This window comes from Streptomyces sp. NPDC058092, from assembly GCF_042884935.1.
Lineage (GTDB): Bacteria > Actinomycetota > Actinomycetes > Streptomycetales > Streptomycetaceae > Streptomyces.
The window spans coordinates 1-114,006 of sequence record NZ_JBHVSY010000016.1 but is presented as its reverse complement, the minus strand read 5'-3'; the positions used below and the strand labels follow the sequence as shown (position 1 = coordinate 114,006).

The window sequence follows — 114,006 nt, the reverse complement described above, 5'->3', positions numbered from 1 at the left end:
ATCAGCGCGGTCCAGGCGAAGGCCCAGGGGATGACGTGGTCGACCTGCAGCCGGATGTCCAGGCGGACCTCGTCCGCCGCGTCGAGTTCGGCCAGCTTCTCCCGGTAGTGGCTGAACGGCCTGACCACGACGTTGTGGACATCGCTGTTGTTGTTGTCGTAGCCGATCATCTGGCCGATCACGCAGACGCTCTGCCCGTAGGCGAAGTGCTTCCGGTAGAGGTTCTCCAAGAACCGCGGGGGCAGGGCCATGTCCGCGTCCAACTGGACCATCACCTGCCCGGATGCCTGCCGCATGGCCAGGTTTCTGGCACGGGTGATCTGCCACTCGTCACCGGACAGCACGGAGATGATGGTGAGGCGGTCCGTGAACTCGCTGCACAGCGCCACGTACTCAGGTGAGTACTCCATGACCCCGACCAGCACCTCGAACTGAGAGCTGTCCAGGGTCTGTTCGGCCAATGACTCGAAACAGAGCCGGATGTTGTCGAGCCGTTGTTTGTAGGGGATGACAATGCTGAACTTTAGGTTGCTCACGCGGTGCTCCCAGCAGATGCGATGTCGAAGAGGACCTTGCAGCTCGCCGATCGCGTCGGATTCACCGACTTGCTGCTCATGTCGACCCCCAGTGTGGCGAAGCCGTCTTGGAAGTCGGTCAGCGGTACCACGTGGCTCACCAGGCGCTCGGCTGGGATGCGTCCGCTGGTGATGAGATGGAACGCCTCGAGGAAGGAACCGTGCAGGGAGTCGATTGAACCGATCACCGACAGGCTCCGGTCTGCGAGGTGCATGCCGTCGATCGTGAACTGCTTCTCCTTCAAGCCGATCGACATGAAGGTGCCGCCGCATGCCATCAGCGGATAAAGCTCTTCGAGGAGCCCCGAGGTGGTGTCGACCACCACGTCGAGGGGTGCGTCGGGATCGCCGAAGTGGCCCGAGCGGGCATCGTCGAGCGAGGCGTAGGCGCGGGCCGCGTCCGGCAGTCGGTCCTTGGCGAACGAGAGCCGCTCGGGCGACGTCTCGATCACAGCAGGGGCGAGGCCCTTCAGGCTCAGGGCCCAGGCGTACAGCAGCCCGAGCGGGCCGGCCCCGAAGACGTAGGTGTACGCGGCCATGGTCGGCGGCTGGATCTTGCGGACCCCGCTCAGCACGCAGCTCAGGGGTTCGGTCAGAGCCGCTGCCTGGAGCGACACGTGATCGGGGAGCACGTGGACGAATTCCGAGGTGGTCAGGAAGCGGTCGGCGAACGCACCGTCGTAGCTGACGCCGCTCTCGGTTCCCATCTTATTGATGCAGTGGTTGATCCGCTGTGTCCGGCACATCCGGCACTTGCCGCAGTACGGAGTGGGGTTGATGACCACTCGGTCGCCGACCTTGACGTTCGTGACAGCCGGCCCGCACTGGGACACGACGCCCGTCGCCTCGTGTCCGAGCGTCACACCGGGGACGGCGATCGGGTACGAACCCGCCACGATTCCGAGGTCCGTTCCACATATTCCGCAGAACTTGATGTCGACCACAACGTCGTCGGGGCCGGTGGCATGGAGGTCCGGAACCTCCTCGAGGGTCACGTTCCAAGCGCCGTGGTACTTGAGAGCCCGCATGCCGGTTACTCGCTTTCCAGTTGCTGGAGGGACGTTCGCAAAGAGGCCAGGATGTCGTGCACGTCGGACTCGGTGACCGTCAGCGGGGGTCTGACCTTCACTGTGTTGCCGAACCCGTACCGACTCCCGCGGACGATGAGGCCGTTCTCGCGTGAGATCGCGATGAATCGGGCCACCTCGGAGGCCGAGGGCAGGTCGAAGGCGAGCATCAGCCCGATTCCCTTGACATTGCTGACCTGGGGGAAGAGTGCCGGGAGTTCGGTCAGCCCGTCCTTGAGGACCTTGGACACGGTGGCCACGTTCTCCAGGACCTCGTGGTCCCTGATGTACTTCACTGTCGCTTCGAGGGCGACCAGGGCCAGTGGATTGGCCCCGGAAGTGGTGGAGTGCTCCCACGGTTCGAGGACATCCAGTTCCTTGCGCATCAGAACGCCGGCGACTGGGATGCCGATGCCTCCCGCCCCCTTGGCGAACGTGATGATGTCCGGCCTCAGATCCTTGGCGAAACCGTTCGACGCGAAGAAGGCTCCGGTCCTGCCGAACCCGGTCTGCACCTCGTCGGCGATGATGAGGATCCCGTGTCGGTCACAGACCTCCCGCAGCACCGAGAAGTACTCAACGGGCGGCGTGATGTTGCCGCCGTTGCCAAGGACGGGCTCGATGATGAGCGCAGCGACCTGTCCGCTCGACGCGAACTCGACGAAATCCTCAAGGCGTTGCGCACACAGCATCCTGCAGCTCGTCGGCTCCTGGCGGTAGAAGCAGTGGGCGCAGTCGGGGGCCGGTATCTTCAGGGAACCCGCGAAGGGCAGACGGAAGCTGCTCTGCCGGAATGAGTTTCCGGACATCCCGGTGGTCGCGATGCTCTGGCCGTGATGCGACAGGAACAAGGAGACGACGTCTGTTCGTCCGGTCGCCTTCTGGGCGATACGCACGGCACATTCGTTGGCCGTGGAGCCGATGATGTCCCGGAACCAGTAGCTCTCGATGTGATCAGGCAGGAACTCGCGCAGCAAATCGAAGATCTCGCGCGACTTGGACCTGGTCAGATCGGAGGACAGGTGGGCGCACCTGTCCAGTTGTGCGTGCACTGCATCGGTCACTTCGGGCAATGTGTATCCGAGGGAAACGTTGAATGTTCCCGAGGCGCAGTCGATGTGTCTCTTCCCCTGAATGTACAGATGGGCGCCGCGCCCTATGCAGCACTCCAATTGAGCGGATGTTGATCCCGTAGCCGGCATCACAGTCCTCCTTCGCGCACTGTGGCGAAACCCAGATCGTGGTCGAACTTTTAAAACGCTACGAGTGGCGTATACAGTCCTTTCGCTGCACGAGTAGGTGATGTGTATGTCGGACGCATATTCTGCCCGGCATGCGAACGGACCGGTCAGCTGTGGAGTGTGCGGAGCTGACCGACCGGGGTGATGCCCAGTTCCCGGCGGTGCGTCGCGGCACTGGCCCGATAGGTGTCGCTGACCTCGCCCAGGGCGGCGCGGCGGCGGTGGGCACGCATCCGCAGCTCCCAACTCCGGCTGCGCAGGGGCGCGATCGCGAGCAGGTACTCCAGGTCACGGAGCGCGGCGCGTGGCTCCCCGAGCTGGATGTACGCGTCGGCCAAGTCCGCCATCGCCCGCATCCGTTCCTCGTCGAGGTGATTGAGCCACCTGTCCAGTGGTCCGTAACGCGGTACCCCGATGGCGGCGCGGTCGACGTCCCACAGGGACAGTGCTGTGCTGAGCGGTTTGATCGCACGTGCGGTGTCGGCCTCGCCCAGGGCGGCGCGGCCGGCCGTGACCTGATCGAGGAAGGGCAAATCGTCACAGGGGTCGGGCGGGGCGAGGAGGCAGTATCCGCCCGGGACGCTCATAAGCGTCGCTCTCGTATCCGGAGCGCGCCGGAGTGTGCCCACCTGCGTACGAATGTTGGCCACCGCGGAGGTTCGGCAGGACCGGTTCGACGACCGCCACCGTTTCCCCTTTCGCTACGACAGCCCTTCCCCCGTCCTTTGCTGACTGCGCCCGCACCTCGCAGGAAGTACGGGGGCCGACTTTCGGCAGCGATCAAACGGCGCGGCACCGGATCCTTGCCCAGTCGTAGCCTGTCGCATACATCCTTCGCCGTGGCTATGGAGATGCCCGCCTCCCTGGCGATCTCCCGCAGCGAGGATTCGGGCTTCTCGGTCTGCAGCCGACCACGTCGACGGCCTGACATCCTGCTCGGCGACCGTGGCTACGACCACGACGAGTACGGCCGCCTGGTCTGGGCGCAGGACATCAAGCCGGTGATCGCCCGCCGTGGGGTCTCGCACGGCTCCGGCCTCGGCGCTCATCGCTGGGTTGTCGAGCGCACGATCGCCTGGCTCCACGGCTTCCGACGTCTCCGCGTCCGCTGGGAACGACGGGACGACATCCACGAAGCCTTCCTTGGCCTGGCCACCTGCCTCATCACCCATCGCCACGTCCAACGCCTTTGTGAGGACCTCTTAAAGGGCGTGATCTGCCGTCCCGCCCCACCCGCTTGCTCAACTGAACACACCTTCCCCGGGACGCTCGCCGCCGCAGCGCGGCCACCGTCGTCGCAGCCGGGCCCGTACCCGCCGCGATCGGCCTGTCGGACCACTGAGGGTGGGATTCGATGATGCGCAGCGCCGCTGCGGATCTGTCGGTCGGGGAGAGGGGCAGCCCATGGTCCGAATTCAACTTCACGGCGATCACGAACGCATCTTCTCCCGAACCGTCGAAGAACCGTGCCGCGATACACTCCTTGCCGCGGAGCTCCGCCGCCCGAATACGATGCATTCCATCGATGATCCGCATCGACTGCCTGTGCACGGTTATCGGAGGTAACCCAATCTGATGCGAAAGTTTGCTTATGTGCCAGTGCTGTTCGCCGTCGATACTGGATGAGTCAGCCGGCTTGAGTGAATCCAGACGAACCGACACAGATGTCTGTTCACCCCTCTCGGGAGTGATCTGGTCCCCGGGCGCAGGGTCAGTGCCTGCCAAATTGCCCTCGCCAACGCTGCACCGCTCCAGAGCTGTCACTACACGACTCCCCACAGATTGCGTGCTGACATGGGACAGGAGTGAATCGAATGATCCATGGTAGTAGCTAGCTCGCCCGTAGGGGCGGTAACGGATTACCCGCCGAGAAGTGGCCGAATCCCATCTGTTGCAAAGGTGGTGAGAAGGCCTCAATTCCGTTGTTCATCACAAACGGCACACCGCCCGAAGAGCGCTCGCCGCCAGCTCCGGCTCCGCCTCGCTCACGACCACACCGGCCCCCCCCATTCACCTGCGGCCGGCCTCTGACCTGGGATGATGAGTATCGATCGGAGAACACCTGGGCATGCAGATGCGTCAGGTCCCTGCCGTGAGGCCCGGCAGACGCCTGGAACCACAACGCCATGTAAGGCAAAGGGGAATCGGCTACGGTCTCGAAGCACCCCAGCACGGCGCGGTAGATCAAGGCCAGTTCGGCTCGTTCCGCCCGCTCCAGTGCCGTCAGGTCCGGCACATGCCGGCGCGCCAGAACATGTACTTCGTAGGGCCGGCGCGCCGCGAACGGCACGACCGCGATCCAGTGTTCCGAGGACACCACCACCCTCTCTTCGGCGGCTGTTTCCGCGCGTGCGGTCGCGCAGGCCGGGCACGGCGCGCCCCGTTCCCGGGCCTTCCGCGCCGTGTCGGAGAACGTCTGGAAGCATGCCGGGACGCCCACCAGTGGAAGTTGTTCGCGCTGGTAGCGCACGGTCAGTCCCGGCACCTGTTCGGCGAAGGTCACCTTCGGGCAGGACGCGTTCTCGCAGTACAGACGGCGCACACTCAAGTCGACCCGGACGGGGTGGCCGCCGATCGCCGCATCGGCGAGATGCCGGACATAACGGCTGTGGATCCAGTCGCTCACGACGCCGCACCCGCTACATCCTGCTGGAACACGGGAGCGCGTACGAGCTTCGATGACTACGACAGGACCGGAAGCATCGACCGAGAACACCAGTAGGCCGGCCAAGTGGGGTAACAGCTTTGACAGTTCAACAGCACACACTCAAAGGCCGCCCACCCGCAAACCAGGCGACCGCCACACCAGAATGATCTCCGGCTACGAAAATCTTGCCAGAGCCACGTTCACGTGTACGCCGACACCGTGGTCAGTTGTCACGGAAGAGACCAGCGGGGCCCGTGACCTGCCGCGCTGGGTGGCTGTGGGTCGCTGATCTGCTCAAATGGCCTTTCGCCTGTTTCGCGCTCGTGCCCGCTGATGCAGCCGGAAGTCCCAGAAATCAAGGACACCTCCAGTGGTGATGGCGACTCCATGCAGCGTGCGCCTGCGTGGTGTGGACTTTAGTGAGACGGCATCAACCCTTTGCTCCGGCCGGCCGGATCCACCGCTATGACGCGCACGCCGCAGTCGTCGAAGCGGAACGGACGCTCGGTGAATCCATGCGCTGTGACGGCGGTGCGCACCTGGTGGCGCACCCCGGCTGCCGCGTGCAGCAGCAGATAGCCGCCTCCGCCCGCTCCGAGCAATTTGCCACCGCTTGCACCGGCATCGAGCGCATCGGCATAGGCCCGGTCCACAACTGGCATGGAGACAAGGGTCCCCAGGCGTCGTTTGAGATTCCAGTGCTGGCCCAGCACCTCGCCCAGAGCCGTCGCATCTTTGCTTTTCAGTGCGTCCAGGGCTAATGGGGTTAGCGCCTTGATCTCGTGCAGTCGACGCTCCACTTCCTGGTCGCTGTGTTTCAGCCGGGCATTCTGCTCACCGAGTACCTCGCCGGCATCCCGCGTCCTGCCGGTGAAGAAGAGCAGCAGTTCCTCGTCCAGTCGGCGCGTGAACTGAGTATCGACCGGAACCTCCGTCACCTCTACGACGCCGGTGCGGGGGAAGTGAAGGAGATGGAACCCGCCGAACGCAGAAAGATACTGATCCTGGCGGCCCACTGGGCGGCCGAGTCCTTCCAACTCGATCACGCTCGCAGCCTCACCAGCCTCACCGGCAGTCAGGCGACCGCCCTCCAGCCCAGCGACCAGGGCGACGCTGAAGGCAGACGAACTGCCGAGACCACTGCCACCCGGCACATCCGCGAACGAGACGAGATCCAAAGGGCTGCCGTCCCAGTGACGGCGAAGGGCCTCCTGCGCGAACGGATTGCTCACCCCGCCCGTCGCGGTGCTGCTGCACTCGTCCAGGCACGCACGGATGTGCCCGTGGGCGGTGCCAGGGCGACCAACGACGGTGACCCGCAGATCGATCGTGGCGCCAAGAACCATGCCGCCGAATCTTTGGGCGTAACTCGGCACATCGGTGCCGCCGCCAGCCAAAGAGATACGCAGGGGTGCGCTGCTGATCCACACGGTAGCTACCTCAATCGTTGTCGGCGAGAGTCATACGGCTTGGGCCGTCTGCAGTACGGGCTGTCCGGCTGGCGCCCACGTGTCGGCCGAGTGCGTCCAGGTCCGCCGGCCCGGTACATCGCGGTTCGTGTAGGAGCACCTTCGTAGGGCCAACGCGCGGCATGGGGCACTAACGCTCTCCAGTGACGCAAGCTGGTGAAGATCCGGTGGCTCGCCGCAACTTGTGTGGTCAGCGCCCAGCAGAAGACGCAGTCTGCATCAGGCGCTGGGGGTCCACAAGGGTGAGACGTGTCGGGTCTCGGTCAGCGTGCCGTCCTGGTCGAAAGAGACGGCAGGCCGTGAAGTGACTGCCTGGTGGCCACGCCCTCGCTGTCCAGCGCTTCCCGATCGGCGCAGACGAAGGTGCGCATGTGGCGGGTCAGGATGTGGGCAAGCATCATGTGGATATCCTCCTGCTCTTCGATCGACTCGGCGGGAGCCAGCACGTAGGCATCACACAGCTCCCGCGCCAGACCGCCATCCGGTCCGAGTAGGCCCACAGTGGTCAGGTTGCTAGCCCGGCCGTAGCGCAATGCCTGGAGTACGTTGGGTGAATTTCCACTGGTACTGATGCCGATGACGACGTCACCGGGCTCGGCCAGACCGGCCAGCTGTCCCGTAAAGACCTCTTCGTAACCCACATCATTTGCCCACGCGGTCAGTGCCGGAATGTGGTCCACGAGGGAGACCGCCCGCACGGGGGGTCTTCCCGGCACCCGGGTGTTCTTCGACAGGTCGACAGTAAGGTGCGAGGCGGTGGCGGCGCTGCCGCCGTTGCCGCAGATGTACAGGGTCCGGCCCTTGAGATAGGCCCGCTCCAAAGTCTCCGTCACCCGCACCAGGTCGGTGGTGGACACCTCTGCGATGGCCCGTCGCAGCCGCGAGAGATAGGAAGAAATCTCCGTTTGGCGGTCGAATGCCTTAACCATGATGGGTTACCCCGTTCCATGAGTCGGGTGTCGGCGGTACGAAGCAAGCAGGGAATTACGGCCGATGCGGAACATGTGTCGACCTGAGCTGACCCGAGTTTCGTAGAGTCCGGTCTTGATGGTGCAGGCGCACTGCGGGAGGTGCTGAGTGGAGACGCTCTTCGTTGTACCACGTCACCCACCGGGAGATCACCCGCTCCACCTGCTCGTAGTTTGCCGGACCTTGGCCCAAGCCCGGTAAGAAACGATTCTGGCCCTCTGGCACGGGAGTTGGGTGCTCCTTCGAGGCGGTGTAGGTGCCTGGTCCGCTCTTGAGGAGCAGGTCGGTCTACGACCATCGGGTGAGTTGTCGATTCATGGTGCCGAGGGTGATGTCGCTGAGGCGACGGACGATCTCCTTGGTGTGCCAGTAGCGGTCGGTCTTCGGGCGGAGGAGGGCCAGGAATTGTTCCCGGTGCCGTTCGAAAGAGCTGGTGTGTCAGTCGTCGCGGGACGTGGTGGGTAGGGGGATTCCTCGGCCGGGGTCTGGAGGACGGTGACGCCGAGTTCAGCGAGGGTGCGGCTGGTGCTGGGCTTGCCGTCGTCGAGTCGCGTGTTGCAGTGATGATTTGACCTTACGGGTGATGCCCCTGGGGCCCCGGGGTAGGAGCAGGCCGGCCGAGACCCGGTTCCCGATGGCGCCGACCGAGGCACCTGGATGTATTGACCCGCAGCGGTCCGGCTTGGTGCTGGGAAGGGATTCGGCGGCGTCTACCAGGCCGGCCCGCAGCGTCTGGTACAGCGAGGGCAGCACCCACTTCTCCAGTTCGATACCGGCGGGTTCGCCCGAGTGCAGGAAGCGGCCACCGGTGATCGTGCGTCGGAGTGCGTAATAGGCCGATTCGTGCTCCCGGAGCCGGCGATGGAGGGCCACCAGGGTGCGGGCCTGATAGCGGCGGCCATCGGTCAGGGGCAGGCGCCGGTGAATGCCGTGTCGTCCGCCCAACCGCCTTGCGGCCAAAGGCATTTACACGGCAACTGGCCCCATACTAGAGTGCGATCATGAACATGGCGGATCTGGCAAAGATCGCCCAGACGTCTCTTTGGACTGCTGCGGCCCGCGCGCGAGAAGACGAGCGACCCGACCGGTTGTTTCATGATCCGTTCGCTGCTCACTTAGCAGGAGAGACCGGATCGGTCCTGCTGAAGCAATTCACACCAGCAGACTCAACAATGGCCGCCAATCCATATATCCCCATTCGCACGCGCTGGTACGATGATTTTCTCGACGCATCGGGACTTCTTCAAGTCGTCATCCTGGGCGCGGGCATGGACACCCGAGCATTCCGGCTCGGATGGCCCGACGGCACCGTCCTCTTCGAGATTGACGACGCCGCACTGCTGGACTTCAAGTCCGAGCGTCTCTCATCGGTTGACGCCCCGGCGGCTCGCTGCGAGCGCCGCGTCGTGGGGTCGGACCTGGCCGACGACTGGAGTGGCCGGCTCCTATCCGCGGGCTATGATCCGACGACTCCGACCGCCTGGATCGCCGAGGGCCTGCTCTTCTATCTTCCAGAGTCCCTCGCCCGCGACGTGGTCTCTCGCGCCCGCCAACTCTCGTCGACAAGGAGCAGGCTGGCCGCTGACGTCCTCAGCGCCGAGTTGTTCTCCTCGCCGTTCCCGGTGGAGTCCCTGCGCCGTCTGCGGGAAATGGGCTGTCCGTGGCAGTTCGGCACTGATGATCCTGCCGGCTTCTTCCAGGAGTGTGGCTGGCACCCGGCAGAGATCGCCACGCCGATCGAGGCTGCGGAGCGCTACGCACGGCCGATGCCTGCTCCGCTGACAGGCGCACAACCGTCCCCACACAGCTATTTGATGACGGCTTCCGCGGATCCCAGTAGGCACGGTAACTGCTGATGCGGCACAGCATTGCACCGGGCCCGGCGCGGACGGGCGGGCAGCGACTCACTCACGTGCGTGTGATCGACGGGCTCGGCGACACACCGACCGAGGACGGCGAAGTCGCTTACCGCAACGGTGTGCTGACGTACGTGGGTCCGTATCGGGGCGATGAGATATCCGGTGCCGACAGCAGCTTGCCCAGGCGGGACATGCACGGGTTCACGGCTCTTCCCGGATTCATCGACTGCCATGTGCACTTTGCCGCTGGAGGAATCGCGCCATGGCAGGCCGGGGGCATGTTCGCCTCCCACTTCCACCTCGTCACGGCCGACAACATGCGCCAGACCCTCGAAGCGGGCGTGACGTCGGCGCGGGATCTGGCTGGAGTCGACTCCGGATTCCGCGACGCAGCACTGGCAGGCCTGCTCCGGGCCCCCCGACTCAGCCTCGCCGTCGGAGCTATCAGCCCTACCGGCGGACACACCGACTTCGTCCTCCCCAATGGGAACGCCATCCCCTTGGCACCTCGCGACATCTCCACGGTGGCGGACAGCGATGACGAGATACGTAAGACCGTTCGCCGCCTGGTACGCAGCGGAGCGGACGTCATCAAGGTCTGCGCCAGTGGGGGAATTACCAGCTCCACCAGCAACCCCGACGACATCGGTGTGCCCGAGAGGCAGATGAGGATGATCGTTGAGGAGGCCTCGCTGCGCGGTGGCCTGCCGATCGCCGCGCACGCTCAGGGGGCCGAGGGGATCCGTGCGGCGGTCAGAGCTGGGGTGTCCAGTGTGGAACACGGCTATGCCATCCGGCCGGACACCGTCGAAGCGATGATCACGCAAGGTACGTTCCTGGTTCCGACGCTCAGCGCGGCACTCAATCTGCCGGACCCGACGATGGTGCCCAGATACCTGTGGGAGAAGAAGAAGCGCTGGTCGGTCATCGCCCGGAAGCACTTGTCCCAAGCCCTCACCTCAGGGGTCAAGGTCGCCATGGGCAGCGACGCGGGCGCGTGTCCCCATGGACGCAACCTCGCGGAGCTGGGTCACATGACCGACCTCGGAATGTCCCCCATGCAGGCGATCACCTCCGGCACCAAGCACGCGGCCGAATTGATCGGCCTCTCGCAACACGTGGGCACCCTGGAGGCGGGAAAGTATGCCGATCTGGTGCTCACCGAATGCGACCCGCTGTGGGACATCAAGGCTCTCGCCTACCCCGCGGCGGTACAGGTGGTGGTTCAAGGCGGTTCCGTCGTGAAGGACATCACCAGCGTTCCGTAGCGCATAGGTGTCGAACGTGATCCCGGGTGTCACTGCGTCAACTGCGTTTTGGTCAGTGCATTGACGCGCGCGGCACGAGGGCGGCGCGGCCGTCACGAGCCGACGCTCATCGACGTGCCGGTCGATGCCCGTCGGGTGGTGGTCCAAACACGCGTGCGCCGCCCGGCGGGCGCGGTCGTGCCGGACGAGTCCCGACTACGAACGGGTAGGCAGCCCGCCAGCCCGACCGGGGTCGCGCCGACGCCGCACCAAGGGCGACGCCTGGTCCGCTGCATGCGTTTCAGCGGCAGGCACCGCACTACGGCAGTGATCGGCAGCCAGCTTGCTCAGCATCCTTACCGCGTCGGAGGTGAGCGCGTCGGAGGTGATACGCCACCGCCAGTTTCGGCCCGCCACGCCCGGCACATTGACACGGGCACTCTCGTCGAGGCCCAGCACATCCTGTAGCGGGAGGATCGCCAGGTCCGCGGTGGACCGGTAGGCGAGACGGGAGAGTTCGTAGGCGATATGCGGCGATTTCGCATCAAGGAGCTCGCCCGCTCGTGCCCGAGTCGGGGCGTCCAGTTCTTTCCACCAGCCTACGGTCGTGTTGCTGTCGTGGGTGCCGGTGTAGACAACTGAATTCGGTGAGTGGTTGTCCGGATGGTGGGGGCTGTCCGGGTCGAAGGCGAGTTGGAGCACCTTGGTGCTCGGGATCCCCAACGTGTTCCGTAGTTTCTCCACCTCCGCTGTGATGACACCCAGATCCTCTGCCACGAAGGGCAGAGGGGTGCCGTCGAGGAACGGCTCGAAAATATCCGTGCCCGGAACCTCGACCCATCTGCCCAGCTTGGGGTCGGCGTCGCGCGGGATCTCCCAGTAGGCTTCGTAGCCGCGAAAGTGGTCCAGCCGGACCATGTCGTACAGCGCCATGGCATGTCGGAGCCTGGCCCGCCAGAACCGGTAACCGTCCGCTCCGATGGCATCCCAGCGGTAGGGGGCCAACTCCCATATCTGACCGTGCTCGTTGAAGTAGTCCGGTGGCACTCCGACGAGTGGGTCGCAATCGCCCCGGCTGTTGAGACAGTAGAAGCGCTGATTGGCCCACACCTCGGCACTCTCGTGCGCATCGAACATGGGGAGATCGCCGATGACGGAGATGCCGTACGCGTGAGCCCTGGCTTTCAGCGCCGTGTACTGCCGCCAGAACAGGAACTGAAGGAACACATGGAAACCGGTCTCGGTCGCCAGTTCGTCTCTTGCCCGGGCGACGGACCGCTCGTCACGGAACGCGAGCCGAGCGGGCCACTCGTTCCAGGGCCTTCGGTAACGGCTTCTGAGCGCCATGTACAGGGAATAGTCTTCGAGCCAGGACGACTCGCGCTCGCGGTAGGCACGAACCGCACTGTCATTTCCGTAACGAGCGTACGCCGTAAGGAGAGCGTCGCCCTTGAAGCGGTGCACGGCGGGGTAATCGACCGCCGCGGGGGGCAAGCTCGAAGCCGCGCCGAGATCTGATCGCCGCAGGATGCCATCGTCCAGGAGATCGTCCAGGCTGATGAGCAAGTGATTGCCGGCGTAGGAGGAGAGCGGGGCATAGGGAGACCCGCTCTCGCTCACCGGGCCCATCGGGAGCAGTTGCCAATAGCCTTGGCCCCCAGCCCTGAGAAACTCCAGGAAGTCACGGCCAGGTTTCCCGAGATCGCCGATTCCATGAGGTCCCGGAAGAGAGGTGAAGGGCAAGAGTATTCCGCAACCTCGGGAGGCTGGCATCGTCATCTCCAATGTGGGGCGAGGGCCGCCGGCCACGGAAGCCTCGGACAGCTTGTACCGGCCGGAGCACGGCTGGTGCGGGCAGGCCTTCCTCAGGCGTCGGGGCGCCGGAACGCGAAGCAGCCGGAGAACGCCTCCAACCTGAGTCCCGCTTCTTCCAGGGTACGTATGACCCAAGCCGCACCGCGTGGGCCGAAGGCATGCGGATGGATCTCCAGGCTCACGGTCGCTGCCCGTTCCCGGATGACGCTGAAGTCGTGCTTGAGCATGGCCATCTCCATGCCCTCCATGTCCGCGACGAGGTTGAACTGCTCCCATCCGGTCTCCTCGACGAGTTGGCGGAGAGTGAACTGCTTGCTGGAGCCCTCGAGTCCCGCGTGATGACACGGGTCCCATTCGCTGGACATCTTCTCGACCTGCGACGCGTCCAGTTCAGGGAGATGGGTGTCTCCTTCGTACATCAGGGTGCCGAAGTAGGGCTGAAACTCACAGTCGTTCAGTTTGCGGTTGTGTTTCAGGATCTCGAGCGCATCGGGGTGCATCTCCACGGCCAGGTGTTGCTTCTTGTCGTCGAGGAGCCGGTTGATGTAGCAACTCACCACCCCGATACCCGCACCCAGTTCGATCACGGGGAGGTCGGGTCGCAACACCTCCTGAGTCGCCTTGATTTCATCGATCTCATAGGTGCCGGTCTCTATCTCCCTCCTGGCCTTCTCGGCGACGACGTTCTCCGGTGCGTATATGTCGAGGTCATAGATGCGCTGCGGCGTGATGGACATGGCGAGTGCCTTTCCTTGAGGGAATCTGTCTGAATCGACCCGTTGAACGCGGGCTGTCTCGGCGGGTCGCGGGGTTGTCACCCCGGTGAGACCTCGCGCAGGATGCCCAGTTTCATCAGTACCCGTGCGGCTCCCACCGCGTCGTCGGAGCGCACGCCAGGGAAGAGCTCGGACACCGGAGACCGGTCACCCGGACCCAAGTGGGTGAGCCCTTCGGCCATGGGTTCGGGTATGGCGATCACGCTGGTGCCGGAGAACGTAGCTTTTACGATCCCGTCCTCGGGTTCCGTGAACACGAGCGGAAGTTCTGTGCGCTCGACCTGGGTCGTGGGACCGACATGCTCTTCCCGACGTGTTTGCTCCAGGGTCTTGACCGTGCCAGGGCTGTCGTTCTTGGTCAGGAGTCTCTGGATGGGTTCGGCGGCCTCGAGTTCACGCAGACGCGTCGCCAGCCGGCCGAGGCGGTGTGCGAACTGGTCGGCGAGCTCTTCCCCACGGGAGTCTTCGAGGTACAGGGCTCCGGCGAACTCTTCCTCCTGGAGCAGCTTCTTCGTCGCCTGCAGCAGCAGTTCGCTCCAGGAACGCGGCTGCACGATCACGGAGAGGTGCAGTGACATCGAGTCCTCGGCCACGGCCGCGTGCGGGGTGTTGTAGGGCATATAGAGCACGTCGCCCGGACACAGCGATACATCGAGAGCAGGTTCGCCTAATGCCTCGCTCGTGAAGCTTTCCCGTCTGGGCTGGGCGTCAGGCAACCGGTCCCACAGATACCAGCGCTTGGTGCCGCTCAGCTGCACGACGAAGACATCGGCAAGATCGCAGTGCAGGTCGAACCCCTGCTGGCCGGCAGGGGTGAGGAAGGCGGTTGTCGCGACCGTGGTGTTGAGCCGTCGGCGGAGGGCCTCGGTGAGTCGGTGCAGTCCGGGGTGGTAGCGGTCGATGTACCCCCAGACCAGGGTGGAACCGTCGTGAAAGCGACGGTAGACCTCGTCGCGTACCACCACGTTGCGCAGAGCCGGACCGAATTCCGCGTAGGACCGTGAGTACACGGACTCGGGCACGTCGATGCCGTCCTTGACGATCCTGAGGCACTCGGAGCCGACAGCGCGGAGTGTGAGCAGGTCATCGAGTTCCGCGATGCTCAGCACGCCTGCTGGGTCACTGCGCAGTCCGTTCTGGTGAAGGTGGGCGTTCCGCTGGTAGTCGGATTCCAGGAAGTGGGTCGCGTCACCGACGAGTTCATCGAACGAAGGGACGTAGGGGGCGCTGGTCACTGGATGAAACCTTCCCTTCTTGCTTGTTCGATGACGTCTGCTGCGTCGGTTCCCGTCAGACGTGTGATTTCGTCCGTACTGCGGGTCCCGTCGCAGAGCGCGAGCACCTCCCGGCCCTTCGAGGGAATCTCAATCAGGCGCATGCCTCGGTCGGAACTGGCCTGTGCCAGGTAGCTGGTGGTGTCCGGTGTCGTGTGGGGCGGCTGTGCTCCCGCCCGGAATTCTCGGTACAACTCGCCGACGCGGCAACCGAACTCCTCCACCGCGACGTTCGGAGCGAGGGCCGGGTATCCGTCGCTCCCCAGGCGATCGAGCCCGAGGGCCCGGTGCGTCGAGGTGGTCAGCCGGTACCACATGCTCTCGAAACGGATCATGTCGCCGATCTGCCACAACGGTCCCTGTGAGGGGATCGCTGCGGCAAATTGGTTTATCGCGGCGCTCAGAACGTCGGGATCCTCCGCCGCGTAGACCGGTTGTGCCAGCGGATGAGCGAGAACCTCGGCGGACACCTGAGGCAGGGACATGAGGGCGAAGGTCACCTGGTAGTGCCGGCGTGCCGCGTACTGCCTGTCGGCACGCAGCAAGGAACTGGCCTTGCGCAGGCGGCTGAAGTCGATCGCACGGAGTGCGGCGAGTACGGGCGGTTCCAGGCTGTGAGCCGCGCCGTACGCCTGGGTATCGTCGAGGAACTCCTCGACTCTGCGCGGGTCCGAGAGGAGTCTGGCGAGGGCCGGCTGGAAGCCTGCGTCATCGAGTTTCATGTGCGGCCCCTTCGACGATCTCGCGGGCCCGCCGCAGATCGGCCAGGATCTCTCCGAAGTCATCGGGGAAGTGGTCGTCCCGTTCGATCATGACTGCCTTAGGCCGACACTTCGAGACGAGACGTGCGAGAAGGCCGAAGACCTCGTCGCTGATGGGGCCGTCATGGCTGTCCAGCTGGAGGCCGTCGAATTCCTGTCGGCCGGAACTGCCTGCCAGATGGACCTGCACGACGCGGTCGAGAGGGAGCGAGTCCAGCATGTCTTCCGCCGAGAAGCGGTGGTTCCTCGCGTTCACCGCGATATTCGTGAGATCAAGCAGAAGTCCGCAACCACTGCGATCGAGCACTTCGGCGAGCATCTCGGCTTCGCTCAGCTCACCGGGAAGGTCAACGTAATAGGCGATGTTCTCCAGCAGGAACGGTCGGCCGAGATAGGCCTGGGCCTTTTTCGCCTTCTCGGCGATGTGGCGCGCGCGCTGCATCGTGCGGCGCACGGGGGTGAGCGTGCCCAGTTCGACCCCGTCCTCCCGGGTGAAGCACAGATGGTCACTCACCCAGGGCGCTTCCACCGCGTCGGCGATGGCCGCGACACCGTCCAGGTACGCCAGATCCAGTGGTTGCTCGGAGCCCACTGACATCTCCAGGCCGTGGGGTATGAGGACGAACTGCTCCTTCAGGCAGCGCAGGGAAGCGTCGGCCCGGGGACGGCCGAGATAGGCGTCGGTGACGATTTCCAGAAAATCGACCTCATCGCGGTGCCTCACCGTGGCGTCGTGCATCTCGCGGCGATAGCCAAGACCGATACCGAGATGCGTGGTCGCGTTCATGTGTTCCTCCATGAGATGTCGATCAGTTCCGACGGTCTGGCCGCGGACGACAGAGCTTTCGCCATGGCCTCGGGATCGGCCTCGCTGACGAACGCGCCTGCTCCCAGCTCACCTGCTGCCGACTTCTTGATCCGGGACGGCGAGGCTCGGTCGGAGAAGACTTGGACATGGAGATGGGTGACATCGTCCGGGCCTTTGCCGGCCGGTGCCTGTACCCAAGTGGCCAGGTAGGGAAGTGCCTCCTCGGCGACATCCGCGAAACATCCGAGCACCGTACGGTACAGATGGGCCAGTTCCTCCGTCTCGACTTCGGTGAGGGCGGCTAGTTCGGGAACGTGCCGCAGAGGATAGACATGCACCTCGTAGGGCCACCGGGCGGCGAAGGGCACCACAGCGGCCCATCGCTCCGTCCGTGCGACGAGCCGCTCGTTCATGTCGAGCTCCTGCTGTACGACGATGCAGACGGGGCAGCCCTCGCCGCGGCGGTGCGCCTCGAGCGCGACTTCCCGCATCCGCGCAAAGCGCCGCGGCAGGAACGGGTAGCCGTACACCTGCCCGTGGGGATGTGCGAGGGAAGCGCCGACTTGTGCCCCGTGGTTCTCGAAGCAGACCACTTGCCGGACGCCGTCAGCGGCGTTGAGGGACACAGTTCGGTCGGCCATGGCCTCAAGGACCGTACGTACGCGCACCACTGGAAGGTCTGAGAGACGTGCCTCATGGTCGCTGCTGTAGGCAATGACCTCGCACCGGCCGGGGGCTGGGGAGCGGGTGAGGGCCCGGGGAGCGTGCGGCACCGCACCGGGAACCCCGGAGAGGGCCGGGTAGCGATTCTCGAAGACGGCCACGTCGTAGCCGGAGGCCGGTATTTCCGAGTGTCCACCGCCGGCGCTGAGGCACAGGGGACAGGTCTCCGCCGCACCGTCCGAGCGGGCCCGGCGGTTCGGTGCCATGATCACCCAGTCCTGCAGCAGAGGGTCCCACCGCAACTCCGAATGGCTCTCGACGGGAGCGAGCCGACGTGAATCAGCGCATGGCCGGTGGGACGTGCCCGGGTCGTCGTAGAAGCGGATCTCTCTGCCGTCGGCCAGACGGTGTACCGGGACGCGTCGCCGGTCGGTGCGGGGCTCCGGACAGGATCCGTCGATTTCGCGCCGTCCTGTGACGGCCCTGTAGATGTGACTCAGGGCCCCGGCTGTGGTCAACACCCCGTCGGAAAAACGCTGTTGCGGCTCAGCCCGCTTCGGGTCGTTGTTCACCAGGAACGAAGTGCAGCCGGCGCTCTCGCCCGCCAGGACATCGCTCTCCATGTCACCGATCATCCAAGAGCGGTCGAGATCGGCCCCCAGTTCCGCCGCGGCCTTGAGGAGCATGCCGGGTTCCGGCTTGCGGCAGTCGCAGCGCACGGCCAGGTGCGGGACCTTCCCGTCCGGGTGGTGCGGACAGAAGTAGACGCCGTCCAGGCGCACGTCGAACTCGGCCAGCAGCGCGTGCAGATGGTCGTGCATGGCACCGAGGTCGGATTCGTCGAAGTACCCGCGGGCGACACCGGACTGGTTGGTCACCACGATCAGTAGGACGCCGGCCTCCTGCAACGCGCGGAGCCGAGGGCCCACACCGGTATTGAGGACCAGGTGGGAGGGATGGCTGGGGTACGCCCTGGGTTCGGTCAGGGTTCCGTCCCGGTCAAGGAAGACCGCGGGTTCGAGTGCGGCGGTGCGTCGCCGTGGAGGTCGACTCATGTGAAGGGCACCTCGAGAAGACACCCGGTCTCCCGCAGGAGTTCGTAGGCGTGTTCCACTTCTGCGCCGAGCGCATCGGCGCGCAACGTGCCGTCCGCGGCGCGCCACAGGGCCTCGGCCGTCTCGGACAGCTCGAAAACCTGTCCGTGGTCATGGTCGACGAGGTACGTGGAACCGTCACGGCGTACGGTGCTGATCCGTTGGTTCCGCAGGAGGTGCGTCGTCGTGTCGAACAGAGCCAGAACCTCTCGTTGCTCGGAGTAGAGCAGATAGGAGCAGCAAGGGGCGACGCGCAGGTGGTGTTCGGTTGCCGGCGGCAGTTCCACGTCGTGAACCGACAGGGGCTCCTCCCCGCAGGGCAGTGAGACCAGCCGGGCCGGCACAGGTTCCGGCCCGTTGTTGCGTACGGTCGCGGTAGACATTCCGTCGGCCGAGTGGACCCCTCGGAGGGACACCTTCTCGACGAAGAAGCAATCGGTGGCCGCGGTCTGCGAGGCGATGCGCCGCCCGTCCGCCCACAGCTCGATGGTGAAGGTGTACCGGCCCAGGGGGGCGTCGGCGGGCAGGGTGTGGACGGCGTAGTGGTGCACGCCGGACCGAATGGTTTCCAGAAGGTCGGTCAAGGCGGCCCCCTGCCCGGCGCTGTCCGACGGCTCCAGGCGGGCGACGGCGGCCAGCAGAGGGACCTCGGATCGAGGTGGTCCGGGCGGGGTGGCCGCCACACCGAGCAACTGCCGCTCCAGAACCACACTCATCTTGCCTGTCGGATCGGTGACGGTGACTTTGAGCAGGGGAAAGCCGTATTCCGCGACGATCCGGCCCACCTCCGCGGCGCAGTGGATGGTGACCTGGCCGCCCGGGAGAGTCCGTTTGGGGAAGACGCTCATATCGGGGAGCCAGCCGCTAGGTCGTAGATGTAGTCCATGATCTGACCGGTGTCCTCGCCATCGACGGTCAGTGCGCCGAAGGCGCAGGCGATGACCACGCCCGTCCGGGGGTCGGCGCCCGCGCACACGTGCCCGACCAGACCGCAGGTACCGAAGGAGGACCCGGACCAGCGGGTGCCGAATCCCCAGTGTCCGGACAGATCGCGCATGAAGCCGCGGCCGTAGTCGCAGTCCCGCTTGAACGTCCGGTCGTGCGACCGCCCGCGGGGCGAGGCGACCATGTCGGTCAAGGTCCGGGCGGATACGGCGAACTCGCCGGACCCCTGGGTGGCGTCGAGTGACGCCTCGTAGAGGCGCCCGAGGTCGGACATCGGTCCGTAGCCCCCGTAGCAGGGGTTCTTGGTCCCGCATGCGGCCCGGCTGATGAGATAGGGCCAACGCCGGATGCCACCGGGGGAGACGAAGGTGGGGACCGCGAGACGGGGAGCGGCGGACGCGTACCCCTCGGGAGTCATGGCGGCCCAGGTCGAGGACATCCCGAGCGGTTTGGTGATCTCCGTGTGGATGACCTCGGTGAAGTCATGGCCGCGTAGGGACTCCACCAGCGCGGCGAGGACGTACCACGCGGTGTCCTGGTGATATCCCTGGTCCTCACCCGGCGTCCACGCGGCCTCCCCCTCCATCCGCAGCACCCGCCGTACGGCGTCGTCGAAGGGCTCCCGGTACGGCCCCGGGCCGGCCGGGAAGCGGAAGCCCCCCGCGTGGCTGAGAATATGCTCGACCGTGATGTCGCCCTTGCCACCGGCTGCGAAATCCGGCAGATGGTCGGCGACGCGGTCATCGAAGCCGAGGTACCCGTCGTCGATCAACTGGCCGACTGCCAGGGCCAGGAGCGGCTTGGCCGCGCAGCTCCAGTACATGATGGATTCCGCGGTGAGCGGCACACCGGGTTGTGCTTCGCCGACCGCGGTGTTCAGGAGCGGGCGGCCATGGCGGGACACGTAGAGCTGCGCAGCGGCGTACGGGCGCTGCTGGAAGCGTGTCTGGAGCAGGTGCCGTACGTCGGCGAAGTTTGAGGGCCGGCTCACGCGGTGCCGCCTGTCCCCGGTGTCGCTCGGAGTTCGAGTTCCGCCGCGAGCGCGCCGAGGTTCGGACTGGACTGGAACCAGCTGTAATCCACGTCGACGTGAGTCAGCTGCTCCAGTTCGATCGCGATCTCGACCGCAGCCAGGGAATCGCCCCCGAGGGCGAAATATTCGTCGTCCGGGCCGACGGGGTGCGTGATGCCGAGCACTCTCTGCCAGACGCCCGCGACGGTACGCTCCGTCTCGGTGCGGCACGGGCGGCCGCTGACGGACCGGGCACGGATCAGCGCTGCGACCGCCTCGTGGCGTGTCTTGCCGTTGCTGCCCGTGGGGAGTTCCTCCACCGCCACGACGGGTGAGGGGACCGCGTACGCGGGGAGTGCTGTCGTGAGGTGCTTGCGCAGTTCACCGAGATCCTGTCCGGCAGCCGTCCACTCGACCGCGGCGGCGAGGGTCTGACCGAGCGTGGAGTGGCTCTGGACCACCACCGCGGCGGCACGCACCGAGGGGTGCTCCTCGAGGGCGCGGCGCACCTGGCGGAGTCCGACGGTGTGCCCGCCGATCCGGGCCAACGTATCGCTGCGTCCGGTGAGATGGACACGGCCGGTGTCGTCGGTGAAGCCGATGTCCCCGGTGATGGTCCAGCCGTCGCGCCAGGTCGCCTGTGTGGCCTGCGGGTCCATGAGATAGACGAGCGGCTGGGCCGAGTCGCGGATGCAAACGCAGCCCGGAGCGCCGGGCTCCGCCCACGAGCCGTCGGTCGACATGATGCGCACCTCGGTACCCTGCGCCGGGCGCCCTCCGGGGCCGAGGTGGCAGTCGTCCTGGGTCACCACCAGATGAGCGTTGCCGCCTTCGGTAAGCCCGTAGGAATTGATCACCTCGGTGCCCGGGAGGAGCTCCGCCAGCTTCCGATGGTGGTCCGGGCTCAGTGCGTCCGAGACGAATCTCAACTTGCGCCATGTGGACAGGTCGGCGTCCGGCCGTGCCTCCAGAGCGCGGATCAGGGAGCGACCGCACGCGGTCGGCAGGACCGTGGTCGCCACGCGAAACCGCTCGATCTGCTGTACGAGGGTCTGGGCATCGAAAGGTACGCAGCACACGAGCGTGGCAGACCGGGCCACCGCGGACAGCAGAAGCTGACGGGTGCCGATCGCCGTGGCGTGCGAGACGCCGTGGCCGAGCACCGCGGCCCAGCGCGGCCGCTCGCGGTAGCGCCGGACGGTTTCCATCAACGATCCGTGGTGCGCCGCGACCCCCTTGGGCGCACCAGTCGTCCCGGAGGTAAAGATGATGTCCGCGAGCGCCGCGGCCGGCTGGGCCGATGCCGTGTACCCGCTGTCGCCGTAGCGCGCGGCGGAGACGCTGACATGGCGTGTGCCAGCCGCCCAGTGTTCGGGTGCCGACGCGGTCGAGACGGACATGCCTACTCCCACGTCGCCGCACATGCGGCGCAGTTCGCGCACGGTCGCGTCGGGTGGGAGCACCACGGCGACTCCGCCGGCCATGACCGTGGCGAAGTAGCCGACGGCGTACGCGGCCCACTCCGCGTCGCCGAAGCGCAGGGCGACCCGGGTGCCGGGGGCCAGTCCGGAGTCGGTGAGCACCGAAGCCAGACGTCGCGCATCCGCCATGAGGTCGCGGTAGGACGTGATCTCCCCACCGCTGACCAGGCCGGCGTCGGCCGATGCGGCAGTGGCCTCGACGAGTTCCGCGAATGTCAGCATCAGTACCTCACGCAAAGGGCTGGGGATCGGGGTTGAGGTCCTTCTCGGCCAGGACCCGGTTGCCCAGGAGCGCGGGCAGGCGGTACAGCCTCGGATGGTCCAGAAATCGGGCGTGCCGGGCGAAGGTGACCGGCTGCAGGCTGGGCATGACCACCCGTGCGACGTGGAGGCCGATCTCAGCCGCTTCCGGGGTGGTCAGATCGACCGCGTACACGTCGTGCCCGGCTCGCTCGCAGGCCCGGAGCAGGTTACGCAGGTTCTGCCGCTCGTCCGGGCCGGACAGGTTGTCGAGCGTCGGCTGCGGGGAGCCGGCCGCGGCTGAGGGGTGGAGGAGGAAGTCCAGGGCGGAGTTCCGTTCGGCGCGCCCGATCTCAAGGGCGCCGCGGACGTGCATGTCGATCAGCTGCGGTTGGCGCGATGCCGCTTGAAGCGATGGCCTGATGGACAAGGACTCGGTGATGGCGCTGGCGGCCGCCGCCCCGAGATCGCGCGTGGTGCTGGCACTGACCACCCTGCCGACGACGGGGTCGTGCGGCGCCTCCTGCACGCAGTAGACCGTCGGTACCCCGATCTCCGAGGTCGCGTCGAACAGATGCACCGTGATGAACTTCCGGGCACACCAGTCGATGAGACGCAGTGACTCATCGGTGAGGTGAGCGGGGTCCAGGCGGGGCAGCGCCATCCGCTGGAGCCAGATGACGGAGATCATGTCCCGTTCGATGACCTCGCACACCGCGTTGATCAGCGCTGATTCCCAGGTCGGTCCGGCAGCCGCACCGGTACTGATGGGCTGCCAGAAACGCTCGGCCGGAAAGGGCTTCAGCCCGAGGTACACCATCACGCTCGGGAGCAGTACGGGACGTCCGGCACGGAGGTCGATTCCCTTCGTCCACCGGATCGGCTCGCTGGGGCTGGGCCGAATCAGCGAGCACTGGGGATGGTCGAGCTCCCGGCGCGAGCAGCGCGGCACCGTATCGAGGTCGATGGCGTCGGGCAGGGAGTCGGCGTCGCCGAGAACGAACTCGTCCTGTGGTGTGCAGGTGGCGAGACGTTCCAGGGTCTCGATCACCGAGACGCGACCGGCTGTTTCGGGGTCGGCGGACCGCCCGGAACCGGCCAGTCCCGCAATCTCGTTCTGGAACGGCCGGTCGTGCCACTGTCGGGCCGAGTGCGACAGATAGACGTGGTACCAGTCGGGGTTGTAGGGGGTGTGGACCCGTCGGGGTGCGTGCGCCACCGCCGCGTACGGGCCGACCAGTTCGTGTACGTGGGTCAGTGCGCTCATGGTGCCTCGTGTCCCAGGGCCAGGGCCAGGACCGGGTGAGCAGCCGGCCCGCCGGGGCCGGGCCCGGGGAGCAGGGCCGGGTTCATACCGCGGAACAGGCAGCCGGAAACATTCAGGGTGAGAGCGAACAGCCAGGCCGAGTAGAGGGCGCTGCCCGCTGCGGTGAGAACGTTGAGGTATCCGTCGGTGGGGTCCGATGCCATGGCGTCGGCCAGATCCCACAGGGGGTAGAGGACACAGGGTGCCGCTACCAGCTCCGGCTGTCCGGCGTAGGCCTGGGCGCCTGCGTTCGGAAGCGCCGCGACTCTGTGCAGCCGGCCCTCCTCGTACGCGTACAGGGCGGGCTCAACTCCGGCGACGCGGGACGCGAAGACGAGCCATGTCGCCCGGTGGCCCTGGTCTCCGGGAGGGACAAGCAGCTCGGAAGCCTCTGTGGCGACGCCGCAGATCGAGAGCACGTCGGGCAGCGGCAGCGCATCCGTCGTGAACCTGCGCACCGAATGCCGGCCGGCGGCGGCACGTTCCAGGTCATCCCGTTCGAGGCAAGCCAGTCGGGACGCGAGTCGGGGCCGGAACGGTCCCTGCCGGCCGCGGGTGAGGGTACGCGACGGGGACGTGAGGATCGCCTCTGCCGATTCGCCGAGGACGCTCTCTCTCAGATGCTCGCTCATGCTCATGCCCGGACCTCGTTGAACGCCATGATTCCTGTGACCATCTCCGACTCGCTGTCGAGGTCGAGCACTGAGGCGACCAGCTCGGTCTCCCACCGCGGCACCAGCAGCGGGCGAAGCCCTCTCGCCTCCGCCATCAGCGCGGCGTGGGTCAGTACGACTCCCGCGTCCAGATGCACCAGGCGCAGCGCCAGGTCCTGGTACTTGGCGGCGAGCTTGCCGACCATGCCGACCCACACCACGATCCGGTCGTACCCGTCCGCGAGGCCGAGACCGGTGAAGAGTGCTTCCGCCTCCGAGGGAGTGACGCGGCCCGACGCGACCAGGCGCTCGCCACCGGAGTCGAACCACGCGGCGTTGCTGTCCAGCCCGGTGATGAGGTGCCGCGAGAGCACGAAGGCCTGAGCCGAAGCGAGGTTGCCCGCGGTCGGGACGATCCGGCGCACGGTGATGGCCCTCGGTGCTGGACGGGCCCCCACCGTCGCGCCCAGCAACTCGGTCAGCTCCAGGATCGACGGACCGAGACGGTCGTCGGAAGCCGGGAGTGAGGGACAGGTGGGCAGGGCCCGTTCGGACTCCTCCAGGGCGCGCGTGTCGGGCGGGCGCCGGAGCGCTGCGGGCGACCAGAACTGCGGGGGCGGATCGGCGATGTCCTGCTCGAATTTCCAGGGCAGCAGTTCGCCCTCCGGAAGTCGTGCATCCCCGCAGGCGGGGCAGGCCGGCCGACGGTAGAGCCTCCGGGTGGAGATGTCCAGGCCCTCGGAGCAGCGGCCGGGCGCACCCCAGCGGACTTCGAGCACCTGATGCAGTGCCCGGACATGGCCTACGCCCGTGAGCGCGTGGACCACGTCTCCGGCGATGGTGCCGCTGATGGTCTCGATCAAGACCGGAACCGGCGAGAGGGGCGGGGTGAGGTCGGGAAGCTGGTCCAGGGTGCAGCTCGGACAGCCGTAGTCGCGGTGCGTCAACGGCCCGACAAAGCCGTGTCCCGTGCCGCTGCCGGCAGCGATCCAGGCCAGCCCTGCCTCATGGGACTCCATCAGTAACCGGTGAGGGGTGGCCGGCGTCCCATCCAGGAGGCAGACGAGGATTATGGGCGGAAGCCAGCCGTCCGTGGAGTCGGGCTGGCGCTCCGCCCACCGTGCCGGGAGCCTGCCGTCGCGGAGCGTCTCGGTATGCACCCCGCTGTCCGACAGGATGTGGCCAAGCGTGTCGGCGAGCGCGCCGCTGCCTGCCACGAGCACGGTCCCGAGCTCAAGCCGCTCGGCGGACTCCTCGGCGCTGAAGACTCGTCCGGTGAAGCCCGCGTTGCGTGACAGGAAATCGAAGGTGTGGGAGGAGGTGGCGTCAGGGCGCTCACGGTCCTTGTCGACGTACTCAAGGAGACCCTGCTTCCACAGGGTGTCGACTGCGGCATCGATGTCGTCCATCGAGATGTCCAGGAGCGTGGCCAGTTCGGCCTCGGACCGGGTGCCGTCGAGAAGGTCACACAGCTCAGGCAGGACGTCCTGCACGCCGGGCCCGGTGAAGGCGGTCGGTAACGGTCCGCCTTCCAACACGTAGGAGCCGGACGCGGCGAACCGCACCAAGCCGTGGGCCAGCCGCGGATTCGCACCGCTCCGGGAGCCCCCGTTCATCGTTCGTCCTCCGTCGTTCGGCGCCCATCGAGTTGCTGGTGCCAGCGGGCGCAGGTTGAAGTCGGAATGAACCTGTGTGTGCGCACCGTGTTGGTGAGTACGTGGTACGTGTGGAGTCGGCGGAAGGGCTGGTGATCCTGCGTCATCAGGGACAGCGCCAGGCCGCAGGCGAGGGCCGCGTGATGGGGCAGGAACCCGACGGGGCCGACGGCCGGATCGTCGTCGTAGAGGTCCCACAGGGATCTGGTGTGGTCAGGGTTACCGCTTGCGCTCAACTCGCGTCCCGTCAGGCACGCATAGCAGCCGGCGAGGCTCCGCGAGAACACGGGCCCGACCCGCACGACGGGATGGGTGAACACAATGGGCAACCACCACGGCACGGAGGTGCTGGAATCGAGTGCCTCGGAAACCGTGCGACTCTCTCGCCACGCTGCCATGACGACCGGACGGCCCATGGCTGCCACATCGTCGACGCCGATGATGCTGGCCGGGGATGGCGCGATGCGACGGAGTCGCTGAGCCACGGCCTGGCCGAAGTCTCCGATGGGGAGTATTGCCGGGGTCGCCCGGTCGCTTTCGCTCATTTACCTACCGTCATTCGTCGCCTTCGTTTCCCGATGTCGCACCGGGCACCCGAGGAAAACCGGCATGATGTCGGATCCGGAGGGCAAAATATATCCCTGGTTCAGGATCCTGCGGCAAGGGGTATTTTACGTCGGCGTGACTGGATGGAATCAGCCAGTGGTGTCGGGCTCCGAGGGGCTGACCTCACACGGAAGGCAGGCGCAGGCAATGCCGCAGCCGCAGCCGCAGCCCTTCACCAGATGCGTTTCTTCTTCTGTGGACAGCAGCTCGATGCGCAGGCTGCGGCCGGCCGGCTTCACAGCGCTTTCGTTCTCCTCGGTAGGCGTATCCAAGACTTTAGGGGACACGATTCTCTCCTTCGTCGGATGAGATTCTCTTTTCCTGTCCGGCTGAAGTGGTCGGCGGGCAGGATTAGCCATGGAAACATGCTGGGTCTCGCACTTCAAGACCACCCACCCAGCAACTACTGTGTGTAGGGGGCGAGTTGGCTCCTGACGGACGAGGTGAACGGGGGAAGGTATCGGTGGCTTGTCCTGGGGGGGCTTCTCCGAGAGTGAGCGGGGTTGTGGCGATATGGGAAGAGAGCGGCATGGTGGACCACGGATGTCGCGGGTTCGCCACTCGGCATTCCCACTCCATGGATGGGGGAGTTCCGTCTTACCGCTGTTCATGTTCGCACCCACTGTCACCAGCTATGACGTCATCATCGGGAACATGAACGGCTGTGGAAGTCTTACGGGTCATGAACGGACGGTTTGTTGCATGGGTTGACAGGGATGCTGGCACCCTTCGATGATCAGGATCGAGACGGCGGGACTGCGTCAAGTAGGTTCCACGGGTTACCTCTCCGGGGAGGGTGGTCTTTCGATATGCGCACACCGGACTTCGGGGAACTTGTCGGGGACCCCCAGGAGTTTTTTGCGGAGTACGTGAACAAGCGGCCGCTGATGCTGCCCGGGGGGCTTGCCGGCGACCCTCAGGAGATTCTGTCCCTGGCGTACCTGGATGAGCTGCTGTACTTGGAGGCCATTAGGCCGCCGTATGTCCGAGTGTTCTCCGGCGGGGCGGCCGTGCCACCGGAAAGATATACTCGCTCGGTTAAGATCCAGGGAATTGATGTGCCGAATGTCGTCATGCCTGAGCGGGTCCACTCGCTGTTTCGCGACGGCGCCACGGTCACCTGGCACTCGATTAACCAACATGCTCCGCATATGCGAGCATTAGCAAGAAACCTCAGTAGCCGGTTCGGAACCCGCAGTGACATCACGGCGTTCTTGACGCCACCGAGGCAGCAGGGGTTCGAACCTCACCACGACCCCGTCGATGTCTTTGCCCTGCAGCTTGCAGGAACCAAGCGTTGGCGAGTGTGGGAGCCCATCAGGGAGCGAAAGGCTGACATCGGGCACTATCGCCTGGAGGATCTCGGCGAACCTCGTCTGGAAGTCACTCTGTGTCCAGGTGACGTGCTCTACGTCCCTTTCAACACGCCGCACATGGCCGTATCCGAGGACCAGATCTCCCTTCACTTGTCGGTGATGATCCAGCCGTTGATGTGGCAGGATTTGATGTTGCGAACTGTGGAACGGCTGGTAAGGGGCGATGAGTTCGAGCCGGCTCGTGGGGAGGGGGAATTGCAGGTTGCGGGCAGGCTCGAACGGCTCGCCTCGTGCCTGCTCGACGTGGATGTCGCCGCCGAACTGACCCGGCAGCAGACGCTGGGTGAACGAGCTGAGGGCAGCCGGAACGGAAGAGGGTTCCAGTCACAAGCTGTTGGGGACGTGTCGATATGACGGGCCGTTGCCTGAGCGAGAGGGCGGCGAGCGGACCCGAGTCACTTTTCACCGACGCCAGTTGTGTTCACGCGGCATTAGGAACACTCCTGCTGGAGCTGGACCCCTCGGCCGACATCGTCACCGCTCTCGGCAGCGAGTGCAACACCCAGGCGGTGGGCGGTGAGCTTCTTCCGGCGTTCACCCGGGCCCTGCCCACCCCCCTGTCCGCCCTGCGCAGGAAGGGGTACGCCGTTGAGCAGCTGCCTCTGGACGAGGAAGGGCAGACAGCCCTGCTGGGTGCGCTGTCCCAGGACGGGGCGGTGGTCGTCGATGTGGATACTTTCCACCTTCCGCACCACTGGGTGGACTACGGCCGGCTGCACTCCCTCCACGCCGTGGTCCTTCGAGACTTCGACCCGGTGGGCCGCACGGTCCGGCTGACAGACCCCGTGGACGTGACGTGGTTCGACAGCCGGGTTCCGTGGTCGTTGCTCCAGGCGTCTGTCACCGGTACCGCGATGGGCCAGTCGTGGCTCCGGGTCACGCCCGCCCCGCCCGGCGCCGGACAGGGCGTCGACTTCACCCACCTGTCTTTGCAGGCTGCCGCACTGTGCGGAGACCTGCCGGGGCAGCTGAGTGGCTCGGCGCTGGCACGCGAACTCAAGACAGCGCTGGACCGGTTCTTTCCGTCGGACCCCGGCGCCGAGCCGCTGCCGTCGGACTGGATCAGCCATGTGCAGCACGGGCTATGGAGTTATCACCACACCCTCAGGTGGTTCGCGAAGTACCTCGCGACGCTGTCCGGCGAAGGCGGTTTCCGGGTCGATGAAGCGGCGAGCGAGGTGGAACGGGCTTCCCAGGACTGGCTGGTGGTACGGGCGCTCCTGCGCCACTCCGGATTTCCCGTCCCCGAGCCGGCCATGATGCGCTACCGCTCAGAGGTGGCACGTCGGCTCGACCGCATCACCGAGGATCTGAGCCGGGCGGGCGAGGCCCTTGCGGCTCCGGGAGCGCGGGCTCAGGCATGACCACGGAACAGCGATACAGCCAGGTCGACCTGGCGCCGCACCTCGACAACGCCGGCTGCAGTCTGCCCGGCATCGACGTCGGCGGAGGGTTCGACGGCCTCGGCCGGGCGCTTCCCGCCGAGGAGATGCACTGCCTGGAAGACCGCGAGGTGCGCCGGCCGCCCGGATGGGGCCGTGGAGCGCCCGACAACGTGGCCTGTGACGGCCAGCGTGTGATGATGCCGGATCCTGTCACTGCCCTCGGCGTCCGCCTGCTCGGCGCCTGCTCCGGTGGTTCGCTCCTGGACGAGATCGTCCTTGAGGGATGTGGGCCGGACCAGGAGAAGTCGGTCGCCGTACGTGTGGGCCTGAGCGACTTTCTGGCCATCCGGCCACGATTCGACGAGCAGGAGAGTGCGGTCTGCTCGCTGCTTCGAGAGCACGGCAAGGATGTGTACGGGCCCCGGCCCCGGCTATGGACCGGCGGCGCCGACCTGGAGAAGGGCGTCACCTGTCGCTCGCTGCGGCTACCGATCAATCCGCAGATTCACATCTTCCGGCTGTGGATCGTGATCGGCTCCGGCAGAGAGACGAGGTAGACCCGTGAGGTGCCTGTACATAACCCAGGAGTACGCGCCGCTGTTCACGGAAGGGGGACTCGGGTTGACCAGCCGTGCTCTCCCCGGGGCGCTGCAGCAACAGCGAGGAATCCCACATGACCTGGTGATGCCGTACTACCCCTGGCTGCTCGACCGCTCGGGATGTCGCACCGAACTGGTGTGCACACTGGGCGAGTTGGCGGTGGCCGGTGTGAGCGCCCGCGCCGAGGTCTGGCGGCTCCTCGGCCACGACGGTCCGTGCGACATCTACCTCATTCGTGCCGACCCCTGGTACGACCGCGGCGGTATCTACCGGGACGCCCGGTATCAGGAATTCGGCGATGCGCGCGAACGGGCGGCGTTCTTCGGGATCTGCGTGGCCCGCTGGCTGGCGGAGCGGGGCAACCCTTACGACGTGGTACACGGAAACGACTGGCAGTCGGGTCCGGCACTCGCGCATCTCCGGGCGGACCGCAGCACCCGGAAGCCCGCGCTGCTCATGCATGTGCACAGCGCCGTCCACCAAGGCCCGGTCACGGGAGACCTGGCCAGGCTGGGGCTTCCCGAATCCTTGCTGACGGACTTGCGCCGAGCCGCCCCTGAAGAGGCGTCCCTGCTCCTGCTCGGACTTCTCGCGGCGGACCGTGCTGTCACCTGCAGCCCGACGTACGCACGTGAGATGAAGGCCGCGTACGCCACGTCCCCGCTCGGCCGCGCCCTGGTGCGCTGCGACCTGACCGGCATCGTCGCCGGGATCGACCAGGACCTGTGGAACCCCGCAGCCACCGACGCCGGTACCGCCCTGTACTCCTCAGCCGACGTGGAGGAGGGCAAACACCGGAACAGACGGCTACTGCGCGACCGCATGGGCCTTGCCGGCGACGACGGAACGCCACTGGTGGGAATCTGCGGCCGGTTGGTGCGCGAGAAGGGGATCGATCTGGTTCCCGCAGCGCTGGACCCGCTCCTGCGCGCGCGACGGCTCCAGCTCGTCCTCATCGGCCCCGCGGAGGACGGCATCCGCGAGGACCTCCTTGCCCTGTCCGATCGGCATCCCGAAGGCGTGCGGCACCTCCCCGACTTCGACCAGAAGGCTGCCTGGCTGCTCTACGCGGCTTCCGACTTCACCCTGATGCCGTCACGTGAGGAACCGTGCGGTCTGAACCAGCTCATCGCGATGCGCTACGGCACGCTCCCGCTCGTCACGCCGGTCGGCGGACTCGCCGACACGGTCGGCGACATCGAGCGCCAACCCCATGACGGCACGGGATGGTTCATCCCCGAGTGCACCGTGCGAGCGGTCAGGGATACGGTCGAGCACGCCCTGGAGCAGCTGCGCCTCGAGCCCGCAGCCGTGCTGGAGGCGCGACGCCGAGCGATGTCCCGGGACTGGTCCTGGGCAGAGGCCACAGTCGGCTTCGCCGGCCTCTACGCGCGCCTGGTCGCGGAGGTCGCCGCCGCCTGACCCGACCCGCGCCGCAGCGTCCCACTCCCGGACGATCGGCACCCGACCGGCTGAACCGTCGCGATCGCATCAGCGCCATGGAGGGCTTGTTTCTATGAGATGCCTCTACATCACCCAGGAGTATGCGCCGTACTTCGTCGAAGGGGGCCTGGGGGTGACGAGCAGTACGTTGCCCGCTGCCCTCCAGAAGGAGCACGGTGCCGAACACGATTTGGTACTGCCGTACTACCCGTGGCTGTTGGAGAGGCACGGACTCGACGCCGAGGCGGTCTGTGAGCTGCCCGAGGTGGATATCTGCGGTGTGCGCACGGCGGCCACGGTCCTGAGGCTGCTCGGGCACGACGGTCTCTGCGACGTCTACCTGATCCGGGCGGACACCTGGTACGCACGTGACGGCCTCTACCGCGACGCGTCCTACACGGAATTCGGCGATGCGGTCGAGCGAGCGGCGTTCTTCGGCAGGTGTGTCGCGGAGTGGGTGGAGGCGACTGGCCGCGACTACGCCCTGGTACACGGGAACGACTGGCAGTCCGGCGCCGCGCTGGCTCAGTTGCGCGATCGGAACCCGGAACTGCCGATGCTCTTCAGCATCCACAACGCTGAGTACGCGGGAGAGTTGAAGGACGTGCCGCTGGACGGCCTCGGCTTCTCGGAGGGAACCGTCCGGCTCCTGCGGGAGCAGGCGGGGGATGAACCGACCATGCTGCTCCTCGGCCTGCTCTCCGCGGACGCGGCCGTCACCTGCAGCCCCAGTTACGCCCGTGAACTGCTGGCGCAGGCCCAGGGCACGCCGTTGGGTCTCGCGTTGGAGCGCCTGGAGGTGACCGGTATCATCTTCGGGGTCGACAGCGATGTGTGGAACCCCGGAGCGGGTGAACGGATCTCCATACCTTTCCGGGGCGACACGGTCAACGAGGGAAAGCGTCTCAACAAGCAAGCGCTGCAACGCCACGTGGGGCTCGCGGAGGACGAGGACGTCCTCGTGGTCGGTGTGTGCTCGCGACTCGTCTGGGAAAAGGGAACCGATCTGCTGCTGGCGGCGCTGACACCCCTGCTGCGAAAGCGCCAGCTGCAGCTTGTCGTGGTGGGTCCGAGTGCCGTGGAGTACCACGACGCGCTCGTGCGGCTGACCGAGAGGCTGCCCCGTCACGTGGCCTACCGTCCGCAGTTCGACCAGGAGACCGCGTGGCTCGTGTATGCCGGATCCGCCATGACGGTGATGCCTTCCCGTACCGAGCCGTGTGGTCTCAACCAACTGATCGCCTTGGCGTACGGCACCCTTCCGGTGGTGAGCAGCGTGGGCGGACTCCAGGACACCGTGGTCGACCTGCGGCACGATCCGGTACGAGGGGTGGGAGCACTGATCCCCGAGCACACCCCGGAAGCCGTCCGCGACACGGTCCTCGACGTGGCGTTGTGGATGCGGGACAACCCGTCGGAAGTGTCCCGGATTCGCCGCCGGGCCATGGCACAGGACTGGTCCTGGACGAGGACGGCGCAGGAGTACCACGGGCTGTACGTCAAGCTCGGCGGGCTGGCGAGGTAGCCCGAAGTGCCCCTGACAACCAGTGACGCGGGGAGTGAGCCGGTGCACGACCGGCCCGTCCTTCCGGTCCCCGAAAACCCCCTGAAGGGCGAGAGTGTGGCGCTGGAACGTATCGAGGCCGTCGGTACGGCGGAGGCCGTCAGGCAGCAGGCCGCGCGGCCCCGTCAGGGTCTCGCTCTGGCCCTGCTCGTCGCCTGTGCCTTCATGCTCAACATGGACTCGGCTATCGTCGAGGTGGCCCTGCCCTCGATCAGGGCCGATTTCGGTCTCGCCCTGCGCGGCACGTCCTGGGTGGCGAACAGCTACATCCTCGCCTTTGGAGGGTTCCTCCTGCTGGGCGGCCGGCTGGGGGACCTCTTCGGGCGCCGCAGGGTGTTCGTGTACGGCCTCGCGCTGTTCGCGGTGGCCTCACTGGTCGGAGGCATGTCCAGCTCTCCTGGCGCGCTCATAGGTGCGCGAGTGGGCCAGGGCCTCGCGGCCGCGGTGGTCGCTCCCTCCGTGCTCTCCCTGCTGATCACGGTGTTTCCGGACGAGGGGCCCGAAGCACGGCTGCGGCGGAACAAGGCTCTGAGCATCATGGGCGCGCTGTCGGCCGGAGGCGGGTCGGCCGGCTACTTCCTCGGCGGCACGCTGACCGATGTCTGGGGCTGGCAGTCCACCTTCCTGGTGAATGTCCCGATCGCCGCCGGTGCCGCGTTGGCGGCTGTGCGGTTCCTGCCCGAGACCCGACCGGGTCTCGGCGGCAAGATGAACATCGCCGGCGCGCTGGCCATCAGCGTTGGCATGACGGGGGTGGTCTATGTCTTCGTCGACGCCAACAAGGCCGGCTGGACGTCCCCGCCGACGCTGTTCCTCAGCGTCCTGTCCCTCGGCATCCTGGTGGGCTTCTTCGTCGCCCAGAAGCGCAGCGCGGAGCCGCTGATCCCCCTGCGCCTGTTCCGCAGCAGAGTGCTGCGGGGGGCCAACACGGTGGCGGCGCTCATCAACATGGCCATCGGGCCCGTCATCCTGTTCGTCAGTTTCTACGTCCAGGATGTCCTGGACTACTCGGCGCTGGCGGCCGGCCTTGCGATCATGCCGATCGTTCTCACCGTCACGGTTTCCTCGACGATGACGGGTTGGCTACTGAGGCACGTCAGCAAGCGCGCCCTGATGAACACGGGGCTGGCGATGTTCGCCTGCGGACTCGCTTGGATGTCGCAGATGTCCGGGGGCACGTACTGGGCGGAACTGCTGGGCCCCGAGTGCCTGGTCGGCTTCGGCGGCGGGCTGGTCTTCGTGACGTTCACCGTCAGCGGCACCAGCGATCTCGACGAGAGGGATGCGGGTCTCGCCTCCGGGGTTCTGACCACCTCCCAGAAGATCGGCGCCTCGTTCGGTCTCGCCGTCCTCATCACGCTGGCCGACGGCCGGACCGAACGCTCCCTGGCCGGCGGCGCGCTGAGCTCGCGGGAGGCCCTCACCGCGGGCTACCAGTCGGCGATTTTGGCAGCGATCGTGCCGGTCCTGCTGGCCATGGTGGCGGCCACGGTATGGGTGCCCGGCCGTCGGCAGGACAGAGCCAGGACCGAGGCCTTCCCGGCCTGATGCCGGGTGTGGTCACGCCACCGTACGGCCATGCGCTTCAGGGCCGCCGCTCACCACTCAGCGGACTCACCTCGCCGCATCACCCATGGCGGTCACGGGGCGGTCCGGGAGTGCCGGGGCATCCGAAACCGCTCGGGCCATGGAACGATCGAGGATGGCCAGGCCTTCCTCGATCAGTGTGCGATCCATGGTGAACGGGGGAGCCAACCGCAGGATGTGGCCGCCGAGGCTGACGCGCAACCCCATGTCCAGCGCGTGGGTGTAGACGGCCCGGGCGATGTCCGGGGCGGGCTCGCGGGACGCCGGGTCCCGGACGAACTCGAGGCCGTACAGCAGGCCGAGGCCCCGCACCTCGCCCAGGACGTCGTAGCGTGAGTGCAGGGCACGGAGTCCCTCCTCCAGCACGGCGCCGAGGGTGCGCACCCGTTCGGTCAGGTTTTCCCGCTCCACCACCTCCAGTGTGGCTGCGGCGGCGGCGATGCCCAGGGGATTACTGGCGTAAGTGGAGGCGCTCGACCCCGCGGTCGCGCTCTCCGGTGACCGGAGAATGCTCTCGCGGCCGGCCAGCACCCCGAACGGGAAGCCATTGGCCATTCCTTTGGACAAGGTCACCAGATCGGGCTCGATACCGAGCGCTTCGGACGCGAGGAAGGTGCCGGTGCGACCGCCCCCGGTGAGTACCTCGTCCGCGACCAGGAGCACACCGTTGTCGCGGCAGGCGTCATTGATCTGCTCCCAGTACCCCGGCGGAGGGACGATGACGCCCGCGGCCCCCAGGACGGGCTCGAAGACGAGGGCGGAGACATTCGGCTTATCACTGATGTGACGGCGCACCAAGGAGGCGCAGCGCACTCCGCAGCTCGGGTATTCCAGCTCGAGGGGGCAGCGGTAGCAGTACGGTGAGTATCCGAGGACGCTGTTCCCCGCGAACGCCTGATTGCCGATGTCCCAGTGGACCAGCATCCGGGAGCCCATGGTCTTGCCGTGGAAACCATGGCGCAGGGCGCCGATGCGGTTGCGTCCCGGAGGGGCGACGGCCTGGATCACGCGCAAGGCGGCTTCGACCACTTCGGCGCCCGTCGAGAGAAACGTGTAGGTGTTGAGGTACTCCGGCAGCAGGCGGTCGAGGAGGTCGCACAGTTCGGCACGTCGTGGGGTCGCGGAGTCGTGGACGTTCCACAGCTTCGAGGCCTGCTCCGTCAGAGCGCTCACCACCTCTGGATGGCAGTGGCCCAGGGACTGGGTCAGGGCTCCCGCGGCGAAGTCGATGTACTGATTGCCGTCCAGGTCGGTGAGGACGGAGCCGTGCCCCTCGGCGAAGACGCGGCGTCCGACCGCGGTCTCTTCGGAGGCGCCGGGTGCGAGGCTGCGCTCCTCTCGTTCCAAGTGGCGTTCCTGTAGCCGGCGTCCGGCCCCGAAGCGGCCGGTCACAGCGGATCACCGCCCAGCGGTGAGATCTCGAACACCAGCAGATGGAGATCCTCGTCGCCGTCGTTGACCAGGCCGTGTGTGCCGTGCGGGCGGTTGGGGATGACGTCCCCCGCGTCGACCCGGAACTCGGCATCGTCCAGGTGCATCAGTCCGCTGCCCCGCAGGATGATGTAGGATTCTTCGTCGTCCCCGTGCCGGTGGACGCCGATGGATGCGCCGGCCGGGAGGATGACCACGTCGACGAAGCCCACTCCGGCGGGGGCCGTTTCACGGTCGTACACCCGGTGGGCCAGGAGACTGCCCATGCCGCCGTGGTCTCTCTCCTTCGTCGTGAAGAGGTCTCTGTAGAGGTTCGACACCCTGCGTCGCCCGGGGTCAGCCGTCGGCATCGCTCTCCGCTTTCGCTCGGGCCGCGTGCGCGGCCACGGCGTCCACCGCCGACCGCAGGACGCGAGGCGGCAGGTCGTGCAGGTCGTCCACGAAGGTCGCTGTTCCGATGCCTGAGGGGACGACCAGGTAAAGGCGGCGGCCGCGACGTTCCCACGACGCGTGCAACGCCTGCTGCATCAGTTCCAGAGTGCACGCTTCGGCGTCGAAGAGGGGCAGCCGCAAGCCCTCCAGCAGGTTCACGATTCTCGCGCAGTCCTCGGCGCCGATGAGGCCGAGGAGCCGGGCCACATGGCTGGAGATCGCCATGTCGATGGCGACCGCCTCACCGTGGGCGATGCGATGGCCGCTGGCGGTCTCGATGACCGGGCTGAAGGTGTGGCCGAAGTCCACGAGCCGGGCCAGTACGTGTTCCCGCAGGTTGAAACAGAGCTCTTCCAGCATCAGCCGGATCGACGTGCGGATCACATAGTGCTCGACGTCGGTGGTGCCGATGGGCAGGCCGGGTGAGCGGCCCTGGAAGATGTCGTGATGCATTTCCAGGGTGTGGAAGAGCTCGCGGTCCCGGATGACCGCCATCTTGACGATCTCTCCGAGACCGCAGCGGATTTCGCGGTCGGGGAGCGTACCAAGCAGCGTGGGGTCGTTGAGCGAGGCGTACGGGGGGTGGTAGGCGCCGAGCATGTTCTTGGTTTGAAGCGCGTTGACACCGGTTTTTACGCCGATGCCCGCGTCCACCTGCCCCACCAGCGTGGTGTTCACCCGGATGTACCGGACGCCCCTGGCGTACATGGACGCCGCGAAGCCGACGATGTCGCAGACGACACCGCCGCCCACCGCCAGCATCACTCCCTGCCGGTCCAGTCCTTCACGTTTCGCGATGGCGCACACGGCCTCGGCCGCGGCGAGCGTCTTGCTGTCCTCCCCGGAGGGAATGACGTCGACACTCCAATCCCCGGGTTTCAGGTGCGCTGCGAGGTATTTCCGCAGTCGGTCGCCGTAGAGGTGGTTCACGGACGGGCCGAGGAATGCGACAACACGCCGGTCTTCACAGCTGCGGGCGAGCAGGGGATTGTCGAGCGATAAGAGTTCGTCGGATATGTCCACTCGGTATGCGGTCTTGTCCGGTGCCAGAAGTGCGAAACCGTCAGGACGTGTATAGACGCCGGGCATGAGCGAATCAGCGGTCTGTGAACTCTGTTCGGTGAGTACCTCAGTGCATGCTTCCGTGGCCTGGCTCATCACTTCCCACCCCCTGTCGAACTGTGCATGTGAAGGAAGAGTCCCGCTGTGCGTCCGCGAGGGGACTGCGGGCCCCGAGACGGATCGGAGTCAATCATTCGAGCGTTTCCCTGAGTAAGCCTTCGCTCTGTGCTCCGCAAGGTTGCGCACCGGGGAGGCGTCGTCTCACAGAGGGCATGGCCGGCGCTGCGGGGCGTGGGGGAGATGGGACTGATTGGCATGTTCATGCTCCGATGGATGCTTCAACGAGACGCATAAGCAGGGTAGTTGACTGGGATTGCTTCTGCCGCAGTGGGTGGACCGCGGTTCAGGAGACTTCTGCGTAGAGCTTGCGTACCCTCCCGGCCATCTCTGCCCAGGAGAACTGGGAGACCGCCCGACGGCGGCCGGCTTCTCCCATGCGCGCAGCCAACTCCCGATCTGATAAAAGGGTGTTGATCCGCGCAGCGAACTCCTTGGCGAAAACCTCGGGGTTCCGCGGCTCCCCCCGGCTGCCGGGCTCGACCTCCAGGGGGACCAGAAAGCCGGTCTCACCGTCGTCAACCACTTCCGGGATGCCTCCTGTGGCCGACGCCACGACCGGTGCGCCGCACGCCATCGCCTCAAGGTTCACGATGCCGAGAGGCTCGTAGACGGACGGGCAGACGAACGCCGCCGCGTGGCTGAGGAGCTGGATGAGAGCGCGTCGTCGCAGCGGCCTCGATATCCATAGGACTCCCGAGCCCCTCGCGCGCAGTCCGGCGACGGCCTTGCCGAATTCGCGGCGCTGCTGGAGGGTGTCGGATGCCTCCGCGACGATGACGAGCTGCACATCCGGCGGGAGGGCCTCAGCAACGTGCAGAAGATGCCGGAGTCCCTTCTGGGGAGTTATCCTCGCGACACACGCAACGATTTCCCGGTCCGTGCGTATCCCCAACCGCTCCAGTTCATCGGTGTGCGGGTCGGGGGCGTAGTGCGTCGTGTCGATTCCGTTGTGCACCACCGCCACACGGCCGGCGTCGATCTGCGGGTATGTCTCGGTGAGGTCTGCGGCCATGGCGTGCGAGACGGCGATGATCTTGTCGGCGCGGATGAGCGCGTCGCGTTCCAAGGAAGTGGAAAGCTGGTAACCACGGCCCAGTTGCTCGGCTTTCCAAGGACGCCTGGGCTCCAGACTGTGCGCCGTCACCACGTGAGGTATTCCGTAGAGGATGCTGGCGGTCTGCCCCGCGAAATTGGTGTACCAGGTGTGGCTGTGCACCAGAGATGCCCCCTGCACCGCGTTCGCCATCGACACACTGACCGATAGCGCCTGCATGGCCGGATTGGCGTCGGCGAAGTCGGCTGTGACGGGGTGGCAGACGAGCCCTTCGCTTTCGTGCGCATCGGCGAAGCAGTGCACACGGAGGTCCAGGTGCGGACGTAAATGGTGTGCCAGATTCTCCACGTGGACACCTGCCCCTCCGTACACATGGGGCGGGAACTCGCGTGTCAGCAGGTCAACGCGCATGCCGGAGGCCTCCGTCGCGCGGCCGGGCGCTCGGCGCGAGGGCCAGGAACCGTTCCAGGACGGCTGCCACCCCGTCCTCGTCGTGGGACGGTGCTACCTCGTCCGCGACGGCCTTGAGTTCGGGATGGCAGTTCGCCATGGCTACCCCGTACCCGGCCCAGTTCAGTATGGGGATGTCATTGGGCATGTCCCCGAAGGCGATGACGTCCTCGCTGCGCACTGCGTAGTGCTGAGCGACGCGGGCCAGCCCCACGCTCTTTCTGATGCCCAGGGGCAGTATCTCAACCATGTCCGGGCCGGAGTGGGTGACCGAGACGGCGTCGCCTGCGGACCGGGCGGCCACGGCGGCGAGGTCACCGTCCGTCAGGGTGGCGTGGCGCAGGAAGACCTTGTCGATCGGTTCGTCCCAGATGCGTCGACGGGGAACCAGTGTGTACGGACGCATCTCGCGGCTCGCCCCGAATTCGGGCGTCACGACGAACTGGCCGTTCAGCCCCGACAGGGCGACGGCCAGGGCGAGCGGACCTACTTCCGCGCTGATGCGCTCGACGACGGAACGGGCGAGATCCGTGCTCAGCGAAGCCGAGGACAGCAGGCGTCCCGCGCTCGCGTCGTAGATCTGGGCGCCCTGACCACACACTGCCGGCCCGCTGTAGCCCAGTTGATCGAAGAAGGGAGCACACCCGGCGGCGGGCCGCCCGGTCACCAGGACGTGGCGCACAGCTGCCTGCTTCGCCCGCCCCAGCGCCGTCAAGGTGCGTTGCGAGAAAGTGTGGTCACTCCTCAGCAGTGTGCCGTCCAGGTCGGTTGCGGCCATGTGGAACCGGCGGTCCCCTGGAAGCAGGGAACCGTATTCCCGGGCCCTGCTGGATCTACCCAGCTCAGTCGCCTCTTCTGTTGCGGGCGTGGCGTCGTGCATATCAGTGCGTTCTCCTTCACCGGTGCATGGCCCACCCCGCCAGGCGGAGAGGGCGTGTGTGCTTCAGATCGTGAGGTGGTTGTCCCGGCCGGGAACGTGACCCTGCGGCCGCCGCATCCCCGGCAGCCGCCACGTGACCACTGCGCTCATCCGTGTGGACTTGCCGACCGCCGCTGCTCGCGAAGCCGGATCTCCTCCCCACGTCGTCGTACGAGGTGGGGTGTGCGGAGTTCGTGGGCGATGACGAGGCCACGCAACTCCTTGCGACGCTGCTCGGACGTCGTGACCCGCAGCGACTCGACCAGCTCGTGGGCAGTGCCTTGGTCGAGGTCGTCCTCGTGTCGCAGGAGCCGGATCACCTCGGCGTCCTCCTGTCCCGCCGGGGCCGACCCGCCGCGTGACGGCGGGATCTGGCTGACCCGACGCAGCGGCTCCGCGGCCTCGGCCGGGAGCAGGTCGGCGTACCGGAGCAGGTCGGCGTCGGGCGCGAGCAGCAGCAGATGCTTGACGGTCAACGCCGCTTCCGGGAAAGGGAGGCGGGTCGCCAGCGAGCCGAGCACTCGCGGATCCAGGCCGAGCACGCAGCCGGCGTGCAGGAGCACCTGCCGGACTCGGGAGGCCTCGGGTGCGTCGGGCAGCAGTCCGGCCGTCCGCTCCAAGAAGCGGCTGACAACCGCAGTCGGCTCGGCCGTGTCGAGGGCCTCCCCGCCGTTGAAGTAGCGTCCCATGTACGCCTGCCACCAAGCCAGGTGCACTTCATGGAGGTCTCCCACCAAGGCCTCGTAGTCGCTCGGCGCGAGCCGTCCCGCATCCGCCATCGCACGGAGCGCAGGCACGAGATCGTTGTAGACAAGCCGCATCCAGAGGTGCGGAGAACGCTGGATTCCCCAGCAGTGCTCGTGAGTATGGTCGCTGAGCAGTTCGGCCAGGCTGATCTCACCGGTGACGAGATCGGTTCGAACACCCAGCGGAGAGACGTCGAAGCGGTAGAAGTGGTCGGAGGAGAGAGGCGGCCGCGGTGTGGGCAGTTCGCGATCGAGGAAGCGCTCCAGGCCCGCGTAACGCCGATGCAGCGCGTCGAAGTCGGGAGTGATCCGTGGGTAGAGGTGGTTGGTGAAGCGGGTCTTGATTTTGGCGATCTCTTCCGACACGGCCTGATAAAGGAAGATCTTGTCGAAACGGTAGCTGAAGGAGAGTCCTATGTAGGGGAAGACGGTGCAGCTCCGGCACTCTGACCGGTGCCCCACCTCCTCGTCCCGGACGCGCAGAAACTCTTCGTCCTGCACCATTTCGGTGAGCGAGCGGTCCCAGACCACCGAGTTGTCGAAGGCGTGGTAGCAGGGCAGCACCAGACGCCCGTCCGGGCCTACGGTGAGGATGCGCTTATTCGCATAGCAATCCGTCGGTGCGGTGGGATCGAGCGTCTCCATGAACTTGCGGAAGTGCAGATTGAGCAGTGCGAACGGTTGGTAGAGCAGACGCATCAGTTCGGCGGAGATGAGGTCTCCGGTCGGCTCCGACTCGTCCAACCGGCGGGCTCGCGTCGCCGGGGTGTCGGCCAGCGGCTTGCCGTTCTGCTCGATGAGCTTGAGCTTGCGTGCCGTCCGATTGACGTCTCGGACGGTGTCCTGCTCGTCGAAGTACTCGAACATCCCGGAGAAGTAGATGGTGATGCGGTTGTCGTGCGCGAAGCGCAGCAGGTCCGGCACCTCGTCCCTGTTCTCCCGGGTGACGACGCAGATGAGCTTGAGGTTGTCCGCGCCCGTGGCGGCTATCCGCCGGATGACGTCCAGTGCCCGGTCCAGTGTGGGTACTCCCCGGATCTTCTGGTAGCGGTCGGGCCTGAGCGTGTCCAGGGAGACATTCATCGTGTCGACGTAGGGGACGATGGCGTCGATGTGCTTGGCGAAGCGGATGCCGTTGCTGGTGATCTCCACCGTCATGCCGAGCGACTTGGCGTACTGGACGATCCCGTCGATGTGCGGGTGCAGGACCGGTTCGCCACCGGTGAAGTCGACATAGCGGACGCCGAGCGCGTACATCTCGTCCAGGATCTGGCAGGCCTTTTTCAGGGTGAGTTCCTCGTACCCCTTGAACTTGTCGTCCTGCCAGACGTTGCAGTAGCCGCAGAGGGAGTTGCAGCGGAAGGTGATGTAGAACCGGGCCGACTGCAGCAGGCCCGGTCGGGTCGTGGGGGTGAGTGCTGTGCTGGTCACTGTCACGCTGTCTCTCCATCCGTACGGCAGGATGAGGTGCCCCTCAACGGCCCGGCCGGGCCGTTGAGGGGGTTCTCCTGGGAAGGGCGGCGAAGGTCAGGGCAGCCGAGCGCCCCGAGCGGCGATCCACAGTTCGTACCACTCCTCGTGGGAGAGTCCGGGGTCGCTCTCCACCGCGTCATGGCAGGCGCGGATACGTTCCGGGTTCGTGGTGCCGATCACGGGCGAGATGCCGGCCGGGTGCCGCTGGAGCCACCACAGCAGGATCGTCTCTGGTGTGGTCTCCTTACGTTCCGCGAGGTCTCTGATCAGAGAGCCGGCCGGAGTCGGTTCGGGCCCGGTGAAACGGCCCTGGGCGAGTGGCCCCCACGCCTGCAGTTCGAGGCCGTGGGCCGCACAGTACTCGAGAGTCCCGTGCGGAAAGCCGTTCGCGGCTGCGGCCGATGTGTTGAGCAGCACCCCCGCCTCGAGCCAGTCGCGCCGTGCCAGGCTCATCTCCAACTGGTTGGCGATCAGCGGTACGTCCAGGTGGGCCCGGAGGCTGTCGATCTGTGCGGCGCTCATATTGGAGACGCCGAAGTGCCGTACCAGGCCTTGCTGCTGGAGGGAGGCGATGGCTTTCGCGATCTCCTCCGGTGAGGCCAGCGGATCGGGCCTGTGCAGGAGCAGCACATCGATGACATCCGTGCGCAGTCGAGCGAGACTCTCCTCGACACGCCTGGTGATGCTGGACGCACGCAGGTCGTACCTGCCGACCCCGTCGCCGTCGGGCAGCCGGATTCCGCACTTGGTCTGCAAGGTGATCCGCTCCCGCAGATCCGGTGCTCGCGCCAAGACCTCCCCGAAGACCGACTCGGACTTGCCATGCCGGTAGATGTCCGCATGGTCGAACGCTGTGATCCCGGCAGACAGGGCGGCCTCGACAGCGGCTTCCGCTTGTGCGATGTTCGCGGCCGAGTACGGCGTGCGGTCCCAGCTACCGCCGATTCCCATGCATCCGTACAGCACGCGCCCCCTGCCCGTGCCGGACTTGGGTGTCATGCTGCTGTCTCCTGTCCGTGAGCGGCCCCGGGTGGGTTCGAATCCGGTCATCTGTCACTCCCGCATCGTGTCGGCCAGCATCTCGGCGACGGCGAGCACCGGGAGTTGGGTGTTGGCCGCTGGAACGGTCGGCAGGATGGAGGCATCGACAACCCGCAGGTTGGACACCCCGTGCACCCGTCCGTCGCCGTCCACCACGGCATGGGGATCGTCCGGGAGGCCCATGGCGCAGGTCCCCACCGGATGCCAGTACGTGCCGAGCGACGACCGCAGTTCCTGGTCCGGCAAGTCCCTCGGGGAGAATCCCGGCGAGGGACTCGCGAGGGACTGCAGTGAGGCCGACGCGGCCAGCCGTTCGACGATGTCCAGGCCGGATCGGATGACGGCGATGTCGTGCCCGCCTCGGTCCGTGAGGAACGCTGGATCGATCTCCGGGGGCACGGCGGGGTCGGCGGAGCGCAGCCGCAGGCTTCCGCGCGAAACGGGTTTCATCAGGAAGGCGGAGATGCCCGCCTCGTACTGCCCGGGGGGCAGCGAGCCGAACAGCGGATCGCCGGCGGAGGGCAGGATGTGCAGATCCCAGGACCCGCCGGAGGACAGGCCGCTGGCGGCCCGGATGAGCATGCGGCTGACATACAACTCGCCCGCCTCCTCCTTGGCCGCCAGTGCCGTGTTCAGCTCCGCTGTCGGGACGAGCGGGACGAAGACACCGGGCTGATCAATGAGGTTCGCCCCGACCCCGGGCAGGTCGACAGCGGGCCGGACGCCGAGTTCGTGCAGGTGGTCAGCCGGGCCGATCCCACTGCGCAGAAGCAGCGCGGGTGAGCCGAAGGTGCCGCAGGCCGCTACATAGGTGTCGGCGACCAGGCTTTGGACCCGCCCGTCGACCAACACGTCGACGGCACGAACACTCCCGCCGCGAATGTTCAACCGGTCCACGGTGGTGCCACTGAGAATCGTCAGGTTCGGCCGGGACCGTGCTGCTTCGAGGTAGGCGAAGGCTGCGTTCCAGCGGACACCGTCAGAGGCGTTGAGCAGGGGAGCGCCGTATCCGGGCCGGCCGGGAGCAGCCGTGTCCACTTCCTCGTAGCCCAGTTCGGCGGCTGCTTGGAGGGCTGCGCGGCTCCAGGGCGAGTACTCGCACTCCGGTACGGCGCGCAGCCGCATCTGCTCCACCGCCCTCAGACGGTAGGGCTCCATGGCGGACTGTGACCACCGGGCACCTCCGGCGTGCACCCACTCGGCATGGTCTCCCTCGCAACCCCAGGTGTTCCAGCACCCGTTGATGCAGGATGAGCCACCGAGGACGCGCGCACGAATGCGGTGCACGGCCGAGTGGCGCTCCCATACGTCGTCACGCGGCAGCGCTCTGGCGTTCAGCGTCCTGGCGGGCCACGCACGCCAGTTGGCGCCGTAATCCGGCCCTGCCTCCACCAGGCAGACGGAGCGGCCGGAGTCCTCGCTCAAGCGCGCGGCCAGCACGCACCCGGCGACTCCTCCGCCCAGGATCACGACGTTGTGGGCGGAGGGTGCCGATGCGCCACTCATGTGGCTCCTCCGACCGCATTGACGTCGGGCGCCTGGGGCGGGGAGGCGTACGCGTCCGCCCGGGCCAGGAGTTCGTCGCGGCTGAGGAAATCGGCCCGTCCCGATGGCACGGTGCAGGCGTGGGCCCCGGCTACCGCGCCGAACAGGGCGCACCGCTGTGGTGGCTCGCCGCCCAGCCAGCCGAAGAGGAACCCTGAGGCGAAGGCGTCACCAGCGCCGTTCGAGTCCACCACCGGCGCCGGTGGTGTGACCGCCGGAACGTGATGGATGCTTCCGTCCACCAGCAGGTACGCACCGTCTGCTCCGGCCGTGACGACCACGACCTCGGCTCGGCCCCGCTCGGCGATGCGCAGCATGGTGCGCTCGATGTCGGCCAGGGCGGCGGCGGACAGCAGGACGACGTCGGCCTCGTGAGCGAACGGCTCGTGGTACGGGTTGACGCCGTCCCAGTTGTGGAGGTCGGTCGAGATGGTCACCCCCGTGGCCCGGAGTGTGGACAGGGCGAAGCCGCACGGGTAGGTGATGGACACATGGGCATGGCGGGCGGCCGACGCCAGTTTCCGGACCAATGCCTCGGGCAGCCGGTCTGCCTCACGTGAGCGGCTGTCGTCGTAGAGGGATAACCGCCGCCCGTCGGGTCCCACCAGGTTGACCGCGCGCTTGGTGCCGCCCGGAAGGTGGACCTCGGTGAACGGAATGTTCCGGTCGCGGTGCAGAGCCCGGATCAGATCGCCCTCGTGGTCGTCGCCGATCATGTCCAGATGGTGCGTGCGCAGTCCCAGGGCGCTCACACCCAGCGCGACGAAGTCGCCGGTCTGCCCTGCCAGGGCCTCGATGCCGGGCCGGACCATGTAGCTGTCGGCGTAGGGCAGAGGCAGCTCGGGAACGTACACGATCGTGTCAACACCCGATCCTCCCAGGACGAGGACATCGGTGTCGGTGCTCATGGAGTCTCCTCTCCGGAGGTGGGTCGGGCGACGCCCGGCGGTCGGATGCTCTGCGCCTGTGCGGGGCTCGCACGCACAACCGCGCCGCCGCTCCCGGACGGCAGGGGAAGACCTGTCGCAAGGTCATTTGGGCTTCCCGAAGGGTGAGTCAAGCAGGCCGCTCCGGCTGCGGCAAGGGCTCGAAGATCTTCCTGGCCGCAGTCAACGGGTTGTGGACACGGCGCGGTAGACAGGTCGCGATAGACGTCGGCGACGGTGCGTGGGCCGGGGTGCGCGGAGATGTCTTCCAGAGTGAGAGCCGAGCCGGAGCCGTCGGCCACCGGCAGTCTCCAGTTGGGGTACGCGTCGCAGGTACCGGGCAGGTTCTGCGGCCGGCGGTCTCCTACCGTGTCGGGCAGCCAGACGCCGATCAGTTGCGCCGGGGTGAGGGCCAGGAACCGGTGCAGGCCGAGGACGTCCTGGCTCGGCACCTGGCCGGTTGCGGACCCGCTGCTCGGCTCACGTACGCCCACCCGGTCCAACTCGGCCAGCCAGCGGTTGCGTTCGGTGTCCGCGTCGGCGGCGGCCTGGTCCGTCGGCTTGGTGAGCAGCCCGAGGCGTTCGTGCAGGCGGACATGGGAACCGTCCAGCCACGCGGCTGTGCTGGGCAGGTCGTGGGTGGTGAGCGTGGCGAGGCAGTCCGGCCGCCATCGCTCGGGCGGAAGTGGTCCCGAGCGCTGCTCCGGGCCGTCGTTGAACTCGAAGCGAAGCACAGATGTGCCGAGGATGCCCCGCTCGGTCAGTTCCGTGCGTACGCCGGGCTCGACGGTGCCCAGATCCTCGCCGATCACTATGCTGCCGGCCCGGTGCGCCTCCAAAGCCAGCACCCCGAGGAGCATCTCGTGGTCATAGCGGACGTACGTACCCTCATCGGCCCTCGCCCCGGCGGGCACCCACCAGAGCCGGAACAAGCCCATGATGTGGTCCACCCGCAGCGCCCCGGAGTGGCGCAGCGAGCCCCGCAGCACCTCTGCGAAGGGGGCGTACCCCGCCTCGGCCAGGGCCTCGGACCGCCAGGGCGGCAGGCCCCAGTCCTGTCCGTGCGGGTTGAAGTCGTCGGGTGGGCAACCGACGGTGATACCTTCCGCGAGACAGTGCTGCAGTTGCCAGGCGTCCGCACCGTCGGGGTCGACGCCGATGGCGAGGTCGTGCATCAGGCCGATGGCAGCTCCTGCCTCGGTGGCTGCGCGTTGAGCCGAGGCGAGTTGCTCGTCCACCAGCCAGGCCAGGTGACGGTGGAACCCGATCCGCTCCGCCAGCTCTGCCCGTGCGGCGGCGATGCCCCTCCCGTCCGGGCTGCGCAGCCCGGCAGGCCAGGAACGCCAGTGCGGGCCGTGGACCTCGGCGAGCGCACACCACAGCGCGTAGTCCGAGAGACCGGCACCCCCGGCGTCGACGTACCGTTCGTAGGCGGCACGTCGGGCCGGCCCGAGCGGAACGCGATACACCAACTCAAGGGCCCGCAGTTTGAGACCGCGCACGGCCTCGCGGTCGATCATCCCGCCGGAGAGCACATCGTCACGCAGGCGCCCCGCCTCGGCATCAAGGCGCGCGGCGACCTCCCGGTCGGTCGCGGACAGGCCGGCGTACTCGGGGAGGCTCCTGATCCTCAGATACATCGGGTCGGCATGGCGTCGGCTGCTGGGGCGGTACGGGGACGGGTCGGGCAGCGGCCCGGGAAGGTAGGAGTGCAGCGGGTTGAGCTGCACGAAGTCGGCCCCCAGACCGCCGGCCCAACGGGCGAGGTCTGCCAGGTCGCCGAGGTCACCCATGCCCCAGGAGTGTCGGGAGAGGACCGAATAGAGCTGGACCAGAAAGCCCCAGCTGCGCCCCGTGGGCCTCGCCGGCCGTCCGGGCGCGATCAGCAACGGTACGGCCTGGCTGCGGCCGCCGCGGGAGGCGTGCAGTATGTGGCGGCCCACGGGGAGGCCGGCCAGTTCCTCGCAGAGAGCTCCGGTGCGGTGGCCGCACCCGTCCTCCGTCTCGACCCACAGGTCGGTACGGGACGGCGTGGCCAGGCCGACGGGCGGTCGTCCGGAGCGCATGACGACGCTGGGAGGCAGCAGACGCTCGGCCAGATCCTGCCGTCGTCCGGCCAGGGCGACGCGGACCCCCCGGTCGGTTGCGGCGTCGACACCGAGGGCGATGAGGACGGCGCGCAGGGTCTGCGCGGAAGTCTCGATGCGCCGGCCCAGATCGGTGCTGTAGTGCGTGGACACTCCGTACAGGTCAGCCAGTTGCACGAGTTCGCGGGTGGGCGTCATCGATGTGACTCTCCGGTGTCTGGGCGGGCCGGTCAGTGAGGGCGGGGCGGGAAGAGACGTTCCAGGACCGCCGCGACTCCGTCCTCCTCGTTGGACGGCGCAATCTCGTCGGCGTACGAGCGCAGTTCGGCGTGGGCATTTCCCATGGCAACACCGTGGGCGGCCCAGACCAGCATGGGGATGTCGTTGGGCATGTCGCCGAAAGCAATGGTGTCGGCCGCGGTGAAACCGAGTCGGCGGGCGGCTTCGGCGAGGCCGCTCGCCTTGCTGACGCCCGGAGGCAGCAACTCGACGACGTGCTTGCCGGAGTGGGTGACAGAGAGGGCACCGGCGCAGGCTCGCTCGGCTCGCTCGGCGAGCTCGTCGTCGTCCAGGCGCGGGCTGCGGATCAGTACCTTCTCCAGTGGACGGGCCCAGAGATCGGCATGCCGTTCGACGAGGCGCCAGCCGTGCCGGACACGTTCGCCGAAACCTGACGTGACCAGGAACTCGCCGTTGAGGCCGGCCGTGACGACGCCGAGTTCCAACGGTCCGGCCAGCTCGGAGATGCGGTTGACCGATGCGCGCGCAGCGGTACGGTTCAGGGACACGGAGGACAGCAGCCGGTCGGCACCGACGTCGTAGAGCTGACCCCCTTGTCCACACACGGCGAGCCCCTGGTAGCCCAGGGGCGCCAGGAGGCTGCGGACCCCCGCCGCCGGCCGGCCGGTGACCACCAGATGTCGCGCACCGCAGGCCGCGACCTGGGCCAGGGCTGCCCGGGTACGGGCGGAGACGCTCAGATCGGCGCGGAGAAGTGTGCCGTCCAGGTCGGTGGCGACGACGCCGAAGAGCAGGGGGCGAGGACGCGCCGGAGCCGTCATCGCCCGGGCTCCGTGGTGGTCTCCTCATGCAGGGTGAGTAGCGTGTGGGCGGCCAGGGTCGCGGCATCGGTGATCCGGCCGGAACGGATGAGATCGCGCCACTCCGCCGGATCGGCCCAGCGCTGGCGCATGTCGGCCTCGCCCGGTTCACGTTCCGGCACGCCCTCGGTCAGCTCTTCCGCGAGAAAGACGTGACACCCCTGGGTGGCGTATCCGTAGGCGACGTGCAGACGACCCAGGTAGGTCATGCGCCGGGCGCGCAGACCGGTCTCCTCCCGGAGCTCGGCGCGGGCCAGGTCGAGGGGGGCCGCACCCTGGTGTCCCTCGGGCCAGGAGCCCTGTGGAAACTCCCAGTAGCGACCGCCCACGGGATAGCGGTACTGCTCGACCAGGTGGACCCTGTCGTCCTGACGGGGAATGGCCAGTGCGTAGTCGGGCTTGTCGACCACGCCGTAGCGGCCGGGACTTCCGTCCGGACGTTGGATGTCGTCCTCGCGGACAGTCATCCATGGGTTGCGATACACCTCGTGGGAGCGCACGGTGCGGATCACTCGGTGACCTCCAGCAAAGTGCGTATGCCCTCGTCCACACCGCGGACCCGCAGGCCGCGGTCGTGCAGGAAGTCACCCAGGAGGTGGCTCGTCAGACAGGTGTTGGTGGGTCTGTTGGCATACCGGCCACCGGCCTTGGGGACCCGGACCACTTGGGTCCGGGGCAAGCCCAGACCGTCGGCCACGGCCTCGGCCCAGGCGGCACGGGAGATCCGGTCGGGGCCGCCGAGGTGAAGCAGCGGCGGGGCCTCGGCGTGCAGCACGGCGGCGGTCACGGCGGCGACGTCCTGGACCAGGACGGGGGTGGTCCACTGGTCGAAGGGTGCCTCCACCGACTCACCGCGGCGCAGAGGATGGGCGCAGGCAGAGAAGAAGTTGAGCCACTTTCCGCTCTCGGAGTCCTCCCAGCCGTAGACCAGGCTCACCCGCAGGACGGTGCTGTCGGCCGCCTCGCAAACGATCTCTTCAGCCGCCAGTTTGGCGCGTCCGTAGGCGTTGGCGGGCGCCGTGGGGGTGGACTCGTCGTTGGCCGGAGAACGGCCGTCGAAGACGTTGTCGGTGGAGATCAGTACGGTACGGGCGCCGGGTGCGGCGGCCGTGAGGTGGGCCGCCACCGCGGTGTGCAACGCGATCGCGCGTTCCGGCGCGGCCTCGCACCAGGTCACGTCGGAAGGGCCGTGGACGAGGACGATCCGGTCGGGCCTGACCTGGTCGACCACGCGGGCGCAGGAAGTGCCGTCCGTGGCGTCCAGCGAGACCCAGGGGGCGGCGGTCCGAGCGGCGGGCGCGCGGCGCGAGGCCAGTACGGCATGTTCACCGGCAGTGGTCAGCCGGGCGGCGACGGCCCGGCCGATGAAGCCGCTGCCGACGATCAACGTGCGTGTCACGCGACCGTCACCGCCTGGCGGGCCGCGCTGCGGGCGGCGAGCAGGCGCCCGGCGCCGATGAGACCGTGATCGTCGTCCGGCTCGCCGAGCACGACCATCTCCCGGATCTCCTCGGCGGCCAGACCGAAGCAGCCGGCGCGTTCCAGCTCCGCGGTGAGCAGCTGCGCGTAGCGCGGGCCGATGGCCAGAGCGAATCCACCCATCAGCACATATCGGCGAACCCCGATGGAGGTGAACACTGAGGTTATGGCGGCGGCGAGGTGCGCGAGTCCGCCGCGGAGCACGGTGGTCGAGAAGGCGTCACCGGCGCGTACGGCGTCCGCCAGCATCCGGTTGTCCAGTTGCTCGGGATCGGGTGCCGCTGCTGCTAGTCGCGAGCGGGCGTAGCCGCCCGGATCGGCCACGGCTGCACGGCGGGCGGCGGCGAGCACACCGCGGCCCGACGCGATCCCGCCGAGGTGCCCGCGGCCGCCGCAGTCGCAGAGTGGGGCCTGCGGTGAGGGGTCGCAGGTCCAGTGGCCGAGTTCGCCGCCGTGGCCCTGCGGGTCGAGCAGGACCTCGCCGGCGCGGTAGACCTTGCTGCCGATGCCGGAACTCACCGTGATCAGACAGAAGGGCGGATCGTCCGCACTCCCCACATAGCGCCAGACGGCTGCGGTCAGGTCGTTGACGACGACCACCGGGATGCCGAGGCGGTCCTCCAGCAGGAGGCGCAGCGGCAGCGGTTCACCGCGTTTCCCCCAGACCGTCGGAGCGGTCACCACACGGCCGTCGGCCGTGACGGGGCCGGCGAAAGCCACGGCCACGGCGGTGCTGCGGTGCCGTGCGACGGCCTCGGCGGTCAGTTCGGCCAGTTGCCCGGCCACCCGGCCCTGCAGTTTCGCCTCCGAGAGGCCGGGGTGACGGGCCATGCCGTCAGTGGCAGTTCGCCGGATGTTGCCGAGGGTGCCGGTCCGCACGTTGTAGCGGGCGGTACGCAAGGTGGTGCCGCCCAGGTCGACGACGGTGAAGGCCGGTTCAGGCATGCGCTCCTCCTGAGGCATCCGGGGCGGTCGGCCGCTGCGTGATTCCGTGCTCAAGTACGATCTCCGAGTCGATGTCGGCCCCGGCCGGGACAATCGCGCCGGGAAACAGGACGCTGTGCCTCACCCGCGCACCGCGGCCGATACGGGCCCCGGGGAAGACGACACTTCGCTCGATCAAGCCCTCGTTCACGAGATCGGAGGGCACGATGCTGTGGTGGATCCCGGGCGCCCTGGTGACCAGAGAACGGGGCACCTCGGGCTGTACGGTGAGGGGCAGCTGACTGAGCGTCAAGGGGGGCCGTTCGCTCACCAGGGCGAGGTGGGCCCGGTGGTAGCGGTCGACGGTGCCGATGTCCTCCCAGTGGCCGGGCACCTCATGGCCGAGGATGCGTTCACCGCCGGACAGCATGGCCGGTATGACGTCCCGGCTTATGTCGTGCTGCCAGTCGGTGCCGTCGAGCTTCTCCAGGTAGTGGTACAGCGTGGCCGCGTCGAAGACGCAGAAAGCGGCGAAGACGAGGTCGCTCGTCGGCCTGGAAGGCTTCTCCACGAACCGGGTGAGCTGTCCGGCGGCGTCGAATTCGACCATTCCGAACAGGGGGACGTGACGGAGTTCGATGCGCTGGTAGGCGAGGGTCAGCACGGCGCCCGACCGGCGGTGGCGCTCGATCAGCGGGCCGTAGTCGAATCGGTACACATGGTCCGCGTGCAGGACCAGTACATCGGAGATGCCGGGGCCGAAGACATACGGTGCCTTGTGGATCAGGGCGTCGGCGGTGCCCCGCTCCGGCGGGTGAGTGATCCCCGGCGGCGCGTACCCGGCACCTTCGCGGTATCCCTGGTCGTACGGGCCGAAGTGCACCCGGAAACCTGGCCGCCACCACGTTCGGTGCAGGTCGTCCATTAACTGCTGCTCCTCGTACTGGGACAGCAGCAGCACCTCTTCCAGACCGGAGCGAGCAGCGTTGGCGAGGGAGAAGTCGACAAGGCGGCAGGCGCCCCCGAACGGCACCAGCGGCTTGAGCCGGCCGTGACCGAGCCTGCCCATCCTGCGGCCCTCGCCACCGGCCAGCAGGACCGCGCGCACCCCGTCAGCCATGGGACACCACGTCCCAGACGGCGCGCCCGGATTCCAGCGTGAGCAGCAGGTGCGACTCCTCGCCGGTGACGGGTATTTCGCTCGTGAACGTGGCGCCGGTCCGCCTCAGTGGGTGTACCGTCACCCCGCGCCGGGCGGACTGCTCCGCGGCAAGCTCGACCAGCTCCACGCGCCGGGCGTGGGGCAGCCGGTAGACGATCGAGCCGTCCTCGATGACACAGCGCCTGTCGAGCCGGGCGCGCAGCGCCGGATCGCTGTCGGCGGTCTGTTCGCAGCGCGCGAAGTCGGCACGGGCCCAGGCGGCTTCGAACAGAGCGCGGGCAGCGGTGTCGTCCAGGTTCTCGCAGCGCTGGTAGACCGAGGCCTCACCGAGCCGGGCGGCCGCTTCGGCGATCGCCTCGCGATGGGTCTCGTACGCCTCGGGCGGCAGCAGGTCGAACCAGCCGTGCCGGATGGTCCGCGCGATACCGAGCTCGGGTGTGCGTCCCTCCCACAGCTCGGTAAAGGCTTCCAGATGAAGTTCCGCAGCGCGCTGCCAGGTGAACTTTCTGGCCACGGCGATGGAGTTGGCCCTCAGCCTGCGGTATTGCCCGGGGTGGTCGCGCAGCAGCGCTGCCGCTTCGTGGATGCGCCGGGCCAGGGCGTCGACGAGCAGGGGGTCGTCCTCCGCGAAGGAGCGATTGACAGCGAATCCGGTGGCCCCTTCGGCACCTGGGCCGTGCAGCGGGTCGGCTACGTGCCCGAAGTGGGCCATACCGAGTTGGGCGGTCGCGATCGGAACGGCACCCATCGCCATCGCCTCGCCCTGCGCGATCAGAAAGGTGTCCATCTCGAACTTCGACGGGAAGAGGCAGAAGTCCGAAGCGGCCGCGTACGCGACGATCCTCTGCTCGTCGACCCGCTCCCACTCAAGGTGCACTCGGTTCTTGTGCCGCTCGGCCACCGCCAGGACAGTGGGATCGTCGATGCCGCCGTCGCTGATGCAGCGCAGCACGAAGTTGGCCGCGAGGCCCTCGCCCAGCACCCGGTCGATGGCACGGAACAGCTCGATCTGGCCCTTGTGGTGTACGGCATAGCGGGCGTTGTGGAAGAAGGTCGGCAGCTCCGGGTCCAAGCCGAGCCCGGAGAGGACGGCAGGCCGGTCGACGGTGGACGATTCGCCTGCGGTCCAGGTGTCGCCTATGGCGCAGCCGCCGACGAAGCTTTTGTGGGCGTTGCGGCGTACGGTGTCGTGGACCGGCAGCCGCGTGAAGAGTTCCTCGAACGGGGTGTCCGCGAAGTCGCTGTAGAACGCGAGGTGGCCCGGGGACAGGAAGTCCACCAGGTCGGCATGGTCGGCCACGAGGTCGTACACGCCCACGTGGTGGGGACCGTATTCGTAGTGGAGGTGGGTGTGCTGTTGATAGCCGCTCATCACGGCTTCGCGCGCGGTGAGCGGGCGGTCGGGCTGCTGCGCGGGGAGTGTGACCTCGGCCCCCAGGAAGTCGAGAAGCCGTTCCACCTTGGGTCGGTAGACCTTCTTGGTGATCGGCATGTTGCTCTGCACGGTGCCGACCACCAGCTTGCTCGGATCGTTCCGGAAGGCCGCCGGCAGCAGGTAGTGGTAATACGGCTCATGGGCGTGCACCAGGACCTTCTCGTCGGCGAACTGGTGACGGACGAAGCGGACGCTGTCCACCTGGGCGACGAGCGGCTTGAAGAAGACCAGGTCTTCTCCCTTGCTCTGGTAAGGGGGATAGAAGCGGTCAGGCAGCGCGTCGAGAAGCTCGTTGGAGAGGAAGTACAGGTCGATGCCGTCCAGGTGCAGCAGGTGCGCCGTGGTGGTCAGCGGAATCCGTACCTCGGACGGGAAGCGCTCGCCCCAGGTGTCCGGGTCGAGGACGAGAGGGAGCTCGTACGTGTCGTGGTAGTCGAGCGTCCTGAGATCGTATGAGCGGCGCAGGTCGTCGAGGCGGCCGTGGGCAGGCGTCACGATACTGACGCGGTGCCCCTCCGCGGCTAACGATTTCGACAGGTTCCACAGGTAGACGGAGATGCCGCCCTGCAGGAAACGGTGGTCGAAGCCGCCGCATTCGAAGTAGGTCTCTATGACATGCACGGGGTCAGTCCTTCGCTGCGGCGACCGGCAGGCCGGCGGCCTCGACGGCGTGCCGCAGGTTGATCGCCGCGTGGTAGGCGCGGTCGTGGGCGTACGCGTAGTCGAGTTCGTGGAGCAGCCGGCGTAGCCGGAACAAACGCCAGGCGGGATGGTCGTCGTCCGGTACAGGGAGGCGGGGGGACGGAACCGTGTCCTCGGCGTCCGCCGTTTCGGCTTCTTCGGTCAGAAGCCTGCTGGCCCGGGCCGCCCACAGACGGCCCGCAGCACGCATCCGGTCAAGGGCGGCCAGACGTCCCGGGGTCCAGCCGGGTGTATCGGGTGCCGCGTCGGCGGCGAGCAACAGCGCCATGCGGCAGGTGTCGTCCGGGTCCATATCGAGGAACGAAGCCGCCTGGTCGGCGAACTCGTCCGCGGTGAAGATCTCCAGGCCACGCCGAAGGGCGGCCAGGTCCTGCCAGGGCGACTGGGCGGTGCCGGTGTCAGCCGGGTCCAAGCACGGTGTGGACAGGTCGATGACGCACAACCTCCAGGACGTGTCCGCGCGTTCATGGCGCAGCACATGGGACAGGTGCAGGTCGCCGTGGCAGGGCCCGGTCGGCCAGGGGCGTGAGGGGAGCGCCGCGACCCGCTCCAGCTCGCGTTCGATGCCGGTCACGGCGGCTTGACGCACGGTCGCCGGGAAGCGGGTATCGGCAAGGATGCGGGGGCGGAGCGCGGCCGTTTGCCGAAGGGTTTCCGCGAGAAAGCCCTCGGCAGGGAAGTCCGGGCAGGGGCCGAGCCGTTCCGCCAGGTCCTGGTGGAAAGCGCGTAGGAAGCGGCCGGTGGCACGCAGGGGGGCCCGCAGGGCGCGCTGGGACTCGGCGACGGCAGCCTCGGGCTCGGCGCCCGCGCGGAGCAGGGGCCACAGCGCCCGGACCCCCGCCTGCAGCGGGACGTACAGGCCGTCTCCCTCGGCGTATCGATACACCACGCCGAGCGGATCACGCCGTCCGGTGGAGGTGTCCACATAGGTGTAGTCGCCGATCGGTTGCTGGGTCCGGCCACTGTCTGCCATGACCCGCAGCAGTTCGGGCTCGCGCGTGCCGATGCCGATGCGCCGGTATGTCTTGTGGGCGTGTGCGGAGCCGCCGAGGTCGAGCAGGGAAAGAGCGTTGGAGCACCAGCCGGGATCGAAGGGCAGCCGCGCTCGGAACTCGGCAGGTGCACCGCGGAACTCGATCAGGTTGCCTCGCTGCGTGCGCAGCCGCAGTCCGTCGCGCAGGGCCTCCGTGATCAGCCTGTGGTACGCCGTGGTGCGGTCGGCGGGAAGGCCGGGGGCATCCACCGGTACGGGAACGAACCAGCGCGCGGAGGCGTCCGCGGCCGTCATGACGATCAACAGACGGATGGTGCCGAGTATGGCCTCGTCGAAGAGTTCGAACTGGTCGGTACGGCGTCCGGCCTCGTCCATCCACGGAGCGGCACGCAGAAGCTCGACCGTGGCCGACGGTGGGCTGCCGAGCAGCAGGGTGTCCAAGATTTCAGCTCCCGGTCATCTCGTAGCGGTCCACACCCCGGTGCCAGACGACCAGGGCGAGCGTCACCAGGCCGACGGTCACCAACAGCATCCACGGCAACATGTGGAGGTGGCCGAAAAGTAGGTACGACGCGGGGACATAGGCAGTGAAGGCGTACGGCAGCAGCCAGGTCAGCAGCCACCGCAGACTGGGGTGGTAGAGGTCGAGGGGATAGCCCGAGAAGTCGCCGAGCTGGTTGGCCGCGTAGAGGGCCGGAAAGCTGTTCGTCGTCCAGAAGGCCAGAGAGGCGAAGAGGGTCTTGAGCGCGGCGAGGATCAGGGCAGCGCAGAGTACGAGGAGCGGTGCGAGCAACCACTGGCCTGCGCTGAGGTCGAGGCCCAGCTGGTCGGCGGCGTACCACGTCAGGGCTGCTCCGGTGAGCAGTTCACCGAAGCCGTCCGGGTAGAGGAAGCGCTCGGAGAGCAAGGAGAAGAGGGGGTGGACCGGCCGAATCAAGTAGCGGAAGAATTCGCCGTTCTGCACGAGCTTGCGCGCGAGGATCCACAGCTGGTCGGTGAACATCCTGTCCAGGCCGCGCGGCAGCAGTGAGAAGCCGAGCAGGAAGAGCACTTGGTGGAAGTTCCAGCCTGCGACGACCGGGACGTGCTGGAAGACGACGCCGATCACGGTGACCTGACTTACAACACGCAGCAGCATGCCGCCGGCGCCGAGCAGGAAGTCCATGCGGTACTCGGTGAGCCGGTGAAGGCTGACGCCGCTCAGATGCCAGGTGAGCCGGGTGTAGCGCAGTGCGACAGCGAAGAACCTCATCCGCCGAGCACCTCCACGTGGCGCACCGCACTGTTCCAGGCCAGGGCGGCCAGAGCCGTGAGGACGCCGGCCCAGACCGCCTGCCCCAGCAGGATGCCGAGGGCGCCGGCCACTCCGTCGTAGCGGCCCAGAAGGAGACGGAGGGGCGAGTCGACCATTCCCTGGAACGGCAGGGCATGGGCCACGGCAGCCAGCGGGCCCGGCATCAGGGAGAGCGGCACGACCTGGCCCGCGAAGAGTGCGACGACGCTGTCCTTGACGACCCTGACACCCCAGATGTTGGTCGTGATGAAACCGGCCAGACCGACCAGGAGGTTCACACCGAAACCAATGACCAGCGACAGGCCCGCGGAGAAGGTGAACAAGACAGCGCCGGTCCAGGACGGCACGGCGAGGGGGAGCAGTAGTGCGTACAGCGTCATGACCGGCACGGCGACCAGCACGGCGTTGGAAAGGGAGACGGGGAGTCCGGCAACGAACCGGGTGAGGGGGTAGTTCACGGGGCGCAGCAGCGAGATGGCGATGTCCCCACGCTGGACCTCTCCGGCAACTTCCTCGTCCACACGGCTGGCCTGGAGCAGGCCGAGCACCTGGGCGAGGAGCACGTACGTCGTGAGCTGCGGCAGGTCGAACCCGCCGGGAAGGCCGCCGTCGCGGCTTGTGTACACGGCACGCCAGAGGAAGATCTGCACCCCGGCCGCGGTGGAGGCAGTGAGCGCGCTCATCGCAAAGGTGGAGCGGTACTGGAGCAGTCCCTGCAGGCTGGCGGAAGCGAAGGGGGTGTAGCGGCGCAACACCGAACTCGTCGTCATGCAGAGGCCCTTCGGCCGTCTGCCCGGCCGGTGTAGATGCGGCGGAGCACCATCTCCAGGTCGGGCTCGGGAGCAAAGCAGTCGATGAGATCGAAGTGCGCGATCAGCAGACTCATCACCTCCCGAGTGGACCAACGGTGGGCCGGATACTCGACCTTTATCCGGACACTGTCCACCACTGTGGCGGATGCGCCGTCAAGCCGGCTCTGCACCAGGGCCACCGCCTGTTCGGTGGGCGGCCCGTTCCGGTACTCGAAGATGACTGCTCGGCTCTCGGCGGTGCGTAACAGGTCATGCATCGTGCTCTGGTGCACCACCTCGCCGCGGTTGACCACGAGCACTTGGTCGCAGATCGCCGTGATGTCACCCATGTCATGACTGGTGAGCATGACGGTGGTGCCGAGCTCCGAGCTGACGTGGTTGATCAGCTCGCGCACGGCCTCCTTGAGGACCAGGTCGAGACCAACCGTGGGCTCGTCCAGGAAGACCGCCTTAGGGTCGTGCAGCAGACTGGCGGCGACTTCGGCCCGCATCCGCTGCCCAAGGCTCAACTGCCTTACGGGGGTGTTGCCGAGGGCGTCGAGGTCCAAAAGCTTGCGGTAGAGTGCCATGTTGCGTCGGTACACCGCGTCGGGGATCTCATGGATGCGTCGCAGGATCCTGAAGGAGTCCAGCACCGGCAGATCCCACCAGAGTTGGCTGCGCTGGCCGAAGACGACGCCGATGTTGGCGGCGTTGCGCCGACGCTCCCGGTACGGCTCCAGGCCGTTCACGTAGCAGCGGCCGGACGTCGGGCGCATGATGCCGGTGAGCAGCTTGACGGTGGTGGACTTCCCGGCGCCGTTGGCACCGATATAGGCAGCTTTGGCACCGGACGGTATCTCGAAGGAGACCCCACTCACGGCACGGACCAGGCGGTGTTCCCGGCTGAACAAGGTGCTCAGGCTGCCCATGAGGCCGGCCTTGCGCTGATAGACCTTGAACTCCTTGACCAAATTCTCCGCGGCTATCACCAGGTAGCCTCCGCCAAGTGACGCACGGCACACACGAAGCCGACGGGGAACAACGCCTCTTCTAAGGCCAGGAATGTGAGGCTCCGGCCACTACTCAGAACGCCGGTCTCGGCCTTGGGCGTCTGCGCTGACACGTCACTCCCCGGATCGGCAGCCCTGTTCACTGGCGTGGTCGGCACCTGCGGCAACTGGAGCAGAGTCAAACAGTAGATCCACTCGGAGGGCAAGGAGTTTGAACTACTCATCGAGAATCTCGGTGATCTCGGTGCGGGGCTGATCCTGGACGACAGGGATTCCTGAAGAGTCAGGTTGGTTCGGCCGGCGTGCAGCGGTAGTACTCCGACGCCGCGGGGGGCTGTACTTCAATAACTGCTCGATGACCAAGTGTTGGTGTGCAAGGCCGGAGTATGACTGCCCAGCTCTTCCGCTGCCGGCCTTCGGGCCAAGTTCGATCGGGGCTTGACCTGGAATCCTGGACACGGGGGCTATGCGGCTGGGACCAGGGCAGTTGATGTTGTGTCGAGTGCTGTCCCGTAGGCGATGGGGCTGCGTTGAAGGACTCGGTAAGCGCGTTGTCCGTGCCCTTCGGGAAGTACTGGCGCAACAGTCCGTTCGTGTTCTCGTTCGTGCCCCGCTGCCAGGGGCTGTGCGGGTCGGCGAAGCAGACCTGCAGCTCGGTGTCGGCGGGGAGTTGAGCGTGCTGGGCCAGCTCTTTGCCGCGGTCCCAGGTCAGCGAGCGGCGCAGGTGTTCGGGCAGTGCGGTGATCGTCGTGGCGATCGCGTCTTTTACGGCCTCGGCGCCATAGTCAGCCACTGCCGGGCCGTTCTTCACCCGCGGTTCGAATGCCGTTGCCGTCCATCTGGGGCAGGTGCAGCAGCATCGTGAATCTGGTCGTGCGCTCGATGAGCGTGCCGATCGCCGAGCGGTTCAGGCCGGTGATCAGGTCGCGCTCCCGGTGCCCCGGGACCGTTCGGTCCTCGACCTCGGCCGGTCGTTCGCTGATCACCACGTCGGGCGTGACATGGCCGCCGGGACGCTGCCGCGTTCTGGCACGCGGGACGCACAACGCACGCCCGGTTCGCAGGCAGGCGACCCGCTCACGCTTGAGCGCGCCACGGCCCTGGACGTGGAGCGCCCGATGCTCGGTTCCGGCACATCAACACCACGGCCGAGCGGTTCCTGGATCAGGGCCTGCCGGTGGTGAGCGTGGATACGAAGCAGAAGGAGCCGATCGGCGACTTTGCCCGGCCAGGCCGCACCTACCGCCCCGAAGGGATGCCGATCGCAGCCCCGGACCACGACTTCGTGGCCCCCGACACCCCGTACGCGATCACGTAGGGAATCTACGACCTGGGACAGGACACCGGCTGGGTGAACGTGGGCACCGACCGCAACACCGCAGCCTTCGCAGTGGAGTCCATCCGTCGCTGGTGGAACCAACAGGGCCAACAGGACTACCCCGACGCATCCCGGCTGCTGATCACCGCCGATGCCGGAGGAGCGAACTCCGCCGACTCCCACCTGTTCAAGAAGGACCTGGCCTCCTTCGCCGACGAGTGCGGACTGACCATCACCGTCCGGCGGGTAGTGCTTCATGACCACAAGATGTCCGTTCTCAGATCCTCTAGATCACTTCTCAAGTGGCCAAGTTCCGGGGTCAAGGCCCACCGCCTACGCACCCCACCCCTCAAGCAAGCACTTCTCGCTGAGCATCAGTTACCGACAGCGGAGGAATCCGGATTCGGACCGGCGAGGCGTTCAACAACGTCCTGCAATCGAGTACGTCCAGCTGCGCGACTTCACCACCCGCACGGAGTCCCGGATCGGGGGTCGCGACTTGGAGCACTGACATCTGCCACGCAAGACGGGTACCAGCGTGCAGTTGGAAGCGCCCGATCGGCTACGACCACTACTACAGCCCCGGCCTCACCGAGGTGGTGGCCGAATCGAAGGGTTGCGTGAAATGACGGGGTTGACCTGCGACAGGCGTTGCAACAGGCCTCTGCACGTTTCGGCGATCGATACTTCTGCCGTCAAACCTTCGACTGGTATGGTTCAGCGCCATGACCGCACGGCTTGTCGATATCGCAGAGCAGTCAGGGTTCAGCGAAGCAACCGTCAGTCGTGTACTCAACGGCAAGGCTGGTGTGGCAGTGGCCACCCGGGAGGCCGTCCTTGCCGCGCTCGACGTTCTCGGCGGCCATGAACGGCCCAGCCGCCCCCGTAGCCGCAGCGGCGGCCTCATCGGACTGATCACCCCAGAGCTGGTCACTCCGATCTTTCCAGCGCTTGCCCAGGTGATCGCGCAGGCGCTGACTCGCCAGGGCTACACGCTGGTCTTCGGAACTCAGACTCCAGGCGGCTCAACCGAAGACGAGCTCACCGAGATGCTGGTGGACCGCGGCGTCTCCGGGATAATCTTTGTGTCCGGGGTGCACGCTGATTCCACGGCCGACATGGAGCGATACCAGGCGCTGCGTAATAGGGGCATACCCTACGTCCTGGTCAATGGCTTTTCCCCCAGAGTGCGGGCAACCTTCATCTCTGCAGATGACCGGACCGCGGTGCACTTAGCCGTCACGCACCTTGCCTCGCTGGGCCACACCCGGATAGGTCTCGCCGTCGGCCCTCGACGGTTCGTGCCTGCCCTTCGTAAGATCGAAGGCTTCTCCCTCGCCATTCAGGAGCTCCTCAGCCTGTCGGCCGAGGAGTCAGAGGAACTGGTAGCCCAGTCGCTCTGCACACTGGAGGGCGGCCAGTCAGCGGCGGCGACGCTGGTCGATCGGGGCTGCACAGCGATCATCTGCGCCAGCGACATGATGGCCCTCGGTGCCATACGGGCCGTCAGGGAACGCAACCTGGAGGTGCCGCGCGACATCTCGGTGGTCGGCTTCGACGACTCCCCACTCAACGCGTTCACCGATCCCCCGCTGACCACTATCCGCCAGCCCATCCACGAGATGGGGCATGCGGCCGTGCAGGCCCTCCTTGAAGAGGTAGGAGGAACCTCAGTGCCGCGAACCGAGTTCGTCTTCATGCCGGATCTGGTGGTGCGTGGCTCCACAGCGTCCGGACTGCGATTCCGAGTTCCTCGGCGATCCTCGGCCGGGCCGTCTGAACGTAGAGCTTGACCCGCTGATAGTTCCCGGTGAAGCCGTACTCCTGGGCCAGCCGCTCGTGAATGACCGCGGCCTTGTTGTCGCCGGCGGCGATCAGCAGGGCAGCGGCGCTGTCGGTGCCGACTCCGATGATGTCCAGAAGCTGTGGAGGGCTGCGGCGGACGGCCTTGGTGATCCGGCGGGCGAGTTCCTTCACCTCGGCGGTCAGCTGCTGGATGTGTTGGGCCGGCAGCCGGAGCCACAGCCACGACCGCCGAACTGCCCGAGCACAGGCTGCGCGGTGCTCGTCGGCGGCATGATGACGCTCCTTGGCCGACGTCTCCTCGTGCCTGCGTCTCCTCGTGCCGGCGCACCCGACCGGGCGGCCCCGGAGGGAGTGCGCCCCGAGGCCGGGTACGTCGGTCACGTCGTTCAGTCGTGTACGTGCAGCGGCTTGCCCGCCAGGGCCAGGTGGGCTTCGCCCAGGGCCTCGCTCTGACTGGGGTGGGCGTGGATGAGCTGGGCGACCTCGGCCGGCAGGGCTTGCCAGTTGTAGATGAGCTGGGCCTCGCCGATCTGCTCGCTCATGCGCGAGCCGATCATGTGGATGCCGACGACCGGACCGTCGTGCACCTGCACCAGCTTGATCTCGCCCGTGGCCTTGAGGATCTTGTTCTTGCCGGTGCTGCCCAGGTTGAACTTGCTGGTCACCACCTTGTCGGAGCCGTACTGCTCCTTGGCCTTCGCCTCCGTGAGGCCGACGGAGGCGATCTCGGGCTCGCAGTAGGTGACCCTGGCCACGCCGTCGTAGTCGATGGGAGTGACTCGCTCGCCGGCCAGGCGCTCGGCGACGAGGATGCCCTCGGCGAAACCGACATGCGCCAGTTGCAGGGTGGGGATCAGGTCGCCGACCGCGGAGATCGTCGGGACGTTGGTTTGCAGGTACTCGTCGACCAGTACGTGGCCGCGGTCCATGGCGACGCCGGCCTTCTCGTATCCGAGACCCGTGGAGACCGGGCCGCGGCCGACGGCGACGAGCAGCGTTTCGGCGTCCAATTGCTTGCCGTTCTCGAGCGTGACCCGCACACCGGTGTCGGTGTACTCGGCCTTGGTGAAACGCGACCCCAGCTCGAACTTGATCTTCCGCCTGCGGAAGGCGCGCTCCAGGCCCTTGGAGATCTCTTCGTCCTCGGCGGCCACCAGGTGCGGCAGCCCCTCGACGATCGTGACGTCCACCCCGAAGGACTTCCAGGCCGAGGCGAGTTCGACGCCGATGACGCCGCCGCCGAGGACGACCGCCGATTGAGGGAGCCGGTCGAGGAAGAGCGCCTGGTCGGACGAGATGATCCGGTCGCCGTCGATGGTCAGGCCGGGCAGCGACTTCGGCAGGGACCCGGTGGCCAGCACCACATGGCGGCCCTCGTAGCGCACGCCGTCGACCTCGACTGCGGTCGGCGAGACCAGACGGCCCTCGCCCTGGACCAGCGTGAGGTCCTTGCGGGACTTCAGCATGCCCTGCAGACCGTTGTACAGGCTCGCGATCACCCGGTCCTTGTAGGAGTTGACGCCCGCGATGTCGACACCTTGGAAGCTGGTCCTGACGCCGAAGCGAAGCGCTCACTCTGGCGGCTCTGGTCGGCGACCTCCGCCGCGTGCAGCAGTGCCTTGGCCGGAATGCAACCGTTGTGCAGGCACGTGCCGCCCAGCTTGCCCTTCTCGATCATCACGACTCTCAGCCCGAGTTGCGTCGCACGCAGGGCGCAGGAGTACCCTCCGCTGCCACTTCCGAGGATGACCACGTCGTACGAGCCGCTTGCGGAATTGTCCGTCACCGATGCCCCTCCCATGACTTCGGCCCGTCCGGCGGATCCGTCAAATCCAGCCCTGTGGTGCTCTGTTGATTCAATCCAACACCCAACATGCTCTCATCTCCCTTGATGGGCATGGGGGATAGGGTGGCGCACACCACATCATGAGCGGGTTGCTGAGTAGACATCGACTGCTAACGGGGCATCAGTTACCCTTTCTCTGCAGGCTGGTTCAGGTCAAATGTCGCTCAGTTCCAGCGCCTTCTTGATCAAAGCTCTGGTGGCCCGTGCCGCCACACCGATGACCGGCTCACCGGCGCTGATGCCGATCGACACACCCAGCCGGCGGATCCGCTGCGGGTGGGCGCCGTCACCCGCGGCCAGCCGGACGAGTTCGCTCGCGGCGAAGTCGCGGGGGCCCGGGGCCCGGAAGCGCAGCAGCGCCGGCTTCAGGGCCCCGACCGTCCGGTCCTGTGCGAGTTCGAGCATCTCGACATCCGCATCGGCATCCGGGTAGAACACGAGGGTGGCCGCGGGAATCCCGCGGATGGTCAGACGTGTCCCCATGCCGTCGAACGGACCCGGCACATCCGGGACGGCTCCGCTCCCGGGGCCCTTCTCGGGGGTGCCGACGGCGATGAGACGGTCGGTGGCATCGAAGACGGCGGCCGGTCCGGGGCCGCACGGCCGTGCCCGGCGGAGGGCGGGTCCGTTCGCTATACCTCGGACACGGTGAAGAGGCCGCCGTCCGGGTCGCGAATGACGTACGCGGTCTTCGAGGAACCGGCGTGCGAGGCGACCGGTGAGAACTCGCCCCCGGCGGCGGTCGCGGCCGCTGCGCTCCGCTCGATGTCCGGGACGTGGAAGTCCACGATCCACCGGGGCCGGATCTTAGGATCCGGGGCGGATTCGACGCCCCCGCCGCGCAGCGTGACGACCGTACGTCCGGCGACCTGGACGAAGACATGGTCCTGCGCGTAGTCGACCATGCAGCCGCCGGGCGGTCTGGCCCAGCCGAAGACCTCCGCGTAGAAGACGGCGGCCTCGAAGGCGTCACGCGTCTGCAGATCCAGCCGGGCGGGGGCACTGCCGTACCTGACCGACCAGGTCAGGGCGGGGCCCTCCCAGAAACCGAAGACGGCCCCGTCGCGGTCGGTGGCGAGCGCCGCCCGCCCCTCGCCCAGGTTCAGCGGCCCGATCGTGAGAGTCGCGCCGCGCTCCCTGACCCGGTCCGCCGTTTCATCGGCGTGCTTCACGGCGAAGTACGGTGTCCAGACCGTGGGCGGGCCGATGGCGGGGGAGCGCGATCCGATCCCGGCAACGGGGCTGCCGTGCGCCATGGCCACCGAGAAATCGCTGCCGAGGTCGCTGTCACGGAAGTCCCAGTCCATGACCGACGCGTAGAAGGACTGCGCGGCACGCAGATCGGGTGCCATCAGGTTCACCCAGCACGGTGCGCCGGTCACCGGCGTGATCCGTTCGAAGGCCGACATTCGATGCTCCTTCCGGTGAACGCGTCGACCGCGCGGTGGGCGTTCGACGTTTCCGGCAGCCGGCGGAGCCTTCGAACGGCCAGGGCGTACCGGTCACCGCTGGCCTCTCAGCCGGACACGGGGCGGCCGAAGAGGACGTCGTATCCGGGGGGAAGCTGTAGCAGGATGCGGTGCAGGAGATCCTCCTCGCAGGCATCGGCCACCACGCTGAGAACGGCGCTGGTGTCCCACGCGGCAGTCTGCTCGGTGGCGCCCTCGATCCACGCGGCGGTGGCACGTACGAACCGTTCGGGGGTGAGTGGTTCGGCGGCCTGCAGCGGGTTCAGCAGGATCAGCGCGAACGTTTCGGGGAGCCGGGCGGCCAGCTCGCTCCGCTCCTTGCCGACCAGGTGTGCCCCGAGCAGCGCCAGGACCACGCGAGCGGCCCGCTCCGCTTTCTGGGGCGTGGGATAGGCGCCGCGTTCCTGAACCGTTTCGAGGAACGCCTGCCATCGCATGTGCGTCAACGCAGGCCCCTTCCCGTGGACCGCGGGCGGAGGGCGGGGCGAGGAAGAGGGGAAGGGCGTGTACCCCGCTCTCCGCAGTCCACCGATGTACGCGTCAAGCGGCGATCCGCTTGTCGGAGCCTGCACTCCTGATCTCGATCTTGCGGGGCTTCGCGCGTTCCGCGATCGGGATGCGCAGGGTCAGCACGCCCGTGTCGTAGGCGGCCTGGATGCGCTCGGTGTCGAGGGTGTCCGCCAGGACGATCTGACGGGAGAAGACGCCCAGCGGCCGCTCGGAGAGCTCCATCTGTACGTCATCGCCCTTGGCCGTCGGCCGCCGCTCCGCCTTCACGGTCAGCATGTTCCGTTCGACGTCGATGTCGATCGAGTCGGGGGAGACCCCGGGCAGGTCGAAGGCGACCACGTATTCATCGCCCTCGCGGTACGCGTCCATCGGCATCGCCGAGGGCCGGGACCAGGTGCCGGTCGCGATCTCCCGGGTGAGCCGGTCGAGTTCGCGGAAGGGGTCGGTGCGCATCAGCATCACGGATCACCTCCAGGATGAATCCGGACATTCTCGTCATGCGCCTCAACTCGGTTGTAACATGTCATCCAAAGGATGACAAGTGTGATGTCATGCGAACGATGACACGCGTTCGTCCGGGAGGGCTGGTCCGTGACCGAAGTCGACGCGCATGCCTCAGCCGAGATCCCCGGCACCGCCGGTGTTCCGGCCTCGCTCGTCGCTGCCACCACCGCGCTCGGCACGATCGACGCCGTCCTGCGGCAGGCCTGCGCACCCGACGGGCCGGAACCCGCAGGCGCCGCGCCCGAGCGTGCAGACGCGCTGGACGCCCTCCTTCTGCTGCGTGATGTGTGCCGGCGGCTCGCGGTATGGGAGCCGTCCCTCATCGAGGTCGCCCGCGAGGCCGGAGCCAGCTGGGCCGAGATCGCCCAGCCGCTCGGTGTCACCAGCCGGCAGGCCGCCGAACGCCGCTACCTGCGGCTGCGTACGGGTCCGCTGGGCACCACCGGCGAACAACGTGTACAGGCCACCCGCGACCGCCGCGCCGCCAACCGCACGGTCGCCGCCTGGGCGCGGGACAACGCGGCGGACCTGCGTCGGCTCGCCGGCCGGATCACCTCCCTCTCCGACCTTCCCGAGCGGGCCGCCGCAGCCGTCGACGAGCTCAACGAGGCTCTCGGCGGCGACGACCCCGGCCGTCTCATCGGGCCGCTCGCCGACGCGCGCCTCCACTTGGAGGATCATCGCGACCTCGCCGACCGCGTCGACCGCCTCGTCCAGCAGGTCGACAACCTGCGCAGGCACAGCGCCAGCCAGCGGCGCGGAGTGACCATGCCCGCGGAGCGGCAGAATCCCGGGACCGCGCGTCGGTGAGCCCACGGGTCCGGCGTACGCGGCAACTCGCCCGGCCGGTCCGCCGGGGGAACAACCGTGCGGCACTTCTGCGCTACGCCGTGCCCCCGGACGCCTCGGCGAAGCGTTTCAGTACCAGCCGCGCCACATCCGGGTGCGCGCCGAGCGGCGCGGAGGTGAGGCAGCCGCCGGCTCGCGCCGCGCGACGGGCGAAGTGGCCCGGGGCCATCAGGAAGCGGGCCACTGCCACCCGGTGGTGGCCCGCTGCGCGCAGGGCTTCCACCGCGTCGGCCGGAGTCGGCGTACTCGCCTTCGGGCCGCGAGTGAGCACCACGGCCTCCTGGCACACCTCGGCCAGCCGCGGACCGTGGGGTACTACGGCCTGTGCCTGGTGGTGACCTGGACCTGCTACCTCCGACGGTCCGCACGTCACCCGCCGGGGGTGTGAGCGCCGACTGTCCACCAGGACGTGCGATGCGGGAAGGACCGCCGTCCGATGCCGGAAAAACCGCCGTCGCGGCCCTGCCGGGATGAGTATCGGGCCGCTTCGTCCTAGGGTGCGAGCCATGGCAGAGAGTGCAGCTCACCGGGGTGCTGCGGGGTGGGGTGATCACTCTGCCGCCGACTCCGGAACCCCCGACCCGCGCCGCTGGAAGGCGCTCACGGTGTGTCTGATCGCAGGGTTCATGACCCTGCTGGACGTATCCATCGTCAACGTCGCCCTGCCGTCGATCAGGGAAGGGCTCCACACCTCGGAGTCCGACCTGCAATGGGTCCTCTCCGGCTACGCACTCGCCTTCGGTCTGTTCCTGATCCCTGCCGGACGGCTCGGTGACGCGCGGGGGCGCCGTGTGGTGTTCATGGCCGGGCTGGCCCTGTTCACCCTGGCGTCGGCGGCCTGCGGAGCGTCCCAGTCCAGTCTCTGGCTGGTCGTCGCCCGACTGGTCCAGGGCCTCGCCGGAGGCATGATCTCGCCCCAGATCTCCGCATTGATCCAGCAGATGTTCTCCGGTCAGGAGCGCGGCCGGGCCTTCGGCATGTTCGGCACGGTGGTCGGCATCTCCACCGCTGTGGGCCCGCTGTCGGGCGGGCTGCTGATCCAGGCGGCCGGGGCCCAGGAGGGCTGGCGCTGGGTGTTCTACGTCAATCTGCCGCTCGGCGCCGTCTGCCTTCTCCTCGCTAGGCGGCTGCTCCCGGACACCCCCTCGGCCGGCCGGGTGCGATTGCGTGATCTGGACCCCCTCGGGGTCCTGTTGCTCGGCGCGGGCCTACTGGCACTGCTGCTGCCGTTCATCCAGTCGCAGCAGTGGCCGGGCGACCGGAAATGGCTGCTGATCCCGGTGGCCGCGGCACTGCTCGCCGCCTTCATCGGCTGGGAGTCCCGGTGCGGCAGGCGCGGCACGCAACCCGTCGTCGACCTGTCGCTCTTCCGGGTCCGCTCCTACTGGCTCGGCTGCCTGCTGATCCTGCTGTACTTCTGCGGATTCACCTCGATCTTCTTCATCACCACGCTCTACCTGCAGAACGGACTGCACTACTCCGCCCTGCAGGCGGGAATCGCCATCACGCCCTTCGCGCTGGGCTCGGCCGTCGCGGCGGGCCCCGGCGGCCGATGGGTCGGCCGCCTGGGACGCCCCCTCGTCGTGGCCGGGCTCATCACGGTGACCACAGGGCTGGCGGGCGCCGCGCTCGCCGTGCACCTGGTGCCGGGGCGGGGCGCGGGATGGGTGATGGCGGCCCCGCTGCTGCTGGCGGGTCTGGGCAGCGGCCTGGTCATCTCCCCGAACCAGGCGCTGACCCTCTCCGAAGTGCCGGTGGCCACCGCCGGGAGCGCCGGGGGAACCCTCCAGACCGGCCAGCGCGTCGGTTCGGCGATCGGGATCGCGGCGGTCGGCTCGGTGTTCTTCGCCCAGCTGAGCGGCGGCGGGTGGGCCACTGCGTACGACCACGGACTTGTCGTCGCGTCCGCCTTCATCGTGGCCGCCCTGCTCCTCGGGTTGGCAGACGTGTTCGGGGAACGCCGGGGCAGTAGCCGTGCGCAGCGTTCCATCCGCATTCCATCCGCAGGGAGAACGTCATGAGAGACAGCGAGCTGAGCGAAACCACCGGCACAGGGACCACCGGCACAGACACCACCGGCACAGAGTCCGACATCGAGCCCGACGGCAACGCGACGTACGGGCACAAGGTCTTCAAACGCTCCAGGAGCCACTTCGCCGACCGGATCACCGCCGACGGCCGCGACGGCTGGCCCGTCGAGGCCGGCCGCTACCGGCTGGTCGTCAGCCGCGCCTGCCCGTGGGCGAGCCGCGCACTCGTGTCCCGGCGGCTCCTCGGGCTGGAGGGAGCACTCTCGCTGGCGGTAGCCGATCCGATCCAGGACGACCGCAGCTGGCGCTTCACCCTGGACGAGGGCGGCCGGGACCCGGTGCTCGGCATCAGATACCTCAGCGAGGCGTACGACGCGCGGGAACGGGACTACCCCGGCGGGGTCAGCGTGCCCGCGATCGTCGACGTACCCAGCGGCAGACTCGTCACCAACGACTTCCAGCAGATCACGCTGGACTTCGCGACCGAATGGACCGCGCTGCACCGGCAGGGCGCCCCCGATCTGTATCCCGAAGCCCTGCGTGACGAGATCGACGAGGTCATGCAGGGCATCTACCACGACCTGAACAACGGCGTGTACCGCGCGGGCTTCGCGGCGGAGCAGTCCGAATACGAAGCCGCGTACGAGGATGTGTTCCGCCGCCTCGATCTGGTGTCCGAGCGTCTCGCGGACCGGCGCTACCTCGTCGGCGAAACCCTCACCGAAGCGGACATCAGGCTGTTTACCACGCTGGTGCGCTTCGACGCCGTCTACCACGGACACTTCAAGTGCAACCGCTCGAAACTGGCCGAGGACCGGGTCCTGTGGGCGTACGCCAGGGACCTCTACCAGACCCCCGGATTCGGTGACACGGTCGACTTCCACCACATCAAGCAGCACTACTACCGGGTCCACACCGGCATCAACCCCACCGGCATCGTGCCCGTCGGCCCCGAGCTGTCCGGCTGGCTGACCCCGCACCACCGGGAAGAGCTGGGCGGACGCCCGTTCGGCGACGGCACCGCGCCGGGGCCGGTGCCGCCCGGCGAGGAGGTCCCGCCGTCGGGGCGTCCCTGAACCGGGCACCCGCGGTGGCTCCCGCCGAAGCAGGGGGCAGGGCCCTGTCGAGTCGGCAGCGATCACGAGATATCTTGATGTCAAGCAATGTTGCAGACGTGGAGCGGAGCACAGGGTGACTGACTCGACCATCATCTATACACACACCGACGAGGCCCCGGCCCTGGCGACGTATTCGTTCTTGCCCGTCGTCCAGGCCTACGCCTCCACGGCCGGGGTCAATGTCGAGAGCCGTGACATCTCGCTGGCCGGGCGTATCATCGCCGGCTTCCCCGAGCGTCTCCAGGAGAGCCAGCGCGTCGACGACGCGCTCGCCGAGCTCGGTGCGCTGGCCAAGACGCCCGAGGCCAACATCATCAAGCTGCCGAACATCTCGGCCTCGATCCCGCAGCTGAAGGCTGCGATCGCCGAGCTCCAGGCGCAGGGCTACGCGCTTCCGGACTATCCGGACGACCCGCAGACCGATGAGGACAAGGACGTCCGCGCGCGCTACGACAAGGTCAAGGGCAGCGCGGTGAACCCCGTGCTGCGCGAGGGCAACTCCGACCGCCGCGCCCCTGCCTCGGTCAAGAACTACGCCAAGACGCACCCGCACCGCATGGGCGCCTGGTCGGCCGACTCGAAGACGAACGTCGCGACCATGGGCGTCGACGACTTCCGCTCCACCGAGAAGTCCACGGTCATCGCCGAGGCCGGATCGCTGCGCATCGAGCTCGCCGGTGACGACGGCAGCACCACCGTGCTCCGCGAGTCGGTGCCGGTGCTCGCGGGCGAGGTCGTCGACGCGGCGGTCATGCGCGTCGCGGCCCTGCGGGAGTTCTTCACCGCGCAGGTCGCCCGCGCCAAGGCCGAGGGCGTGCTGTTCTCCGTCCACCTCAAGGCCACCATGATGAAGGTCTCCGACCCGATCATCTTCGGCCACGTGGTCCGCGCCTTCTTCCCGAACACCTTTGCCAAGTACGGCCAGGTGCTCGCCGCGGCCGGTCTTTCCCCGAACGACGGCCTCGGCGGCATCCTCAAGGGCCTGGACTCGGTGCCGCACGTGGGCGCCGAGATCAAGGCATCCTTCGAGGCCGAGCTCGCCGAAGGCCCCGCGCTGGCCATGGTCGACTCCGACAAGGGCATCACCAACCTGCACGTACCGAGCGATGTCATCGTCGACGCCTCCATGCCGGCCATGATCCGCACCTCCGGTCACATGTGGGGCCCGGACGGCAAGGAGGCCGACACCCTCGCGGTGCTCCCCGACAGCAGCTACGCGGGTGTCTACCAGGTCGTCATCGACGACTGCCGCGCCAACGGCGCCTTCGACCCGTCGACCATGGGGTCCGTGCCGAACGTCGGCCTGATGGCGCAGAAGGCCGAGGAGTACGGCAGCCACGACAAGACCTTCGAGGTCCCCACCACCGGTACGGTGCGGGTCGTCGACGGCAGCGGCAACGTCGTGCTGGAGCAGGCCGTGGGCGCGGGCGACATCTTCCGCATGTGCCAGGCCAAGGACCTGCCGATCCAGGACTGGGTCAAGCTCGCCGTCACCCGCGCCCGCGCCACGGGCGTCCCGGCCGTGTTCTGGCTCGACGAGGACCGTGCCCACGACGCGCAGCTGATCGCCAAGGTCAAGACGTACCTCGCCGACCACGACACCGACGGCCTGCAGATCGAGATCATGTCGCCGGTGAAGGCGACCGCGTTCTCCCTGGAGCGCATCCGCCGCGGCGAGGACACGATCTCGGTCACCGGCAACGTGCTGCGTGACTACCTGACCGACCTGTTCCCGATCCTCGAGCTGGGCACGAGCGCGAAGATGCTCTCCGTCGTCCCGCTCATGAACGGCGGCGGCCTGTTCGAGACCGGCGCAGGCGGTTCCGCGCCCAAGCACGTCCAGCAGCTCGTCAAGGAGAACTACCTGCGCTGGGACAGCCTGGGCGAGTTCTTCGCGCTCGCTGCCAGCTTCGAGCACCTGGCGAAGACCACGGGCAACGCGCGTGCCCAGGTCCTCGCGGACACTCTCGACCGCGCGACCGGCACCTTCCTCAACGAGGACAAGTCGCCGAGCCGCAAGCTGGGCGGCATCGACAACCGCGGCAGCCACTTCTTCCTGGCCCTCTACTGGGCCCAGGAGCTGGCGGCGCAGACCGACGACGCGCAGCTGGCGCAGGCGTTCGCCGGCCTGGCGAAGACGCTGGGTGAGCAGGAGCAGACCATCGTCGACGAGCTGATCGCGGTGCAGGGCTCGCCGGCCGACATCGGCGGCTACTACCAGCCCGACCCGGCCAAGGCCTCGGCCGTCATGCGTCCGTCGGCGACGTTCACCCAGGCCATCGCCGGCCTGCGCTGACGAGACCGGCAGGGGAGGGGCATCCAGGCGCCCCTCACCCCTCACCCCTCGCCCCTTCCGCCCCGGCCGGCATCATGCCCGGCCGGGGCGGTCGCGTGTCCGGGGCCTGAACGGCAGAGGGCGCTCGTCCGGCGCCGGACGAGCGCCGCGCTGTCGCGTATGCAGCGGCTCGTTCTCCAGGTAATCGCGTACGACGGGCCGCTGCGCCGGTAGGTTCGAACGACCGGATCGAGCTCGTCGAGGGGAGAGACCGTGCTGGCAGGCAGGAACGCGGTGGTCACCGGAGGATCGCGGGGTATCGGCCGCGCGATCGTCGAACGCCTGTGCCGCGACGGGGCGCACGTGGTCTTCAACTACGCCACCAGCGACGACGCGGCCGAGGAGGTCGTCCGCACAGTGCGGGACAACGGCGGCACGGCCACGGCCATCCGTCTCGACCTCACGGACCCGGACGGGGCCCGGCAGCTGATGGAAGCCGCCGAGGAGCAGCTGGACGGACTCGACATCCTGGTGAACAACGCCGCACTGTGCCTCCCCCCGTCCCTCATCGCGGACACCGACCCGGAGGTGTTCGACAAGGTGATGACGGTCAACACCAGAGCGGTCTTCATGACGATCCGTCACGCGGCGGTGCGGATGCGCGACGGCGGCCGCATCGTGAACATTTCCACGGCGAACACCGTGCGGCCGGGCCCCGGCATCTCCGCGTACGCCGCCAGCAAGGGTGCCGTCGAACAGCTCACCGCCGTTGCCGCCCATGAACTCGGAGCACGCGGGATCACGGTCAACACCGTCTCGCCCGGCGCGACCGACACCGAGCTGCTGCGCGGCACCAACCAGCCGGAGGCGCTCGTAGCAGTCGCCGGTATGACTCCCCTCGGCCGACTGGGCGAACCCGCGGACGTGGCCGATGTGGTTGCCTTCCTGGCCGGCCACGACGGCCGGTGGATCACCGGCCAGAACGTGCGCGCAACGGGCGGGCTGGCCTGAGGGGGCGCCCGAGGCGTCCGGACCGGTCACCGGTCCGGACGTTCACCATTCTCCCCGGTAACAACGTTGCTCGGTGCGGCAGTTCGGGCTGCCCCTAGGCGCCGTGTCGAAACGGTGGAGTGAACCGGTGCGCGGTCGTGGCCGGTTGAGCGGGAGAGAAATCCGCACTTCGCGCCGCGGACCACGTCGTCGTCCGTCACCCCCGCCGGATACCGCACAGGGAGCGAGCCGGGGCGTGCGAGGCAAAGGCCCGGACCGGAGGACGCCCTGACGAGTGAAAGTCACGCGACGGCGGGCGCAGGGCCGCACAGAGTGGCCCCGCGGCTGATTTGCTGCACCTGGAATCTGGCGTGACGCGTGCGGGAGCGGCCGGCAGGCAGGCCGGCCGGCCGGTGGAGGCGGCGCCCCTGGCGGGTGCGCGGTCCACCCGCGAATGACATTCGAAGGAGCGTCCCAGTGACGACGACGGGCACAACAGGGGCAGCCGACGAAGAGGAGGCGTACGCGAACGAGCTTCCGGTACGCGCCAAGCAACCGGGCAACGTCGTCATCAAGTGGCTGACCACCACGGACCACAAGACGATCGGCACGCTCTACCTCGTCACGTCGTTCGCCTTCTTCGTCGTCGGTGGTGTGCTGGCCCTGGTCATGCGCGCGGAGCTGGCCCGTCCCGGGATCCAGATCATTTCGAGCGAGCAGTTCAACCAGGCGTTCACGATCCATGGCACGATCATGCTGCTGATGTTCGCCACCCCACTGTTCGCGGGCTTCACGAACTGGATCATGCCGCTGCAGATCGGCGCGCCCGATGTGGCGTTCCCGCGGCTGAACATGTTCGCGTACTGGGCGTATCTCTTCGGCTCGATCATCGTCGTGGCCGGCTTCGTCACCCCGCAGGGTGCGGCCGATTTCGGCTGGTTCGCCTACTCCCCGCTGACCGACGCGGTCCGCTCGCCGGGCATCGGCAGCGATATGTGGATCCTGGGCCTGGCCTTCTCCGGCTTCGGCACGATCCTCGGTTCGGTCAACTTCATCACCACGATCATCTGCATGCGCGCCCCCGGCATGACGATGTTCCGCATGCCGATCTTCGTCTGGAACGTCCTGCTGACCGCTGTGCTCGTCCTGTTGGCCTTCCCGGTCCTCGCGGCCTCCCTGCTGGTGCTGGAAGCGGACCGCAAGTTCGGTGCGCACGTCTTCGACCCGGCCTACGGCGGCGCGCTGCTCTGGCAGCACCTCTTCTGGTTCTTCGGCCACCCGGAGGTGTACATCATCGCTCTGCCGTTCTTCGGGATCGTCACCGAGATCCTTCCGGTCTTCAGCCGCAAGCCGGTCTTCGGTTATCTCGGTCTGATCGGGGCGACGATCGCCATCGCCGGCCTCTCGGCGACGGTGTGGGCGCACCACATGTTCGTCACCGGCGGTGTGCTGTTGCCGTTCTTCTCGTTCATGACCTTCCTCATCGCGGTACCGACCGGGGTGAAGTTCTTCAACTGGATCGGCACGATGTGGAAGGGGTCGTTGTCCTTCGAGACACCGATGCTCTGGTCGATCGGCTTCCTGGTCACCTTTCTCTTCGGTGGTCTGACCGGTGTGATCCTGGCGTCGCCCCCGCTGGACTTCCACGTCTCCGACTCGTACTTCGTCGTCGCGCACTTCCACTACGTCGTCTTCGGCACCGTGGTCTTCGCGATGTTCGCGGGATTCCACTTCTGGTGGCCGAAGTTCACCGGCAAGATGCTGGACGAGCGGCTCGGCAAGATCACGTTCTGGACGTTGTTCGTGGGCTTCCACGGCACGTTCCTGGTGCAGCACTGGCTGGGTGCCGAGGGCATGCCGCGTCGTTACGCGGACTACCTCGCCGCGGACGGCTTCACCGCGCTGAACACGATCTCGACGATCTCCTCGTTCCTGCTCGGCCTGTCGATGCTGCCGTTCTTCTACAACGTGTGGAAGACCGCCAGGTACGGCAAGAACGTCGGGGTCGACGACCCGTGGGGCTACGGCCGTTCGCTGGAGTGGGCGACCTCCTGCCCACCGCCGCGGCACAACTTCCACACCCTGCCGCGGATCCGTTCCGAATCCCCGGCGTTCGACCTGCACCACCCCGCGGTGCGGGCCCTCGACGAAGCCGTCCGCCGTGACCAGCAGGCGTGAGCAGAGCGGTACCCGGACAGGAGGAGCGCGTGGACCCCGACAAGGACACCGCCCGCGGTCTTGCACAGCTGGAGGGCTATCTGCTGTGGAACGCCGAGGTCGAGGAGGCACGACGACGGGCGGGCCGCTTCACCGACGAGCTGCCCTGGCTCACCACGGCACAGCGCGAGGACGTGCAGCGGGTCTACACCGCGGACCATGTCGCCGCGTCGCGGGCCATGCTCTGCCGGATCTGCGTCCGCGCCGCCGAACTGCGCGATGAATACGACGCGCGCTACCGGGGGCTGCGGGCGCGCTGCGTAGCCGCCGGTGTCGTGCTCGTCGGCGCGGTCGGCGGCACCTGTACGGCGGTCACTCTCCTGGTCCGCTGACCCCGGTGGCGTCGACCGTCCGCCGTCCTCAGCAGGCGAAGTCGGACGCGGCTCGTGAAGATGAGAGATGACGGGCGCGTGCGACGGGGCAGGCGAACGGACGACCGTGCAGGCCCGAGAAGGGACGAATACCGTGGCACGACCCAGGATTCTCGTTGTCGGCGCCGGATTCGCCGGGGTGGAATGCGTACGCCGCCTGGAGCGCGGGCTCATCCCCGGCGAGGCGGAGATCGCGCTCGTCGCCCCGTTCTCGTACCAGCTCTATCTGCCCCTGCTGCCCCAGGTGGCGGCAGGTGTGCTCACTCCGCAGTCGGTCGCGGTGTCGCTGCGCCGCAGCCGAAAGCACCGCACCCGGATCATCCCGGGCGGGTCCATCGGAGTGGACCCCAAGGCGAAGATCTGCGTCATTCGCAAGATCACCGACGAGATCGTCTACGAGCCGTACGACTACCTCGTCCTCAGCCCGGGGAGCGTCACCCGTACCTTCGACATCCCCGGCCTGGTCGACCACGCCCGCGGTATGAAGACGCTCGCCGAGGCGGCCTACGTACGAGACCATGTGATCGCGCAACTCGATCTCGCGGACGCCAGCCACGACGAGAACGAGCGGGCCTCGCGCCTGCAGTTCGTGGTCGTCGGCGGTGGCTATGCCGGCACCGAGACGGCCGCCTGTCTGCAGCGCCTCACCACGAACGCGCTCAGGCAGTACCCGCGGCTCGACCCGAAGCTGATCAAGTGGCATCTCATCGACATCGCCCCGAAGCTGATGCCCGAACTCGGGGACAAGCTCGGCCGGAGCGCCCTGGAGGTGCTGCGCGGACGCGGCATCGAGGTATCGCTCGGGGTGTCCGTCGCCGAGGCCGGACCGGAGAAGGTGACCTTCACCGACGGCCGGGTGGTGCCCTGCCGCACCCTGATCTGGACGGCGGGAGTCACGGCGAGCCCCCTGGTCTCCACATTCGACGCGGAGACGGTACGCGGCCGGCTGGCGGTGACGCCCGAGATGGTCCTGCTGGGCTTCGACGGCATCTTCGCGCTCGGCGACGCCGCAGCCGTACCGGACCTGAGCAAGGGCGACGGGGCGGTCTGCCCGCCCACCGCGCAGCACGCCATGCGCCAGGGTCGCAGGCTCGCCGACAACCTCATCGCCACGCTGCGGCACCAGCCGCTGAAGCCGTACGTCCACAAGGACCTCGGTCTCGTCGTGGACCTCGGCGGCAAGGACGCGGTCTCCAAACCGATCGGCTTCGAAATGCACGGAATCGCCGCCCAGGCCGTCGCCCGCGGCTACCACTGGTCGGCGCTGCGCACCAACGTGGCCAAGGTGCGGGTGATGACCAACTGGATGCTCAACGCCATCGCGGGCGACGACTTCGTACGTACCGGTTTCCAGGCCCGGAAGCCGGCCAAACTGCGTGACTTCGAGTACACGGACGCCTACCTCACCCCGGCACAGGTCCGCGAGCACACCGCCTCGCTGCACACCGGCACCTGACCCGTAACCGCTCGGCAGGACGCGGCGTACGCCCTGACCGAAGGCAATCGGGACGGTCATCTGCTCCGGGCCGGGGTGACCGGTGCGGGCACTCCCCGGCCGGCCGAATCAGCTGTTGCCCTCGTGCCCGGCCGTCAGCCCCGGGTCCCGTTCCGCCACCGGTTCCAGGATGTCGTCGATGCTCTTCAGCAGCTCCGCGTCGAGTGTCACTCCCGCCGCCCCGACGTTCTCCGTCACCTGCTCGGGCCGGGAGGCGCCGATGATCGCGGCAGAGACGTTGGGGTTCTGCAGCACCCAGGCGACCGCGAGCTGGGCGAGACTCAGACCGGCCTGGTCGGCGAGCGGCCGCAGCTGCTGGACGCGCTCCAGCACGTCGTCGCGGAGCCAGCCGGCGACCATGCTCGCGCCGCCCTTGTCGTCCGTCGCCCGGGAGCCCGCCGGGAGCGGCGCGCCGGGCTTGTACTTGCCCGTGAGGGCGCCCTGGGCGACCGGCGACCAGACGATCTGACCGATGCCCAGCTCCTCCGACGCGGGCACCACTTCGCTCTCGATGACCCGCCACAGCGCCGAGTACTGCGGCTGGTTGGAGACCAGCGGGACGTGGAGCTCGCGGGCCAGTCCGTGGCCGTCCCGGAGCTGGTCGGCCGTCCATTCCGAAACGCCGATGTACAGGGCCTTGCCGGAGCGGACGACGTCGGCGAACGCCTCCATGGTCTCTTCCAGCGGCGTCGAGTGGTCGTAGCGGTGCGCCTGGTACAGGTCCACATAATCGGTCTGCAGTCGGCGCAGCGAGTTGTCGATGGACTCCATGATGTGCTTGCGGCCGAGCCCCCGGTCGTTGTGTCCGGGACCGGTCGGGAAGTACACCTTGGTGAACACCTCCAGTCCCTCGCGGCGTTCGTTCCTGAGTGCCCGGCCCAGGACGGCTTCGGCCCGCGTCTCGGCATAGACGTCCGCCGTGTCGAAGGTGGTGATCCCGGCATCGAGCGCGGCACGGATACAGGCGATCGCCGCGTCCTCCTCCACCTGGGAGCCGTGGGTGAGCCAGTTTCCGTAAGCGATCTCACTGATGGTCAGGCCGCTGCGGCCGAGTCGGCGGAATTCCATGTGCCTGCTCTCCCTGTGCTCGTGGGGGACGGATCACGCGAGGGTGTCCATGCTATTGCGCCGTCCGGCGCGGCTCGGGCAGGCTCAGGCATCCGGGACGGTGCGGTGAACCGTACGGAGGAAGACCGCGTTGTCCGGAGTGCTCCGGATACGGTCCAGGAGCGTTTGGAGCGCGGTCTGCGGATCCCTGGAGCGCAGCGCGCGCCGCAGGCCGCGTACCACTCTCAACTCGGTTTCCGGGACGATGAGTTCCTCGCGCCGGGTGCCGGAAGCCTGGATGTTCACGGCCGGATAGGTACGCCGGTCCGCCAGAGCGCGGTCGAGCCGGAGTTCCATGTTGCCGGTGCTCTTCAGCTCCTCGAAGAAGTAGTCGTCGGCGCGGGAGCCGGTCTCCACCAGCGCGGTGGCCAGGATGGTGAGGGAGCCGCCCTCCTCGGTGAGCCGTGCGGCTCCGAAGAGGCGCTTGGGGCCGAGCAGTGCGGTTGCGTCGACGCCGCCGCTGAGGGTGCGTCCGCCCGCGGCCGACGCGTTGTTGTGGGCGCGGCACAGCCGGGTGAGGGAGTCCAGCAGGATGACGACGTCCTGGCCCTGCTCGACCAGACGCTTGGCGCGCTCGACCGCGAGTTCGGCGAGCGCGATGTGCTCCTTCGCGGGCCGGTCGAACGTCGAGGCGAGCACTTCGCCCCGTACGGACCGGCACATGTCCGTGACCTCCTCGGGGCGTTCGTCGAGCAGCACCACCATCAGATGGCACTCGGGGTGGTTGGCGGCGACGGCTGCCGCGATCTGTTGCAGCAGCACGGTCTTGCCGGTCCTGGGCGGCGCGACGACGAGTCCGCGCTGCCCCTTGCCGATCGGGGAGACCAGGTCGACGAGGCGCGTCGCCGGGCTGCCGGACGGTGTTTCCAGGCGCAGCCGGTCCCGGGGGTGGAGCGGGGTGAGATCACCGAAGTGGGGCCGGCCGCGCAGCGCCTGCGGGGAGCGGCCGTTGACCCGTACGACCCCGGACAGGATGCGGGGCCGGTCGCAGGAGCCTTCGACGACATCGCCCTTGCGCAGGCCGTACCGGCGGATCAGGGCGGCCGATACCTGTACGTCGCCGGGGGAGGGGAGGCCGCCACGGACGAGCAGGGCGCCGTGCCCCTGGTGCGTGATGTCGAGGACGCCGACGGCTTCGGTGGTCAATTCCCGTTGAGCAACGGGGTGTTCGAGGGTGCTGGTCATGCGGGTGGTCCTTTCGCGGACATGGCGAATGAAGGGGCCCGGACGGCCTGGGGGCGGAAGAGACCACGCCCCGGACGACGGGCGGGACAGCCCGGACGGGGAAAGCCCTGGCCGGACTGGAAGAAGTGGTGCGGGAAAGCCGGATCGCCGGTCGCGAAAGGACGGGCGCAGCGGCTCTGCGAAGGTGAAACGGCACCGGCGCCCCGAACCGAGGCGTACACATGTACCAAGTGCACCGTACCACGGCGTACGCGCACCGGGTCGGCGACGGCGGCCGCGATATCCGGTTGTCGTGGGGCGCGTGAAGTGATGTGGTTCTCCGGGCCGCCCGCCCGCCCAACGTTCCGACCGGCGCCCCGGGCGCCGAGGAGTCACCTTGCCGATACGCGTCACCGCACTGAACGATCCCGAGCGCACCGGCGCGAGCCACCGGCTGGCGTGGCTGGCGTCCGACCCCGCGGGCGCGGGTGGATGAAGGCGCGGTCCATCCTGCGGGCCCGCGAACACCACCCGGCACTCGACGGCCTGCTGACGGACACCGCGGACAGCAATACGTACATGCGGAGCGTCAACGACGCGCTCGGCTACGAGCCGACGCACAAGTCGGTCGAGTACCAGCGCGATCTGTAGGCCGTGTCCGCGAAGTCCCGGCCGGGCCCGCGGGCCCGGCCCTTCCCCGAGCTCTCGGCCTTCGCCCGAGCAGGGGCGACCTCGTCCTTGCCGCGCTGTCGGAGCCATCCGGGTACGTCGCGTACGCGGATGATCCTCCGCCTTGCGAGTGCACGCACCGGACGCCGCCGGCCACGCCCTTCGGGCGTGCGGCGGGACTTTGCGGACACGGGCCGGACCCGGCCGTCGAACTGCCGTCACCCGTCAGCCCGCGGGGTCACCGGCCTCCGCCGCCGAGGCCGTGCCCCGGAACGCCCCCAGGATCTGTTCGGCCGCCAGCGTGGCCGTCAACTCGCCGTCCCGTACCCGCTGTTCCAGCTCGGGGGTGAGCGCGCGTACCTCCGGATGGGCACGCAGACTCTCCAGCAGCTCGTCCCGCACCATCGTCCAGGTCCAGTCGACCTGCTGGGCACGCCGCTTCGCCGCGAGCCGCCCGGTCGATTCGAGCAGCGCACGGTGCTGCTCCAGCCGCTCCCACAGCGTGTCGAGGCCGGTCGACTCCCGGGCGCTGCAGGTGAGGACCGGGGGCGTCCACGCCGCGTCCACCGGGTGCATCAGCCGCAGCGCACCCGCCAGTTCGCGCGCGGCCGCTCGCGCGTCGCGCTCGTGCGGGCCGTCCGCCTTGTTGACGGTGATGGCGTCCGCCAGCTCCAGGACGCCCTTCTTGATGCCCTGGAGCTGATCGCCGGTGCGGGCCAGTGTCAGCAGCAGGAACGTGTCGACCATATTGGCGACCGCCGTCTCCGACTGGCCGACGCCGACCGTCTCCACCAGCACCACGTCGTATCCCGCGGCCTCCATCACCACGATGGACTCCCGGGTCGCTTTGGCGACCCCGCCGAGCGTTCCCGCGGTGGGGGAGGGACGTACGAACGCCGCAGGGTCCACCGCGAGGCGCTCCATCCTGGTCTTGTCGCCCAGGATGGAGCCGCCGGTACGGCTGGAGGAGGGATCGACGGCCAGCACCGCGACCCGGTGGCCGAGCCCGGTGAGCATCGTGCCGAGGGCGTCGATGAACGTGGACTTCCCGACCCCGGGCACGCCGCTGATGCCGATGCGCCGGGCCCGGCCGGACCGCGGCAGCAGCTCGCGCAGCAACTGCTGGGCCAGTGACCGGTGATCGGGGCGGGTGGACTCGACGAGAGTGATGGCGCGCGCGATGTACGCCCGCTTCCCGTCGAGCACGCCCTTCGCGTAGCTGTCGATGTCGATCTTCGGAGCCATCGGTTCAGCGGCTCACAGCTCGTGGCCGAGCGCGGCACCGAGCCGCGTCACCAGGTCGTACGCGGCATCCGGGATCACGGTGCCGGGCGGGAACACGGCCGCCGCCCCCGCCTCGTGCAGCGCCTGGACGTCCTGCGGCGGAATCACCCCGCCCACCACGATCATGATGTCGTCGCGGCCCTCGGCGGCAAGTTCCTCGCGGAGCGCCGGGACGAGGGTGAGATGCCCGGCGGCCAGCGAGGAGACGCCCACGATGTGCACATCCGCCTCCACCGCCTGCCGCGCCACCTCGGCGGGCGTCTGGAACAGCGGGCCGACGTCGACGTCGAAGCCCAGGTCGGCGAAGGCCGTCGAGATCACCTTCTGGCCGCGGTCGTGGCCGTCCTGCCCCATCTTGGCGACCAGGATGCGCGGACGGCGCCCCTCGGCCTCCTCGAACCGGTCCACCAGCGCCCGGGTACGGTCCACGGAGGGGGATTCACCTGCTTCGTTGCGGTACACACCGGAGATCGTACGGATCTGGCCGGCGTGCCTCCCGTACACCTTCTCCAAGGCGTCCGAGATCTCGCCCACGGTCGCCATCGCGCGTGCCGCGTCGACGGCGAGTGCCAGCAGATTGCCTTCGAGGCCGGGTCCGGGGTCCCGCCCGGCCGCCGCGGTCAGCGCGTACAGAGCCTCCTGGCAGGCCGACTCGTCGCGCTCCTCGCGCAGCCGGCGCAGCTTCTCGATCTGCTGGGTGCGCACCGAGGAGTTGTCGACCTTGAGCACATCGATCTGCTCGTCGGTCTCCACCCGGTACTTGTTGACCCCGATCACCGGCTGGCGCCCGGAGTCGATCCGTGCCTGCGTACGGGCCGCGGCCTCCTCGACCCGGAGCTTGGGGATGCCCGCGTCGATGGCCCGCGCCATGCCGCCCGCCGCCTCGACCTCCTCGATGTGCTGCCACGCCCGCCGTGCCAGGTCGTACGTCAGCTTCTCCACGTACGCGCTGCCGCCCCACGGGTCGATGACCCGGCCGGTGCCCGACTCCTGCTGAAGCAGCAGCTGGGTGTTCCGGGCGATGCGCGCCGAGAAGTCCGTCGGCAGGGCGAGCGCCTCGTCGAGCGCGTTGGTGTGCAGCGACTGGGTGTGGCCCTGGGTCGCGGCCATCGCCTCGACGCAGGTCCGGGTGACGTTGTTGAACACGTCCTGCGCGGTCAGCGACCACCCCGACGTCTGTGAATGGGTGCGCAGGGACAGCGACTTGGCGTTCTTCGGCTCGAATTCCCTGACCAGCTTGGCCCACAGCAGGCGGGCCGCCCGCAACTTCGCGATCTCCATGAAGAAGTTCATGCCGATCGCCCAGAAGAACGACAGCCGCGGCGCGAACGCGTCCACGTCGAGACCGGCGTCCCGGCCGGCCCGCAGATACTCCACCCCGTCCGCCAGGGTGTACGCCAGCTCCAGATCGGCGGTCGCACCGGCCTCCTGGATGTGATAGCCGGAGATGGAGATCGAGTTGTAGCGCGGCATCTTCTGCGAGGTGTACGCGAAGATGTCGGAGATGATCCGCATCGAGGGCTTCGGCGGATAGATGTACGTGTTGCGGACCATGAACTCCTTCAGAATGTCGTTCTGAATGGTCCCGGCCAGCTTCTCGGGCGGAACGCCTTGTTCCTCGGCGGCCACGATGTACAGCGCGAGTACGGGGAGCACCGCGCCGTTCATCGTCATCGACACCGACATCCGGTCCAGCGGGATGCCGTCGAAGAGCCGGCGCATGTCGTAGATCGAGTCGATCGCCACACCCGCCATGCCGACGTCACCGGTCACCCGCGGATGGTCGCTGTCGTAGCCGCGGTGGGTCGGCAGGTCGAAGGCGACGGAGAGGCCCTTCTGCCCGGCCGCGAGGTTGCGGCGGTAGAAGGCGTTGGACTCCTCGGCGGTGGAGAACCCGGCGTACTGCCGGATCGTCCAGGGCTGGTTGACGTACATCGTCGGGTACGGGCCCCGCAGATACGGGGCGATGCCCGGATACGTACCGAGGAAGTCGAGCCCTTCCAGGTCACGCCCGGTGTACAGCGGCTTGACCGTGATGCCTTCCGGGGTCTCCCACAGCAGATCACCGTCGGAACTGCCGGAGGACTCCTTCACGGAATCGCGCCACTGGTCCTCGGACACCTCGGCGGCGCCGCCCGGTCCGAGCCCGATGTCGGAGAAGTCAGGGATACGCATCACGCCACACCCATACGGTCGAGGACGGAAGAGAGCACGGCCACCACATCGGAGCCCGCGAAGACGTACTCGTCGACACCGGTGTACCCGCCGGGCCGGCCGGCGAGGAACACCCGCAGCGCGCCGGCCGAGCCCAGTGCCTCGGCGACCGCCCCGGCCTGCTCGGCGTAGAGCGCGTCGCTGGAACAGAGGCACGCCACGGTGGCCCCACTCGCCTTGAACGCGTCGGCGGCCGTCGGCGCGTCGACCGTGACCGGGTCGTGGACCGGCTCGATCCCGCCCGCCTGGAACAGGTTCGAGGCGAACGACGCCCGCGCCGTGTGCGCCGCGGCCGGGCCGAGCGCGGCGAGGAACACCCGCGGCCGCTGCCCGGTCGCCGCGAGATGGGCGTCCGACCGGGCACGCAGCGCCTCGAACGCCTCGTCACGACGGACCCTGGGCAGACCGCCCGACGCCGTGGCGGACAGCTCGGCGGGGGCAGCCTCGCGCACCACCGGGCGCTCCGTCAGCTGCGGGAACTCACTGACCCCGGTGACCGGCTCCTTGCGCCGCGCCAGATCCTTGCTGCGGGCCGCCCAGGTCGCCGCGAGCCGCTCCCCGATCATTCCCGAGCGCAGAGCGGCCGCCTGGCCGCCCGACCGCTCGATATCCTGGAAGAACGCCCAGGCGGCGTCGGCGAGTTCGGCGGTGAGCCGCTCCACGTACCAGGAACCGCCCGCCGGGTCGATCACCCGGGCCAGATGCGACTCCTCCAGCAGGATCGTCGACGTATTGCGGGCGATGCGCCGGGCGAAGGCATCCGGCAGGCCCAGGGCGTGATCGAACGGCAGCACGGTGACGGAGTCGGCCCCGCCGACCCCCGCGCCCAGGCACGCCAGCGTCGTCCGCAGCATGTTCACCCACGGGTCGCGCCGCGTCATCATCACCGACGACGTCACCGCGTGCTGGCGCTGCGCCCCGGCGCCGGCGGCCCCGCACACCTCGGCGACCCGGGCCCACAGCCGCCGCGCGGCCCGCAGCTTGGCGATGGTCAGGAACTGATCGGCCGTCGCCGAGTACCGGAACTCCAGCTGGGCACAGGCCTCTTCGACGCTGAGCCCGGCCTCCGTCAGTGCCCGCAGATAGGCGACCCCGGTCGCCAGCGAAGCGCCCAGCTCCTCGGCCGCCGAGCCGCCGGCCTCGTGGTACGGCAGGGCGTCGACGGTCAGCGCCCGCAGACCGGGATACTCCCGGGCACACCGCCGGGCCCAGTGGACCGCCGCCGTGAGGTCGGGTCCGGCGCCGCTGCGAGCGGCCTGCCCGAGCGGGTCGGCGCCGAGGTTGCCGCGCGCGGCCTGCGCATCGACGCCCCGCTCCGCGTAGAGCCGGATCAACTCCGTTGCCGCTGCGTCGAGTTCACTGCCCGCGTCGAGCGCCACGGGAGCGAGATCCAGATAGACGCCGTCCAGCGCCGCCGCCAGAGCGGACACCGGAATGCCTCCGGCTCCGCCCACGGTCAGCCACAGCGAGGTGACACCGTTCTCCAGATCGGCGAGCACGGCCTCGTTGAGGCGGGCGGCATCCGGCAGGGTGTGCCGCTGCCGTACGTCCCAGCCGCCCGCCGCATTGCCCTCGGCCTTGCCGCCGCGGGTGAAGGGGGCGAAGCCCGGATATCCGGCATCGGGCGCGCTGTCGCGCGAGGTGTAGAGGGGGCGGGTGATGAGCCCGTCCTCCACCGTGGTGGACAGTGCTTCCTCGGCGGCCGAACCCGCAACACCCTTGCCCGACTTGCGCAGCACGCCTTCGACGAGGCTCTGCCACTGCTCATGGGCGGGGTGAGGGAATTCGGCGGCCAACGAAAGCCCGTCAGCAGGCTGGACCGTCATGGCCCAGATGCTAGGTCAGGTCTCGGACGAGCAGCAGGGGCTCTGTCTGTGACCTTGCCCTCTCCGACCGCACTTGATCCTTCACACACGGTCGCGTAGCCGTGCGGATCCAGTCCTTGGTGCTTCCTCCAATGAGCCTGGCATCTGCTCCATGGATCAGCCAGATGGATTGCAACTGCGAGATCAATCCGAATGTCTTGTGGCACATGCAGTCCTACACAATCGGGCAGGCGGCGCGTCTGTCGGAGGTCAGCCCCGACACGGCCCGCCGCTGGGCGGACGCCGGACGGGGCGCGACCCACCGCGGCGAAGGCGGCCGCCGACTCATTGACGGCCGGGATCCGGCCGCGTTCTCCATCGAGATCGGCCAGGGCGGGGGAGGCGAGGACGACACCTCGTACACATCGGCCCGCAACGCCTTCCCGGGCATCGTCACGGGAGTGAAGCTCGGCGATGTCGCGGCCCAAGCGATATACCAGAAACGCGACAGGCACCCGGCCCGCGCTGCTGACCTGGAGAAGAATTTCCGACCCGGAGAGAAGCGGTGGCGATTTCACATTATCGCTATCTCCTTCGGTGTCCTCTATCGGCGTCCCTGCGGCGTTTTACTTTGTCGAATTCCCGGCCGCGTGCGACGTTTGATCCGGCCAGCTGTCGAATCAATTCGGATACGTGTCGGGAAAAGATGCGTGTCGGGAAAAGGGGAAGTTCATCGTGCAGACCGCCAGGGCCGTCCCGGCATCCACCGTCGTCAATCTGCGCGATCTGGGCGGCATCTCTCTGGGCCCCGGCCGCCAAGTCCGGCCGGGCGCCGTACTGCGCTCCGGCCAGCTCAGCGGGCTGGACGCGGCGAGGGACATGGCGGTGGCCGAGCTCGGCATCCGTACCGTCGTCGATCTGCGGACCGCCGACGAGCGCACGGCGGCCCCCGACCGGCTGCCTCCGGGTGCACGGCTCTTCGTCGCCGATGTGCTCGGCGACAACCCGGGCGTGGCACCCGCCCGGCTGCGCGCGCTGCTCGCCGACCCGGTCGAGGCGGAGCAGTTGCTGGGCAGCGGGAAGGCCGAGGAGATGTTCGCCGAGACCTACCGCCAGATGGTGCTCTCGCCGGGGGCCGCCGCCGCCTACCGGGCCTTCGTCGAGACGGCCGCCGACGACCGGGCCCGCCCGGTGCTCTTCCACTGCACGGCCGGCAAGGACCGAACCGGCTGGGCCACGGCGCTGCTGCTGATGATGCTCGGTGCGGAACGGGACGTGGTGCGGGCCGAGTTCCTCGCGGTGAATCCGGTCGTACGGGTCGCCTACGCCCCGTACGTACAGGGCTTTTTGGACGCGGGCGGTGACCCGGAGATCGCCTCCGCGATCATCGAGGTCCGCCCCCGCTATCTCGACATGGCGCTGGACGCCATGAACGAGCGGTGGGGCGGGCTCGACGGGTACGTGCGCGACGGACTGAGGATTCCGCAGGCCGCGGTGGAGCGGCTGCGCAGCGGACTCGTGATGTCCGCCTGAGCCGAACGCCGGAACCCGGTTCCTCCCCGGCGCCCCCGGTCGGTTCCTGGCGGAAGTGGCGGGAGTTGGCGCACTCCCGGGTTGACTTGATACCCCCAGGGGGTATGTTGTGGGTCATCGGGAAGCGCTGCCTTCCGATGGACCCGATGGAGGACACCGCCATGAACAACGCACTGAGGATCACCGCCTTCGCCGCCGCGCTCGCCGCGACCTTCGGGACCGCGTACGGCGTGGGCAGGGGCGTCGACCCGCTGGTGGCCGCGGAGGACCGCCCCGCGGGGCAGCATGCCGGCCACAGTGAGGGGAAGGAGGACGGGGCGACCGGTGGGGCGGGCCCGGCGGCCGGGCTGCAGATCTCCGACGGCGGCTACACACTGGCCCTCGAAACGCCCACGGTACGAGCCGGAGTCCGGACCGGGATCAGGTTCGCCGTCCTGGACGACACCGGCCGCAGGATCACGGCCTATCAACGGGAGCACGGCAAGGAACTCCATTTCATCCTCGCCTCGACCGACCTCACCGAATTCCGGCACCTGCATCCCGTCCGCGCGGCCGACGGCACCTGGTCGACCACGGTCGACCTGCCCAAGGCCGGTGGGTACCGGGCGTTCGCCGACTTCACTCCCGCGGCCGGGGGCGCCGAGCTCACTCTGGGCGCGGATCTGGCCGTCTCCGGCACCTACCGTCCCGCCGCTGTGCCGGCCGCGCGTGCCACCGCCGAGGTGGACGGCTACCGCGTCGCACTCGACGGCCGACTCCGCGCCGGCCGGAGCGGCGAGCTGAAGCTGACCGTCAGCAGGAACGGCCGCCCCGTCACCGATCTGCAGCCCTACCTCGGTGCTTACGGGCACCTGGTCGCGCTCCGCTCGGGCGACCTGGCCTATCTGCACGTCCACCCGAACGAGGGCGGCCCGGGGCCCGTGGTGTCCTTCATGGCGTCGGTGCCCAGCGCGGGTACGTACCGGCTCTTCCTCGACTTCCAGCACGAAGGGAAGGTCCGGACCGCGGCCTTCACCGTCCGGGTGCCCGCGTCCGGGGAGGGTGCCGCCGACCGGCACGAGAGCGAAACCGGGGCACCCGCCGGGCACGCGCACTGAGCCGCGCGCGGATGCCGGGCGACGGGCGGCGACGTGGGCCCATGGACACGGCGGGCGCTGCCAGGGGCCTGGGTATGGTGAAAGGGCCGGAATACGAATCCTCCGAGAGGGGCGTGCGTTGACCGAACGCAAGCCTGCGGGCGTCAGCTTCGAATCATGGGTCGACAAGCAGATCCGCGAGTCCGAGCAGCGCGGTGACTTCTCGCAGTTGCCGGGATTCGGCAAGCCTCTCGACTCGCTCGACGCTCCGTACGACGAGACCTGGTGGATCAAGCGGAAGATGCAGCGGGAGGGGGTATCGGTTCTCCCGCCGGTCCTGGCGTTGCGCAAGGAGGCGGAGGACGTGCGTGAGGCCGTGTCCGGGGCGCGGACGGAGGCCGATGTGCGGCGCATGCTGGCCGAGGTCAACGAGAAGATCCGGGCAGCCATTCGACGGCCGCCGCCCGGGCCCCTGCTGAACCTCGAGCCGTTCGACATCGACGCCGTGGTCGAGGAGTGGCGCGCGGCCCGGCGCTCGTCGTAGCTCCGGGCCGGGGGCTCGGAGGCAAGGGACCCGCAGCGGCCGGGCACGTACCGGACACACAACCGGATGCGTAATACTCCCTTTATGAGATCGAGCATTACGCACACGGGTGACGGTGCGCGTCGCGAGGACGTACGGGTCAGGCGCGCGACCGCACGGGACGCCCGGCGGCTCACCCGGCTGGTCAGGACCTCCCGCGCCTACGAGGGCCACTTCGCCGCCATGGTCGCCGGATACCGGGTGGGGCCCGACTACATCGAGACCCACCGGGTCTTCGCGGCCGTCGAGGCCGGCACCGACCGGCTCCTCGGCTTCTACGCGTTGATCCTCGACCCGCCGGAACTCGACCTCATGTTCGTCGCCGACGACGCACAGGGTCTCGGCATCGGGCGGCTGCTCATCGCGCATCTGCGCGAGGAGGCGCGGCGCTCCGGCCTGACCGGCGTCCGTATCGTCTCGCATCCGCCCGCCGAGGGCTTCTACCGGAGCGTGGGCGCCCGGCGCACCGGCACCCTCGCCGCCAACCCGCCCGCGGTGATGTGGGACCGGCCCGAACTGGTGCTGCCGGTCGCCTGAACCGACGCGGGAAGGGTGCGGCCGGAACCCGTGCACGGATGACGGCCGAACCCCCTTTCCCGTACGCCGTGTTACGAGGGGAAGCCTCCGTACGGACGCGTGATGATCTCCATGGCGTGACCGGCGGGATCGAGGAAGTACACACCCCGGCCGCCGTCGTTGTGGTTGATCTCCCCCGGATGCTTCCGATGCGGGTCCGCGTAGTAGGTGAGCCCGAGATCCTTGATGCGGACGTACGCCCTGTCGAACTCCGGCTCCGAGACGAGGAAGGCGTAATGCTGCATGACGATTGACGCTTCGGGAATGGTCGCGAAGTCCAGAGTGACGCCGTTCGCGGTGGCGACCGGGACGAACGGGCCCCACTCCGTGCCGACTTCCAGGCCCAGTATGTCCGCGAGGAACTCGGCGGATTCCTGGTTGTCCCGGGCGTGAATGATGGTGTGATTCAACTCGACTGACACTGTGGAATGCCTCCAACGGGCATCTCACGGGCACCTCCACGCCTCACCCGGCCGGTGACCGACGCGCGATGCCGTACTCAAGATCCTAGATGCGTCCGTACGGGCCGTCGAGGGCCCGGTGCGATCGCCGTGAGGTCTACGGTGGGTGAGGAGGGGCAGGCGATGCACTCTGCGCATCGGGACGGAGGCTCACGGTGACCTCGACATCCCATGATCCCGGCAGCCGGGACCGCGACACGGGCCGCGACGAGACGCCCGAGGAGCGGGCGGACCGGCGGTGGGGGGAGCTGCTCCAGGAACTGCGGGTCGCCCAGACGGGCGTCCAGATCCTGTTCGGCTTCCTGCTCGCCGTCGTCTTCCAGCCGCGCTTCGCCGAGCTCTCGGACACCGACCGCGCCATCTACGTGGTCACCGTGATGCTGGGCTCCGCCACCGCCGCCGCCCTGATCGGGCCCGTGTCGTACCACCGCCTGGTCACCGGACGGCGGCTCAAGCCCCAGACGGTCACCTGGGCGTCCCGGCTGACCGTGCTCGGACTGGTCCTGCTGCTGTGCACCATGTGCTCCACCCTGCTGCTCATCCTGCGGGTGGCCGTGCACAACTCCCTCGCCCTGTGGCTGGTCGTCGGCATGGCGCTGTGGTTCCTGGCCTGCTGGTTCGTGTTCCCGGCCCTGGCGCTGGCCCGCTCCTCGCGTGAAGCCGAGAAATGACCGGCGTACGGGGCGGCCGGATCATGGATCAGCCCTCATCGCCCGCCATGGGGTCCCGGACGTCCGTGACCGTGAAGAGCCCGCCGTCCGGGTCCAGCAGGGTCGCCTCGCTGCCCCGCCCCAGCGGACGCTGTTCGACCAGGCTGCCGCCGTTCTGCCGTGCCGCCTCGACCGTGGCCGCCACATCGGCGACGGGGAAGTGGACCTGCCAGTGCGGGCGGACCAGCGGATCGGGTGCCGCCTCCACCGCTCCGGAGCTGATCCGGGCGAGCCGGCGCCCGTTGCAGTCGATGATGACCTCGTCCTTCTCGTACGACACCTCGCAGCCCCCGGGGCGACCGCTCGCCCAGTCGAGCACCCCGCCGTAGAAGATCGCCGCGTCGAAGGCGTTCCTCGTGTGCAGCCGCAGCCAGGCGTGCGAGTAACCGTCCGGCGCCGGGGGCGAGGTCGCGGGCTCGGTCCGCTCCCAGATGCCGAACACCGCGCCGTCGAGATCGGCCGCCAGCGCCCCGCGCCCCTTGCCGAGCGCGAGCGGCCCCACCGCGACCGTGCCGCTGCGCTCACGGATGCGTGAGGCCGCCGCGTCTGCGTCGGGCACGGCGAAGTAGGGCGTCCAGGCAACGGCCACCTGGTAGGCGGTCGCCACCGCGCCGATGCCGGCGACCGGCACATCCCCGCGGCGTGCGACGGAGAACTCCTGCCCCAGCTTGCCCGGCCGGAAGGTCCAGCCCAGCACGGCGCCGTAGAACTCCTGCGCCGATCCCAGGTCGCGGGTCATGAGATTGACCCAGCAGGGCGCTGCGGATCCGGTCAGCGGTGCCGGCATCGACACCGCCCGGGGATGGCTTCCGGTCATGGTCCTACTGCCTTCATCGGTTCTGCGGCCTGCGCGTGCCGGTGGCCGTCGGAGCCTCACCAGCCTCACCGCGGGCGGCCACTCCCGCAACACGCGGCGCCGCCGTGCACTCCGTTGCGGCGCGGTGCGGCGACTGACCGCCCGGCCGCCGGGAGGTCAGTCACGCTGCTCGTCGGTGTCGCGATGGATGGGCTCGTTTCCGCGGTCACCGAGCTCGTAGGGGGACAGCCCCCGGCCGTTGGGCGGGAAGCTGTCGTCGACGTGGACATCGCGTTGCTCGATGTGGCTCCGGTGGTCCGGCCGCGGTGGCTGGTCCTCGGGCCGGGGTGGCGGCGGCTCCTGGGCCCGGCGCTTCTTGCCCAGCCAGAAGCCGCCGATCAGCACGGCCACGACCGCCACTCCGACGATGCCCATCACCGCGCCGACCGCGCCGCGCCCGTCGGCGAGGGTGAGGGCCAGTGAACTGAGGTCTCCGTTCGATACGTCCATGCCTCCCGGATACCCCGAGGGGCAGGCATCACTCGGTAAAAACTATGAATTCATGTTTTAAGTGGATATCAACCTAAAAGTGTTTCGGTGACGCGGGGCACTCGGCGGGCCGGGCCCGGCGCCTCGGCCCGTCCGCCTGTCGGTGGCCTCGTGTCGCCGTCGCCCGGCAGCGGGGCGAGCCTGGAGAGGATCCTCGAATTCGCTGGAGGGAAGCGTGGGAGTGCCGAATCCGCTCAGCCGGTGGCCGGTTTACCGGCAGTTGGCCGGCGGTGATCCGCTGGGCAGAGGGCGTGCCGCGATGTCGCCCGCGACAGCCGGTCTCAGGCCCCGTACCGCCACGTCCGACCGGGTCGTGCAGTCCGTCTGCCCGTACTGCGCGGTGGGCTGCGGTCAGCAGGTGTACGTCAAGGGCGACCGGGTCGTACAGATCGAGGGTGCCCCCGATTCGCCGATCAGGTCCAACTTCGCCGAGGCCCACCCGGTCGGCTTCCAATGGGTGATGGAGGCCAAGGAGCGCGGCGCCCGCATCATCCACGTGGACCCGCGCTTCACCCGTACGAGCCGCCCCGCCAGATTCACCCACATGCTGCGCGTCCTCAAACCGACCTCGACGATGAGCGTCGGCTCCTGGCTGCTGTCCGGATACGGACCGGCCGCGGGCGTCGCCGCGCTCTGCGCCACCACCGGCCGGCTGCCGCGGACCGGCGCGGCGGCCACCGGTGCCGCCGCCCTCCTCGGTCCGGCCGTGGCGACGTACACCGCCGTCCTCGCGGCCGACACCGCCGTAACGGCCTGGCACGGAGCACACCGCGAACTTCCTTACGTCTTCGGCGCGTCGGCGGCCGCCGCGGGAATGGCGCTGGTCACGGCCCCCGTACGGGACAACGCGCCGGCCCGGTACGCCGCGGTGCTCGCCGCGGCGGGCGAGAGCCTCGCGAGCCGGGCCGCGGAACGCCGGCTCGGCATGGTGGCCGAGACCTGGGGCCGGGGGAGGGCCGGTGCGCTGCTGTGCTCCGCCCGCGTCCTGACCGCCGCCGGTGCCGTGGGCGCGGCGCTCCTCGGCGGCCGCGGCCGCCCCGCCGCCGTCGCGGCCGGGCTCGCGCTGCTTGCGGGTTCGGCCTGCACACGCTTCGGGATCTTCGCCGCGGGCATCACCTCCGCCGAGGACCCCGTCTACACCGTCGGCCCCCAGCGCGGGGCCGCACCACACAACGCCGAGCGGAAGGAACCGCGATGAACAGCATCAAGGAGAGGAAACCGGAGGAGAGCCTGCACGGACAGGAGGTCTCGGTCGTCATCAGCGGGTGCGACACAGGCGACGCGCGGATGGTCTTCGATGCGCTGCGGGCCGCTTTCACCACCGACCGGGCCTCTGTCGACGTACCGAGGAAGCTCGCGGAGAGGCGCCCCACGGTATGGGTGGCGACCGTCGACGTCACCGAGGAGAGAGTGATCTCGGGACCGGTCGCACTCGGCGCACCCGTGAAGATCGATGTGCAGGGCGGCTACTGGGCGGTCGAACGGCTCCGGCGGAGCCTGGCGCACGCCTTCGACGTACGCGTCGTCGGGACGGTCTCCGGAGACCAGGAGGAAGAGGTACGGCTCCGCCTGGAAAGCCACCGGAGCCACCGGAGCAGCGGGGGCCGATAGGCCGGCCGGCCACCGCCCGGCGACGGAGCAATGAAGCAGGAAGGCAGGGCACGTCTGGTAGAAAACGGATAAAAGGTCACCTCTGAAAGGTGCGAGTGAGTGGACCCCTCTCGCGGGCGGGACGACGGTGCGCGACAGCCGGGAGCAACCGGCGACCGCTCCACGCTGACGCTGCACATCAACGGAACCGAGCAGACCCTGACGCTCGATCACCGCACCACGGTCCTGGACGCCCTGCGCGAACACCTCGACCTCACCGGCGCGAAGAAGGGCTGCGACCACGGACAGTGCGGGGCGTGCACCGTCATCGTCGACGGGCGGCGCGCCAACAGCTGCCTGCTGCTCGCCGTCGCCCACGACGGCGCCCGCATCACCACCGTCGAGGGCCTCGCCGACGGAGACCGGCTCCACCCCGTCCAGGAAGCCTTCCTGGACCGCGATGCGCTGCAGTGCGGCTACTGCACACCCGGCCAGATCTGCTCGGCCGTCGGCATGCTCGGCGAGGCGGCGGACGGCTTCCCGTCCCATGTCACCGCGCGTACCGCGCCCGTATCCACCCCGGTGCCGCTCGACGCCCCCGAGATCCGCGAGCGGATGAGCGGCAACCTGTGCCGCTGCGGCGCCTACCCCCGTATCGTCGAGGCGATCGAGGACGTGGCGCCATGAAACCCTTCTCCTACCTCCGCGCCCGGTCCACCGAGGAAGCGGTCCGGGAAAGCAGCGCCCGCCCCGCCGCCGGATTCCTCGGCGGCGGCACCAACCTCGTCGACCTGATGAAGCTCGGTGTGGAAACCCCCGATCTGCTCATCGACATCAGCCGACTGCCCCTGGACCGGGTGGCCGACACCGACGACGGCGGCCTGCGCATCGGCGCGACCGTACGCAACAGCGACCTGGCCGCCCACCCCGCGGTACGCACCCGCTACCCCGTCCTGTCCCAGGCCCTGCTGTCCGGCGCCTCCGGGCAGCTCCGCAACACCGCCACGACCGGCGGCAACCTGCTGCAGCGCACCCGCTGCCCGTACTTCCAGGACACGTCCAAACCGTGCAACAAACGGGAACACGGCACCGGCTGCCCCGCCCGCGAAGGCGCCCACCGTGACCTCGCCGTGCTCGGCCACTCCGAGCACTGCGTCGCCACTCACCCGTCCGATATGGCCGTCGCCCTGTCCGCCCTCGACGCCACCGTCCACCTGCACGGGGCGGACGGCGAACGGACCGTGCCCGCCGCCGAATTCCACCGTCTGCCGGGTGACACCCCCCACCTGGACACCGAGATCAGGGCGGGCGAACTCATCACCGAGGTGGTCCTTCCGCCGCGCCCCGACGGTGCCGGATCCCTCTACCGCAAGGCCCGCGACCGGGCCTCGTTCGCCTTCGCCCTCGCATCCGTCGCCGCGGTACTGAGCGTCCGCGACGGCCGGATCGAGCATGCTGCGCTGGCCTTCGGAGGGCTCGCCCACCGGCCCTGGCGCGCACACGCCGCGGAAGACGTGCTCCGGGGCGCACCGGCCACCGACGAGACCTTCGCCCGCGCCGTGGACGCCGAACTCACCGCGGCCCGGCCCCTGCGCGACAACGCGTTCAAAGTGGGCCTCGCCCGCAGCCTGGCCGTCGACGCACTGGCCGAACTCGCCGCCGACAGCTGAGCAACCGCAGATACGCCGACCCGCAGACGTGAGGACCCCGTCATGAGCCAGGCCCCTCCACCCCTGGGCACCCCCGTCGTCCGCCGCGAGGGCCGGGACAAGGTCACGGGCACCGCCCGCTACGCCGCCGAGCACACCCCGCCGGGCTGTCTGTACGGCCGGCCCGTCCCCGCCACCATCGCCCGCGGCCGCGTCAGTGCCATCCACACCGACGAGGCGCTGGCCCTGCCGGGCGTGCGTGCCGTCCTCACCCACGAGAACGCCCCGAGGCTGAAGCGGCCCGACGACCCGATCCTCGCCGTCCTCCAGGACGACCGGGTCCCGCACCGGGGCTGGCACATCGCGCTCGTGGTGGCCGACACGCTCGACCAGGCCCGCGCCGGGGCCGAGGCGCTGCGGATCTCCTACGAGCCCACCGGGCACGACGTCCTGCTGACCGAGGACCACCCCGGCCTGTACACCCCGAAGACCGTCAACGGCGACTACCCCACCGTCCGCGAACGCGGCGACGCCGACCGGGCCTTCGCCGCCGCACCCGTCCAGGTCGACGTCACCTACACCCTCGGTGCCCTGCACAACCACCCCATGGAGCCGCACGCCTCCACCGCGCAGTGGACGGACGACGGCAGGCTGACCATCCACGACGCCAGCCAGGGCTCCACCAAGGTCCGCGACAGCCTCGCCACCGCGTTCGGACTCCGCCCGCAGCAGGTCACCGTGGTCTCCGAACACGTCGGCGGCGGCTTCGGCTCCAAGGGCACCCCGCGCCCGCAGGCCGTCCTGGCCGCCATGGCCGCACGCCACACCGGACACCCCGTCAAGATCGCCCTGCCCCGCCGCCAGATGGCCGCCGTGGTCGGCCACCGCGCACCCACCGTGCAGCACGTCCGGCTCGGCGCCGAACTCGACGGCACCCTCACCTCGGTCACCCACGAGGTCATCACCCAGACCTCCACCGTCAAGGAGTTCGTCGAGCAGGCAGCCGTACCGACCCGGGTCATGTACGGATCCGACCACAGCCGTACCGCCCATCGGGTGACCGCCCTGGACGTGCCGAGCCCCTCCTGGATGCGTGCACCGGGCGAGACCCCGGGCCTGTACGCGCTGGAGTCCGCCATGGACGAACTCGCCGCGGCCCTCGGCATGGACCCCGTCGAACTGCGGCTGCGCAACGACCCGGTGAACGAACCCGACTCCGGCCGCCCGTTCAGCAGCCGCGGCCTCGCGGTCTGCCTGGAGAAGGGCGCCGCACGCTTCGGCTGGTACGACCGCGATGCACGCCCCGCGGTCCGCGAAGAGGGACCGCTGCTGCTCGGCACGGGCGTCGCAGCCGCCACGTACCCCGTGTACATCATGGCCTCCAGCGCCTCGGCACACGCGGCACCCGACGGCTCGTACCTCATCCGGGTCAACGCCACCGACATCGGCACCGGCGCCCGCACCGTACTCGCGCAGATCGCCGCCTCCGTGCTGGAAACCCCGGTCGAGAACGTCCGGATCGACATCGGCAACAGCGAACTGCCCGACGCCCCGCTGGCCGGCGGCTCCTCGGGCACGGCCTCCTGGGGCTGGTCCGTGCACAAGGCGTCCACGGACCTCCTGCGGCAACTGCGCGAGCGAACCGGCCCCCTGCCCGCCGGGGGACTGACCGCCTTCGCGGACACCGAACAGGAGACGTCCGCGGAGTCCCCCTACGCCCGGCACGCGTTCGGAGCGCACTTCGCCGAGGTCGCCGTCGACTCCCGCACCGGAGAAGTGCGGGTGCGGCGGATGCTCGGCGTCTTCGCTGCCGGGCGCATCCTCAACCCCCGTACCGCGCGGTCCCAGTTCACCGGCGGAATGACCATGGGGATCGGCATGGCCCTGACCGAGTCCAGCACCATGGACCCCGCCTTCGGCGACTTCACCGAGAGTGACCTGGCCTCCTACCATGTGCCGGTCTGCGCCGACGTACCGGACATCGAGGTGGACTGGATCGACGAGGTCGACCCGCATCTCAACCCGATGGGCAGCAAGGGCATCGGCGAGATCGGCATCGTCGGCGCCGCGGCGGCCGTCGGTAACGCGGTGCGGCACGCCACCGGTGTCCGGTTGCGCAGCCTCCCGATCACCCCGGACACATTGCTGCCGTATCTGCTGTGACCTGGGCGGGATCCTCTCCGTACGGCCGGTCCGCCGACTCCTGTGTTGCGCAACCGGCTCTGCCGAGTCACCCTGTGGAGTGACCCAGAAGTGGCATCTGCTCACTCTTCGTATTCGGGGGGTCGTTGGTTCAATGAGGCGAAGTCAGTGGGCCTCGATGTGAGGAGCCTCGACGATGACCGTTCAACTCGACCGGCACTACTCGGTCGAACTCCAGGTTTCGGCAGAGCGTGTGTGCCAGCTGCGGCGAATAATCGCAGCGCACCTACGCCACTGGAGTCTCGAACTCCACATCCGGCCGGTGTGCCGGGGTGTGGAGGAGCTGCTGACCAATGTCCACCGGCATGTCGGTGACAACAACAACTGTGTCGTCGAACTCCGCTGGTCGGGGCGGCATCTCACGGTCTCCGTCGCCGACAACGGCGCCGAGATGCCGCGGCTGCTCAGCACCGGCGGCGGCGGTCTCAGCCGCGTCATGGCGCTGAGCGACAGCTGGGGTACCTGCCGTACCGCCGAGGGCAAGGTCGTCTGGTTCACCCGGTACGCGAAGGAGCCGCGCACCGTCGAGCTGGTGCCGTCGGCGCCGCTGCCCGGCGTGCTGGAGTTCCGCCGCCCGCCGGCCGCCGTCCCGGAGGCCGTTCCCGAATCCACGGCTGCGTGCGACACCGCCCCCGCTCTCGTCTGAGGCGGGCCACCCGCCCTCGTACCCGCTGAGCGCCTCACCCTCCCGGCGCGGACGGCGTGCACACCGCACGCACGGTCCGCGCCGGTCGGGTATCCGCCCGGCAGGGCCCGCGTTGCGGCACGGCGCACGGCGCGGCACGGTCGAAGTACCGAGGCAAGGAGAGCAGAGCCATGCCCATCGCGACGGTCAACCCCGCGAACGGCGAGACCCTCAGAACGTTCGACGCGCTCGCGGAGGCCGAGATCGAGCAGAAGCTCGACGCCGCCGTGACCGCGTTCCGGCAGTACCGCACCACCGGATTCGGCGAACGGGCCCACCTGCTGAACGCCGCCGCGGGCCACCTCGAAGAGGACCAGCAGGACATCGCGCGCACCATGACCACCGAAATGGGCAAACCCGTCAAGGCGGCCCGCGCGGAGGCCGCCAAATGCGTGAAGGCGATGCGCTGGTACGCGGCCCACGCCGAGGAACTCCTCGCGGACGAGCACCCGTCGGCGGCCGATGTGCGGGACTCCGGCGCGTCCCGGGCCTATGTCCACTATCGCCCGCTGGGCGCCGTCCTCGCCGTGATGCCATGGAACTTCCCGCTCTGGCAGGTCGTCCGGTTCGCCGCCCCCGCGCTGATGGCCGGGAATGTCGGCCTGCTCAAGCACGCGTCCAACGTCCCGCAGACGGCGATGTACCTGGAGGGTCTGTTCCGCCGGGCCGGATACCCGGCGGGATGCTTCCAGACCCTGCTGGTGGGATCCGGAGCGGTCGAGTCGATCCTGCGCGACCGCCGGGTCGCCGCCGCCACCCTCACCGGCAGCGAACCGGCCGGGCGCTCGGTCGCGTCGGTCGCCGGCGACGAGGTGAAGCACACCGTCATGGAACTGGGCGGCAGCGACCCGTACCTCGTCCTGCCGTCCGCGGACGTCGCCAGGGCCGCTCGTACGGCCGTGACCGCCCGGGTGCAGAACAACGGTCAGTCCTGCATCGCCGCCAAACGGTTCCTCGTGCATACGGAGGTGTACGACGAGTTCGCCGAGCGGTTCACCGTGGGCATGCGCGATCTGACCGTCGGCGACCCGCTCCAGGAAGCCACCGATGTCGGCCCCCTCTCCAGCGAACAGGGCCGCACCGACCTGGAGGAGCTGGTGGACGACGCGGTACGGCAGGGTGCGCGCGTGCTGTGCGGCGGCGGCCGGCCCGACGGCCTGGGCCCGGAGCTGGAGCGCGGCTGGTTCTACGCCCCCACCGTCCTCACCGGGATCACGCCCGCCATGCGCATCCACCGCGAGGAGACCTTCGGCCCCGTCGCCACGCTCTACCGGGTCGACGGACTCGACGAAGCCGTGGAACTCGCCAACGACAGCCCCTTCGGCCTCAGCTCCAACGTCTGGACCCGCGACGCGGAGGAGGCCCGCCGCTGTGTGCGCGATCTGGAGGCGGGCGGTGTCTTCTTCAACGGCATGACGGCGTCCCACCCCGCGCTGCCCTTCGGTGGGGTGAAGCGCTCCGGCTACGGACGCGAACTCGCCGGCCACGGCATCCGCGAGTTCTGCAACGCGACCACGGTGTGGTACGGCCCCTAGTCGGGGCCGCAGCCCACACCGTCCTGCCGGGCCGCCGACCGGGCCCGGAGCGGGCTGACACCGCTCCGGGCCCGGTCGGCGGGCTCAGCGGCCGAGCGCTCGTTCCAGCTCGGCCTTCGTCATGTGCGACCGCCCGTGGACGTTCTTCTTCTTCGCCTCTTCGTAGAGCTGCTCGCGCGTCGGACCCCCGGCTCCGCTGTGGGAGCGCAGACCGCCGCGCCGGGAGGACGACATGTCCTCGATGGACGTGCGGCTCGCGGTCCTCGACTCACCGGCGCGGGCGCGCTCCTTGTTGACCGTACGGGCCGCGATCTCCTCGGCCCGGTCCTCGCTGACCCCGCGCTCCTGAGCGCTCTCCTTGATGTGTTCGTACTGCCGTTCCCGTTTGGCGTTGGATCCACGTGGCATGGTGCGATCACTCCTCTCCCTGGGACCTGCCCCGGGGCTCGGCCCGGGGCAGGATCGGGGTTCTCTCCAGTGTCTCAGCGGCCCCGGAGCCCCGCACGCCTGTCTCGTACCCGGTGCGGCGAACGGCGGGCTGCCCGGCCCGCTCAGTAGCGCAGGGCCGCCGCGATGCGGCCGTGTTCCGTGAGCGCGTCGTCCGCGAGGAAGACCACGTCGGCGCCGCTGTCCAGGGCCGCCTCGACGAGCTCGTCGACGATGTCCTCACGGACCGAGCTGTCCGTGAGGTCCGCGGCTTCGCCGCTCACCGGTTCGAGGTGCTCGTCCGCCACCCGCACCGTCTGCTGGAAGTGCTCCTCCACCGCGACCAGTCCGGCGCGTCCCTCCCGTACCGCGGCCCACACCTCGTCGAGGCCACCGGCGAAGGCACGGCGGCCACGCGCCTCGTCCAGCCTGCCGTCGATCTCCGCGGCGAACCGCTGCCGCCGCTCGTCGAGCGCGGGCCGGAGCTCCTTCAGCAGGTCGCCCGGCGTCATGTCGGCCGGCACACCCTTGGCGACCCGGCCCACGGCCGACTTGGGGCTCTCCCCGACCTCGTCCAGAAGGGCGAGCGCGGGCGCGAGGCCGACCAGGTACAGCGGGCGCGGGTCCTCGGCCAGTACCGTGCGCAGCTTCTCGTCCACCGTGCGAAGGAAGTTGCGCGTCTCCTCGTCGGTGAAGGTGCTCGGGGTGTCGCCGATCCGCTCCTCGCGCTGCGGGTTGGGCGCCTCCCGCGGAGCCGTCAGCGGGAACCCGCCGGTCCGCTCCTCGTTCAGGCCGTCCTGCGTGCCGCTCCACAGGACGGCGTGCTCGGCCGACACGGTGAGCGCCCAGAACGGCTGGGCCTGAGCCTTCGCGGCGACCAGATTGCGGGTCAGATACGTGTCGCTGAGCACCACCCGATCGGGCGCGGTACGGGGAATCTGCCAGATCTGGTGCTCGTCGGCGGTGACGAGGACGACCAGGGCGTCCAGGGTCCGGCGCGGGTCCAGCTCGGTGACCGCCCGGTCGAGCTGCTCCTTGACGGCGTTCCCGGCCTCGCGGGTGACGGCGGGGTCCGCTTCCAGCCGGCTGACGGCCTTGGCCACCAGGTTGCGCAGCCGTACGGCGTCCTGGGCGTTGTCCGGAGCGCGGCGGTGCGTCGGCATGGTCAGGGACAGGGCCGGATAGGGCCTGGCCGCCCGCAGTTCCTTCAACAGGCCGGTGGTCAGGGCGTCCGTGTCCATCGTTCTCTCCCAGGGGCTGGTATCCGCTCCCGAGTGAAGCGGGTGAATTCAACGAGTTAATTCATACCGTTTGAACCTAATATGGGCGAGTTGTTGGTTATTGGTCCGAGGCGGCCCTGTGGCTCCTCGGCTCTCCCCCTGTCCCTTACGCCCTTCCGGCGAACTTCCGAACAGACGGAGTGTCCGTGAACCCGACCAGCCCCTTGCGCCACGCCTTCGGCGGCCGCGCAGTCCGTATTCCGGCCCTCGCCGTGCTGGCCGCGTTGATCGTCGCCGGTACCGCCGCCTGCGGCGGGTCCGGGACCACCTCGCCGGGCACGGCCAGGAGCACCCGTACGGTGTCCCCGGAACCGGCCCTGACCCGGTCCGCGAGCTCGACCCCGCGTACCCAGCAGGAGTTCGCCGCCTCGGTCGCCGCCGCCGCCGAGCGCGACCGGCAGAAGGCCGCCAAGCAGCTCGAAGGCGTCCGGGGTCAGGGCAACGCGGTCAAGGACGTCTCGGTGACGGGGCTGCCGGTCGAGAAGTCCGAGCAGTTCCGCAGCGCCCTCGTCCGGGTCACCAACCGCACGGACAAGGTGGCCTTCTACGCCGTGAAGGTGGAGTTCGCCGACTCCTCCGGCAAGGTGCTCGACTCCGTGGTGCTCGGCTTCGCGGACGTCCCGCCCGGCCGGACCGTCGGTCAGCACGCCAACAGCCGCAAGGCGGCCGGAGTCAAGACGTTCCCCCGGATCGTCCAGGCCGAGCGCGGCTGACGGCCGGGTCCGCGACCGCGGGAGACCGGTCCGTGGTGCCGGATCCGTGGCAGGCGGCCGACATCGGCACGGTGGTCCGTGCGATGCTGCGCGGCGGACGCGGCCGGCTCGCGGCAGGCGGCGTGCGCACCGCCGTGGACCCGGCGGACCGCCTCGTCCTGCTCCCCGGCCACGGGGAGCAGGACGAACGCGCGGCCCTTCGGCCGTTCGCCTCCCGTGAGGAGGCCGACCTGGTGCGCGAGCGGCCCGGCCGGCTGAAACGGCGGGGAGGAGCCTGCTCGCGGCCGGGCCCGTCTACCAGATCGACTCGACCCATTCCGGGTGATCGATGAACGGGTTCCGGTTGTGCTGGTACTTGTCGAATATGACGTCGTTGCGCCGCTTCTCGAAGCTGTCCGGCGGGTCCTCCTGGCTCCACGCCTTCAGCACCGAGAGGCGGCCGATGTACGGTGCGGAGCCGTTGGACACCCTGTCGTTGGGTTCGAGGTCGGGGAAGGCGTCGTCGCCCTCGTAGCGCACCGCCATGTACAGGATCATGCGGGCCACATCGCCCTTGACCGCGTCGCGCGGTTCGAAGGAATCGCTGTCGGTGTAGTTGCCCGGTGCGCCGCTGACCGCGCTGCCGCCGTTGTCGAAGTCCTTGTTGCCGCGGATGGAATTGACGGTGACATCCGCCGGGCGCAGGTGGTGGATGTCGGTGCCGGGGCCGGTGGCGGTACCGAAGTCGCCGTGGGACTTGGCCCAGACGTGTTCGCGGTTCCACTGGCCGACCGAGCCGCCGTTGTCGCTCTTGGGCTCGGAGCGCCCGGTGTAGAGGAGGATCACGTTCGAGGAGTTGGCGGGGTCCTGGTCCGTGTCCTTGAGGGCGTCCCAGACCTGGCTGTAGGAGATCTTGGTCTGGCTGCTGATGATCGTGTGCAGTGCGCTCTTGAGCGCGGTTCCGGACTTGCCGAGCGCGCCCTCGTAGTACGTGTCGTCGAGGGTCCGGAGCGGTGTCGCGGCGACCGGCGCGGCCCCGGGTGCGGCGGCCCGGGGTGTGGCGGCCGGTGCGGCGGCCGCGGTGCCGGCGAGTACCGCGAACGCGGCCAGGGTCGCCAGTAAGGGGCGCCGGTAGTGCAGGTGACGACGGGACATGTGGGGTGTCCTCTCCGAAAATGTGGGCACCACGAAGCCGTCGCAGGGTGGGGGCGGCGCCGCGGTGGTCGTGTGGTAGGTGGTCAGCGGGAGCCTTCCACACGCACCGTGCCTACGGTGTGAACGCTGTGTACCTATCATGTGCAGGTCAAGTGAGGGCTGGTCCGTGGCGCCGGGAGCGGATCGCCCAGGCATCGGATGCGGCGGGCCGGGCGCGGGGCGAGAATGACCGAAAGGACGAGGAGGCGGCATGAGTGACGAGCCCGAATCCGTATCCGCAGCCCCAGGAGTCACTCCCACGCTGCGGGGAGTGACTCCCGACAGCCTCTTGCACACCGGCGGGAGCGACCATCCGTCGGCAGAGGACCTGGTACTCGCCTCCGGGCGGGACCTGACCCCGAAGAATCTTCAGTGGGCGGAGCGCAGGCTCGCCCAGGAGGGCCGGTCCGCGATCGACAAGGCACTGCCGTAGTCCGTGGCCGGGCGGTCCGGGCGGCGCGGGGAGTGTGTGGGTACTCCCCGCGGCTCGGCTAGCCTGGGTGCACAATGAACCGTTTGACGACGTCAGGGGCCGGGTACGACCTGGCCCGCTTCCCCGAGGACCCGCGCGACCCGTTCCGCGCCTGGGACGCTGCCGATGAGTATCTGCTGCGGTGGCTGGAGGGGACCGACGGGTCGGAACCGGTCGGCCTGTCGGGCGCCGTGGTCGTGGTGGGCGACCGCTGGGGCGCCCTGAGCACCGTGCTGGCCGCGCACCGCCCCGTGCAGATCACCGACTCCTACCTGGCGCAGCGCGCCACCCGGACGAACCTGGAACGCAACGGCGCGGCCGCGGACGCCGTACGCCTCCTGTCGGCCAGGGACACCCCGCCGGACCGGATCGACGTCCTGCTGGTGCGCGTCCCCAAGAGCCTCGCGCTCCTGGAGGACCAGCTCCACCGGCTCGCGCCGGCCGTCCACGCGGGCACCGTCGTCATCGGCAGCGGCATGGTCAAGGAGATCCACACCTCCACCCTCAAGCTCTTCGAGCGGATCATCGGCCCGACCCGCACCTCCCTCGCGGTCAAGAAGGCCCGGCTCATCTTCTGCACCCCGGACCCGGCCCTGCCCCGTACACCCAGTCCCTGGCCGTACCGCTACGACCTGCCCGAGGACGTCGGTCCGGTCTCCGGCCTGACCGTCACCAACCACGCCGGGATCTTCTGCGCCGAGCGCCTCGATGTCGGCACCCGCTTCTTCCTCGGCCATCTCCCCTCGCGCACCGGCCCCGACCGGATCGTCGACCTCGGCTGCGGAAACGGCGTCGTCGGACTGTCCGCCGCGCTCGCCAACCCCGAAGCGGCGGTCACCTTCATCGACGAGTCGTACCAGGCGGTCGCCTCCGCCGAGGAGACCTTCCGGGCCAACACCGGCCCGGACGCCACAGCCGAGTTCGTGGTCGGCGACGGGCTGACACAGCTGCCGCCCGCCAGTGTGGATCTGGTCCTCAACAACCCGCCGTTCCACTCCCACCAGGCCACCACCGACGCGACGGCCCGCACCATGTTCCACACGGCGCGTGCCGCACTGCGGCCGGGCGGTGAGCTGTGGGTCGTCGGCAACCGGCACCTCGGCTACCACACCCAGCTGCGCCGGACCTTCGGCAACTGCACCACGGTCGCGGGCAACCCGAAGTTCGTCGTCCTGCGCGCCGTCAAGCGCTGACGCCCGCCGGAGGCGCCCCGGCCCTTCCGGATTCTTGCAACACGTTCTACTGTGTGCGCCGCCGCACACGGGCGACGCGACCGCGAGACTCCTGGAGGGGCCGTGCACCTCGAATACACGCCTGAACAGCAGCAGTTGCGCGCCGAACTGCGTACGTACTTCGCCGGGCTGGTCCCCGACAACGCCTACGCGCGCCACGCCGACCCCGCCGTACAGAAACGCTTCTACCGGGAGACGATCCGGCGCCTGGGCATCGACGGCTGGCTCGGCGTCGGCTGGCCGACGGAGTACGGCGGCCGCGGACTGTCCCCGATGGAACAGTTCATCTTCTTCGACGAGGCCGCCCAGGCGGGTGTACCGCTGCCGCTGATGGCCCTCAACACCGTCGGTCCGACGATCATGCAGTTCGGCACCGAGGAACAGAAGGCCTACTTCCTGCCGAAGGTCCTCGCCGGCGAGATCGACTTCGCGATCGGCTACAGCGAACCCGACGCGGGCACGGACCTCGCCGCGCTCAAGACCCGTGCCGTACGCGACGGTGACGACTACGTCGTGAACGGGCAGAAGATCTGGACCACCAACGGCGACACCGCGGACTGGGTCTGGCTCGCCGTCCGCACCGATCCGGAGGCGCCCCCGCACAAGGGCATCACCATGCTGCTCGTCCCGACGAGCGACCCCGGCTACTCCTGCACCCTGATCAACACCCTCGCCTCGCACGACACCACCGCCAGCTACTACGAGAACATCCGCGTCCCCGTCTCGCGCCGCGTCGGCGACGAGAACAAGGGCTGGCGGCTGATCACCAATCAGCTCAACCACGAACGCGTCACCCTCGCCGCCCACGGCACCATGGCCGTCCGCGCCCTGCACAACGTCCAGCGCTGGGCGGCGGACACCGCGCTCGCCGACGGCCGCCGCGTCATCGACCTCGGCTGGGTCCGCACCCTTCTCGCCCGCACCCACACCAGGCTCGACGCCATGAAGCTCCTCAACTGGCAGATGGTGTCCGCGGTCCAGAACGGAACCCTCACCCCGCAGGACGCGTCCGCCGTCAAGGTCTACGGCTCCGAGGCCCGCCGCGACGCCTACGCCTGGCTGATGGAGGTCGTCGGCTCGGCCGGACCGCTCAAGGAAGGATCGGCGGGCGTCGTACTGCACGGCGAACTCGAACGCGGATACCGGTCCGCCGTCATCTTCACCTTCGGCGGCGGCAACAATGAGATCCAACGGGAAATCATCTCGTGGATCGGCCTGGGGATGCCGCGCGTACGGCGGTGAACGCATGTGACCACAGACGATAGTTGTCACATACGGCAGATAGTTGGCACCCAAACTCTGTTGGGGCGAGTGGGCGAGTGGGCGAGTGGGCGAGTGGGCGAGTGTGCCGAGCCACGATAGTTGGCACCTGGCCACGCTGGTTGGCATCGCCCTCGCTCATCTATGCCAAGATTCGAGGGTGGATATGACCGACGTCACGCGTGCGATCGCGGCTGCGACTTCGGTCGCCGCATCGCTCGACCTGCCAGCCAACGATGCAATCGTTCTCCACAACTCGAACAAGCTGGCACTGCGGCTGACGCCATGCGACGTCTTTGCCCGGGTCGCCCCTGTGGGACAAGAGGTTGCACAGTTCGAAGTCGATCTCGCTCAGCGGCTCACCGAGGTCGGATGCCCGGTGTGTCCCTTGGAGCCTCGGGCGGACCCGCGTGTGTACACGCGCGATGGCTTCGCAGTGACGCTGTGGACCTACTACGAGCCCGTGACACCTCACACCTCACCAGTCGACTACGCCAAGGCGCTGGAGCAGCTGCACGCCGGCATGCGCAAGGTCGATGTGCCGAGCCCGAGGTTCACGGACCGGATCACGGAGGCGGAAGAAGTTGTCGCCGACCCGGATCGCTCGCCGGAGCTCACCGACGCGGACCGCGTGTTCCTCAGCGGCAGGCTAGCAAGCCTGCGACGAGCGATCGACGACCGCGGCGCCGTGGAGCAGCTGCTCCACGGCGAGCCGCATCCAGGCAATGTGCTCAGCACGAAGAACGGCCCGTTGTTCATCGACCTTGAGACGTGCTGCCGTGGACCCGTCGAGTTCGATCTCGCCCATGTTCCCGAGGCGGTCTGCGAGCACTACCCAAGCGTTGACCAAGGGCTGCTGGACGAGTGTCGGCAGCTCGTTATCGCGATGGTCGCCGCGTGGCGTTGGGAGCTTGGCGACCAGTTTCCGAATGGGAGGCGATTCGGAGAGGAATTCCTGCGCTTGCTGCGCGAGGGTCCTCCTTGGCCGACACTCGACACAGTGACCAGGCGACTGGATGGTCTGTAGAAATCGCCGAAGGTCACGTGAAAGCGGCAAGGAACCAAGCGACGAGACTGTCGCCGTTGCAACCCCATGCGCGCCGGCCTCGCTGCCGCGCTGAACCATGGCGCCGGTGCCAACAAACGTGGCAATTCATTACAGATGTCAAGAATCTTGGCCAGACGGTGCCAACTAGCGTGGCCAGGCTGTTGGGAGCCCCAGGTCGCACAGCCCGATTAGTGCCAACTATCGTGGCCCGGCACAGCGAGTGGGCGAGTGGGCGGTGTCGGCCGTCGCAGCCGCTGAGGCTTACTGCTTACTCTGGAAACTATGCCCACGGGGCTTGACCCGGAGGACACGGGCTACGCGGCGTTGGACCGAAGCCGCATAAGACGTGTTCAGGATTCTGGGTCGAGGCCCCCCGCCAGGGGAGCCATGCCGTGAGTGTGACCACGAAGCCCACGAGCCAAGTGGCTTTCCTCGAAGCACACTTCGAAGCCTCGATCTGTCAGTTGCACGCGGAGGCGTCGGCGGCACGGCGGCCCCGGCCGTGGTACGCGCCCTGGAGCTGCGCTCCTTCCTGGCCCTGGCCGAGGAGCAGGTCGCCCGTGTGTGCGACCGCGTCCACTCCGCCACTTCCGCTGACATGGATGGGCTCTTCTCCAGGGACCTGCGGATGGACGTCCAGTGGATGGAGGCGGTGCTCGGCGTCCTCCACGAATACGCCTACGCCCAGCGCCTCCACTGCCCGCTCGGCCTGCATCTCCTGCATGAGCGCGAACGCCGTATTGACGATGATCACCGCCATGATCGCCACAGCCACCACAGCCACCACAGCCACCACAGCCACCACAGCAATCCCGGCCACCCACGCCAGGCCGGCCTCGCCCACAGCAGCAGCGCCAGCGGATGCGCGAGCTGTCGCGCCAGCTCCCTGGGCCACCCCTGTGTCGGTGACCGCCCGGCCGTCGCAGCGCGGTCCCGGGCCCGGCTTCCTCTCTGCGATTCTGCGTCACCGCTCCGGGCCTCGCCGCCCGGCCCGCATGGGCGTATGGCCTCCACCCGGGTCGCTTCCACCAGGTGCTTCTCGGCGCGCGGCCACTAACGTGGAGGTGTGGCCGGCCCCGGGATGTGCGGGGTGAGACGGAGGCACCGTGGACGACAACGGAACTGAACACTGCGGCGAGGAGCGCCGTCGGCTGAGCACGTTGCCGGAGGACCTCCAGGGGCGCCTCGACACCGTGAAGCGCGGTCCTGCCGAGGCGGCCCTCCTGTTGGACGCCGTCATGTCAGTGGGCAGAGGGCTCGACCTGCCCCAGGTGCTGCACCGCATCGTCGAGGCTGCGGCCATTGTGGTCGATGCCGAGTACGGAGCTCTGGGAGTCGTTGGCGAGGGAACCCGGCTCACGCAGTTCCTGCCGGTGGGCATCACGCGGAAGCAGCGCGAGGCCATCGGCCCACTGCCCGAAGGGCACGGCATCCTTGGCGAGCTGATCCGCCATCCCGAGCCGTTGCGGCTCGCGGAAATCTCCGAGCATCCGTCGTCCTACGGGTTTCCGTCGAACCATCCCCGGATGCACTCGTTCCTGGGCGTTCCCATCCGGGTCCGCGACAAGGTGTTCGGCAACCTGTATCTCACCGAGAAACGGGGCGGTCGCGAATTCGATGCCGAGGACGAGACCGTGCTCTCGACACTCGCGGTGGCAGCGGGAGTCGCCATCGAGAACGCCCGTCTGTATGCGCAGACGCGCGACCGCCAACGCTGGCAGGAAGCCAACAGCGAGATCGTCGCGGGCCTCCTGAGCGGAGAGGACGACACACACATCCTGCACATGATCGTCGATTACTCCTCGCGTATTCTCGGCGCGGATCTCGGCGTCCTGGCACTTCCCGCCGACGCTGAGGGAAAGTCCCTCCGTGTGGTACTGGCATCGGGCGTGGACGCCGAGATGCATCGCGGTCTGATCCTGCCACGTGAGGGATCGTTCGTCGGCGCGGCTCTCGACGCGGGCGAACCGATTACCAGCCTGGATGTCGCACACGACCCCAGGATCACCGAAGGCCCCCCGAGGTGGCCCGGGCTCGGCCCGGCTGTCGCGGTCCCGATGGTGACGGGGGAGCGGACCCGTGGGGTACTGCTGCTGGCCCGGGTACGGGAGGGTCCCGCCTTCACCGATGCGGAGACCGCGCCCCTGCTGGCGTTCGCCGGACAGGCAGCTCTGGCGATGGAGCTCACCGAACGGCGCGAGTCCGCCGAGCAGATCGCCCTGCTGGAGGAACGCGACCGCATCGCCAGGGATCTGCACGACCTGGCCATTCAGCGGCTGTTCGCCACCGGGATGACGCTGCAGAGCGTGGTGCGGCTCGTGGAACAGCCACAGGCGAGCGAGCAGCTGTTGCGCGCGGTGGACGATCTGGACGAGACCATCAAGATCATCCGGTCTACCATCTTCGGACTCCGCGCCCGTGACTCGGGCCGGGCCGGCCAGGGGCTGCGCGCCCGGACGGCGATCACGGTCGAGCAGGCCGCACGGACCCTGGGCTTCCAGCCGTCCCTGCGGATGGGCGGGCTGATCGATACGGATGTGCCGGGCGAGACCGCCGAGCAGGTGATCGCGGTCCTCGGCGAGGCGCTGAGCAACGTCGCCCGCCATGCACGGGCGACGGCGGTGGACATCTCGCTGGTGGTGGGAAAAGGAGAGGTGAACCTGGTCGTGTCCGACAACGGAGTGGGCATGCCCGAGCCCGGCGGTTCCCGAAGCGGGCTCGACAACCTCGCGCGGCGCGCCGCGAGACTCGGCGGCGAGATGAACGTGGGGGCGTCCGCGCAGGGCGGCACCCGGCTGAGCTGGCGGGTGCCGCTGCGGCTCTCCTGATGTCGCACGGTGTCTTGCGGGGTGCTTCGAGGGGCGCCGTACGGTTTCGAGGGGCCGTGCGGTCAGAGCTGATGGTGCCCGGCACCGGGCGGGGAGGATTCCGTGGCGTGCGCGGCGATCACGGCAGCCTGGATGCGGCGCTCGACGCCGAGCTTGGCCAGCAGCCGGGAGATGTGGTTCTTGACCGTTTTCTCCGACAGATAGAGGCGCTTGCCGATCTGGCTGTTGGTCAGTCCTTCACCGATCAGCGCGAGGACGTCCTTCTCCCGCGGGGACAGCCCCGACAGCGCGTCCTCCTCCTCGGGGCCGGTGCCGAATTCCTCCTCGCGCAGGCTGTTCATCAGCCGTGCCGTGGTCGACGGGTCGAGGGTCGAGCGCCCGGAAGCCAGTGTGCGGACGGCGGTGACGAGGTCCGCACCCTTGATCTCCTTGAGTACGTAGCCGGCCGCGCCGGCCATGATGGCGTCGAGCAGCGCTTCGTCGTCGTCGAACGAGGTGAGCATGAGACAGGCCAGTTCAGGCATCCGCGAGCGCAGCTCACGGCAGACCGTGATCCCGTCGCCGTCCGGCAGTCGCACGTCGAGAATCGCGACGTCGGGGCGGAGCGCCGGGCCGCGGGCCAGTGCGTGATCGGCTGTGCCGGCATCGCCGACGACCTGGATGTCGGGTTCCGCGTCGAGCAGATCCTGCACGCCGCGCCTGACGACCTCGTGGTCGTCCAGCAGGAACACGCGGATCGGTTTCTGCGCCGAGAACCCTGTCTCGTCGCTCATGGTGGCCCTCCTCGCCGTCGACGGGCTGCGCAGTCCCAGTCCCGCCCCGTTCATAGTGGGTTCGCGCAGGAGGAACTCACCAGGGCCGAACGGTCCCATGCCCCGGACCGTTCAGGCCTCAGAGGCGTCGGCCCCGGGGCCGCACAGCTGCAGCAGCCTTTTCCGTGTTCCGTACAGTCGCTCCGCCACTGTCTCGGCGACGTACTTGTAGACCGCCCGGCCCAGCACCGCATCGGCCTCGCACAGCGAGCGGACGGCCGCGGCATCGAATTCCACGGCCTGCCCCGCCTGGATCACGTGCGCACCCAGGTGCCACACGTGCGGGGAGAACAGCCAGGACCAGCCCAGCAGATCGTCCTGTCCCAGCGTCTCGATGACCGCCGCACGGCGCCCGGGCACGTGGAGGTCGACCTCGACCCGTCCGGAGCGGATGACCCAGAAGCGGTCGGCCCTTCTGCCTTCCTCGAAGAGCCGTGCGTCGAGGACCAGCGGCACTTCCTGGGCCGCCCCGTCCAACAAGCGGGCCCGGCTCTCGGGCGGGATCACGTCGAGCAGACTCCTGGCCGTTGACATGGAACCTCCGTTCCTGGCTGACGGTATGCACCCGACCGCCTGCTCCGAACGATATGCGTGCTTTCGGAGAGGCGCTCGGCGCTGCCGCGTGGTGCCATACGGAATACACGGCGGGCCGGTACGCCGCATGCCGTGGATCAGAACCTGCGACATCGTGCGCCTGGGCCCTGCGGTAGACCGTTCGCGGCGTCACGTCGAGGGATCTCGGGGTTCACCACCAGTCGGAGCAGCGTGGCTGTCGAGCACGCGAATACGGCGCCCGGTCATGCGGGTGGGCGTGATGGTCATCCATACCTTCCGTGGACCTCCCGCCCACGGAGTGGTGTAGGCGAGTTCGTCCAGCCTGCGCGAGGCTTCGGGATCGGTGACGGTTGCTGCCGTACCGGCGAGCAGCACGCTCCACCCTTGGCTCAGCGCTTCGTCGATGTGATCGACCTCGAAGGCCACCGGGTGGTCCGCTGCGGTGGCGGGCAGCGTGTCGGGAGCACAGCGATAGGAGATCCGGTCACCATCCACGACGTAGTTGACCGGCAGGATGGCTGGTCCGTCGTCCGTCGTCACACCGATCCGGCCCACTCCGTGGGTGGACAACAGCCGGCGGCACTCCTGGGGGCCGAGTTCGAGCAGTTGGGTGTGATAGCCGGCGCGGCCGATGCCCGGGGGCAGTTCTGTTGTGCTGCCGGTCAGCTCGGCCACCGTGGTCTCCAGCGCCTGGGCCAGCCGCAGCAGAAACCCGATGCCGGGTGTGGCCTGCTGCTCCTCGACGTACTGGACGTATCCGGGCGCCGATCCGGCCCGCTCGGCCACTTCCTCACGGCTGAGCCCGAGCTGCTCGCGGCGCATCAGCACCCGGCGGCCCAGGTCTCCCGGCGGGAATGCGTCCGGCTTGCTGTCCGATGAGTGGCTTTCTCCGTGCACCATGCTCCACACATCCTTCATGGGTCCGGGTCCGGGGCCGTCCGGCAGCCGGGCCGGTCACTGTTCTGCGTGCCCTTCTTCCACTCCATCGTGTGCCACGGGGACGCACGGCGCTTGGGCCGACCGGCCTGGTCCTGCGACCCGCTCAGCCCATGCCGCGGACCGCACGGGGTGTAGCAGGACGGTGGCACGCGCTCCTGCCCACAGGCTTTGCGATGCACTACGGGCAAGGGCCGGTGCAGAAGGGGAATGAGGCCGGATCACGACTGAAGAAGTGCCCCCTGGAGAAGGCCAAGGACATGGCGCGTTCAGCACCCGTGGGCTGCCGATCCGCGCCTCGGATCGCATCCAGGAGCATCCCGGTGATCCGGCCCCGGCCGTGCGATCCGACGACGACCAGGGCTGCCTCATGGCTCTCGCGCACCAGTGCGTTCACCGGGTTTTCGGGCTGCACGTCGGCGACCATGCTCACCTCCGCATGGAGGCGTTGCGCACGTTCCTGCGCGGACGCGACCAGATGCTCGGCGAGGACCTGCTCGGCCGGACGCTCGGTGTCGAAGGCGGGAGCATGCCTTCGTAGCGCTCCCACAGCGACGCGTGGATGACGCGCAGGGGAAGCCGTGAGCGTGCCGCTTCCGCCGCTGCCCAGTCCAGGGCACGGAGACTGCCCTCCGATCCGTCCACTCCGACAACTATCGGGAGCTGCATCGCTCCCACCGCCTTTTCTGTTCGGGTGGCTGCCTGTCTCGATGCATACGGCGCGAGTTTCTACGGTTCGATGGTCAGTACCCGGTCCAGGGGACGTCGCGGTGTACGTGGGCCGCTCGGCCCGTATCCCAGACGGATGATCATCTGCGGGTGTCCCGTGCCGTAGACCGGGTCACGCAGGATCCACCGCAGGTCCGCCCATTCGAGTGGCTGGGTCGCGAACGAGGTGGACACCTGGTGGAGCGTGGCGGTGAGCAGGACGCGTTCCAGGGCCTGACCGGCGTGCAGCCAGTCCGTGGGGCGGTCGCCCGGGGTGCTCAGCAGGGCCAGTTGGGGCCGGTTCTCGAACAGGACACGGGCTCGGCCGGGTATGACCCGGGTGCCCGCGAAGTCGCGGGTGGTGGCGTGTTCGGAGGCGTCGCGGGGGCCGAAGGCGTACTCGGGGATTCCGTCGACGGGCGCCTCGGTCTGCGTGTTCCGGGTCCAGTGCTCCTGCTCCGCCTCCCGTGCCGGGTCCCCGCGGTCGTATCCCTCGGCGTCCCGGATCAGTTCGAGCACGGTCTCCAGATGGACGGGGGTCAGGAACGCGAAGTCCGCGCCCTCGGTACGGGCCGCGTCGGCGAGGTCTGCGCGGACGTCTTCGGGGACCATCCGTTCGTCGAACGGGTAGCGGCTGGTGTGCCGGTCCCGGATCGCGGGGTGGAGAGCGGCGAGCGCTTCGTCCGCGGATTCCCGCGGAACGTGGGGGCGGACGCCGAGACGGACGGTGGCCAGTACGGCCGGGTCCGACGGTTCGGGTAGCAGCGTGGTGACCGCCTCCAGGCCGTGGTGGGCGGCGGACACCCGCAGATTCAGCAGGGCCGCGCCGCAGCCCACGTGCAGTGCGCGGGTGGCAGGGTCGGCCTCCGGCATGGCGCGCTCGAAGTCCGCCCGGAGCGTGAGGGTGCGGCCGGCGCGGGTGTAGCGGAACTGCCAGGGCTGGGCGTTGTGCATCGACGGGGCGGCGGTGGCATCGGCGACGAGGTCGGCCAGTGTGGTGTCGTCGAGCGCTCTGGTGAGCATCGTGGTCTCCCGGGGATTCGGGAATGGTCGATGGCTTCAGCATGAAGCGGATTGTCGCCCTGCACGTATGGGCCGTTCGTCCCTCGCTGGGATCCGGATGGCCCCTCGGCAGGGCCACATCCGTTCCCTGGCCAGGCGGATGCCGGACCATCGAGGTCTAGCTAGAAGATTGCTGAAATTCTCGGGTTCTGGCCCCGGCTCGGTGGAGTCGGGGCCAGTCTTGTAGGCATGCAGGGGGAATGGGCTGGGGAGATGG

Annotated in this window: 101 protein-coding genes and 6 pseudogenes (1 of these 107 only partly in view); 39 read left to right on the top strand and 68 right to left on the bottom strand. The window is 68.5% G+C overall.

Annotated elements, in window-relative coordinates; genetic code table 11:
• The 4 genes from ACFVV1_RS25275 to ACFVV1_RS25260 form a co-directional block, all read right to left on the bottom strand.
• Window positions 1-536: the start of a glycosyltransferase family 2 protein gene (locus ACFVV1_RS25275; RefSeq protein WP_389993240.1), read on the bottom strand. It extends 640 nt beyond the left edge of the window; 536 of the gene's 1,176 nt are visible here — the first part of the coding sequence; it begins with the start codon at window positions 534-536; its stop codon lies off the left edge, out of view.
• Window positions 533-1,570 carry a zinc-binding dehydrogenase gene (locus tag ACFVV1_RS25270; protein WP_389993237.1) on the bottom strand — a complete coding sequence of 346 codons (1,038 nt, stop codon included), beginning with the start codon at window positions 1,568-1,570 and terminating at the stop codon, window positions 533-535. The genes ACFVV1_RS25275 and ACFVV1_RS25270 overlap by 4 nt, the downstream gene beginning before the upstream one ends.
• Before the next feature lie 38 nt (window positions 1,571-1,608).
• Complete coding sequence (locus ACFVV1_RS25265; protein WP_389993234.1) at window positions 1,609-2,844, bottom strand: aspartate aminotransferase family protein; 1,236 nt, start codon at window positions 2,842-2,844, stop codon at window positions 1,609-1,611.
• A gap of 146 nt (window positions 2,845-2,990) precedes the next feature.
• Window positions 2,991-3,470, bottom strand: a complete 480-nt coding sequence (locus ACFVV1_RS25260; protein ID WP_389993231.1) for a BTAD domain-containing putative transcriptional regulator — start codon at window positions 3,468-3,470, stop codon at window positions 2,991-2,993.
• Between the two features lie 321 nt (window positions 3,471-3,791).
• On the opposite strand from ACFVV1_RS25260, the pseudogene ACFVV1_RS25255 reads away from it, so the two are divergent.
• A pseudogene (locus tag ACFVV1_RS25255) lies at window positions 3,792-4,067 on the top strand (transposase); the annotation flags it as partial.
• Here the strand turns inward: ACFVV1_RS25255 and ACFVV1_RS25250 are convergent.
• The 4 genes from ACFVV1_RS25250 to ACFVV1_RS25235 all read right to left on the bottom strand — a co-directional run bounded on the left by ACFVV1_RS25250 (window position 4,048) and on the right by ACFVV1_RS25235 (window position 7,928).
• Entirely contained in the window at window positions 4,048-4,545 is a 498-nt protein-coding gene (locus tag ACFVV1_RS25250) for a ParB N-terminal domain-containing protein (RefSeq protein ID WP_389993228.1), read from the bottom strand. The pseudogene ACFVV1_RS25255 and the gene ACFVV1_RS25250 sit on opposite strands and share 20 nt — an antisense overlap.
• Window positions 4,546-4,714: 169 nt before the next feature.
• Entirely contained in the window at window positions 4,715-5,599 is an 885-nt protein-coding gene (locus ACFVV1_RS25245) for a transposase family protein (RefSeq protein ID WP_389993400.1), read from the bottom strand.
• A 347-nt stretch (window positions 5,600-5,946) separates the two neighbouring features.
• A complete protein-coding gene (locus ACFVV1_RS25240; protein WP_389993225.1) occupies window positions 5,947-6,960 on the bottom strand; it encodes a hypothetical protein in 1,014 nt (337 codons plus the stop codon).
• Between the two features lie 302 nt (window positions 6,961-7,262).
• Window positions 7,263-7,928, bottom strand: a complete 666-nt coding sequence (locus ACFVV1_RS25235) for an SIS domain-containing protein (RefSeq protein ID WP_389993222.1) — start codon at window positions 7,926-7,928, stop codon at window positions 7,263-7,265.
• A 1,041-nt stretch (window positions 7,929-8,969) separates the two neighbouring features.
• Here ACFVV1_RS25235 and ACFVV1_RS25230 point away from each other — a divergent pair.
• Both ACFVV1_RS25230 and ACFVV1_RS25225 read left to right on the top strand, forming a co-directional pair.
• The gene (locus tag ACFVV1_RS25230) at window positions 8,970-9,824 is read left to right on the top strand and encodes an SAM-dependent methyltransferase (RefSeq protein ID WP_389993220.1); all 855 of its coding nucleotides are present in this window, start codon (window positions 8,970-8,972) and stop codon (window positions 9,822-9,824) included.
• 56 nt (window positions 9,825-9,880) lie between these two features.
• Window positions 9,881-11,095 (top strand): amidohydrolase family protein, encoded by a 1,215-nt coding sequence (locus tag ACFVV1_RS25225; protein ID WP_389993217.1) that lies wholly within the window; start codon window positions 9,881-9,883, stop codon window positions 11,093-11,095.
• 195 nt (window positions 11,096-11,290) lie between these two features.
• On the opposite strand, the gene malQ (ACFVV1_RS25220) is transcribed toward ACFVV1_RS25225, so the two are convergent.
• The 14 genes from malQ (ACFVV1_RS25220) to ACFVV1_RS25155 form a co-directional block, all read right to left on the bottom strand.
• Window positions 11,291-12,847, bottom strand: a complete 1,557-nt coding sequence (gene malQ, locus ACFVV1_RS25220) for a 4-alpha-glucanotransferase (protein ID WP_389993398.1) — start codon at window positions 12,845-12,847, stop codon at window positions 11,291-11,293.
• 92 nt (window positions 12,848-12,939) lie between these two features.
• A complete protein-coding gene (locus ACFVV1_RS25215) occupies window positions 12,940-13,626 on the bottom strand; it encodes an FkbM family methyltransferase (RefSeq protein ID WP_389993214.1) in 687 nt (228 codons plus the stop codon).
• Window positions 13,627-13,703: 77 nt separating this feature from the next.
• Entirely contained in the window at window positions 13,704-14,900 is a 1,197-nt protein-coding gene (locus ACFVV1_RS25210) for a JmjC domain-containing protein (protein ID WP_389993212.1), read from the bottom strand.
• Complete coding sequence (locus ACFVV1_RS25205) at window positions 14,897-15,661, bottom strand: hypothetical protein (RefSeq protein WP_389993209.1); 765 nt, start codon at window positions 15,659-15,661, stop codon at window positions 14,897-14,899. Before ACFVV1_RS25205 ends, ACFVV1_RS25210 begins: the two co-directional genes overlap by 4 nt.
• Window positions 15,648-16,487 (bottom strand): DUF692 family multinuclear iron-containing protein, encoded by an 840-nt coding sequence (locus ACFVV1_RS25200; RefSeq protein ID WP_389993206.1) that lies wholly within the window; start codon window positions 16,485-16,487, stop codon window positions 15,648-15,650. The genes ACFVV1_RS25205 and ACFVV1_RS25200 overlap by 14 nt, the downstream gene beginning before the upstream one ends.
• Window positions 16,484-18,226 carry a galactose-1-phosphate uridylyltransferase gene (gene galT / locus ACFVV1_RS25195; protein WP_389993203.1) on the bottom strand — a complete coding sequence of 581 codons (1,743 nt, stop codon included), beginning with the start codon at window positions 18,224-18,226 and terminating at the stop codon, window positions 16,484-16,486. The genes ACFVV1_RS25200 and galT overlap by 4 nt, the downstream gene beginning before the upstream one ends.
• A complete protein-coding gene (locus tag ACFVV1_RS25190; RefSeq protein ID WP_389993201.1) occupies window positions 18,223-19,113 on the bottom strand; it encodes a hypothetical protein in 891 nt (296 codons plus the stop codon). The genes galT and ACFVV1_RS25190 overlap by 4 nt, the downstream gene beginning before the upstream one ends.
• Window positions 19,110-20,201 (bottom strand): serine hydrolase domain-containing protein, encoded by a 1,092-nt coding sequence (locus ACFVV1_RS25185; protein WP_389993198.1) that lies wholly within the window; start codon window positions 20,199-20,201, stop codon window positions 19,110-19,112. The genes ACFVV1_RS25190 and ACFVV1_RS25185 overlap by 4 nt, the downstream gene beginning before the upstream one ends.
• Window positions 20,198-21,925: an AMP-binding protein gene (locus ACFVV1_RS25180; protein ID WP_389993195.1), complete on the bottom strand. Its 1,728-nt coding sequence runs from the start codon at window positions 21,923-21,925 to the stop codon at window positions 20,198-20,200. Before ACFVV1_RS25180 ends, ACFVV1_RS25185 begins: the two co-directional genes overlap by 4 nt.
• Window positions 21,926-21,932: 7 nt before the next feature.
• The gene (locus ACFVV1_RS25175) at window positions 21,933-23,210 is read right to left on the bottom strand and encodes a YcaO-like family protein (RefSeq protein ID WP_389993193.1); all 1,278 of its coding nucleotides are present in this window, start codon (window positions 23,208-23,210) and stop codon (window positions 21,933-21,935) included.
• Window positions 23,207-23,887, bottom strand: a complete 681-nt coding sequence (locus ACFVV1_RS25170; RefSeq protein ID WP_389993190.1) for a hypothetical protein — start codon at window positions 23,885-23,887, stop codon at window positions 23,207-23,209. Before ACFVV1_RS25170 ends, ACFVV1_RS25175 begins: the two co-directional genes overlap by 4 nt.
• The gene (locus ACFVV1_RS25165; protein ID WP_389993187.1) at window positions 23,884-25,518 is read right to left on the bottom strand and encodes a hypothetical protein; all 1,635 of its coding nucleotides are present in this window, start codon (window positions 25,516-25,518) and stop codon (window positions 23,884-23,886) included. Before ACFVV1_RS25165 ends, ACFVV1_RS25170 begins: the two co-directional genes overlap by 4 nt.
• Window positions 25,515-26,102, bottom strand: a complete 588-nt coding sequence (locus ACFVV1_RS25160; RefSeq protein ID WP_389993185.1) for a TOMM precursor leader peptide-binding protein — start codon at window positions 26,100-26,102, stop codon at window positions 25,515-25,517. The genes ACFVV1_RS25165 and ACFVV1_RS25160 overlap by 4 nt, the downstream gene beginning before the upstream one ends.
• A gap of 150 nt (window positions 26,103-26,252) precedes the next feature.
• A complete protein-coding gene (locus ACFVV1_RS25155) occupies window positions 26,253-26,522 on the bottom strand; it encodes a hypothetical protein (protein ID WP_389993183.1) in 270 nt (89 codons plus the stop codon).
• A 450-nt stretch (window positions 26,523-26,972) separates the two neighbouring features.
• Here ACFVV1_RS25155 and ACFVV1_RS25150 point away from each other — a divergent pair, with 450 nt between their 5' ends.
• From ACFVV1_RS25150 to ACFVV1_RS25125, 6 genes are all read left to right on the top strand, one after another.
• Window positions 26,973-27,893, top strand: a complete 921-nt coding sequence (locus ACFVV1_RS25150) for a JmjC domain-containing protein (RefSeq protein WP_389993180.1) — start codon at window positions 26,973-26,975, stop codon at window positions 27,891-27,893.
• Window positions 27,890-28,903, top strand: a complete 1,014-nt coding sequence (locus ACFVV1_RS25145) for a hypothetical protein (protein ID WP_389993178.1) — start codon at window positions 27,890-27,892, stop codon at window positions 28,901-28,903. The genes ACFVV1_RS25150 and ACFVV1_RS25145 overlap by 4 nt, the downstream gene beginning before the upstream one ends.
• Complete coding sequence (locus tag ACFVV1_RS25140; RefSeq protein WP_389993175.1) at window positions 28,900-29,481, top strand: hypothetical protein; 582 nt, start codon at window positions 28,900-28,902, stop codon at window positions 29,479-29,481. The genes ACFVV1_RS25145 and ACFVV1_RS25140 overlap by 4 nt, the downstream gene beginning before the upstream one ends.
• A 4-nt stretch (window positions 29,482-29,485) precedes the next feature.
• Window positions 29,486-30,946 carry a glycogen synthase gene (locus ACFVV1_RS25135; protein WP_389993173.1) on the top strand — a complete coding sequence of 487 codons (1,461 nt, stop codon included), beginning with the start codon at window positions 29,486-29,488 and terminating at the stop codon, window positions 30,944-30,946.
• 94 nt (window positions 30,947-31,040) lie between these two features.
• Window positions 31,041-32,492 carry a glycogen synthase gene (locus tag ACFVV1_RS25130; RefSeq protein ID WP_389993171.1) on the top strand — a complete coding sequence of 484 codons (1,452 nt, stop codon included), beginning with the start codon at window positions 31,041-31,043 and terminating at the stop codon, window positions 32,490-32,492.
• Window positions 32,493-32,498: 6 nt separating this feature from the next.
• The gene (locus ACFVV1_RS25125) at window positions 32,499-34,079 is read left to right on the top strand and encodes an MFS transporter (protein WP_389993168.1); all 1,581 of its coding nucleotides are present in this window, start codon (window positions 32,499-32,501) and stop codon (window positions 34,077-34,079) included.
• A 66-nt stretch (window positions 34,080-34,145) separates the two neighbouring features.
• On the opposite strand, the gene ACFVV1_RS25120 is transcribed toward ACFVV1_RS25125, so the two are convergent.
• The 21 genes and pseudogenes from ACFVV1_RS25120 to ACFVV1_RS25020 all read right to left on the bottom strand — a co-directional run.
• Window positions 34,146-35,465, bottom strand: coding sequence for an aspartate aminotransferase family protein (locus tag ACFVV1_RS25120; protein WP_389993165.1), 1,320 nt, complete (start codon window positions 35,463-35,465; stop codon window positions 34,146-34,148).
• A gap of 41 nt (window positions 35,466-35,506) precedes the next feature.
• Window positions 35,507-35,815, bottom strand: coding sequence for a cupin domain-containing protein (locus tag ACFVV1_RS25115; protein ID WP_389993163.1), 309 nt, complete (start codon window positions 35,813-35,815; stop codon window positions 35,507-35,509).
• Between the two features lie 70 nt (window positions 35,816-35,885).
• A complete protein-coding gene (locus ACFVV1_RS25110; protein ID WP_389993160.1) occupies window positions 35,886-37,004 on the bottom strand; it encodes a sedoheptulose 7-phosphate cyclase in 1,119 nt (372 codons plus the stop codon).
• A 442-nt stretch (window positions 37,005-37,446) separates the two neighbouring features.
• Window positions 37,447-38,628, bottom strand: a complete 1,182-nt coding sequence (glgA, locus tag ACFVV1_RS25105; protein WP_389993157.1) for a glycogen synthase — start codon at window positions 38,626-38,628, stop codon at window positions 37,447-37,449.
• Window positions 38,618-39,445: an HAD family hydrolase gene (locus ACFVV1_RS25100; protein WP_389993155.1), complete on the bottom strand. Its 828-nt coding sequence runs from the start codon at window positions 39,443-39,445 to the stop codon at window positions 38,618-38,620. Before ACFVV1_RS25100 ends, glgA begins: the two co-directional genes overlap by 11 nt.
• A gap of 248 nt (window positions 39,446-39,693) precedes the next feature.
• On the bottom strand, window positions 39,694-41,769 hold the full coding sequence (locus tag ACFVV1_RS25095) for a radical SAM protein (protein ID WP_389993152.1): 2,076 nt from the start codon (window positions 41,767-41,769) through the stop codon (window positions 39,694-39,696).
• 90 nt (window positions 41,770-41,859) lie between these two features.
• Window positions 41,860-42,804 carry an aldo/keto reductase family oxidoreductase gene (locus ACFVV1_RS25090; protein WP_389993149.1) on the bottom strand — a complete coding sequence of 315 codons (945 nt, stop codon included), beginning with the start codon at window positions 42,802-42,804 and terminating at the stop codon, window positions 41,860-41,862.
• 54 nt (window positions 42,805-42,858) lie between these two features.
• Window positions 42,859-44,352, bottom strand: a complete 1,494-nt coding sequence (locus ACFVV1_RS25085; protein WP_389993147.1) for a GMC family oxidoreductase — start codon at window positions 44,350-44,352, stop codon at window positions 42,859-42,861.
• The gene (locus ACFVV1_RS25080) at window positions 44,349-45,299 is read right to left on the bottom strand and encodes an adenosine kinase (protein WP_389993144.1); all 951 of its coding nucleotides are present in this window, start codon (window positions 45,297-45,299) and stop codon (window positions 44,349-44,351) included. Before ACFVV1_RS25080 ends, ACFVV1_RS25085 begins: the two co-directional genes overlap by 4 nt.
• Entirely contained in the window at window positions 45,296-47,602 is a 2,307-nt protein-coding gene (gene malQ, locus ACFVV1_RS25075) for a 4-alpha-glucanotransferase (protein ID WP_389993141.1), read from the bottom strand. The genes ACFVV1_RS25080 and malQ (ACFVV1_RS25075) overlap by 4 nt, the downstream gene beginning before the upstream one ends.
• 32 nt (window positions 47,603-47,634) lie before the next feature.
• Window positions 47,635-48,465, bottom strand: a complete 831-nt coding sequence (locus tag ACFVV1_RS25070; RefSeq protein WP_389993139.1) for an HAD family hydrolase — start codon at window positions 48,463-48,465, stop codon at window positions 47,635-47,637.
• Complete coding sequence (locus ACFVV1_RS25065) at window positions 48,462-48,971, bottom strand: NUDIX domain-containing protein (RefSeq protein WP_389993136.1); 510 nt, start codon at window positions 48,969-48,971, stop codon at window positions 48,462-48,464. The genes ACFVV1_RS25070 and ACFVV1_RS25065 overlap by 4 nt, the downstream gene beginning before the upstream one ends.
• A 41-nt stretch (window positions 48,972-49,012) precedes the next feature.
• Window positions 49,013-49,903 (bottom strand): SDR family oxidoreductase, encoded by an 891-nt coding sequence (locus ACFVV1_RS25060; protein WP_389993134.1) that lies wholly within the window; start codon window positions 49,901-49,903, stop codon window positions 49,013-49,015.
• A complete protein-coding gene (locus ACFVV1_RS25055) occupies window positions 49,900-50,928 on the bottom strand; it encodes an ROK family protein (RefSeq protein ID WP_389993132.1) in 1,029 nt (342 codons plus the stop codon). The genes ACFVV1_RS25060 and ACFVV1_RS25055 overlap by 4 nt, the downstream gene beginning before the upstream one ends.
• Window positions 50,921-52,027, bottom strand: coding sequence for a sugar phosphate nucleotidyltransferase (locus ACFVV1_RS25050; RefSeq protein WP_389993129.1), 1,107 nt, complete (start codon window positions 52,025-52,027; stop codon window positions 50,921-50,923). The genes ACFVV1_RS25055 and ACFVV1_RS25050 overlap by 8 nt, the downstream gene beginning before the upstream one ends.
• Window positions 52,020-54,125, bottom strand: coding sequence for a glycosyltransferase (locus tag ACFVV1_RS25045; RefSeq protein ID WP_389993126.1), 2,106 nt, complete (start codon window positions 54,123-54,125; stop codon window positions 52,020-52,022). Before ACFVV1_RS25045 ends, ACFVV1_RS25050 begins: the two co-directional genes overlap by 8 nt.
• A gap of 4 nt (window positions 54,126-54,129) precedes the next feature.
• The gene (locus ACFVV1_RS25040) at window positions 54,130-55,641 is read right to left on the bottom strand and encodes a phosphotransferase (RefSeq protein WP_389993124.1); all 1,512 of its coding nucleotides are present in this window, start codon (window positions 55,639-55,641) and stop codon (window positions 54,130-54,132) included.
• Between the two features lie 4 nt (window positions 55,642-55,645).
• Entirely contained in the window at window positions 55,646-56,452 is an 807-nt protein-coding gene (locus tag ACFVV1_RS25035) for an ABC transporter permease (protein WP_389993121.1), read from the bottom strand.
• A complete protein-coding gene (locus ACFVV1_RS25030; RefSeq protein WP_389993118.1) occupies window positions 56,449-57,264 on the bottom strand; it encodes an ABC transporter permease in 816 nt (271 codons plus the stop codon). Before ACFVV1_RS25030 ends, ACFVV1_RS25035 begins: the two co-directional genes overlap by 4 nt.
• Entirely contained in the window at window positions 57,261-58,277 is a 1,017-nt protein-coding gene (locus ACFVV1_RS25025; RefSeq protein WP_389993114.1) for an ATP-binding cassette domain-containing protein, read from the bottom strand. The genes ACFVV1_RS25030 and ACFVV1_RS25025 overlap by 4 nt, the downstream gene beginning before the upstream one ends.
• Window positions 58,278-58,844: 567 nt before the next feature.
• Window positions 58,845-59,419: pseudogene (locus tag ACFVV1_RS25020) on the bottom strand (IS30 family transposase); the annotation flags it as partial.
• A 14-nt stretch (window positions 59,420-59,433) separates the two neighbouring features.
• Between ACFVV1_RS25020 and ACFVV1_RS25015 the strand changes: the two are divergent.
• Together ACFVV1_RS25015 and ACFVV1_RS25010 are read left to right on the top strand one after the other, a co-directional pair.
• Window positions 59,434-60,240 (top strand): annotated as a pseudogene (locus ACFVV1_RS25015) (hypothetical protein).
• Window positions 60,241-60,341: 101 nt separating this feature from the next.
• Window positions 60,342-61,409 (top strand): LacI family DNA-binding transcriptional regulator, encoded by a 1,068-nt coding sequence (locus ACFVV1_RS25010; protein WP_389993111.1) that lies wholly within the window; start codon window positions 60,342-60,344, stop codon window positions 61,407-61,409.
• Here the strand turns inward: ACFVV1_RS25010 and ACFVV1_RS25005 are convergent.
• The 6 genes and pseudogenes from ACFVV1_RS25005 to ACFVV1_RS24980 form a co-directional block, all read right to left on the bottom strand.
• The gene (locus ACFVV1_RS25005) at window positions 61,312-61,803 is read right to left on the bottom strand and encodes a hypothetical protein (protein ID WP_389993414.1); all 492 of its coding nucleotides are present in this window, start codon (window positions 61,801-61,803) and stop codon (window positions 61,312-61,314) included. The genes ACFVV1_RS25010 and ACFVV1_RS25005 overlap by 98 nt on opposite strands.
• Window positions 61,804-61,808: 5 nt before the next feature.
• Window positions 61,809-63,223: pseudogene (lpdA, locus tag ACFVV1_RS25000) on the bottom strand (dihydrolipoyl dehydrogenase).
• Window positions 63,224-63,421: 198 nt separating this feature from the next.
• Window positions 63,422-63,751, bottom strand: coding sequence for a hypothetical protein (locus ACFVV1_RS24995; protein ID WP_389993108.1), 330 nt, complete (start codon window positions 63,749-63,751; stop codon window positions 63,422-63,424).
• Between the two features lie 149 nt (window positions 63,752-63,900).
• Complete coding sequence (locus ACFVV1_RS24990) at window positions 63,901-64,677, bottom strand: VOC family protein (RefSeq protein ID WP_389993106.1); 777 nt, start codon at window positions 64,675-64,677, stop codon at window positions 63,901-63,903.
• A gap of 107 nt (window positions 64,678-64,784) precedes the next feature.
• Window positions 64,785-65,174, bottom strand: coding sequence for a DUF2267 domain-containing protein (locus tag ACFVV1_RS24985; RefSeq protein ID WP_389993395.1), 390 nt, complete (start codon window positions 65,172-65,174; stop codon window positions 64,785-64,787).
• A gap of 103 nt (window positions 65,175-65,277) precedes the next feature.
• On the bottom strand, window positions 65,278-65,706 hold the full coding sequence (locus tag ACFVV1_RS24980) for an Hsp20/alpha crystallin family protein (RefSeq protein ID WP_389993103.1): 429 nt from the start codon (window positions 65,704-65,706) through the stop codon (window positions 65,278-65,280).
• A 132-nt stretch (window positions 65,707-65,838) separates the two neighbouring features.
• Here ACFVV1_RS24980 and ACFVV1_RS24975 point away from each other — a divergent pair, with 132 nt between their 5' ends.
• Window positions 65,839-66,561, top strand: a complete 723-nt coding sequence (locus ACFVV1_RS24975) for a hypothetical protein (protein WP_389993100.1) — start codon at window positions 65,839-65,841, stop codon at window positions 66,559-66,561.
• Window positions 66,562-66,634: 73 nt separating this feature from the next.
• On the opposite strand, the gene ACFVV1_RS24970 is transcribed toward ACFVV1_RS24975, so the two are convergent.
• Window positions 66,635-66,874, bottom strand: a complete 240-nt coding sequence (locus tag ACFVV1_RS24970) for a sirohydrochlorin chelatase (protein WP_389993097.1) — start codon at window positions 66,872-66,874, stop codon at window positions 66,635-66,637.
• 232 nt (window positions 66,875-67,106) lie between these two features.
• Between ACFVV1_RS24970 and ACFVV1_RS24965 the strand changes: the two genes are divergently transcribed.
• The 7 genes from ACFVV1_RS24965 to ACFVV1_RS24935 all read left to right on the top strand — a co-directional run bounded on the left by ACFVV1_RS24965 (window position 67,107) and on the right by ACFVV1_RS24935 (window position 77,057).
• On the top strand, window positions 67,107-68,621 hold the full coding sequence (locus ACFVV1_RS24965; RefSeq protein WP_389993094.1) for an MFS transporter: 1,515 nt from the start codon (window positions 67,107-67,109) through the stop codon (window positions 68,619-68,621).
• 11 nt (window positions 68,622-68,632) lie between these two features.
• A complete protein-coding gene (locus ACFVV1_RS24960; protein ID WP_389993392.1) occupies window positions 68,633-69,706 on the top strand; it encodes a glutathione S-transferase family protein in 1,074 nt (357 codons plus the stop codon).
• Between the two features lie 115 nt (window positions 69,707-69,821).
• Window positions 69,822-72,044 carry an NADP-dependent isocitrate dehydrogenase gene (locus tag ACFVV1_RS24955; protein ID WP_389993091.1) on the top strand — a complete coding sequence of 741 codons (2,223 nt, stop codon included), beginning with the start codon at window positions 69,822-69,824 and terminating at the stop codon, window positions 72,042-72,044.
• A gap of 252 nt (window positions 72,045-72,296) precedes the next feature.
• Window positions 72,297-73,034, top strand: a complete 738-nt coding sequence (locus ACFVV1_RS24950; protein WP_389993088.1) for a glucose 1-dehydrogenase — start codon at window positions 72,297-72,299, stop codon at window positions 73,032-73,034.
• A gap of 456 nt (window positions 73,035-73,490) precedes the next feature.
• Complete coding sequence (gene ctaD / locus ACFVV1_RS24945) at window positions 73,491-75,191, top strand: cytochrome c oxidase subunit I (protein ID WP_389993085.1); 1,701 nt, start codon at window positions 73,491-73,493, stop codon at window positions 75,189-75,191.
• 29 nt (window positions 75,192-75,220) lie between these two features.
• Window positions 75,221-75,562 (top strand): hypothetical protein, encoded by a 342-nt coding sequence (locus tag ACFVV1_RS24940; protein ID WP_389993083.1) that lies wholly within the window; start codon window positions 75,221-75,223, stop codon window positions 75,560-75,562.
• Between the two features lie 133 nt (window positions 75,563-75,695).
• Complete coding sequence (locus ACFVV1_RS24935; protein ID WP_389993080.1) at window positions 75,696-77,057, top strand: NAD(P)/FAD-dependent oxidoreductase; 1,362 nt, start codon at window positions 75,696-75,698, stop codon at window positions 77,055-77,057.
• 108 nt (window positions 77,058-77,165) lie between these two features.
• Here the strand turns inward: ACFVV1_RS24935 and ACFVV1_RS24930 are convergent, their stop codons facing one another.
• A complete protein-coding gene (locus ACFVV1_RS24930; RefSeq protein WP_389993077.1) occupies window positions 77,166-78,164 on the bottom strand; it encodes an aldo/keto reductase family protein in 999 nt (332 codons plus the stop codon).
• A gap of 84 nt (window positions 78,165-78,248) precedes the next feature.
• Complete coding sequence (gene rho / locus ACFVV1_RS24925) at window positions 78,249-79,388, bottom strand: transcription termination factor Rho (RefSeq protein ID WP_389993074.1); 1,140 nt, start codon at window positions 79,386-79,388, stop codon at window positions 78,249-78,251.
• Between the two features lie 471 nt (window positions 79,389-79,859).
• Between rho and ACFVV1_RS24920 the strand changes: the two genes are divergently transcribed.
• Entirely contained in the window at window positions 79,860-80,018 is a 159-nt protein-coding gene (locus tag ACFVV1_RS24920; protein WP_389993071.1) for a hypothetical protein, read from the top strand.
• Window positions 80,019-80,261: 243 nt separating this feature from the next.
• Here the strand turns inward: ACFVV1_RS24920 and meaB are convergent, their stop codons facing one another.
• Genes meaB through mutA form a run of 3 tightly spaced genes read right to left on the bottom strand, consistent with a single transcriptional unit; the run spans window position 80,262 to window position 85,360 of the window.
• The gene (gene meaB, locus ACFVV1_RS24915) at window positions 80,262-81,281 is read right to left on the bottom strand and encodes a methylmalonyl Co-A mutase-associated GTPase MeaB (protein ID WP_389993068.1); all 1,020 of its coding nucleotides are present in this window, start codon (window positions 81,279-81,281) and stop codon (window positions 80,262-80,264) included.
• 12 nt (window positions 81,282-81,293) lie between these two features.
• A complete protein-coding gene (scpA, locus tag ACFVV1_RS24910; protein WP_389993065.1) occupies window positions 81,294-83,495 on the bottom strand; it encodes a methylmalonyl-CoA mutase in 2,202 nt (733 codons plus the stop codon).
• Window positions 83,495-85,360 carry a methylmalonyl-CoA mutase small subunit gene (gene mutA, locus ACFVV1_RS24905; RefSeq protein WP_389993062.1) on the bottom strand — a complete coding sequence of 622 codons (1,866 nt, stop codon included), beginning with the start codon at window positions 85,358-85,360 and terminating at the stop codon, window positions 83,495-83,497. The genes scpA and mutA overlap by 1 nt, the downstream gene beginning before the upstream one ends.
• 206 nt (window positions 85,361-85,566) lie before the next feature.
• On the opposite strand from mutA, the pseudogene ACFVV1_RS24900 reads away from it, so the two are divergent.
• The 5 genes and pseudogenes from ACFVV1_RS24900 to ACFVV1_RS24880 all read left to right on the top strand — a co-directional run.
• Window positions 85,567-85,839: pseudogene (locus ACFVV1_RS24900) on the top strand (MerR family DNA-binding transcriptional regulator); the annotation flags it as partial.
• Window positions 85,840-86,074: 235 nt separating this feature from the next.
• Complete coding sequence (locus tag ACFVV1_RS24895; protein WP_389993059.1) at window positions 86,075-86,872, top strand: tyrosine-protein phosphatase; 798 nt, start codon at window positions 86,075-86,077, stop codon at window positions 86,870-86,872.
• A gap of 161 nt (window positions 86,873-87,033) precedes the next feature.
• Window positions 87,034-87,969, top strand: coding sequence for a hypothetical protein (locus tag ACFVV1_RS24890; protein WP_389993057.1), 936 nt, complete (start codon window positions 87,034-87,036; stop codon window positions 87,967-87,969).
• A gap of 118 nt (window positions 87,970-88,087) precedes the next feature.
• A complete protein-coding gene (locus tag ACFVV1_RS24885; RefSeq protein WP_389993054.1) occupies window positions 88,088-88,492 on the top strand; it encodes a DUF1992 domain-containing protein in 405 nt (134 codons plus the stop codon).
• 84 nt (window positions 88,493-88,576) lie between these two features.
• Window positions 88,577-89,068 carry a GNAT family N-acetyltransferase gene (locus ACFVV1_RS24880; RefSeq protein WP_389993052.1) on the top strand — a complete coding sequence of 164 codons (492 nt, stop codon included), beginning with the start codon at window positions 88,577-88,579 and terminating at the stop codon, window positions 89,066-89,068.
• A gap of 71 nt (window positions 89,069-89,139) precedes the next feature.
• On the opposite strand, the gene ACFVV1_RS24875 is transcribed toward ACFVV1_RS24880, so the two are convergent.
• Window positions 89,140-89,529: a VOC family protein gene (locus tag ACFVV1_RS24875; RefSeq protein ID WP_389993049.1), complete on the bottom strand. Its 390-nt coding sequence runs from the start codon at window positions 89,527-89,529 to the stop codon at window positions 89,140-89,142.
• Window positions 89,530-89,723: 194 nt separating this feature from the next.
• On the opposite strand from ACFVV1_RS24875, the gene ACFVV1_RS24870 reads away from it, so the two are divergent.
• Window positions 89,724-90,239 carry a DUF6328 family protein gene (locus ACFVV1_RS24870; RefSeq protein WP_389993046.1) on the top strand — a complete coding sequence of 172 codons (516 nt, stop codon included), beginning with the start codon at window positions 89,724-89,726 and terminating at the stop codon, window positions 90,237-90,239.
• A 28-nt stretch (window positions 90,240-90,267) separates the two neighbouring features.
• Here ACFVV1_RS24870 and ACFVV1_RS24865 read toward each other — a convergent pair whose 3' ends face one another.
• Both ACFVV1_RS24865 and ACFVV1_RS24860 read right to left on the bottom strand, forming a co-directional pair.
• Window positions 90,268-91,095: a VOC family protein gene (locus tag ACFVV1_RS24865; protein ID WP_389993043.1), complete on the bottom strand. Its 828-nt coding sequence runs from the start codon at window positions 91,093-91,095 to the stop codon at window positions 90,268-90,270.
• A gap of 156 nt (window positions 91,096-91,251) precedes the next feature.
• The gene (locus tag ACFVV1_RS24860) at window positions 91,252-91,584 is read right to left on the bottom strand and encodes a DUF6479 family protein (RefSeq protein WP_389993041.1); all 333 of its coding nucleotides are present in this window, start codon (window positions 91,582-91,584) and stop codon (window positions 91,252-91,254) included.
• A 214-nt stretch (window positions 91,585-91,798) separates the two neighbouring features.
• Between ACFVV1_RS24860 and ACFVV1_RS24855 the strand changes: the two are divergent.
• From ACFVV1_RS24855 to ACFVV1_RS24825, 7 genes and pseudogenes are all read left to right on the top strand, one after another.
• A pseudogene (locus tag ACFVV1_RS24855) lies at window positions 91,799-92,146 on the top strand (formate dehydrogenase); the annotation flags it as partial.
• Window positions 92,147-92,817: 671 nt separating this feature from the next.
• Window positions 92,818-93,234: a hypothetical protein gene (locus ACFVV1_RS24850; protein WP_389993037.1), complete on the top strand. Its 417-nt coding sequence runs from the start codon at window positions 92,818-92,820 to the stop codon at window positions 93,232-93,234.
• Between the two features lie 99 nt (window positions 93,235-93,333).
• On the top strand, window positions 93,334-93,900 hold the full coding sequence (locus ACFVV1_RS24845) for a 2Fe-2S iron-sulfur cluster-binding protein (RefSeq protein WP_389993035.1): 567 nt from the start codon (window positions 93,334-93,336) through the stop codon (window positions 93,898-93,900).
• Window positions 93,897-94,883 carry an FAD binding domain-containing protein gene (locus ACFVV1_RS24840; protein WP_389993032.1) on the top strand — a complete coding sequence of 329 codons (987 nt, stop codon included), beginning with the start codon at window positions 93,897-93,899 and terminating at the stop codon, window positions 94,881-94,883. Before ACFVV1_RS24845 ends, ACFVV1_RS24840 begins: the two co-directional genes overlap by 4 nt.
• 42 nt (window positions 94,884-94,925) lie before the next feature.
• Window positions 94,926-97,025, top strand: coding sequence for a xanthine dehydrogenase family protein molybdopterin-binding subunit (locus ACFVV1_RS24835; protein ID WP_389993029.1), 2,100 nt, complete (start codon window positions 94,926-94,928; stop codon window positions 97,023-97,025).
• A gap of 175 nt (window positions 97,026-97,200) precedes the next feature.
• Window positions 97,201-97,710: an ATP-binding protein gene (locus ACFVV1_RS24830; RefSeq protein WP_389993026.1), complete on the top strand. Its 510-nt coding sequence runs from the start codon at window positions 97,201-97,203 to the stop codon at window positions 97,708-97,710.
• A gap of 170 nt (window positions 97,711-97,880) precedes the next feature.
• Window positions 97,881-99,284: an NADP-dependent succinic semialdehyde dehydrogenase gene (locus ACFVV1_RS24825; RefSeq protein WP_389993024.1), complete on the top strand. Its 1,404-nt coding sequence runs from the start codon at window positions 97,881-97,883 to the stop codon at window positions 99,282-99,284.
• A gap of 84 nt (window positions 99,285-99,368) precedes the next feature.
• Here ACFVV1_RS24825 and ACFVV1_RS24820 read toward each other — a convergent pair whose 3' ends face one another.
• Both ACFVV1_RS24820 and ACFVV1_RS24815 read right to left on the bottom strand, forming a co-directional pair.
• Window positions 99,369-99,692 carry a plasmid stabilization protein gene (locus tag ACFVV1_RS24820; protein WP_389993021.1) on the bottom strand — a complete coding sequence of 108 codons (324 nt, stop codon included), beginning with the start codon at window positions 99,690-99,692 and terminating at the stop codon, window positions 99,369-99,371.
• 143 nt (window positions 99,693-99,835) lie between these two features.
• Complete coding sequence (locus ACFVV1_RS24815) at window positions 99,836-100,951, bottom strand: chemotaxis protein (protein WP_389993019.1); 1,116 nt, start codon at window positions 100,949-100,951, stop codon at window positions 99,836-99,838.
• 185 nt (window positions 100,952-101,136) lie between these two features.
• Between ACFVV1_RS24815 and ACFVV1_RS24810 the strand changes: the two genes are divergently transcribed.
• Window positions 101,137-101,703, top strand: a complete 567-nt coding sequence (locus tag ACFVV1_RS24810) for a hypothetical protein (protein WP_389993016.1) — start codon at window positions 101,137-101,139, stop codon at window positions 101,701-101,703.
• Window positions 101,704-101,997: 294 nt separating this feature from the next.
• Here the strand turns inward: ACFVV1_RS24810 and ACFVV1_RS24805 are convergent, their stop codons facing one another.
• Window positions 101,998-102,837, bottom strand: coding sequence for an endonuclease I family protein (locus ACFVV1_RS24805; protein ID WP_389993013.1), 840 nt, complete (start codon window positions 102,835-102,837; stop codon window positions 101,998-102,000).
• Between the two features lie 250 nt (window positions 102,838-103,087).
• Here ACFVV1_RS24805 and ACFVV1_RS24800 point away from each other — a divergent pair, with 250 nt between their 5' ends.
• From ACFVV1_RS24800 to ACFVV1_RS24785, 4 genes are all read left to right on the top strand, one after another.
• The gene (locus ACFVV1_RS24800) at window positions 103,088-103,309 is read left to right on the top strand and encodes a hypothetical protein (RefSeq protein WP_389993010.1); all 222 of its coding nucleotides are present in this window, start codon (window positions 103,088-103,090) and stop codon (window positions 103,307-103,309) included.
• A 74-nt stretch (window positions 103,310-103,383) separates the two neighbouring features.
• Window positions 103,384-104,541 (top strand): methyltransferase, encoded by a 1,158-nt coding sequence (locus ACFVV1_RS24795; protein WP_389993008.1) that lies wholly within the window; start codon window positions 103,384-103,386, stop codon window positions 104,539-104,541.
• 102 nt (window positions 104,542-104,643) lie between these two features.
• Window positions 104,644-105,822, top strand: a complete 1,179-nt coding sequence (locus ACFVV1_RS24790; protein ID WP_389993006.1) for an acyl-CoA dehydrogenase family protein — start codon at window positions 104,644-104,646, stop codon at window positions 105,820-105,822.
• Between the two features lie 184 nt (window positions 105,823-106,006).
• On the top strand, window positions 106,007-106,867 hold the full coding sequence (locus ACFVV1_RS24785) for a phosphotransferase (protein WP_389993390.1): 861 nt from the start codon (window positions 106,007-106,009) through the stop codon (window positions 106,865-106,867).
• A gap of 481 nt (window positions 106,868-107,348) precedes the next feature.
• On the opposite strand, the gene ACFVV1_RS24780 is transcribed toward ACFVV1_RS24785, so the two are convergent.
• Entirely contained in the window at window positions 107,349-107,681 is a 333-nt protein-coding gene (locus tag ACFVV1_RS24780; protein WP_389993003.1) for a hypothetical protein, read from the bottom strand.
• 313 nt (window positions 107,682-107,994) lie between these two features.
• On the opposite strand from ACFVV1_RS24780, the gene ACFVV1_RS24775 reads away from it, so the two are divergent.
• Window positions 107,995-109,716, top strand: a complete 1,722-nt coding sequence (locus tag ACFVV1_RS24775) for a GAF domain-containing protein (protein ID WP_389993000.1) — start codon at window positions 107,995-107,997, stop codon at window positions 109,714-109,716.
• Between the two features lie 62 nt (window positions 109,717-109,778).
• Here the strand turns inward: ACFVV1_RS24775 and ACFVV1_RS24770 are convergent, their stop codons facing one another.
• The 6 genes from ACFVV1_RS24770 to ACFVV1_RS24745 form a co-directional block, all read right to left on the bottom strand.
• Window positions 109,779-110,489, bottom strand: a complete 711-nt coding sequence (locus ACFVV1_RS24770; protein WP_389992998.1) for a response regulator — start codon at window positions 110,487-110,489, stop codon at window positions 109,779-109,781.
• 111 nt (window positions 110,490-110,600) lie between these two features.
• The gene (locus ACFVV1_RS24765) at window positions 110,601-111,062 is read right to left on the bottom strand and encodes a Crp/Fnr family transcriptional regulator (RefSeq protein WP_389992996.1); all 462 of its coding nucleotides are present in this window, start codon (window positions 111,060-111,062) and stop codon (window positions 110,601-110,603) included.
• Between the two features lie 189 nt (window positions 111,063-111,251).
• Complete coding sequence (locus ACFVV1_RS24760; RefSeq protein ID WP_389992993.1) at window positions 111,252-111,983, bottom strand: helix-turn-helix domain-containing protein; 732 nt, start codon at window positions 111,981-111,983, stop codon at window positions 111,252-111,254.
• A gap of 217 nt (window positions 111,984-112,200) precedes the next feature.
• The gene (locus tag ACFVV1_RS24755) at window positions 112,201-112,497 is read right to left on the bottom strand and encodes a universal stress protein (RefSeq protein ID WP_389993387.1); all 297 of its coding nucleotides are present in this window, start codon (window positions 112,495-112,497) and stop codon (window positions 112,201-112,203) included.
• A complete protein-coding gene (locus tag ACFVV1_RS24750) occupies window positions 112,449-112,688 on the bottom strand; it encodes a universal stress protein (protein ID WP_389992990.1) in 240 nt (79 codons plus the stop codon). The genes ACFVV1_RS24755 and ACFVV1_RS24750 overlap by 49 nt, the downstream gene beginning before the upstream one ends.
• Window positions 112,689-112,748: 60 nt before the next feature.
• Entirely contained in the window at window positions 112,749-113,750 is a 1,002-nt protein-coding gene (locus tag ACFVV1_RS24745; RefSeq protein ID WP_389992987.1) for an Acg family FMN-binding oxidoreductase, read from the bottom strand.
• Between the last annotated feature and the right edge of the window lie 256 nt (window positions 113,751-114,006).

Excerpts from the sequence above, each read along its gene's own strand:
- ACFVV1_RS25265 (WP_389993234.1), bottom strand. The coding sequence starts at position 2,844 with ATGCCGGCTACGGGATCAACATCCGCTCAATTGGAGTGCTGCATAGGG.
- ACFVV1_RS25260 (WP_389993231.1), bottom strand. The coding sequence starts at position 3,470 with ATGAGCGTCCCGGGCGGATACTGCCTCCTCGCCCCGCCCGACCCCTGT.
- ACFVV1_RS25235 (WP_389993222.1), bottom strand. The coding sequence starts at position 7,928 with ATGGTTAAGGCATTCGACCGCCAAACGGAGATTTCTTCCTATCTCTCG.
- ACFVV1_RS25230 (WP_389993220.1), top strand. The coding sequence starts at position 8,970 with ATGAACATGGCGGATCTGGCAAAGATCGCCCAGACGTCTCTTTGGACT.
- malQ (WP_389993398.1), bottom strand. The coding sequence starts at position 12,847 with ATGCCAGCCTCCCGAGGTTGCGGAATACTCTTGCCCTTCACCTCTCTT.
- ACFVV1_RS25215 (WP_389993214.1), bottom strand. The coding sequence starts at position 13,626 with ATGTCCATCACGCCGCAGCGCATCTATGACCTCGACATATACGCACCG.
- ACFVV1_RS25205 (WP_389993209.1), bottom strand. The coding sequence starts at position 15,661 with ATGAAACTCGATGACGCAGGCTTCCAGCCGGCCCTCGCCAGACTCCTC.
- ACFVV1_RS25200 (WP_389993206.1), bottom strand. The coding sequence starts at position 16,487 with ATGAACGCGACCACGCATCTCGGTATCGGTCTTGGCTATCGCCGCGAG.
- galT (WP_389993203.1), bottom strand. The coding sequence starts at position 18,226 with ATGAGTCGACCTCCACGGCGACGCACCGCCGCACTCGAACCCGCGGTC.
- ACFVV1_RS25190 (WP_389993201.1), bottom strand. The coding sequence starts at position 19,113 with ATGAGCGTCTTCCCCAAACGGACTCTCCCGGGCGGCCAGGTCACCATC.
- ACFVV1_RS25180 (WP_389993195.1), bottom strand. The coding sequence starts at position 21,925 with ATGCTGACATTCGCGGAACTCGTCGAGGCCACTGCCGCATCGGCCGAC.
- ACFVV1_RS25175 (WP_389993193.1), bottom strand. The coding sequence starts at position 23,210 with ATGAGCGCACTGACCCACGTACACGAACTGGTCGGCCCGTACGCGGCG.
- ACFVV1_RS25170 (WP_389993190.1), bottom strand. The coding sequence starts at position 23,887 with ATGAGCATGAGCGAGCATCTGAGAGAGAGCGTCCTCGGCGAATCGGCA.
- ACFVV1_RS25165 (WP_389993187.1), bottom strand. The coding sequence starts at position 25,518 with ATGAACGGGGGCTCCCGGAGCGGTGCGAATCCGCGGCTGGCCCACGGC.
- ACFVV1_RS25160 (WP_389993185.1), bottom strand. The coding sequence starts at position 26,102 with ATGAGCGAAAGCGACCGGGCGACCCCGGCAATACTCCCCATCGGAGAC.
- ACFVV1_RS25155 (WP_389993183.1), bottom strand. The coding sequence starts at position 26,522 with ATGGCTAATCCTGCCCGCCGACCACTTCAGCCGGACAGGAAAAGAGAA.
- ACFVV1_RS25150 (WP_389993180.1), top strand. The coding sequence starts at position 26,973 with ATGCGCACACCGGACTTCGGGGAACTTGTCGGGGACCCCCAGGAGTTT.
- ACFVV1_RS25145 (WP_389993178.1), top strand. The coding sequence starts at position 27,890 with ATGACGGGCCGTTGCCTGAGCGAGAGGGCGGCGAGCGGACCCGAGTCA.
- ACFVV1_RS25140 (WP_389993175.1), top strand. The coding sequence starts at position 28,900 with ATGACCACGGAACAGCGATACAGCCAGGTCGACCTGGCGCCGCACCTC.
- ACFVV1_RS25130 (WP_389993171.1), top strand. The coding sequence starts at position 31,041 with ATGAGATGCCTCTACATCACCCAGGAGTATGCGCCGTACTTCGTCGAA.
- ACFVV1_RS25115 (WP_389993163.1), bottom strand. The coding sequence starts at position 35,815 with ATGGGCAGTCTCCTGGCCCACCGGGTGTACGACCGTGAAACGGCCCCC.
- glgA (WP_389993157.1), bottom strand. The coding sequence starts at position 38,628 with ATGCGCGTTGACCTGCTGACACGCGAGTTCCCGCCCCATGTGTACGGA.
- ACFVV1_RS25100 (WP_389993155.1), bottom strand. The coding sequence starts at position 39,445 with ATGGCCGCAACCGACCTGGACGGCACACTGCTGAGGAGTGACCACACT.
- ACFVV1_RS25090 (WP_389993149.1), bottom strand. The coding sequence starts at position 42,804 with ATGACACCCAAGTCCGGCACGGGCAGGGGGCGCGTGCTGTACGGATGC.
- ACFVV1_RS25085 (WP_389993147.1), bottom strand. The coding sequence starts at position 44,352 with ATGAGTGGCGCATCGGCACCCTCCGCCCACAACGTCGTGATCCTGGGC.
- ACFVV1_RS25080 (WP_389993144.1), bottom strand. The coding sequence starts at position 45,299 with ATGAGCACCGACACCGATGTCCTCGTCCTGGGAGGATCGGGTGTTGAC.
- malQ (WP_389993141.1), bottom strand. The coding sequence starts at position 47,602 with ATGACGCCCACCCGCGAACTCGTGCAACTGGCTGACCTGTACGGAGTG.
- ACFVV1_RS25070 (WP_389993139.1), bottom strand. The coding sequence starts at position 48,465 with ATGACGGCTCCGGCGCGTCCTCGCCCCCTGCTCTTCGGCGTCGTCGCC.
- ACFVV1_RS25065 (WP_389993136.1), bottom strand. The coding sequence starts at position 48,971 with ATGACTGTCCGCGAGGACGACATCCAACGTCCGGACGGAAGTCCCGGC.
- ACFVV1_RS25055 (WP_389993132.1), bottom strand. The coding sequence starts at position 50,928 with ATGCCTGAACCGGCCTTCACCGTCGTCGACCTGGGCGGCACCACCTTG.
- ACFVV1_RS25050 (WP_389993129.1), bottom strand. The coding sequence starts at position 52,027 with ATGGCTGACGGGGTGCGCGCGGTCCTGCTGGCCGGTGGCGAGGGCCGC.
- ACFVV1_RS25035 (WP_389993121.1), bottom strand. The coding sequence starts at position 56,452 with ATGAGGTTCTTCGCTGTCGCACTGCGCTACACCCGGCTCACCTGGCAT.
- ACFVV1_RS25030 (WP_389993118.1), bottom strand. The coding sequence starts at position 57,264 with ATGACGACGAGTTCGGTGTTGCGCCGCTACACCCCCTTCGCTTCCGCC.
- ACFVV1_RS25010 (WP_389993111.1), top strand. The coding sequence starts at position 60,342 with ATGACCGCACGGCTTGTCGATATCGCAGAGCAGTCAGGGTTCAGCGAA.
- ACFVV1_RS24995 (WP_389993108.1), bottom strand. The coding sequence starts at position 63,751 with ATGGGGACACGTCTGACCATCCGCGGGATTCCCGCGGCCACCCTCGTG.
- ACFVV1_RS24990 (WP_389993106.1), bottom strand. The coding sequence starts at position 64,677 with ATGTCGGCCTTCGAACGGATCACGCCGGTGACCGGCGCACCGTGCTGG.
- ACFVV1_RS24985 (WP_389993395.1), bottom strand. The coding sequence starts at position 65,174 with ATGCGATGGCAGGCGTTCCTCGAAACGGTTCAGGAACGCGGCGCCTAT.
- ACFVV1_RS24980 (WP_389993103.1), bottom strand. The coding sequence starts at position 65,706 with ATGCTGATGCGCACCGACCCCTTCCGCGAACTCGACCGGCTCACCCGG.
- ACFVV1_RS24965 (WP_389993094.1), top strand. The coding sequence starts at position 67,107 with ATGGCAGAGAGTGCAGCTCACCGGGGTGCTGCGGGGTGGGGTGATCAC.
- ACFVV1_RS24930 (WP_389993077.1), bottom strand. The coding sequence starts at position 78,164 with ATGGAATTCCGCCGACTCGGCCGCAGCGGCCTGACCATCAGTGAGATC.
- rho (WP_389993074.1), bottom strand. The coding sequence starts at position 79,388 with ATGACCAGCACCCTCGAACACCCCGTTGCTCAACGGGAATTGACCACC.
- ACFVV1_RS24920 (WP_389993071.1), top strand. The coding sequence starts at position 79,860 with ATGAAGGCGCGGTCCATCCTGCGGGCCCGCGAACACCACCCGGCACTC.
- meaB (WP_389993068.1), bottom strand. The coding sequence starts at position 81,281 with ATGGCTCCGAAGATCGACATCGACAGCTACGCGAAGGGCGTGCTCGAC.
- scpA (WP_389993065.1), bottom strand. The coding sequence starts at position 83,495 with ATGCGTATCCCTGACTTCTCCGACATCGGGCTCGGACCGGGCGGCGCC.
- mutA (WP_389993062.1), bottom strand. The coding sequence starts at position 85,360 with ATGACGGTCCAGCCTGCTGACGGGCTTTCGTTGGCCGCCGAATTCCCT.
- ACFVV1_RS24890 (WP_389993057.1), top strand. The coding sequence starts at position 87,034 with ATGAACAACGCACTGAGGATCACCGCCTTCGCCGCCGCGCTCGCCGCG.
- ACFVV1_RS24880 (WP_389993052.1), top strand. The coding sequence starts at position 88,577 with ATGAGATCGAGCATTACGCACACGGGTGACGGTGCGCGTCGCGAGGAC.
- ACFVV1_RS24865 (WP_389993043.1), bottom strand. The coding sequence starts at position 91,095 with ATGACCGGAAGCCATCCCCGGGCGGTGTCGATGCCGGCACCGCTGACC.
- ACFVV1_RS24860 (WP_389993041.1), bottom strand. The coding sequence starts at position 91,584 with ATGGACGTATCGAACGGAGACCTCAGTTCACTGGCCCTCACCCTCGCC.
- ACFVV1_RS24850 (WP_389993037.1), top strand. The coding sequence starts at position 92,818 with ATGAACAGCATCAAGGAGAGGAAACCGGAGGAGAGCCTGCACGGACAG.
- ACFVV1_RS24840 (WP_389993032.1), top strand. The coding sequence starts at position 93,897 with ATGAAACCCTTCTCCTACCTCCGCGCCCGGTCCACCGAGGAAGCGGTC.
- ACFVV1_RS24835 (WP_389993029.1), top strand. The coding sequence starts at position 94,926 with ATGAGCCAGGCCCCTCCACCCCTGGGCACCCCCGTCGTCCGCCGCGAG.
- ACFVV1_RS24830 (WP_389993026.1), top strand. The coding sequence starts at position 97,201 with ATGACCGTTCAACTCGACCGGCACTACTCGGTCGAACTCCAGGTTTCG.
- ACFVV1_RS24825 (WP_389993024.1), top strand. The coding sequence starts at position 97,881 with ATGCCCATCGCGACGGTCAACCCCGCGAACGGCGAGACCCTCAGAACG.
- ACFVV1_RS24820 (WP_389993021.1), bottom strand. The coding sequence starts at position 99,692 with ATGCCACGTGGATCCAACGCCAAACGGGAACGGCAGTACGAACACATC.
- ACFVV1_RS24815 (WP_389993019.1), bottom strand. The coding sequence starts at position 100,951 with ATGGACACGGACGCCCTGACCACCGGCCTGTTGAAGGAACTGCGGGCG.
- ACFVV1_RS24805 (WP_389993013.1), bottom strand. The coding sequence starts at position 102,837 with ATGTCCCGTCGTCACCTGCACTACCGGCGCCCCTTACTGGCGACCCTG.
- ACFVV1_RS24800 (WP_389993010.1), top strand. The coding sequence starts at position 103,088 with ATGAGTGACGAGCCCGAATCCGTATCCGCAGCCCCAGGAGTCACTCCC.
- ACFVV1_RS24795 (WP_389993008.1), top strand. The coding sequence starts at position 103,384 with ATGAACCGTTTGACGACGTCAGGGGCCGGGTACGACCTGGCCCGCTTC.
- ACFVV1_RS24785 (WP_389993390.1), top strand. The coding sequence starts at position 106,007 with ATGACCGACGTCACGCGTGCGATCGCGGCTGCGACTTCGGTCGCCGCA.
- ACFVV1_RS24770 (WP_389992998.1), bottom strand. The coding sequence starts at position 110,489 with ATGAGCGACGAGACAGGGTTCTCGGCGCAGAAACCGATCCGCGTGTTC.
- ACFVV1_RS24765 (WP_389992996.1), bottom strand. The coding sequence starts at position 111,062 with ATGTCAACGGCCAGGAGTCTGCTCGACGTGATCCCGCCCGAGAGCCGG.
- ACFVV1_RS24760 (WP_389992993.1), bottom strand. The coding sequence starts at position 111,983 with ATGGTGCACGGAGAAAGCCACTCATCGGACAGCAAGCCGGACGCATTC.
- ACFVV1_RS24750 (WP_389992990.1), bottom strand. The coding sequence starts at position 112,688 with ATGCAGCTCCCGATAGTTGTCGGAGTGGACGGATCGGAGGGCAGTCTC.
- ACFVV1_RS24745 (WP_389992987.1), bottom strand. The coding sequence starts at position 113,750 with ATGCTCACCAGAGCGCTCGACGACACCACACTGGCCGACCTCGTCGCC.